The organism is uncultured Lacinutrix sp., assembly GCF_947500605.1.
Taxonomy (GTDB): Bacteria; Bacteroidota; Bacteroidia; order Flavobacteriales; family Flavobacteriaceae; genus Lacinutrix.
Window position 1 is genome coordinate 1 of the sequence record NZ_CANMSJ010000011.1, and the last position, 115,343, is coordinate 115,343.

Annotated in this window: 101 protein-coding genes, 3 tRNA genes and 1 riboswitch (1 of these 105 running past the window's edge); of the genes, 77 read left to right on the forward strand and 27 right to left on the reverse strand. The window is 32.0% G+C overall.

Annotated features, from left to right (window positions below; genetic code table 11):
* Positions 1-3,589, reverse strand: a 3,589-nt coding sequence (locus Q0935_RS13800) for a hypothetical protein (RefSeq protein WP_299387325.1), incomplete at its 3' end; no start/stop codon positions are given.
* A 170-nt stretch (positions 3,590-3,759) separates the two neighbouring features.
* Here Q0935_RS13800 and Q0935_RS13805 point away from each other — a divergent pair.
* Positions 3,760-3,832 (forward strand) — tRNA-Gly (locus tag Q0935_RS13805).
* Positions 3,833-3,989: 157 nt separating this feature from the next.
* On the opposite strand, the gene pepE is transcribed toward Q0935_RS13805, so the two are convergent.
* Positions 3,990-4,697, reverse strand: a complete 708-nt coding sequence (gene pepE / locus Q0935_RS13810) for a dipeptidase PepE (protein ID WP_299251159.1) — start codon at positions 4,695-4,697, stop codon at positions 3,990-3,992.
* Between the two features lie 141 nt (positions 4,698-4,838).
* On the opposite strand from pepE, the gene Q0935_RS13815 reads away from it, so the two are divergent.
* From Q0935_RS13815 to Q0935_RS13840, 6 genes are all read left to right on the forward strand, one after another.
* Entirely contained in the window at positions 4,839-5,648 is an 810-nt protein-coding gene (locus Q0935_RS13815; RefSeq protein WP_299387329.1) for a hypothetical protein, read from the forward strand.
* On the forward strand, positions 5,632-6,423 hold the full coding sequence (locus Q0935_RS13820; RefSeq protein ID WP_299251163.1) for a hypothetical protein: 792 nt from the start codon (positions 5,632-5,634) through the stop codon (positions 6,421-6,423). The genes Q0935_RS13815 and Q0935_RS13820 overlap by 17 nt, the downstream gene beginning before the upstream one ends.
* A 60-nt stretch (positions 6,424-6,483) precedes the next feature.
* The gene (locus tag Q0935_RS13825; protein ID WP_299251164.1) at positions 6,484-6,984 is read left to right on the forward strand and encodes a DUF6702 family protein; all 501 of its coding nucleotides are present in this window, start codon (positions 6,484-6,486) and stop codon (positions 6,982-6,984) included.
* Positions 6,985-7,049: 65 nt separating this feature from the next.
* Positions 7,050-9,350: a M1 family metallopeptidase gene (locus Q0935_RS13830; RefSeq protein ID WP_299387334.1), complete on the forward strand. Its 2,301-nt coding sequence runs from the start codon at positions 7,050-7,052 to the stop codon at positions 9,348-9,350.
* Between the two features lie 255 nt (positions 9,351-9,605).
* Positions 9,606-12,023 (forward strand): sodium-translocating pyrophosphatase, encoded by a 2,418-nt coding sequence (locus tag Q0935_RS13835; RefSeq protein WP_299387339.1) that lies wholly within the window; start codon positions 9,606-9,608, stop codon positions 12,021-12,023.
* A 69-nt stretch (positions 12,024-12,092) separates the two neighbouring features.
* Positions 12,093-13,100, forward strand: a complete 1,008-nt coding sequence (locus Q0935_RS13840; RefSeq protein ID WP_299251170.1) for an App1 family protein — start codon at positions 12,093-12,095, stop codon at positions 13,098-13,100.
* A gap of 323 nt (positions 13,101-13,423) precedes the next feature.
* On the opposite strand, the gene Q0935_RS13845 is transcribed toward Q0935_RS13840, so the two are convergent.
* Positions 13,424-14,038: a deoxynucleoside kinase gene (locus tag Q0935_RS13845; protein ID WP_055435090.1), complete on the reverse strand. Its 615-nt coding sequence runs from the start codon at positions 14,036-14,038 to the stop codon at positions 13,424-13,426.
* Between the two features lies 1 nt (position 14,039).
* Positions 14,040-14,819, reverse strand: coding sequence for a hypothetical protein (locus Q0935_RS13850; protein ID WP_299387344.1), 780 nt, complete (start codon positions 14,817-14,819; stop codon positions 14,040-14,042).
* Between the two features lie 183 nt (positions 14,820-15,002).
* Here Q0935_RS13850 and Q0935_RS13855 point away from each other — a divergent pair, with 183 nt between their 5' ends.
* From Q0935_RS13855 to Q0935_RS13865, 3 genes are all read left to right on the forward strand, one after another.
* On the forward strand, positions 15,003-15,971 hold the full coding sequence (locus Q0935_RS13855; protein WP_299387348.1) for a GLPGLI family protein: 969 nt from the start codon (positions 15,003-15,005) through the stop codon (positions 15,969-15,971).
* 116 nt (positions 15,972-16,087) lie between these two features.
* Entirely contained in the window at positions 16,088-18,799 is a 2,712-nt protein-coding gene (locus Q0935_RS13860; RefSeq protein ID WP_299387353.1) for a carboxypeptidase regulatory-like domain-containing protein, read from the forward strand.
* A 103-nt stretch (positions 18,800-18,902) separates the two neighbouring features.
* Positions 18,903-18,984 (forward strand) — tRNA-Tyr (locus tag Q0935_RS13865).
* A gap of 163 nt (positions 18,985-19,147) precedes the next feature.
* On the opposite strand, the gene metK is transcribed toward Q0935_RS13865, so the two are convergent.
* Entirely contained in the window at positions 19,148-20,404 is a 1,257-nt protein-coding gene (gene metK, locus Q0935_RS13870; protein ID WP_299387358.1) for a methionine adenosyltransferase, read from the reverse strand.
* Positions 20,405-20,838: 434 nt separating this feature from the next.
* A riboswitch (SAM riboswitch) is annotated at positions 20,839-20,960 on the forward strand.
* Between the two features lie 119 nt (positions 20,961-21,079).
* On the opposite strand from metK, the gene Q0935_RS13875 reads away from it, so the two are divergent.
* The 23 genes from Q0935_RS13875 (at position 21,080) to Q0935_RS13985 (ending at position 45,288) form a co-directional block, all read left to right on the forward strand.
* Positions 21,080-22,372, forward strand: a complete 1,293-nt coding sequence (locus Q0935_RS13875; RefSeq protein ID WP_299387362.1) for an O-acetylhomoserine aminocarboxypropyltransferase/cysteine synthase family protein — start codon at positions 21,080-21,082, stop codon at positions 22,370-22,372.
* Between the two features lie 30 nt (positions 22,373-22,402).
* Positions 22,403-22,855, forward strand: a complete 453-nt coding sequence (locus Q0935_RS13880; protein WP_299387367.1) for an OsmC family protein — start codon at positions 22,403-22,405, stop codon at positions 22,853-22,855.
* Positions 22,855-26,250 carry a bifunctional aspartate kinase/homoserine dehydrogenase I gene (gene thrA / locus Q0935_RS13885; protein ID WP_299387370.1) on the forward strand — a complete coding sequence of 1,132 codons (3,396 nt, stop codon included), beginning with the start codon at positions 22,855-22,857 and terminating at the stop codon, positions 26,248-26,250. Before Q0935_RS13880 ends, thrA begins: the two co-directional genes overlap by 1 nt.
* A gap of 59 nt (positions 26,251-26,309) precedes the next feature.
* A complete protein-coding gene (locus Q0935_RS13890) occupies positions 26,310-27,479 on the forward strand; it encodes an aminotransferase class I/II-fold pyridoxal phosphate-dependent enzyme (RefSeq protein WP_299387374.1) in 1,170 nt (389 codons plus the stop codon).
* Positions 27,480-27,496: 17 nt separating this feature from the next.
* On the forward strand, positions 27,497-27,787 hold the full coding sequence (locus Q0935_RS13895; protein ID WP_218701453.1) for a rhodanese-like domain-containing protein: 291 nt from the start codon (positions 27,497-27,499) through the stop codon (positions 27,785-27,787).
* A 190-nt stretch (positions 27,788-27,977) separates the two neighbouring features.
* Positions 27,978-28,970: a homocysteine S-methyltransferase family protein gene (locus Q0935_RS13900; protein WP_299387381.1), complete on the forward strand. Its 993-nt coding sequence runs from the start codon at positions 27,978-27,980 to the stop codon at positions 28,968-28,970.
* 2 nt (positions 28,971-28,972) lie between these two features.
* Positions 28,973-29,254 carry an antibiotic biosynthesis monooxygenase gene (locus Q0935_RS13905; RefSeq protein WP_299387385.1) on the forward strand — a complete coding sequence of 94 codons (282 nt, stop codon included), beginning with the start codon at positions 28,973-28,975 and terminating at the stop codon, positions 29,252-29,254.
* Positions 29,254-31,926 carry a methionine synthase gene (metH, locus tag Q0935_RS13910; RefSeq protein ID WP_299387390.1) on the forward strand — a complete coding sequence of 891 codons (2,673 nt, stop codon included), beginning with the start codon at positions 29,254-29,256 and terminating at the stop codon, positions 31,924-31,926. Before Q0935_RS13905 ends, metH begins: the two co-directional genes overlap by 1 nt.
* A gap of 251 nt (positions 31,927-32,177) precedes the next feature.
* Positions 32,178-33,134: a methylenetetrahydrofolate reductase [NAD(P)H] gene (gene metF / locus Q0935_RS13915; protein WP_299387394.1), complete on the forward strand. Its 957-nt coding sequence runs from the start codon at positions 32,178-32,180 to the stop codon at positions 33,132-33,134.
* A gap of 26 nt (positions 33,135-33,160) precedes the next feature.
* Positions 33,161-33,571: an Rrf2 family transcriptional regulator gene (locus tag Q0935_RS13920; protein WP_299387398.1), complete on the forward strand. Its 411-nt coding sequence runs from the start codon at positions 33,161-33,163 to the stop codon at positions 33,569-33,571.
* 124 nt (positions 33,572-33,695) lie between these two features.
* Positions 33,696-33,947, forward strand: a complete 252-nt coding sequence (locus Q0935_RS13925) for a DUF2061 domain-containing protein (RefSeq protein ID WP_299387403.1) — start codon at positions 33,696-33,698, stop codon at positions 33,945-33,947.
* Entirely contained in the window at positions 33,947-34,561 is a 615-nt protein-coding gene (locus Q0935_RS13930) for a phosphoadenosine phosphosulfate reductase family protein (protein WP_299387408.1), read from the forward strand. Before Q0935_RS13925 ends, Q0935_RS13930 begins: the two co-directional genes overlap by 1 nt.
* A 10-nt stretch (positions 34,562-34,571) precedes the next feature.
* Positions 34,572-35,474, forward strand: coding sequence for a sulfate adenylyltransferase subunit CysD (gene cysD, locus Q0935_RS13935; protein ID WP_055435157.1), 903 nt, complete (start codon positions 34,572-34,574; stop codon positions 35,472-35,474).
* A 98-nt stretch (positions 35,475-35,572) separates the two neighbouring features.
* Entirely contained in the window at positions 35,573-36,820 is a 1,248-nt protein-coding gene (locus Q0935_RS13940; protein WP_100998399.1) for a GTP-binding protein, read from the forward strand.
* Between the two features lie 83 nt (positions 36,821-36,903).
* Entirely contained in the window at positions 36,904-38,994 is a 2,091-nt protein-coding gene (locus tag Q0935_RS13945) for a HEPN domain-containing protein (protein ID WP_299387417.1), read from the forward strand.
* A gap of 20 nt (positions 38,995-39,014) precedes the next feature.
* Complete coding sequence (gene cobA / locus Q0935_RS13950; protein WP_299387421.1) at positions 39,015-39,797, forward strand: uroporphyrinogen-III C-methyltransferase; 783 nt, start codon at positions 39,015-39,017, stop codon at positions 39,795-39,797.
* Between the two features lie 5 nt (positions 39,798-39,802).
* On the forward strand, positions 39,803-40,384 hold the full coding sequence (locus Q0935_RS13955; protein ID WP_299387425.1) for a bifunctional precorrin-2 dehydrogenase/sirohydrochlorin ferrochelatase: 582 nt from the start codon (positions 39,803-39,805) through the stop codon (positions 40,382-40,384).
* Between the two features lies 1 nt (position 40,385).
* Positions 40,386-41,435 carry an NAD(P)/FAD-dependent oxidoreductase gene (locus Q0935_RS13960; RefSeq protein WP_299387429.1) on the forward strand — a complete coding sequence of 350 codons (1,050 nt, stop codon included), beginning with the start codon at positions 40,386-40,388 and terminating at the stop codon, positions 41,433-41,435.
* Positions 41,435-41,764 (forward strand): 2Fe-2S iron-sulfur cluster-binding protein, encoded by a 330-nt coding sequence (locus Q0935_RS13965; RefSeq protein WP_299253533.1) that lies wholly within the window; start codon positions 41,435-41,437, stop codon positions 41,762-41,764. Before Q0935_RS13960 ends, Q0935_RS13965 begins: the two co-directional genes overlap by 1 nt.
* An 11-nt stretch (positions 41,765-41,775) precedes the next feature.
* Positions 41,776-42,513, forward strand: a complete 738-nt coding sequence (gene epsC / locus Q0935_RS13970) for a serine O-acetyltransferase EpsC (protein ID WP_299387432.1) — start codon at positions 41,776-41,778, stop codon at positions 42,511-42,513.
* 3 nt (positions 42,514-42,516) lie between these two features.
* Complete coding sequence (gene cysM / locus Q0935_RS13975; protein ID WP_299387437.1) at positions 42,517-43,395, forward strand: cysteine synthase CysM; 879 nt, start codon at positions 42,517-42,519, stop codon at positions 43,393-43,395.
* Between the two features lie 53 nt (positions 43,396-43,448).
* The gene (locus Q0935_RS13980; protein WP_299387441.1) at positions 43,449-44,543 is read left to right on the forward strand and encodes an acyloxyacyl hydrolase; all 1,095 of its coding nucleotides are present in this window, start codon (positions 43,449-43,451) and stop codon (positions 44,541-44,543) included.
* Between the two features lies 1 nt (position 44,544).
* The gene (locus Q0935_RS13985) at positions 44,545-45,288 is read left to right on the forward strand and encodes a head GIN domain-containing protein (RefSeq protein ID WP_299387446.1); all 744 of its coding nucleotides are present in this window, start codon (positions 44,545-44,547) and stop codon (positions 45,286-45,288) included.
* 7 nt (positions 45,289-45,295) lie between these two features.
* Here the strand turns inward: Q0935_RS13985 and gldA are convergent, their stop codons facing one another.
* Positions 45,296-46,189, reverse strand: a complete 894-nt coding sequence (gldA, locus tag Q0935_RS13990) for a gliding motility-associated ABC transporter ATP-binding subunit GldA (protein ID WP_299387450.1) — start codon at positions 46,187-46,189, stop codon at positions 45,296-45,298.
* Between the two features lie 327 nt (positions 46,190-46,516).
* Between gldA and Q0935_RS13995 the strand changes: the two genes are divergently transcribed.
* The 15 genes from Q0935_RS13995 to Q0935_RS14065 all read left to right on the forward strand — a co-directional run bounded on the left by Q0935_RS13995 (position 46,517) and on the right by Q0935_RS14065 (position 62,513).
* On the forward strand, positions 46,517-47,344 hold the full coding sequence (locus Q0935_RS13995) for a prephenate dehydratase (RefSeq protein ID WP_299387455.1): 828 nt from the start codon (positions 46,517-46,519) through the stop codon (positions 47,342-47,344).
* On the forward strand, positions 47,344-48,483 hold the full coding sequence (locus Q0935_RS14000; protein ID WP_299387459.1) for an aminotransferase class I/II-fold pyridoxal phosphate-dependent enzyme: 1,140 nt from the start codon (positions 47,344-47,346) through the stop codon (positions 48,481-48,483). The genes Q0935_RS13995 and Q0935_RS14000 overlap by 1 nt, the downstream gene beginning before the upstream one ends.
* Entirely contained in the window at positions 48,480-49,334 is an 855-nt protein-coding gene (locus tag Q0935_RS14005) for a prephenate dehydrogenase (RefSeq protein WP_299387464.1), read from the forward strand. Before Q0935_RS14000 ends, Q0935_RS14005 begins: the two co-directional genes overlap by 4 nt.
* A 76-nt stretch (positions 49,335-49,410) precedes the next feature.
* Entirely contained in the window at positions 49,411-50,493 is a 1,083-nt protein-coding gene (locus tag Q0935_RS14010) for a bifunctional 3-deoxy-7-phosphoheptulonate synthase/chorismate mutase type II (RefSeq protein WP_299387468.1), read from the forward strand.
* Between the two features lie 83 nt (positions 50,494-50,576).
* Positions 50,577-51,527: a ribosome small subunit-dependent GTPase A gene (rsgA, locus tag Q0935_RS14015; protein ID WP_299253495.1), complete on the forward strand. Its 951-nt coding sequence runs from the start codon at positions 50,577-50,579 to the stop codon at positions 51,525-51,527.
* Positions 51,528-51,566: 39 nt separating this feature from the next.
* On the forward strand, positions 51,567-52,019 hold the full coding sequence (dtd, locus tag Q0935_RS14020; RefSeq protein ID WP_299253492.1) for a D-aminoacyl-tRNA deacylase: 453 nt from the start codon (positions 51,567-51,569) through the stop codon (positions 52,017-52,019).
* Positions 52,019-52,537 carry a metal-dependent hydrolase gene (locus Q0935_RS14025; RefSeq protein WP_299387473.1) on the forward strand — a complete coding sequence of 173 codons (519 nt, stop codon included), beginning with the start codon at positions 52,019-52,021 and terminating at the stop codon, positions 52,535-52,537. Before dtd ends, Q0935_RS14025 begins: the two co-directional genes overlap by 1 nt.
* A gap of 49 nt (positions 52,538-52,586) precedes the next feature.
* Positions 52,587-54,485, forward strand: coding sequence for a DUF3857 domain-containing protein (locus tag Q0935_RS14030; RefSeq protein WP_299387476.1), 1,899 nt, complete (start codon positions 52,587-52,589; stop codon positions 54,483-54,485).
* The gene (locus Q0935_RS14035) at positions 54,486-56,486 is read left to right on the forward strand and encodes a transglutaminase domain-containing protein (protein WP_299387480.1); all 2,001 of its coding nucleotides are present in this window, start codon (positions 54,486-54,488) and stop codon (positions 56,484-56,486) included.
* A gap of 2 nt (positions 56,487-56,488) precedes the next feature.
* Positions 56,489-56,815, forward strand: a complete 327-nt coding sequence (locus Q0935_RS14040; protein WP_299253480.1) for a nucleotide pyrophosphohydrolase — start codon at positions 56,489-56,491, stop codon at positions 56,813-56,815.
* Between the two features lie 42 nt (positions 56,816-56,857).
* A complete protein-coding gene (locus tag Q0935_RS14045) occupies positions 56,858-58,093 on the forward strand; it encodes a 3-phosphoshikimate 1-carboxyvinyltransferase (protein WP_299253477.1) in 1,236 nt (411 codons plus the stop codon).
* 89 nt (positions 58,094-58,182) lie between these two features.
* Positions 58,183-59,232, forward strand: a complete 1,050-nt coding sequence (gene queA / locus Q0935_RS14050) for a tRNA preQ1(34) S-adenosylmethionine ribosyltransferase-isomerase QueA (RefSeq protein ID WP_299253473.1) — start codon at positions 58,183-58,185, stop codon at positions 59,230-59,232.
* Positions 59,233-59,458: 226 nt separating this feature from the next.
* Positions 59,459-59,800, forward strand: coding sequence for a ribose-5-phosphate isomerase (locus Q0935_RS14055; protein ID WP_299387486.1), 342 nt, complete (start codon positions 59,459-59,461; stop codon positions 59,798-59,800).
* Between the two features lie 177 nt (positions 59,801-59,977).
* The gene (locus Q0935_RS14060; RefSeq protein WP_299387489.1) at positions 59,978-60,778 is read left to right on the forward strand and encodes an AraC family transcriptional regulator; all 801 of its coding nucleotides are present in this window, start codon (positions 59,978-59,980) and stop codon (positions 60,776-60,778) included.
* A 70-nt stretch (positions 60,779-60,848) separates the two neighbouring features.
* Positions 60,849-62,513: a serine hydrolase gene (locus tag Q0935_RS14065; protein WP_299387494.1), complete on the forward strand. Its 1,665-nt coding sequence runs from the start codon at positions 60,849-60,851 to the stop codon at positions 62,511-62,513.
* A gap of 245 nt (positions 62,514-62,758) precedes the next feature.
* Here Q0935_RS14065 and groL read toward each other — a convergent pair whose 3' ends face one another.
* The 7 genes from groL to miaB form a co-directional block, all read right to left on the reverse strand.
* Complete coding sequence (gene groL, locus Q0935_RS14070; RefSeq protein ID WP_299387498.1) at positions 62,759-64,390, reverse strand: chaperonin GroEL; 1,632 nt, start codon at positions 64,388-64,390, stop codon at positions 62,759-62,761.
* A gap of 141 nt (positions 64,391-64,531) precedes the next feature.
* Positions 64,532-64,810, reverse strand: coding sequence for a co-chaperone GroES (locus tag Q0935_RS14075; RefSeq protein ID WP_100998466.1), 279 nt, complete (start codon positions 64,808-64,810; stop codon positions 64,532-64,534).
* A 183-nt stretch (positions 64,811-64,993) separates the two neighbouring features.
* Complete coding sequence (gene secG / locus Q0935_RS14080) at positions 64,994-65,344, reverse strand: preprotein translocase subunit SecG (RefSeq protein ID WP_299253458.1); 351 nt, start codon at positions 65,342-65,344, stop codon at positions 64,994-64,996.
* The gene (locus Q0935_RS14085) at positions 65,344-66,282 is read right to left on the reverse strand and encodes a hypothetical protein (RefSeq protein ID WP_299387503.1); all 939 of its coding nucleotides are present in this window, start codon (positions 66,280-66,282) and stop codon (positions 65,344-65,346) included. The genes secG and Q0935_RS14085 overlap by 1 nt, the downstream gene beginning before the upstream one ends.
* Positions 66,283-66,789: an LptE family protein gene (locus Q0935_RS14090; RefSeq protein WP_299253452.1), complete on the reverse strand. Its 507-nt coding sequence runs from the start codon at positions 66,787-66,789 to the stop codon at positions 66,283-66,285.
* A 70-nt stretch (positions 66,790-66,859) separates the two neighbouring features.
* Positions 66,860-68,113, reverse strand: coding sequence for a sigma 54-interacting transcriptional regulator (locus Q0935_RS14095; protein ID WP_299387507.1), 1,254 nt, complete (start codon positions 68,111-68,113; stop codon positions 66,860-66,862).
* A 30-nt stretch (positions 68,114-68,143) separates the two neighbouring features.
* Positions 68,144-69,586, reverse strand: coding sequence for a tRNA (N6-isopentenyl adenosine(37)-C2)-methylthiotransferase MiaB (gene miaB / locus Q0935_RS14100; RefSeq protein WP_299387509.1), 1,443 nt, complete (start codon positions 69,584-69,586; stop codon positions 68,144-68,146).
* Between the two features lie 133 nt (positions 69,587-69,719).
* On the opposite strand from miaB, the gene Q0935_RS14105 reads away from it, so the two are divergent.
* The 8 genes from Q0935_RS14105 to Q0935_RS14140 all read left to right on the forward strand — a co-directional run bounded on the left by Q0935_RS14105 (position 69,720) and on the right by Q0935_RS14140 (position 80,301).
* Positions 69,720-70,493 (forward strand): hypothetical protein, encoded by a 774-nt coding sequence (locus Q0935_RS14105; protein ID WP_299253444.1) that lies wholly within the window; start codon positions 69,720-69,722, stop codon positions 70,491-70,493.
* A gap of 117 nt (positions 70,494-70,610) precedes the next feature.
* The gene (gene topA, locus Q0935_RS14110; protein ID WP_299387513.1) at positions 70,611-73,154 is read left to right on the forward strand and encodes a type I DNA topoisomerase; all 2,544 of its coding nucleotides are present in this window, start codon (positions 70,611-70,613) and stop codon (positions 73,152-73,154) included.
* 3 nt (positions 73,155-73,157) lie between these two features.
* Positions 73,158-74,324 carry a formimidoylglutamase gene (locus Q0935_RS14115; protein WP_299387517.1) on the forward strand — a complete coding sequence of 389 codons (1,167 nt, stop codon included), beginning with the start codon at positions 73,158-73,160 and terminating at the stop codon, positions 74,322-74,324.
* A 168-nt stretch (positions 74,325-74,492) separates the two neighbouring features.
* On the forward strand, positions 74,493-75,854 hold the full coding sequence (gldK, locus tag Q0935_RS14120) for a gliding motility lipoprotein GldK (protein WP_299387521.1): 1,362 nt from the start codon (positions 74,493-74,495) through the stop codon (positions 75,852-75,854).
* Between the two features lie 56 nt (positions 75,855-75,910).
* The gene (gene gldL, locus Q0935_RS14125; RefSeq protein ID WP_299253432.1) at positions 75,911-76,549 is read left to right on the forward strand and encodes a gliding motility protein GldL; all 639 of its coding nucleotides are present in this window, start codon (positions 75,911-75,913) and stop codon (positions 76,547-76,549) included.
* 47 nt (positions 76,550-76,596) lie between these two features.
* Positions 76,597-78,159: a gliding motility protein GldM gene (gldM, locus tag Q0935_RS14130; protein ID WP_299253429.1), complete on the forward strand. Its 1,563-nt coding sequence runs from the start codon at positions 76,597-76,599 to the stop codon at positions 78,157-78,159.
* 41 nt (positions 78,160-78,200) lie between these two features.
* Positions 78,201-79,100: a gliding motility protein GldN gene (gldN, locus tag Q0935_RS14135; RefSeq protein ID WP_055435147.1), complete on the forward strand. Its 900-nt coding sequence runs from the start codon at positions 78,201-78,203 to the stop codon at positions 79,098-79,100.
* Positions 79,101-79,254: 154 nt separating this feature from the next.
* The gene (locus Q0935_RS14140) at positions 79,255-80,301 is read left to right on the forward strand and encodes an FAD-binding oxidoreductase (RefSeq protein WP_299387533.1); all 1,047 of its coding nucleotides are present in this window, start codon (positions 79,255-79,257) and stop codon (positions 80,299-80,301) included.
* Positions 80,302-80,304: 3 nt separating this feature from the next.
* Here Q0935_RS14140 and Q0935_RS14145 read toward each other — a convergent pair whose 3' ends face one another.
* A complete protein-coding gene (locus Q0935_RS14145) occupies positions 80,305-80,697 on the reverse strand; it encodes a DUF983 domain-containing protein (RefSeq protein ID WP_299387535.1) in 393 nt (130 codons plus the stop codon).
* 86 nt (positions 80,698-80,783) lie between these two features.
* On the opposite strand from Q0935_RS14145, the gene Q0935_RS14150 reads away from it, so the two are divergent.
* From Q0935_RS14150 to Q0935_RS14185, 8 genes are all read left to right on the forward strand, one after another.
* Positions 80,784-82,691, forward strand: coding sequence for an ABC-F family ATP-binding cassette domain-containing protein (locus tag Q0935_RS14150; RefSeq protein ID WP_299387539.1), 1,908 nt, complete (start codon positions 80,784-80,786; stop codon positions 82,689-82,691).
* Positions 82,692-82,770: 79 nt separating this feature from the next.
* Positions 82,771-83,904 carry an HlyD family efflux transporter periplasmic adaptor subunit gene (locus tag Q0935_RS14155; RefSeq protein WP_299387543.1) on the forward strand — a complete coding sequence of 378 codons (1,134 nt, stop codon included), beginning with the start codon at positions 82,771-82,773 and terminating at the stop codon, positions 83,902-83,904.
* A 2-nt stretch (positions 83,905-83,906) separates the two neighbouring features.
* Entirely contained in the window at positions 83,907-87,104 is a 3,198-nt protein-coding gene (locus tag Q0935_RS14160) for an efflux RND transporter permease subunit (RefSeq protein ID WP_299387545.1), read from the forward strand.
* Positions 87,094-88,410 carry a TolC family protein gene (locus tag Q0935_RS14165; protein ID WP_299387547.1) on the forward strand — a complete coding sequence of 439 codons (1,317 nt, stop codon included), beginning with the start codon at positions 87,094-87,096 and terminating at the stop codon, positions 88,408-88,410. Before Q0935_RS14160 ends, Q0935_RS14165 begins: the two co-directional genes overlap by 11 nt.
* 153 nt (positions 88,411-88,563) lie before the next feature.
* Positions 88,564-89,382 carry a Two component regulator three Y domain protein gene (locus Q0935_RS14170; protein ID WP_299387550.1) on the forward strand — a complete coding sequence of 273 codons (819 nt, stop codon included), beginning with the start codon at positions 88,564-88,566 and terminating at the stop codon, positions 89,380-89,382.
* 82 nt (positions 89,383-89,464) lie between these two features.
* A complete protein-coding gene (locus Q0935_RS14175) occupies positions 89,465-89,647 on the forward strand; it encodes a CPXCG motif-containing cysteine-rich protein (protein WP_299387553.1) in 183 nt (60 codons plus the stop codon).
* A 120-nt stretch (positions 89,648-89,767) separates the two neighbouring features.
* Positions 89,768-89,840, forward strand: a tRNA-Met gene (locus Q0935_RS14180).
* Positions 89,841-90,141: 301 nt separating this feature from the next.
* Positions 90,142-91,476: a sugar MFS transporter gene (locus tag Q0935_RS14185; protein ID WP_299387555.1), complete on the forward strand. Its 1,335-nt coding sequence runs from the start codon at positions 90,142-90,144 to the stop codon at positions 91,474-91,476.
* A gap of 83 nt (positions 91,477-91,559) precedes the next feature.
* Here Q0935_RS14185 and Q0935_RS14190 read toward each other — a convergent pair whose 3' ends face one another.
* Complete coding sequence (locus Q0935_RS14190) at positions 91,560-92,135, reverse strand: DUF2911 domain-containing protein (protein ID WP_299387558.1); 576 nt, start codon at positions 92,133-92,135, stop codon at positions 91,560-91,562.
* Position 92,136: 1 nt separating this feature from the next.
* Positions 92,137-92,940 (reverse strand): DUF6503 family protein, encoded by an 804-nt coding sequence (locus tag Q0935_RS14195; protein ID WP_299387561.1) that lies wholly within the window; start codon positions 92,938-92,940, stop codon positions 92,137-92,139.
* A 282-nt stretch (positions 92,941-93,222) separates the two neighbouring features.
* Between Q0935_RS14195 and Q0935_RS14200 the strand changes: the two genes are divergently transcribed.
* On the forward strand, positions 93,223-93,552 hold the full coding sequence (locus tag Q0935_RS14200) for a thermonuclease family protein (protein WP_299253222.1): 330 nt from the start codon (positions 93,223-93,225) through the stop codon (positions 93,550-93,552).
* Positions 93,553-93,598: 46 nt separating this feature from the next.
* On the opposite strand, the gene Q0935_RS14205 is transcribed toward Q0935_RS14200, so the two are convergent.
* Positions 93,599-94,144 carry a DUF4136 domain-containing protein gene (locus tag Q0935_RS14205; RefSeq protein ID WP_299387563.1) on the reverse strand — a complete coding sequence of 182 codons (546 nt, stop codon included), beginning with the start codon at positions 94,142-94,144 and terminating at the stop codon, positions 93,599-93,601.
* Between the two features lie 19 nt (positions 94,145-94,163).
* Positions 94,164-96,341 carry a urocanate hydratase gene (locus Q0935_RS14210; RefSeq protein ID WP_299387564.1) on the reverse strand — a complete coding sequence of 726 codons (2,178 nt, stop codon included), beginning with the start codon at positions 96,339-96,341 and terminating at the stop codon, positions 94,164-94,166.
* Between the two features lie 120 nt (positions 96,342-96,461).
* Between Q0935_RS14210 and Q0935_RS14215 the strand changes: the two genes are divergently transcribed.
* Genes Q0935_RS14215 through hemL form a run of 4 tightly spaced genes read left to right on the forward strand, consistent with a single transcriptional unit; the run spans position 96,462 to position 99,794 of the window.
* Positions 96,462-96,800, forward strand: coding sequence for a hypothetical protein (locus Q0935_RS14215; protein ID WP_299387566.1), 339 nt, complete (start codon positions 96,462-96,464; stop codon positions 96,798-96,800).
* On the forward strand, positions 96,790-97,701 hold the full coding sequence (locus tag Q0935_RS14220; RefSeq protein WP_299387568.1) for a 1-aminocyclopropane-1-carboxylate deaminase/D-cysteine desulfhydrase: 912 nt from the start codon (positions 96,790-96,792) through the stop codon (positions 97,699-97,701). Before Q0935_RS14215 ends, Q0935_RS14220 begins: the two co-directional genes overlap by 11 nt.
* 3 nt (positions 97,702-97,704) lie before the next feature.
* On the forward strand, positions 97,705-98,508 hold the full coding sequence (locus Q0935_RS14225) for a glucosaminidase domain-containing protein (protein ID WP_299387570.1): 804 nt from the start codon (positions 97,705-97,707) through the stop codon (positions 98,506-98,508).
* A gap of 5 nt (positions 98,509-98,513) precedes the next feature.
* The gene (hemL, locus tag Q0935_RS14230; RefSeq protein WP_299253199.1) at positions 98,514-99,794 is read left to right on the forward strand and encodes a glutamate-1-semialdehyde 2,1-aminomutase; all 1,281 of its coding nucleotides are present in this window, start codon (positions 98,514-98,516) and stop codon (positions 99,792-99,794) included.
* Between the two features lie 72 nt (positions 99,795-99,866).
* Here hemL and Q0935_RS14235 read toward each other — a convergent pair whose 3' ends face one another.
* From Q0935_RS14235 to Q0935_RS14245, 3 genes are all read right to left on the reverse strand, one after another.
* Positions 99,867-100,220 (reverse strand): hypothetical protein, encoded by a 354-nt coding sequence (locus Q0935_RS14235; RefSeq protein WP_299253196.1) that lies wholly within the window; start codon positions 100,218-100,220, stop codon positions 99,867-99,869.
* Between the two features lie 117 nt (positions 100,221-100,337).
* The gene (locus tag Q0935_RS14240; RefSeq protein WP_299253193.1) at positions 100,338-100,829 is read right to left on the reverse strand and encodes a conotoxin; all 492 of its coding nucleotides are present in this window, start codon (positions 100,827-100,829) and stop codon (positions 100,338-100,340) included.
* A gap of 79 nt (positions 100,830-100,908) precedes the next feature.
* Positions 100,909-102,420 carry a hypothetical protein gene (locus tag Q0935_RS14245; RefSeq protein ID WP_299387574.1) on the reverse strand — a complete coding sequence of 504 codons (1,512 nt, stop codon included), beginning with the start codon at positions 102,418-102,420 and terminating at the stop codon, positions 100,909-100,911.
* Between the two features lie 153 nt (positions 102,421-102,573).
* Between Q0935_RS14245 and yiaA the strand changes: the two genes are divergently transcribed.
* From yiaA to Q0935_RS14260, 3 genes are all read left to right on the forward strand, one after another.
* Positions 102,574-103,056 (forward strand): inner membrane protein YiaA, encoded by a 483-nt coding sequence (yiaA, locus tag Q0935_RS14250; protein WP_299387578.1) that lies wholly within the window; start codon positions 102,574-102,576, stop codon positions 103,054-103,056.
* 165 nt (positions 103,057-103,221) lie between these two features.
* Entirely contained in the window at positions 103,222-104,508 is a 1,287-nt protein-coding gene (locus Q0935_RS14255) for a DUF2157 domain-containing protein (RefSeq protein WP_299387581.1), read from the forward strand.
* A 12-nt stretch (positions 104,509-104,520) separates the two neighbouring features.
* Positions 104,521-105,081, forward strand: coding sequence for a GDYXXLXY domain-containing protein (locus Q0935_RS14260; protein WP_299387585.1), 561 nt, complete (start codon positions 104,521-104,523; stop codon positions 105,079-105,081).
* A gap of 83 nt (positions 105,082-105,164) precedes the next feature.
* Here the strand turns inward: Q0935_RS14260 and Q0935_RS14265 are convergent, their stop codons facing one another.
* From Q0935_RS14265 to Q0935_RS14285, 5 genes are all read right to left on the reverse strand, one after another.
* Positions 105,165-105,578, reverse strand: a complete 414-nt coding sequence (locus Q0935_RS14265) for an immunity 22 family protein (protein WP_299387589.1) — start codon at positions 105,576-105,578, stop codon at positions 105,165-105,167.
* Between the two features lie 142 nt (positions 105,579-105,720).
* Positions 105,721-105,954, reverse strand: a complete 234-nt coding sequence (locus Q0935_RS14270) for a hypothetical protein (protein WP_055434630.1) — start codon at positions 105,952-105,954, stop codon at positions 105,721-105,723.
* 73 nt (positions 105,955-106,027) lie between these two features.
* Positions 106,028-107,065, reverse strand: coding sequence for a dienelactone hydrolase family protein (locus Q0935_RS14275; RefSeq protein WP_299387599.1), 1,038 nt, complete (start codon positions 107,063-107,065; stop codon positions 106,028-106,030).
* Between the two features lie 149 nt (positions 107,066-107,214).
* On the reverse strand, positions 107,215-108,147 hold the full coding sequence (locus Q0935_RS14280) for an AIPR family protein (RefSeq protein WP_367275033.1): 933 nt from the start codon (positions 108,145-108,147) through the stop codon (positions 107,215-107,217).
* Entirely contained in the window at positions 108,104-108,910 is an 807-nt protein-coding gene (locus tag Q0935_RS14285; protein ID WP_299387601.1) for a hypothetical protein, read from the reverse strand. The genes Q0935_RS14280 and Q0935_RS14285 overlap by 44 nt, the downstream gene beginning before the upstream one ends.
* A gap of 343 nt (positions 108,911-109,253) precedes the next feature.
* Between Q0935_RS14285 and Q0935_RS14290 the strand changes: the two genes are divergently transcribed.
* Positions 109,254-110,900 (forward strand): Zn-dependent hydrolase, encoded by a 1,647-nt coding sequence (locus tag Q0935_RS14290; RefSeq protein ID WP_299253157.1) that lies wholly within the window; start codon positions 109,254-109,256, stop codon positions 110,898-110,900.
* Between the two features lie 191 nt (positions 110,901-111,091).
* Here the strand turns inward: Q0935_RS14290 and lysS are convergent, their stop codons facing one another.
* Complete coding sequence (lysS, locus tag Q0935_RS14295) at positions 111,092-112,786, reverse strand: lysine--tRNA ligase (RefSeq protein WP_299253154.1); 1,695 nt, start codon at positions 112,784-112,786, stop codon at positions 111,092-111,094.
* A gap of 120 nt (positions 112,787-112,906) precedes the next feature.
* Between lysS and Q0935_RS14300 the strand changes: the two genes are divergently transcribed.
* From Q0935_RS14300 to Q0935_RS14315, 4 genes are all read left to right on the forward strand, one after another.
* Complete coding sequence (locus Q0935_RS14300) at positions 112,907-113,065, forward strand: YqaE/Pmp3 family membrane protein (RefSeq protein ID WP_299253152.1); 159 nt, start codon at positions 112,907-112,909, stop codon at positions 113,063-113,065.
* Between the two features lie 179 nt (positions 113,066-113,244).
* A complete protein-coding gene (gene lipB, locus Q0935_RS14305) occupies positions 113,245-113,949 on the forward strand; it encodes a lipoyl(octanoyl) transferase LipB (protein ID WP_299387604.1) in 705 nt (234 codons plus the stop codon).
* A gap of 2 nt (positions 113,950-113,951) precedes the next feature.
* Positions 113,952-114,530: a hypothetical protein gene (locus Q0935_RS14310; RefSeq protein ID WP_299387607.1), complete on the forward strand. Its 579-nt coding sequence runs from the start codon at positions 113,952-113,954 to the stop codon at positions 114,528-114,530.
* Positions 114,531-114,701: 171 nt separating this feature from the next.
* A protein-coding gene (locus Q0935_RS14315) for a cell wall anchor protein (RefSeq protein WP_299387611.1) crosses the window boundary here: on the forward strand, positions 114,702-115,343 show its beginning. It continues 828 nt past the right edge of the window; only the first 642 of its 1,470 coding nucleotides appear in the window; its start codon is at positions 114,702-114,704; its stop codon lies beyond the right edge, outside the window.

A 115,343-nucleotide genomic window follows, 5' to 3' on the forward strand; every position in this document is an offset into this window, starting at 1 on the left:
TGTCATCGAAAGGTGTTACACTTAAATCGATATTGTTATCAGCATCTGTAGTTACAGTTACAGAACTATCTGAAGAAGCAACAGTTTGAATTTCGTTGGTTGCGTCTGTATCTCCATCTGCAGCAATGTGATTTGCTATAGCAGTTTCGTTGTTTGTGATAGCTGTATTTTGAGTTGCTTGTTCAGTTTCTAAAGTCGCAATATCTGTTGCGTTAGTTGCAATATTTGTAGTGTTTCCAGCAATTGCAGTATTTTGAGTTGATTGTTCAGTTTCTAAATCGTCGATATCATTAGCATTCTCAGTAATTTGAGTTTGAATAGCAGTGTCATCGAAAGGTGTTATGCTTAAATCGATATTGTTATCAGCATCGGTAGTTACAGTTACAGAGCTATCTGAAGAAGCTACAGTTTGAATTTCGTTAGTTGCATCGGTGTCTTCATCTGCAGTAATGTGATCTGCAATATTAAAAGCGTTTGTTGCAATATTTGTTGTGTTACCAGTAATTGCTGTATTTTGAGTTATTTGCTCTGCTTCTAAATCGTCGATATCATTAGCGTTTTCAGTAATTTGAGTTTGAATAGCAGTATCATCGAAAGGCGTTACACTTAAATCGATGTTATTATCAGCATCTGTAGTTACAGTTACAGAACTATCAGTAGAAGCTACAGTTTGAATTTCGTTGGTTGCGTCTGTATCTCCATCTGCAGCAATGTGATTTGCTATAGCAGTTTCGTTGTTTGTGATAGCTGTATTTTGAGTTGTTTGCTCTGCTTCTAAATCGTCAATATCATTAGCATTCTCGGTAATTTGAGTTTGAATAGCAGTATCATCAAAAGGTGTAACGCTTAAATCGATATTGTTATCAGCATCGGTAGTTACAGTTACAGAACTATCTGAAGAAGCTACAGTTTGAATTTCGTTAGTTGCGTCTGTATCTTCATCTGCAGTAATATGATCTGCAATATTAGAAGCGTTTGTAGCAATGTTTGTTGTGTTACTAGTAATTGCTGTATTTTGAGTTCCTTGTTCTGCTTCTAAATCGTCGATATCATTAGCGTTTTCAGTAATTTGAGATTGAATAGCAGTGTCATCGAAAGGTGTTACACTTAAATCGATATTGTTGTCAGCATCTGTAGTTACAGTTACAGAACTGTCAGCAGAAGCTACAGTTTGAATTTCGTTAGTTGCATCGTTATCATTATCAACTATTGAAAAAGTAGTTTGTACATTATCTTCATTAAAATAAGTAAAGGTTTGATTTCCATTATTGATTATAGATGTAGTAGTTTCTAAAGCAGCTATGTCAATAGTAACTGGATTTCCATCGTTGTTATTGAATGTGTAAGTTCCGTTATTATTGTCTATTAATGATGCTTTGGAGATGACATCAAAAGTTCCATCAGGTTTTAATAAGCTAACTGTTCCGTTATTGTTATCAATTAATTCTATACTGTCAACATAAGACTTTGGAGTTGCGTCACTATTATTAATTGGATTTCCAAGATCTGTAACGGTATTGCCATTCATATCTAAATTTCCAACCATAGTGTCTCCACTAACGTTTACATATCTGGGATCATAAAGTGCTGCATTAAAGGGGTCAATTGCTATCCAGTCCATAGAGTCAATATCGTAGATGTATGTGTTTCCAACTTGAGCAGGATCTGGTGCATCACTATTTACTACATATATGTCTCCTTCTTGAGGAGCTCCACCAACCTCGTCTGTCCCTATGTTATTTGTAGTGGTAGTCGGTCCAGTGTATACGTTACCAATTGGAATATTAACATTTCCACTTTCATCAGGTGTGCTTCCATTAACTGTAGCAACACGAGTTCCATAAACCCATTGCGAGCCATCCCAATATACTTCATCATTGCTATTTATTCCATTAGCAAACATGGGAAGTGTAATTTGAGCTGTTAGATCAACAAGATTCCCTGAAGTTGCAGAATTAGTTACTGTTAATTCTGTACCATTTAAAGATATATCTTGAAGCTCATTTGTGGGATCAATGTCTAGATCTACTGCAATATGATTTGTAATAGCATCTGTGTTATTTTGAATATTTGTATTCTGAATAGTTTGCTCAGTTTCTAAAGCAGCGATATTAGCTATATTTGTGGAGGTGTTCGCTGTGTTGTCAGTGATTACAGTATTCTGAGTTATTTGCTCTGCTTCTAAATCCTCGATATCATTGGCATTCTCAGTAATTTGGGTTTGAATAGCAGTATCATCAAAAGGAGTTACGCTTATATCGATGTTATTGTTAGCATCGGTAGTTACAGTTACAGAACTATCTGAAGAAGCTACAGTTTGAATTTCGTTAGTTGCATCTGTATCTTCATCTGCTGCAATGTGATTTGCAATTGTAGTTTCATTGTTTGTGATAGCTGTATTTTGTGTTGCTTGTTCAGTTTCTAAAGTCGCAAAAGCTGTTGCGTTAGTTGCAATATTTGTTGTGTTACCAGTAATTGCAGTATTTTGAGTTATTTGCTCTGCTTCTAAATCGCCGATATCATTAGCGTTCTCAGTAATTTGAGTTTGAATAGCAGTATCATCAAAAGGTGTTACGCTTAAATCGATGTTATTATTAACATCGGTAGTTACAGTTACAGAACTATCTGAAGAAGCTACAGTTTGAATTTCGTTAGTTGCATCTGTATCTTCATCTGCAGTAATATGATTTGCTATTGCAGTTTCATTGTTTGTGATAGCTGTATTTTGTGTTGCTTGCTCAGTTTCTAAAGTTGCAATATCTGTTGCGTTAGTTGTAATATTGTTTGTATTATCAGCAATTGTAGTATTCTGAGTTATTTGCTCTGCTTCTAAATTGTCAATATCATTTGCATTCTCAGTAATTTGAGTTTGAATAGCAGTATCATCAAAAGGTGTTACGCTTAAATCGATGTTATTGTTAGCGTCTGTAGTTACGTTAACAGAGTTGTCAACGGAAGCTACAGTTTGAATTTCATTAGTTGCATCTGTATCTTCATCAGCTGCAATGTGATCTGTTATTGTAGTTTCGTTGTTTGTGATAGCTGTGTTTTGAGTTGCTTGCTCAGTTTCTAAAGCTGTTATGTCTGTTGAATTAGTAGCAACTTCAGCAGATTCATCTAGTGTTGATAAATCGGTAGTTATAGTTCCTCCAGCATCAGTTGTTTCAAGGTTTGTTCCGTTAAGGATTACTGCAGTGTTAAGTTCGTTTGTGTTGTCTGAGTCCGAATCGTTTAATGAGATAATAGTGTTGCTACCAGCTTCGTCAACATACGTAAAAGTGCCATCATTGTTTAATGTTATTGATGTTACAGTTTCATTTGCCATTACATCTACACATAGGCTATTCCATGTATTGTTATTGTATTGGAAAAGGCAATCTTCATCTGTGTTATAAGCAATGGCTCCTTCTAGAGGAGTGATGGCGCTCATTTGGGCAGAAGTTATTCTTGTAACAACTAGGGTTTTTGTTGTGCTCTCTAATTCTAGAATAGAATTTTGATCTATAGTTTGTGGGTTTTCACCTATTTTAACTTGTGAGAATATACTTGTGCTAAGTAAGAGAGTAAATATCAGTAGGAACTTTTTCATTTATAAAGCTTTTTACTCAAATATAATTTTGATTAGCTTTATTCTTACTGTAAATGCTTGATAGTAGATGTGTTATCGGTTAAGTGTGAATATATTCGATGAAATGCGTAAAAAAAATCAAGAATTATAATTGTTATTCCTAAATAAATACTATTTTTGCCATCGGAAATGCGAGAGTAGCTCAGTTGGTAGAGCGTCAGCCTTCCAAGCTGAATGTCGCCAGTTCGAACCTGGTCTCTCGCTCAAAAGCTTCATCTAATCGATGAAGCTTTTTTTATGCTTTGTTTTTAATGAATAAATAATATTAGTCGTTCTTCTTTTTTGATTGAAAACGAGTGCCTTCTAGTGTGGCTTCGGTAAGATTTACTTGTAGGGAAGAAATTGTTTGGAGGTTCCTTGTTTATTTAAAATCATTTAAAGAAGTATTTGTTTCAATCTCGTAAGGTTCTTTTTCGTATTCGAAAATTCTCGCTTTCAAACTTCCTTTTAAAACAATATCCTTGCCTTTAATTTCAATATAGCTCCCTTCTCGTAATCCAATTACTGGTTGTGTGTTAAATTGGTGGAACTCTTTAATACGTGTTTCTCGAGTTTCTCCCATATGTTTGCTTCCAGTTATTGGATCTAAGTAGTGCGGATTGATGTTAAAAGGAACAAAGCTTAAGGTTTTAAAACTTGGTGGGTAAACAATTGGCATATCGTTAGTTGTATTCATAGTAAGTCCGCAAATATTACTTCCAGCGCTTGTTCCTAAGTAAGGTGTTCCATTATTAATAGTTTCTTTTATGGCGTTTAGGCATTTGTTGCGATAAAGTTCGCTAACTAAAACAAAAGTATTTCCACCACCAACATAAATACCTTTTGCTTGTTTTATTGCTTCAATTGGATCTTTAAATTCATGAATACCTTTTATTTTTTTACCTATACTTTCAAAAGGCTTTTTAATTTTTTCGGTATATTCATTATGAGAAATTCCACCAGGTCTAGCGTAAGGAATAAAAAGTATGTCATCCGAGTCTTTAAAATGAATTTTTAATTCATCTAAAAGGTAGTCTAATGGTTTTCCTCCAAAAACGGTTGATGTACTAGCGATAATTATACTTCTCATTATAGTTTATTTGTTGTAAATTTATATGACTCCAATTTAATGATAAAATATAAAGAGTTCTCTTTTTAACAAAAGTTTAAAACTCTTTTAAAATTTAATTAAGAAATGAAAACCGTTATTTACATAACTAAACCAATCCATATGAAACCATTATTATTTCTATTATTTTTTTCTTTAGCAACAGTATCTATGTTTGCTCAAGATGTCTCGCGAATTGAAGTTAAAGGTAAAATAATTGTAGATGTAGACGATGTGGAGAACATTACTGTCTATAATACAACTTCAAATAAAGGAACGGTTACAGATTCTATAGGAAATTTTGTAATTAAGGTTGCATTAAATGATGAGATTCGTGTTTCTTCTGTTCAATTAATTCCTTTTACAACAAAAATAACAGAACCAGTTATAGATACTAAAGTGTTAAAAATATATTTAAAAGAATATGTAAACACACTTGATGAGGTGGTTTTGTTACCATACGATTTAACTGGAGATCTTGCCACGGATGCTAAAGATGCTAAAGTATCTGATGCGATTGTTTTTGAATTTGGAAGTTTTGAGAACTTTGAAATGCCAGACGATTACCATTCTAAGGTAGATAATATAGCAATAGGTACTCAAAATGATCGTCAGCGATTTCAAGCAGATGGTATGGCAATTATTGGTTTATTAAGTAATTGGATTTTTAAAAATAAAAACAATAAAAATAAAGACAAGATAAATCCAAGATTAGAAACTCCAGTTTCTAGTGTTTCTTATGCCTTTAGTCCTTCGTATTTTACAGAAAATTACAATATTCCAGAAGATAGAGTGCAAGAGTTTATTGGTTATATTGAAGAATCTCATTTCGATGATACGCTTTTAGAGCCTAAAAATGAATTAAAATTAATTGAATATTTATTGGAAAAAAGTAAAGTATTCTTAGCTACTAAGAATGGCGGAAAAGAATAATATTTTTTGTCTGTTATTTTTAATTTCTTGTTTTAGTTTTTCTCAAAACACAATTTTATTAGGTGCTGTTGCTGGAGAGGAAAGTGTTGATGGCATTCATGTTATTAATCGTTCTCAAAAAAAATATGCAACTACAAGCGATAAAGGTGAGTTTAAAATGGAAGCAATTGTAAATGATACGATTGTTTTTACATCGGTACAGTATAAATCCTCAACACACATTGTGACTGTAGATAATATTTTAAACAAAACGCTTAATGTTAATCTTGAGACTCAGGTAAATCAATTGCCAGAAGCATTAATAGGTTTTACTCTAACAGGAGATTTAAGTAAGGATGTTTTAAATTCTGATGCGAAAAGATCAATAAATTTCTACGATGTAGGAATTCCTGGTTATAAAGGCAAAAGAAAAACTCAAAGCCAGCGATTATTAGCAGAAGCAGGAGAGTTTAAGCCAATAATGTTATTGGGGATTCTTGGAGGCTCAATTCCTTTAAATCCAATTTTAAATGGAATTTCAGGAAGAACTAAAGAACTTAAAAAGCGTGTTGATATTGAAAATAACACAAAATTAATGAATGCTTTAAAAAACAGACTGTCTGAATCGTTTTTTAAAGAAAATGAATTAAAAGAAGAACTTAGAGCAGAGTTTTTTTATTTCTGTGCAGAAGATGATGCTTTCGAAACTAGATGTGCTTTTTCTGATTTAGAAGCTTTAATTTTTATGAAAGAAAAGTATGTTATTTATAAAGAAAACCTTGCTTTAAAAGAATAACTAAAAACTTGGAATACTTTTTGTCTACTTTAAGTAATTTAGCAATCGAAATATATACACATGAAAATTTTTAAATCAGTTTTAGTTTTAGCTTTAATTATGTCATTAGCCTCTGCTAGTGCACATAAATATTATGTAAGTATTACTAAAATTGAATATGTAAAAGAGCAGCAATCGGTACAAATTATTACAAGAATTTTTATAGACGATTTCGAAAGATTACTTAAAGAGCGATTCGACGATAAAATAGTTTTAGATGTAAATGCAGATGAAACACAAATAGACAGCTATATTAAAAAGTATTTGCTTTCTAGGCTAAAAATAGATATTAACGGAAAACAATCTATTATAAATTTTATAGGTAAAGAATACGATGGAGATGTGGTGCAATGTTATTTAGAAATAGAAAAAGTAGAAAGCATTAAATCTTTTAGTATTGAAAATAGTGTGCTATATGATTTGTTTAGCGATCAAAAAAATATCGTGAGAACACATATAAATGGTAAGGATAAATCTTTTATTCTAATCCCTGAAAACGATAAAGGAATGTTAAACTTCTAAAAAAAGGAATGTTTAAATCTTAAAATTTGTTAAATTCAGCCTCTATTCTGAAAATAACAAAAAAAATGAACAATTTAAAGTACTTGGTGCTATCTGCGCTTTTTGTTACTGTTGGTGTGTTTGCTCAACAAGATCAAGAAAAAAAAGAGCCTCAACAAGGGCACGTTAATCAAAACAAATTCAAGCAACTTTACGAGGAGTTTTCTACTCCTAACATGTATCGTGCTGCATCTGGAGCTCCTGGAGTTGCGTATTATCAGCAACAGGCAGATTATAAGATGGATTTAGAATTAGACGATGTTAACGCTAAATTATCTGGTTTCGAAACTATTACTTATACTAATAATTCGCCAGATGTACTTAAATATCTTTGGGTGCAATTAGATCAAAACATGAGAGCAAAAGATTCTAAAACGCCTTTAATTGAAGGTAGTGGAGTTAGACCAGCAGCTCAAATTTCTTCTTACGCTAACGATTACATGAGTGATGGTTTCGATGGTGGTTTTAATATAGAGGAAGTAAAAGGAACAAATGGTAAGCCTTTACAGCACATGATTAATCGTACAATGATGCGTGTAGATATGCCTAAACCATTAGCTTCTGGAGAGCAATTCTCATTTTCAATAAAGTGGTGGTATAACATTAATGATCACGTTAATGGAAGAGGTCGTTCTGGGTACGAGTACTTTAAGGAAGATGATAACAGAGCTTATGTAATGGCACAGTTTTATCCTAGAATGGCTGTTTATAATGATGTAGAAGGATGGCAAAACTCTCAGTTTTGGGGACGTGATGAATTCGCGTTACCATTCGGAAACTTCGAGGTTAATATTACGGTACCTGCAGATCATATTTTAGATGGTACAGGAAAGTTAACAAATAGAAAAGATGTATTTTCTAAAGATATGATGAAGCGCTACGAAAAAGCACAGAAATCATATGATGAACCAGTTGTAATTGTTACTCAAGATGAAGTAGTTGAAAAACTTAAAACTAAATCTTCAAAAACAAAAACTTGGAAATTATATGCAGAGAACGTTAGAGATTTCGGTTTTGCAACTTCAAGACGTTACATTTGGGACATGATGTCTGTAAAAATTGGAAACAAAGATGTTATGGCTGTTTCTATGTATGGAAAAGAAGGAAACCCATTATGGGAAGATTGGTCTACTAAGGCAGTTGCAAGTACATTAAAATCATACTCTCGTATGACTTTCGATTATCCTTATCATAAAGCTATTTCAGTACATGCTAAGCAGCAAGGTATGGAGTATCCAATGATTTGTTGGAACTATGGTCGTCCAGATAAAGATGGAAATTATAGCGATCGTGTTAAATTTGGAATGATGTCAGTAATTATTCATGAGGTTGGACATAACTTCTTCCCAATGATTGTAAACAGTGATGAGCGTCAATGGACATGGATGGACGAAGGTTTAAATACTTTTGTGCAGTACGTTGCAGAACAAGATTTCGGAAAATGGTATCCAGGTGCTTTATCAGAAGGACAATCTGCATATCCTTCACGTCGTGGACCAGCAGCAAATATTACAAGATATATGGGAGGAGATCAAGATTTTATTGCCCCTATCATGACTAAAGGTTTAAACACTTACCAGTTTGGAAACAATGCTTACGGTAAGCCAGGAACTGCATTAAATATTCTTAGAGAAACAGTAATGGGACCAGAATTGTTTGATTATGCATTTAGAGAATATGCGCAACGTTGGATGTTTAAGCACCCAACGCCAGAAGATTTTTTCCGTACTATGGAAGATGCTTCAGCATTCGATTTAGATTGGTACTGGAGAGGATGGTTTTATACAACAGATTACGTTGATATAGGAGTTAAAGATGTGAAAAAATATTATGTAACTACTAAGCCAAATACTGAAGGAGGAAACCTAGCTAAACGTTTCGGAATAGATGAAAAAGATTTAGTGTACTTCGTAGAAGACGGAAGTGAAGAACATACTGAGGGAATGAAAAGCGAAAGTATTTCTGATAATTCTACACCATTAAAAGAATATTTAATGGATAATTTCACTGCTGAAGAGCGTGCAAAAATGGAAGAGCCTAAGTTTTTCTACAATGTTACTTTTAATAAGCCAGGTGGATTGGTAATGCCAATTATAGTTGAGTATGCTTATGCAGATGGAACTAGTAAAACTGAAACATATCCAGCGCAAATTTGGAGACTTAATGATAAAGAAGTTAGTAAAGCTATTTCTTCAAGTAAAGAGATTGTTAGTATAACTGTAGATCCTAAATTAGAAACTGCAGATGTAGATACTTCTAATAATTCTTGGCCAAGAGAGGTTAAACAAGGAGAGTTTGATAAGTTTAAAAATAAGACGAAAAACTAATTAATAGTTTTAATTTTTAAAAAAAAAGCCTATTCGAAAGAATAGGCTTTTTTTTATGTTTGAAGATTGGTTTTCAGTCTATTAAGTGTTGTTTTTGCATGTGATTAACGTAACTACCTAGTAATCAGCTACATGTAAATATTATTTATTAATTTTGTGTATTTTTAGTTAAAAAAATATGATATTATAAAAATTAACCACTTTAATTTCAATTTATTACATTAGCATTAGTATAAACCAATCAAACTAAAAATTATGGATAAAATGATGATTTATTTGCCGATAGTGTTGGCAATATTAGGCTTAATCTATATGGCAATTAAGCAAAAGTGGGTAATGAAACAAGATGCGGGAGATGGAAAGATGAAAGAGATTTCAGATCACATCTACGAAGGAGCGTTAGCTTTTTTAAATGCAGAATATAGATTGCTTACGGTTTTTGTAATTATAGTAAGTGTATTGTTAGCTATAGTGTCATTTGTTGTACCTACAACACATTGGTTAATAGTTGTTGCATTTATATGTGGTGCAGTATTTTCTGCTTTTGCAGGAAATTTAGGGATGAAAATAGCAACAAAAACCAACGTAAGAACAACGCAGGCAGCAAGAACAAGTTTACCAAAAGCGTTAAATATTTCTTTTGGAGGTGGAACTGTAATGGGACTTGGAGTTGCTGGACTTGCGGTTTTAGGTTTAACGTTATTTTTTATAGCATTCTTTCAATTTTTTATGGGTGGTGTTTGGACAAATACAATGGATATGACTATTGTTCTAGAAACTCTAGCAGGTTTCTCTTTAGGAGCAGAGTCTATTGCTTTATTTGCGCGTGTTGGTGGTGGAATATACACAAAGGCAGCAGATGTTGGAGCCGATTTGGTTGGAAAAGTAGAAGCTGGTATTCCAGAAGACGATCCTAGAAATCCAGCAACAATTGCAGATAACGTTGGAGATAATGTAGGAGATGTTGCAGGAATGGGAGCCGATTTGTTTGGGTCTTACGTAGCAACGGTATTAGCAGCAATGGTTCTGGGTAATTATGTTATTAAAGATATGGGTGGAAATATTGGTGAAGCCTTTGGAGGAATTGGTCCTATTTTATTACCAATGTCTATTGCTGGTGTGGGAATAATTATTTCCATTATTGGTACTATGTTGGTTAAGATAAATAGTAATGATGCTAAAGAATCTCAAGTAATGGGAGCGCTTAATAAAGGAAACTGGACGTCTATTGTTCTAGTAGCTGTCGCCTGTTTTGGCTTATGCAAATGGATGTTACCAGAGACTATGCAAATGAGTTTCTTTGGAGAGGGATTAATTGAGATTTCTTCAATGCGAGTATTTTATGCGACACTTGTAGGTTTAGTTGTTGGAGCAGTTATTTCGGGTGTTACAGAATATTATACGGGATTAGGGAAAAAGCCAATATTAAAAATAGTACAACAATCGTCTACAGGAGCAGGAACAAATATTATTGCAGGTTTAGCAACAGGAATGATTTCTACATTCCCATCAGTATTATTGTTTGCAGGTGCAATATGGGCGTCTTATGCCTTTGCAGGATTTTATGGAGTTGCATTAGCAGCTTCTGCAATGATGGCAACAACAGCTATGCAATTAGCTATTGATGCTTTTGGACCGATAGCAGATAATGCAGGTGGTATTGCCGAAATGAGCGAACAAGATCCAATAGTAAGAGAACGTACTGATATTTTAGATGCGGTTGGTAATACAACTGCGGCAACAGGAAAAGGTTTTGCAATTGCTTCAGCAGCATTAACATCTTTAGCCTTATTTGCTGCTTATGTAACCTTTACAGGAATCGATGGCATTAATATTTTTAAAGCACCAGTTTTAGCAATGTTATTTGTTGGTGGTATGGTGCCAGTTGTGTTTTCTGCATTGGCTATGAATGCAGTTGGAAAAGCAGCCATGGAAATGGTAGAAGAAGTAAGAAGACAATTTAGGGAAATTCCAGGAATCATGGAAGGTACAGGGAAGCCAGAATACGATAAGTGTGTTGCAATTTCTACAAAAGCATCTTTAAAAGAAATGATGTTACCAGGTTTATTAACTATTGGTTTTCCATTAGTAATCGCTTTTGTTCCTATGATCTTTGGAATGAATAATATGGCTATAGCCGAAATGCTTGGTGGTTATATGGCTGGAGTTACAGTGTCTGGAGTATTGTGGGCAATCTTTCAAAATAATGCTGGTGGTGCTTGGGATAATGCTAAGAAATCTTTTGAAGCAGGTGTAGAGATTAATGGAGTGATGACTTTTAAAGGATCGGAAGCTCATAAAGCAGCTGTAACCGGTGATACTGTTGGAGATCCGTTTAAGGATACATCTGGGCCATCAATGAATATTTTAATTAAATTAACCTGTTTAATTGGTTTGGTAATTGCTCCAATTTTAGGAGGACATACTGAAGAAGGTATGGTGATAAATGAAGAAATGTCTATTGAGAAAGAGATGGTTGTTAAAGAGGATATTACTGAAGCTTCTATTACTTATGTTGTAATAGTAGATGGAGAAGAGGTTAGTAAAGAAGAATCTTTTATAGGAACTGAGGAAGAAGTTGAAGCGCAACTAAAAGCGTTCGAGGCAGTAAATAAGTTAGCTAGTGATGAAGATGTTAAATTGATTAAGAAAATGAAGATCAATAAAGGTTAATCTTCATTAAAATATATTATTTAAACCTGCTAATTTGATTAGCAGGTTTTTTTGTGCTTAATTTGAAGTATGAGTTGGTTAAAAAAAGATCCATTACAAATTATTGCTTTCCAAAGTTATGGAACCGATACACATTTCTATTTACGAGGAAGAACTTTACAGGACGAATCTATATCTTTAGGTCAGAAAGGTTTTTTTAGGTTGTTGATTAATAGTTGGAAACGTCTCGAAAGTGATGAGGTAAAACACGTTGGGATTAATATTAAATTGCCAAACGGAAAGATATTAAAAGCTAAAAGCGATGATCACGGTTATTTTAAAGTTGAAGCAACTTTAAATGGATTAAAAGACTTGGCTAATAGCGAAGGTTGGTTGGTGTGTGAAGTTTCTTATAATGATGTAAACATTAAAAGGAATATACAGAATAACAATAGTTTTCCTGCCGAGATTTTAATACCTTCTATTAAAACAGAGTTTGGTGTTGCAAGTGATATTGATGATACTATTTTACATACAGGAGTTGTATCTACACTAAAATGGAGAGTATTGTATAATACTATATTCAAATCTGCAAAAATGCGTTTGCCTTTAGAAGGTGCGGCAGAATTTTGTCATTTATTGCATCTAGGGCAATCAGGTGAGAGCGCTAATCCTATATTTTATGTAAGCCATAGTCCTTGGAATTTGTATCGCTATTTGGAGTTTTTTTTAAGGCAAAACAATTTTCCTAAAGGGCCAATTTTGCTTAGAAATTTTAGCGATATACTAAAGAAGAAGACTCCAAATGAAAAGCCACAGAAGCAAAAGGAAATTTTAAATTTACTTAAAACATATCCAGATTTGCCTTTTATTTTAATTGGTGATAGTGGTGAGAACGATGTAGATATTTATATTGAAATAGCAGCTCAATTTCCAGATCGTATTAAAGCTATTTATTTGCGTAGCGTAAAGCATAAAAAGAAAATATTACGTGTAAAAAGTTTGCTTGAGAGTTATAAAACAACACCAGCGTTATTGGTGGAGAGTAGTGCGCAGGCTATTGCTCATGCACGTGAAAATGGATTTATAGAGCGCTAACTCATGGAAAGTACTACTATACTTTTAATTTACTGTGTTATCCAATTATTATATTCGTTTTATGGAATAAGGAGGGCTTACAACTCGTATAAGTACTCTCCAGATTATACTTCAATAAGTGTTTTTTTACAGTAAAATAGCAGGTATTATTCTTTTAGTTGTCCTTTTGGTTTTATACTTTACAGGAGTAATTTAAGTTGTTTTTTTTCCGAGTATGGCGTTAACGATAGTAGCGGCATACTTTTTTGTGTGAGCTTATGCACAAAAAAGATATAGAGGATAGCGCGACCCTTTTGGTAACGCAAAAATAACTAATTATTGACTTAAAATAAACCGTTAATTTCTGCGTCTATTTTATTTAGTATAAATCCTAGGTCTTCTGGGTTGTCAACAAAATCAAGGTTGTCTACGTCTATAATTAGTAAGTTTCCTTTATCGTAACCTGTTATCCAAGCTTCATAACGTTCGTTAAGTCTGCTTAAATAATCAATACTAATAGAGTTTTCGTAATCGCGTCCTCTCTTATGGATTTGAGAAACCAAATTAGAGATTGAGCTACGTAAATAAATTAGTAAATCTGGACCTTGCACAAAGCTTTCCATAAGTTCGAAAAGTGAAGAGTAGTTCTCGAAATCACGATTAGTCATTAATCCCATAGCATGAAGGTTTGGTGCAAAAATATGCGCATCTTCATAAATAGTACGGTCTTGAATAATGTCTTTACCGCTTTCGCGAATTTGCCCTACTTGACGAAAACGACTGTTTAAAAAGTAAACTTGTAAATTAAAACTCCAGCGTTCCATCTGGTTATAGAAATCATCTAAATAAGGATTATCTACAACGTCTTCTAATTGTGCTTCCCAATTATAGTGTTTGGCAAGTAATTTTGTGAGCGTAGTTTTTCCAGCTCCAATGTTTCCGGCAATGGCAACGTGCATATTATTTTAATTTAAGTTGGTAGCGATAAAGCTCTTTATCGGTGTAAATATACACGATTTGATTGGTTACAAAAAACTGACTTATTAACAAATTTGTAATGTTAAGAGGTTTAGTTGTTTCTGTGTTTTTATCAATATAGAATAGTGTATTGTCTTTTTTTAATATTATATTTTCGTTACTTTCTTTAATGTTGGTGTAACCTGTATTTGGTGCTTTAGAAATTAAGCTTCCAAAATAATTGTACTCGTAAATATAGTTTTTTGTCAAGAGCCAACATGAATTATAATTACTAGTTATATCTAGTATGTTGCTTTCTGTTGGTAGTGTTTTTGCACGAATGGTTTTTGTTTTGTAATCGTACAATTCCAACTGCATTAAATCTTGATTAAAAACCCAAATAGTGTTGTCGCTTCCTGTAGAAATATGCGATACATTTTTGTATGGTTTAGTCTGGTTGAAGTCTATTTTATAAATTTCGGCTAAACGATTGTCTAATATTGTAACAGTATTAAATGCTTTGTAAAAAACATTTATTTTAAGAGGATTAAAGTTGCTTGCAGATGTAATTGTGCCTAACTGTACGTTACTATACTTAAGTAATTTGTCTTCTTGCTTCTTTATTAAGGTGTTATTTAAGGTGTAGAAGGTAGTCCCAAAATTATCTATACCAATAACAGAGTCTGCATTAAAGTTGGTTTTACTTGTAAGTACTGCCTTAATTTTATCTTGAGCAAAAGCAGAATAGGCAAGTATTAAAAATATATAAAGTAGCTTTTTCATTGAGAATTGAAAAGTACAAAAATTGAACCACTTTTTATAAGAAACCACAGTTTAGAAATATTAGTGTTGTGGTCGTTAATTTTTTTAAGAAAGTTTTAACATATCCAGGTTAAACATTTTTTGTTTTTGATCGTCTAACAGTAGTTAACTGTAATTTTACAAAACCAATTAAGAAACAATATTATGAAATTAAAAGCATTACTAATCTGCATTACGTTATTCTCAGCTTCATTTTTGTCTGCGCAAGATGATTTCCAAGGAGTAGCAACATATATGTCTAAAACAACCATGGATATGGATGGTTTTGGTGGGAAAGATATGACTCCAGAAAGAAAAAAAGCAATAGCAGAAAGAATGAAAGGTATGTTAGAAAAAACATATGTTTTAACATTCAACAAAACAGAGTCTAGTTATAAAGAAGACGAGAAGTTAGATGCTCCTGGTTCTGGTGGAGGTTTTAGAGGTATGATGAGTAGTTTTACTGCTGGTCCACAATACAAAAATATTAAAGATGGACAGTTAATTCAAGATCAAGAGTTTTTTGGAAAGCAGTTTCTTATTAAGGATGATTTAGAGAAGTTAGAGTGGAAAATGACAGGTGAAACCAAGCAAATTGGTAAGTACATGGCAATGAAAGCTGTTGCAACTAAAAAAGTTGATGAAATGGATTTTTCTAAAATGAGAAGAAGAGGTCCTCGTGACGATGATAAAAAGAAAGATGAAAAAGCTGCAAAAGGAGATAGAACTGTTAGTGCTTTTGGAAAAGGAGAAGCTAAAGAAGAAGAGAAGGCAAATGATTCTTCTGTAGTAGCATCGACAGAAGGAAAGTCAACAGATATTATGGATGAAATCGATATTCCAAAAGAAGAAGAAGTTGTTGCTTGGTATACAATGCAAATTCCTGTAAATAATGGTCCTGGAGATTTTTGGGGTTTACCAGGTTTAATTCTTGAAATCAATTCTGGGAGAACAACTATTTTATGTTCTAAAATAGTAATGAATCCTTCAGAAAAGCAAGAGATTAAAAAGCCTTCAAAAGGAAAAGAGGTTACTAAAGCCGAATATAACGACATCGTTAAAAAGAAAATGGAAGAAATGAGAGAAATGTACGGAGGAAGAAATCGCGGTGGTCGTGGTGGAGGAAGACGTTAATCTCTAATAAAAGGATAATCCAACCTAATATATAAAAGCAAACATAAAATTGTTATTATTAAAATTATAGTAATAACAGTAGAGATTTAGCGATTAAAAAAACCATATAAAAATAGATGAAACACTTTTTTACACTGTTACTTTTAATAGTAACAAGCACAACTATTGCCCAAGTTAAATTTGAAGGTATAGTAAAAGATACCGAAGGAGAGCTTTTGGAATTTGCAAATGTTATAGCTATAAATAAAGAGTCTAAAGTATTAGAGTCTTACGCTGTAACTAACGATGCTGGGAAGTATAAGCTTAATTTAGGTAAAAACACCACTTACAAAATACAGGTAAGTTATATTGGTTTTACTACCAAAGAAATGGAAATTACCACTACTGAGGAAGCTATAACTAAAGATTTTAGTTTAGTAGTAGATAATACGCTTGAAGAAGTAGAGCTGGTTTACGAAATGCCAGTTACTATTAAAGGAGATACTATTGTTTATAATGCCGATTCTTTTAAAAACGGAACAGAGCGAAAGCTAGAAGATGTATTGAAAAAGCTTCCAGGAGTAGAGATTAATGCAGATGGGCAAATTGAAGTAGAGGGTAAGGTTGTAAATAAATTAATGGTTGAAGGTAAAGATTTCTTTGATGGAGATTCTAAACTAGCAACTAAAAATATTCCTGCCGATGCTATCGATAAAGTACAGGTTTTAAAGAATTTTTCTAACGTTGGACAGTTAAGTGGTGTACAAAATAACCAAGATAACGTAGCGATTAACATTAAGCTTAAGGATGGTAAGCAAAACTTCTGGTTTGGTACGGTAACAGCTGGTAGTGGAAATTCTGATGATGAAGGATTATACTTAGCGCAACCTAAATTATTTTATTATAGTCCTAATAAAAGTATCAACTTTATTGGAGATTTAAATAATATTGGAGAATTAGCATTCTCACGTAGAGATTTTAGAAATTTTAGTGGAGGTTTTAGTGCTCCAAGTCAGCAAAGTGGGACAAGTATAAATATTGGAGATGGTGGATTAAACTTCTCTAATCTTCAAAATGATAAGGCTAAAGATATAAATACAAAATTTGGAGCAGTAAACTTTAATGTATCTCCAAACGAAGCTTTAGATATTGGTGGTTTTGCTATTTTTACGAGTAGTAGAATTGAGTTACAAGAAAACCAAAGTGTAGAGTATACAGATGAAGCTTTAGGTATTCCAGATGAAACTACAGCAAGTAACACAAGACAAAGTAGTGATGCTGGTTTATTAAAATTTAAAGCTAAATATAAGCCTAATGGTAATAATCAATTAGATTATGATGTGCTAGCTAAAGTAACAAAAGAAGAACAAAACCAGAGTTTCTTTTCATCGGTTATTGGTGATATTGGACAGGTTGAAAACTCTAAGCCTTTTAGTTTAAATCAAAGTCTAAAGTACTATTACACTTTAGATGAGAAGAATATTTTTGCTTTTGAAGCTTTACATGAAATTTCAGACGAAGATCCTTTCTACAATGCAATATTAGAAGATAAAACAAATTATGGTAATACAGCAGCTGCTCTTGGTTTAGACGAAGATCAATTCAACTATAATATTGGTCAAGATAAAAGAGTAAAATCTAATCAATTGGATGCAAAGCTGGACTACTGGAATGTGTTAACGCCTAAAAGTAATATCAACTTTACGTTAGGAACCATTTTAAGTAAGCAAAACTTTAATACCGATATTTTTCAGTTTTTAAATGATGGTTCTCAGTTTAATACAACAGCAACTATTAATAATGGATTAGATACTAACGATACAGAGTATAACTTTAGTGATGTTTATTTAGGAGCTCATTATCGTTTTAAAACTGGGATTTTTACTTTTACACCAGGTGTTTCTGCACATGCTTATGGATCTAATAATGATCAATATGGTACAGAGGTAAAAGATAACTTTTTTAGATTATTGCCAGATTTTAATATGATAATTCAACTTAAAAAGAGTGAAAACATCCAGTTAAACTACCGTATGCAAACCACATTTACAGATGTTACTAATTTAGCACGTGGTTTGGTATTAAACAATTATAACTCATTATATTCTGGAAATCCAGAGTTGGAAAGTGCAACTGCGCATAACTTGAGCTTAAATTACTTTAGCTTTAATATGTTTAATTATACTAATGTTTTTGGAAGAATATCTTATACTAAAAACATAGATGGTATTAGAGGAGCTTCTTCTTTTCAGCCAGGAAGTGTTGTAAACGTAGGGTCATCTATAAATTCAGACTTTGCAGACGAAAGTGTTTCTGCATTTGGTAGGTTTCAGCGTTCTTTTGGGAAGTTAAAAGCTTCTATAAATGGTAATTTTAACTATTCTAAGTTTAACCAGTTAATTAATGATAATGTGTCTACTAACGAGAGTTATACTCAAACCTATAGAGCTGGTTTAAGTTCTAATTTTAGAGATGCTCCTAATTTCGATTTTAGTTATGGCTACACAATCAACGATAATGATCAAGGATCAACAAGATCAAAATTCTATACACATTCTCCTTCTGTAAGTTTCGATGCTTTGCTGCTTAAGAGTTTTACTTTTAAAACAGATTATACGTACAACGATTTTAGAAATGAAGATGTATCTCTTAATACTTACGATTTTTGGAATGCTTCTTTATCTTATAGAAAAGATGAAGACAGTAAGTTTGAATACGAGGTTAAAGCAACAAACTTGCTGGATACTAAATCTCAAAATAATACTAGCACAGGTTCTTTTTCTGTAAGTGCAACAGAATACTTTATACAACCTAGGTTTTTAACTTTTAGAATTATTTATAGTTTATAAATAGTTAACGTGTTAAGATAAAGCGAGTTAATTTTTAACTCGCTTTTTTTTGTAAAAAAAGTTTGTTAAGTAGTAAAACTATAATATATTTGCTATCGGTTTTGGGGAGATACTCAAGCGGCCAACGAGGGCAGACTGTAAATCTGCTGACTACGTCTTCGCAGGTTCGAATCCTGCTCTCCCCACACAAAATAAAAAAAGTCTGTACTTAAGTACAGACTTTTTTGTTTTATATAATTAACATTATTCTTACAGGTAAAGCATTAGTAAGGCACAATGGGCTTTAATTAAGGTAAATAAAAAAGCCTTCTCGTTCGAGAAGGCTTTTTATATTTATGCAGCTGAGGTTTAAATATCAAATTCAGCTTTTACTTTGTCAACGTAATCTAGCTTTTCCCAAGTAAACAATTCAACATCTAAAGTTATGTCATCACCGTTTGGTCTAGAGAATGTTTTAGTAACCGTTTCGTTTACTCTTCCCATATGTCCATAAGCAGCAGTTTCACTGTATATTGGATTACGCAGTTTTAAACGCGATTCTATAGCAGCTGGTCTCATATCGAATACTTTTGAAATTTTCTCAGCAATCTCACCATCTGTCATGTTAAATGGGCAAGTACCATAAGTGTCTACAAATATCCCCATAGGTTCAACAACTCCAATAGCGTAAGAAACTTGTACTAAAATTTCTTCAGCAACACCTGCAGCAACTAAGTTTTTTGCAATATGTCTTGTTGCATAAGCAGCACTTCTATCAACTTTACTTGGATCTTTTCCAGAAAAAGCACCTCCACCGTGAGCACCTTTTCCACCATAAGTATCTACAATAATTTTACGTCCAGTTAATCCTGTGTCTCCATGTGGTCCGCCAATTACAAACTTTCCTGTTGGGTTAATGTGATATTTAATATCATCATTAAATAACGCTTGGATAGCTTCTGGTAATTTTGCTATAACTCTTGGTATTAATATATCAACAATATCTTTTCTAATTTTTGCTAGCATAACATCGTCATTGCTATCAAAATCATCATGTTGTGTAGAAACTACTATAGCTTCTATACGTTGCGGTGTGTTATCATCGCTGTATTCTATAGTTACTTGACTTTTAGAATCTGGTCTTATGTAAGTAATGTCTTTATTCTCACGACGTAACTCAGCCAATTCAATTAATATTTTGTGAGATAAATCTAAAGCCAAAGGCATGTAGTTTTCTGTCTCGCTAGTTGCATAACCAAACATCATTCCTTGGTCTCCTGCACCTTGCTCTTCTTTTGTTGCACGATCAACGCCACGATTAATATCGTCACTCTGTTCGTGAATAGCACTAAAAACGCCACAAGAATTACCATCGAACATATATTCGCTCTTAGTATAACCAATCTTGTTTATGGTGTCTCTTGCAATTTTTTGCACATCTAAATAAGTATTAGATTTTACTTCTCCTGCAAGTACTACTTGTCCTGTAGTAACAAGCGTTTCGCAAGCGACCTTAGATTCGCTATCGAATGCTAAAAAATTGTCTATTAATGCATCACTAATTTGATCTGCAACTTTATCTGGATGTCCTTCAGATACACTTTCTGATGTAAATAAATACGCCATAACTTTTTTTAAATTTTATATATACAGGATTTGACGAAAGCGTCGAAGGAAGTTTACACTGCCTTTAGCATTTTTTATAGAGGTTGCAATCAGTCAAATCCGTCCTCGTAATTAATTTCGACAAAAGTATAAAAAAATATATGGATAGAAATTCCTTTTTACAATTTTATGAAAACTTTATCTTTAAGGATTAAATCTTTAGCTTAGAAAACGGAATAATTATAAGACAATATTTATTTTAAAATAATATTAGTTTTATAAAATAGTAATAGCTTGTTTTTGGTGAAATATTTTTTGTTTAAAATTAATTTTAAAGAATTATTTTCCGTTTTATTGTTTTAAAATCAATTATTAAGAAAAATATTCTTTTTAACTTGTTTAATTAGATTTTTTTTCACAATATTTGTGCTCACAAAGTTCAAACACTTACTGAAATGTTATCAAGAAAGGTGGAGAGATAGACTCGCTGAAGCCTTAGCAACCCTTAGATTTACTAAGAAGGTGCTAAATTCTACTTAATTTTCGATTCATTTATCGAATATTGGATAGATAACTAAAATCTAATTACCCATCTGTAATTAGTATTTCTTTTTAACATTTTTCTAATATGTATGTCTCATAATGAGGCTTATTTGACTTTTGAATTAATTTATTTAACTCGAAAAACTTAGAAAAATGAGTACACAAAAATTTGCAACACAAGCGTTGCACGCAGGACACGACACAAGTAAAACAGGAGGAACTAGAGCGGTTCCTATTTATCAAACATCATCTTATGTTTTTGATGATTCAGATGACGCAGCAGGACGATTTAATCTCTCTGTTCCAGGCTTTATTTACACGCGTTTAAACAATCCAACAAACGATATTTTAGAACAGCGTATCGCAGCACTAGAAGGCGGTATTGCGGCAGTTGCTACAGCATCTGGTACAGCTGCAATTTCTACAACATTATTAACCTTGTTAAAAGCAGGCGATCATATTGTGGCATCCAGTAGTTTGTATGGCGGAACGTATAATTTATTAAGCGTAACACTACCAAGACATGGTATTACTACAACATTTGTAGACCCTTCAGATCCAGAAAATTTTGGCAAAGCAGCACAAGAAAATACAAGAGCAATTTTTGTAGAGTCTTTAGGGAATCCAAAATTGGACGTGTTAGATTTAGAGGCTATTTCTAAAGAAGCAAAAGCTGTAAAAGTGCCATTAATTGTAGATAATACAGTGGCAACGCCTTATTTGTTAAATCCAATTGAGCATGGAGCAAACATTGTAATTCATTCTTTAACCAAATATATTAATGGTAATGGAACATCGCTTGGTGGTATCATTATAGATGCAGGAACATTTGATTGGACTAATGGGAAATTCCCTGAGTTTACAGAACCATCTGCTGGTTACCATGGTTTAGTTTATAGCGAAGCTATTGGTGCGGCTGCATTTATTGCTAAAGTTAGAATAGAAGGTTTAAGAGATTATGGTGGCGCATTAAGTCCGTTTAACGCTTTTCAAATCATTCAAGGATTGGAAACATTGGAATTAAGAATTTTAAAGCACTCTCAAAATGCGTTAGAACTAGCAAAATGGTTACAAGAACAACCAGAAGTAACTTGGGTAAATTATCCAGGATTACAGACTAGTAAATATAATAGTTTAGCTAAAAAGTACTTATCAAAAGGGCAAAGTGGTGTGGTTACTTTTGGTGTTGATGGCGGTTTTGAATCGGCTAAAAAAATAGCAGATACCACAAAGCTATTCTCGCTATTAGCCAATATTGGTGATACAAAATCTTTGATTATTCATCCGGCAAGTACAACGCATCAACAATTAAGTGATGAAGCGCAACAATTAACGGGAGTGACTAAAGACTTAATTAGACTGTCTGTAGGAATTGAAAATATAGAAGATTTAAAAGCCGATTTAAAAGAAGCTTTTGTAGTCGTTAAAAAAACAGTTTTAGCTTAAGACGTTATCTTAATTCAAATTCAAAAAAAGATGAGTGATTTAAAATTTTCAGTTGCAGGAGTAAGTACATCTGCGACACAATTTGTTGGAAAATCAAGGCAGTTTAAATTAGTAATAGATGAACCCGAAGCTTTAAATGGTACAGACGAAGGTGCTAACCCAGTAGAATATATTCTTGCAGGCTTTGCTGGCTGTGTTAACGTTGTTGGTCATTTAGTGGCAAAAGAGCTTGGTTTTAAAATAGATAAATTAAATATAGAAGTCTCAGGAGACATTAATCCAGATAAGTTTCTAGGGATATCAAATAATGAACGAGCAGGTTTTAAAAATATCGAATTAAAACTAGTGCCAGAAACGACTGCAAGTATTGAAACATTAGTTAAGTGGTTAGAAATTGTTGAAGCACGATGTCCCGTTAGAGATAATTTATCTAATAATACACCAGTAAAAATCTCAGTACAAAAAGAATATAATCTTAAGTAATGAAAGATTTACAATACATAGATAGTATCGATTATGTTACCCAAAGCGATAAGGCAACGACAATAAAGTTGTCTTATCAGCTTTTTGGTAAAGCATTACATACCGCTCCAATTGTATTGATAAATCATGCATTAACAGGTAATAGCAATGTTACAGGTACAGATGGTTGGTGGTCAGATTTGGTTGGAGATGGAAAAGTAATAGACACTAAAGCGTATACTGTTTTAGCATTTAATATTCCTGGAAATGGATACGATGGTTTTTTAATTGAAAACTACAAAGATTTTATAGCAAGAGATATCGCAAAGCTGTTTCTTATTGGGTTAGAAAAACTAAGTATCGATTCTGTGTATGCCGTAATTGGAGGATCTCTTGGTGGTGGTATTGCATGGGAAATGGCGGTTTTAAAACCCAATTTGGCAACACATTTTATTCCTGTGGCTACCGATTGGAAAGCTACCGACTGGTTAATGGCAAATTGTCAAATTCAAGAACAGTTTTTAGTTAATTCTAAAAATCCAGTGCATGACGCTCGCATGCATGCTATGTTGTGCTATCGTACTCCAGAGTCTTTTAAATCAAGGTTTCAACGTTCTAAAAACGAAACATTAGATTTATTTAATGTCGAAAGTTGGTTGCTTCATCATGGTAATAAATTACAGGAACGTTTTCAGTTATCGGCTTATAAATTAATGAATCAATTACTACGTAGCATTGATGTGACTAAAGGAAGAGAATCAAATAACAAGGTGTTAGATGGTATTCAATCTAAAATTACAATTGTTGCGGTAGATTCTGATTTGTTTTTTACTGCTGAAGAAAACCGAGAAACGCAAAAACAATTAGCGTTAACACATCCAAATGTGACTTATAATGAGATTAATTCAATTCATGGTCACGATGCATTTTTAATAGAGTTCGAGCAACTCGAAAATATAATTAAAGGCATTTTTAAGCCCAAGTTAAAAGAAAAGAAAATGAAGATATTAAAATTTGGAGGCAAATCTCTAGCCAATGGCGAAGGTTTAAATCGTGTTATTTCTATCATAGAAAATAAAGTTAAAGCCGAAGAAAATATAGCTGTTGTTGTTTCTGCAAGAGGAAAAGCAACAGACCAATTGGAGGCTATTCTTGAGAAAGCAGTAAAAGACCAATCTTATGCTGTAGAATTGGAGGCCTTTAAAAAGGATCAAAAAGGAACGGTTTCAGTAGATTTTGAAACCGAATTTTCAAGACTAGATAGTCTGTTTGCAGGTGTACAATTATTAGGTGATTATAGTCAGAAAATTAAAGATGAAGTTTTAGCACAAGGCGAATTAATTTCAGCTAAATTAATTACGGCATTATTACTAGAAAAAAATATTAATGCAAAAGTAGCAGACGCTAGAACGTTAATAAAAACAGATGACACCTTTGGTAATGCAAAACCAGTTGATGCGTTGTCTAAGAAGAATGTAGTTGCTTATTTTAAACAAAATAATGGCACTACAGTTAATATTGTTACTGGTTTTATTGCGTCTAATAGAGACGGTAAAACCACAACGTTAGGTCGTAATGGAAGTAATTATACGGCAGCATTGTTAGCTAATTATTTAGATGCTGAAGAGTTACAGAATTACACACATGTTAATGGTATTTATACGGCGAATCCGGATTTAGTAGAAGATGCTAGAAAAATAGAGCGATTATCTTTTACGGAAGCTAATGAGTTGGCTAATTTCGGAACGACTATTTTACACGCAAAAACTATTATTCCTTTAATAGAGAAAAATATTCCGCTTCGTATTTTAAACACATTCAATCCGGAAGATAAAGGCACAATAATAACGGCTCAAAATAAAGATAAAGGTATCCGTTCGTTATCTGTTTTAGATAATGTGGCTTTAGTAAATATCGAAGGTCGTGGTTTATTAGGTAAAGTAGGTGTAGATGCTAGGATTTTTACTGCTTTAAGTAAAGAGAATATAAGTGTTAGTATTATTTCTCAAGGCTCTTCAGAGCGTGGTATTGGTTTGGTTATTGAAGCTGAACATGCAAATAGAGCCGTTATTGTTTTAGAACAAGAGTTTGAAAACGATTTTTACTCGCAAGACATTAATAAAATTAGTGTTATAGACGATGTGTCTGTCATTTCAATTATTGGTCAAGAGTTAAGCACGTTTCATAAACCGTTTAATGCTTTAATAAAAAATCAAATTATCCCTATCCTTTTTAATAATACCATTACTGGCGAAAATGTGAGTATTGTAGTTAGAAAAAAGGAACTTCATAAAGCCTTGAATGTTATTCATGGAGAGATCTTCGGAATTTCTAAAAAGATAAATCTAGCCATTTTTGGTCATGGTTTAGTCGGTAGCGCATTGATTAATCAAATTATTGCTTCAGCTGAAGATATTGAAAAAAGAAAAGGCATTAAGCTTAATATTTTTGCGATTGCCAATTCTAGAAAAGCGCTTTTCAGTAAAAACGGCATCGATAAAAATTGGAAAAACACACTAGAAGCAAATGGTGAAAGCTATAAGATTGAAGATGTTTTTCAATTTGCAAAAAAGAATCATTTAGAGAATTTAATAGCTATAGATAACACGTCAAGTTTAGACTTTGTATCCAATTATATTAAGTTGGTGGAGCAAGGTTTCGATTTAGTATCGTCTAATAAAATAGCAAATACTATCGATTTAGAGTTTTATAACCAATTGCGTAATACTTTAGAAAAACACCAAAAAAGTTATTTATACGAAACTAATGTAGGTGCGGGTTTACCATTAATTGATACAATTAAATTATTACATCTTTCTGGCGAAAATATTGTGCGTATTCGTGGCGTGTTTTCTGGATCGCTAAGTTATTTGTTTAATACGTTTTCTTCGGAAGACACCTCGTTTGCAACAGTATTACAACAAGCTTTAGATAAAGGTTTTACAGAACCAAATCCAAGAGAGGATTTAAGTGGGAACGATGTTGCAAGAAAACTATTAATCTTGGCGAGAGAACTAGATTTACATAATGAGCTTAGCGATGTTACTATCGAAAACCTAATTCCAAAACCACTTAGAGAAATTGAAACGGCTAATTTTTTAGAATCTTTAGATGAGATGAATGCTGTTTTTCAGACGAAAAAAGAAGCACAAAAAGAAGGTCATGTATTAAGATATATTGGTGATTTACACGGTGATTTATCACAAGAAAACGGTGCTCAATTAGATGTGAAACTAGAGTCTGTACCTAGTCAATCACCTTTAGGAGCGTTACAAGGTGCCGATTCTATTTTTGAAATTTATACAGAAAGTTACGGCGAAAAACCCATTGTTATTCAAGGCGCAGGAGCAGGAGCATCAGTAACAGCAAGAGGTGTTTTTGGAGATATATTAAGACTAACAGAAAAGAATAATTAAATAAATGTCACGCTGAGCGTAGTCGAAGTGCTTTAATAACTGATTTTAAAAACAAATTAATGGATTCTAATAATTTCGAAACCCAAGCCATAAGAACACAAATAGAACGTTCACAATATTTAGAACATTCTAGTCCGTTGTATTTAACATCAAGTTATGTTTTTGAAGATGCCGAAGATATGCGAGCCTCTTTTGCAGACGAGAAAGACCGTAATATTTATAGTCGTTATTCAAACCCGAATACATCAGAGTTTATAGATAAAATCTGTAAAATGGAAGGTGCTGAAAGTGGTTATTCTTTTGCTTCGGGTATGTCTGCTATATTTTCAACATTAGCGGCTTTATTAAATGCTGGAGATCATATTATTTCATGTAATAGTGTGTTTGGTTCTACGCAAACCATGTTTAAAAATATTTTACCAAAGTGGAATATTTCTACAAGTTATTTTAAAATCGATGCTATTGATAAAATAGAAAGTCTAATTCTGCCAAGCACAAAAGTAATTTATGCAGAAAGTCCAACAAATCCTGCGGTAGATATTTTGGATTTAGAAGCTTTGGGACGCTTTGCGAAAAAACATAATCTTATTTTAATTATAGATAATTGTTTTGCGACTCCTTATTTGCAGCAACCGATACAATTTGGCGCGGATTTGGTAATCCATTCGGCAACAAAATTAATAGATGGGCAAGGTCGTGTGCTTGGAGGTGTTACTGTTGGTCGTGCTGATTTAATTAAAAAAGTCTACTTGTTTTCAAGAAATACAGGTCCAGCATTATCACCTTTTAATGCTTGGGTATTGTCTAAAAGTTTAGAGACTCTAGCGGTAAGATTGGATAGACATTGTGAAAACGCTCTAAAAGTAGCGACCTTTTTAGAAGGTCATGATAAAGTAAATGTCGTGAAATATCCTTTTTTAAAATCACATCCACAGCATGAGTTGGCTAAAAAACAAATGAAAGCAGGTGGTAATATTGTTGCTTTTGAAGTTAAAGGAGGTATTGAAGCAGGACGACAATTTTTAAATAACATAAAATTATTGTCCTTGTCTGCAAATCTTGGTGATACTAAAAGTATTGTCACGCATCCAGCATCAACAACGCATGCAAAGTTAACTGAAGAGGAAAGACTACTAACAGGAATTACTGGTGGTTTAGTACGTGTTTCGGTAGGATTGGAGCATTCAGAAGATATTATAAAAGATTTAAATCAAGCGTTAGCGCTATAAAATATAAAACACAGATTATGAGTAATCATCCAGAATTTAAAAACATTCAAGAGTATCTAGATAAAGGTGCTGTAATATTAGATGTAAGAACAGAAGGCGAGTATAATGAAGGGCATGTAGAGAATTCACTACATATTGTTTTAGATGAGTTGGAATATGAAATAGACCAATTAAAAGCACTTGAAAAACCAATAATAACATGTTGTAGAAGTGGTGCTAGAAGCGAAAGAGCAAAAGAACTTTTAGAAGCAAGCGGCATAGATGTTATTAACGGAGGGCCTTGGGAGAATGTAGAGTCTTACCTCTAAAATAATAAAAGGTTTACATCGATTTGTCATTCCTGCGCAGGCAGGAATCCATTATAAAATTGAAGTAAAAGACAAGAGTAAATAATTAACGTCAGTTCGTGTGATTTTATGACGAAGGAGTAAAATAGTATTGAGAACAAATAATAATACTTAAGGTTTTCTTAGGTGTAGTTGAAATGTAGTATTAAGGATGGCAAATATTAAAGAAGAATTACAAAAACGAATTTTAGTATTAGATGGTGCAATGGGTACCATGTTACAAGCTTATAAATTTTCGGAAGAGGATTTTAGAGGAGAACGTTTTAAAGATTATGCGTCTCCATTACAAGGAAATAACGATTTGTTATCTATTACACAGCCAGAAGCTATAAAAATCATTCATGGTAAATATTTTGAAGCTGGTGCAGATATTATAGAAACCAATACATTTTCGGGGACTACTATTGCTATGGCAGATTACCAAATGGAAGATTTGGTGTACGAGCTAAATTACCAATCTGCTAAAATAGCTAAAGAAGTGGCGGATGAGTTTACGGCAAAAGAACCGCATAAACCACGCTTTGTGGCAGGTTCAATTGGACCTACAAATCGTACGGCTAGCATGTCTCCAGATGTAAACGATCCTGGTTATAGAGCGGTTACTTTTAACGATTTACGTGTTGCTTACAAACAACAAGTAGAAGCATTAATAGATGGTGGAGCAGATTTACTTTTAGTAGAAACAGTTTTCGATACTTTAAATGCTAAAGCAGCTTTGTTTGCTATTGAAGAAGTTAAAGACGAAAGAAATATTGATATTCCTATTATGTTAAGTGGTACGATTACAGATGCTTCAGGGCGTACGTTATCAGGTCAAACAGCAGAGGCTTTTTTAATTTCGGTATCACATATTCCATTGTTGTCTGTTGGTTTTAATTGTGCTTTAGGTGCTAATTTATTACAACCGCATTTAGAAGCGATTGCTAGTAAAACCGATTTTGCTATTTCTGCACATCCAAATGCAGGCTTGCCAAATGCTTTTGGTGAGTATGATGAAACTCCCGAAGAAATGGGAGAACAAATAGAAGAATATTTAAAAAAGGATTTAATAAATATTATTGGAGGTTGTTGTGGTACAAGTCCTGATCACATTAAAGTGATTGCAGCTATAGCTGAAAAATATCAACCAAGACAACATTCTTAATCATGATTTTAGAAGTCGCTATTTTAAATATTAAAGAAGGATTATCTCAAGAGTTTGAACAAGCATTTGAGGGCGCTCAAGATATTATTTCTTCAATGAAAGGTTATATCTCGCATCAATTAAAAAAGTGTGTTGAAGAAGACGATAAGTACATATTATTAGTGAACTGGAAAACGATTGAAGATCATGAAATCGGATTTAGGCAGTCGGAAGAATACAAACAATGGAAAGCATTATTACATCACTTTTATGAGCCTTTTCCAACAGTAGAACATTATAAATAATGAAAGTTAAACAAACGAAATACATGAAATTGTCTGGTTTAGAGCCTTTGGTTTTAAACGAAAACAGCAATTTTATTAATATTGGAGAGCGCACAAATGTAGCAGGTTCTCGTAAGTTTTTACGTTTAATTAAAAACGAAGAATTTGACGAGGCTTTAGATGTTGCAAGACATCAGGTAGATGGAGGCGCGCAAATTATCGACATTAATATGGACGATGGTTTAATTGATGGTGTAAAATCCATGGTTCGTTTTTTAAATTTAATTGCTGCTGAGCCAGATATTTGTCGTGTGCCAATTATGATAGATAGTTCTAAATGGGAAATCATTGAGGCTGGATTACAAGTGGTGCAAGGTAAATGTGTTGTTAATTCGATTTCGTTAAAAGAAGGAGAAGAAAAATTTATTTGGGAAGCCAAACAAATTAAGCGTTATGGCGCAGCTGTTATTGTCATGGCTTTTGATGAAGTTGGTCAAGCAGATAATTACGACAGAAGAATAGAAATAGCACAACGGTCTTACGATGTGTTAGTTAACAAAGTGGGTTTCCCATCGGAAGACATTATTTTCGATTTAAATATATTTCCTGTAGCTACAGGAATGGATGAACACCGCAGAAATGCAATCGATTTTATCGAAGCAACACGTTGGGTAAGACAAAACTTAACCAATGCAAGTGTTAGTGGTGGTGTAAGTAATGTCTCTTTTTCTTTTAGAGGAAATGATGGTGTGCGAGAAGCTATGCACTCTGTTTTTTTATACTACGCTATTCAAGCAGGTATGAACATGGGGATTGTAAATCCAGCCTTGTTAGAGATTTACGATGATATTCCAAAAGATTTATTAGAGCGTGTAGAAGATGTTATTTTAGATAGACGTGAAGATGCTACGGAACGTTTACTTGATTTTGCAGATTCAGTGAAAGGATCTAAAAAAGAGAAAGTGGCCGATTTATCTTGGAGAGAAAACCCTTTACAAGATAGAATTACGCATGCATTGGTTAAAGGTATTGATGCTTTTATTATTGAAGATGTAGAAATAGCAAGACAACAAGCCGATAAACCTATTGAAGTTATTGAAGGTAACTTAATGGTTGGAATGAATGTGGTTGGAGATTTATTTGGAGCAGGAAAAATGTTCTTGCCACAAGTAGTTAAATCTGCTCGTGTCATGAAAAAAGCAGTATCCTATTTAAATCCATTTATTGAAGCCGAAAAAGGCGAAAAACAAAAAGCTTTAGGTAAAGTGTTAATGGCAACCGTAAAAGGAGATGTGCACGATATTGGTAAAAATATAGTGAGTGTTGTTTTGGGTTGTAATAATTATGAGATTGTAGACTTAGGTGTCATGGTATCTCCCGAAAAAATTATAGCAGCTGCTATAGAAGAAAATGTAGATGTTATTGGATTAAGCGGTTTAATAACGCCATCCTTAGACGAAATGGTGTATTTAGCTAAAGAAATGGAACGTCAAAATTTTGTTGTTCCGTTATTAATTGGTGGTGCAACAACGTCTAAAGCACATACTGCAGTAAAGATTGATACACAATATAAAAATGCAGTTGTACACGTTAATGATGCCTCCAGAGCTGTAACTGTGGTTAGTGATTTATTAAATCCGAAAACGAGTAATCTGTACGTTGCTAAACTTAAAAAGGATTATGACGAGTTTAGAACCAAGTTTTTAAAACGAGGTAAAGAGAAGTCATACATCAGTATTGAAAAAGCAAGGGAAGAGAGGTTTAAAATTGATTGGGAAGCTAGCAATATTATAAAACCCAAAGAATTAGGTGTGCAAACCTTAACACAGGTTAGTTTAAAAGAAATTTTACCATTTATAGATTGGAGTCCGTTTTTTAGAAGCTGGGATTTACACGGCAAGTATCCAAATATTTTAACCGATGAAGTAGTTGGTGAACAGGCCACTATTTTATTTGAAGATGCGCAGATTATTTTAAAAGAAATTATAAACAAGCAATTATTAAAACCGAAAGCCATTTTTGGTTTGTTTGAAGCGAATACTATAAATGACGATGATATCTCTATTCAGAAAAAAGGAGAAGAAATAGCTGTTTTTAGAACGTTGCGTCAGCAATTAAAAAAACGAGCAGGAAAACCAAGTTTTGCATTGTCAGATTTTATTGCGCCTAAAGCCACAGGAAGGACCGATTATATGGGGGCTTTTTGTACGGCTATTTTTGGTGCTGATGAGTTGGCTAAAAAATATAAGGATAAGGAAGATGACTATAATGCTATTATGGTACAAGCTATTGCTGATAGGTTTGCTGAAGGCTTAGCCGAATATTTACACAAACAAGTAAGAATAAAACATTGGGCTTATGGCGCAAATGAAGACTTAACAAACGAAGATTTAATTAAAGAAAGTTATAAAGGTATTCGTCCAGCACCTGGATATCCAGCATGTCCAGACCATTTAGAAAAAGAAACCATTTGGGACTTATTAAAAGTTGAAGAACAAATAGGTGTAACACTTACCGAAAGTTTAGCCATGTGGCCTGGAGCTGCGGTTTCTGGATATTATTTTGCAAATGAAGAAGCAAAATATTTTGGTTTAGGTAAGATTACAGACGATCAGGTTAAAGATTTTGCATTAAGAAAAAACATCACATTAGAGAAAGCAAGAAAATGGTTGCATCCTAATTTAACAGATTAAATTCCTAGCGAAGACAGGAATCTCTTTAGATGAGTATTTCCGTTTTATAAAGCTGAAAAATGGCTGATTAGTGCGTTAGGGATTACTCGTTCATTCTTATTGTATAAATAAGAACTCGTGATTGCTTCGCAGTTGTAGGCATTTGTTGAAGCTCCTCGCAGAGAGCGACTGCCGAAAGCCCGACCTTTAGGTAACGACAAAATAGAAATAAATAATAATTTAATGAGATATCTGCTTTTGCAGAACGTATTATGAAAGTAACAGATCACATAAAAAATGCAAACGGAAATACACAGTTTTCTTTTGAAATTTTACCGCCTTTAAAAGGACAAAACATACAGTCAATTTTCGATAATATAGATCCGTTAATGGAATTTAAACCGCCTTTTATAGATGTAACTTATCATCGAGAGGAATATGTTTACAAAGATTTAGGCGACGGATTGTTGAAAAAGCAAGTAGTTAAAAAACGTCCAGGTACGGTTGGTATTTGTGCTGCGCTTCAAAATAAATATAGTGTAGATGCTATACCTCATATTTTGTGCGGTGGTTTTAGTAAGGAGGATACCGAGAATTTTTTAATCGATTTAGATTTTTTGGGTATCGATAATGTTGTGGCTTTAAGAGGAGATGCTGTAAAAACTGAAACTTATTTTACACCAGAAAAAGAAGGGCATCATTATGCGAGTGAATTGGTATCTCAAATTTCGGAACTTAATAATGCGGTGTATTTAGATGATGAGCTGCAAAACTGTTCGGCAACTAATTTTTGCATTGGTGTTGGTGCTTATCCCGAAAAACATATGGAAGCGCCAAGTCTAGATAGCGATATTCATTTTCTAAAAAAGAAAATTAATAATGGAGCAGAGTATATTGTAACGCAAATGTTTTTTGATAATAATAAGTATTTTCAGTTTGTAGATAAATGCAGAAAAGAAGGAATTACAGTGCCAATAATCCCAGGTTTAAAACCGATATCGACTAGAAAACAACTTAATATAATTCCGCATCGTTTTCATGTAGATTTGCCCGAAGCGTTAATTAAGGAGGTTATAAAATGTAAAGATAATAAGCAAGTTCGCCAAGTTGGTATCGAGTGGTGTGTGCAACAATCTAAAGAATTAGAGAAAGCAGGAATTCCATTTTTGCATTATTATTCTATGGGAAAAAGCGATAATATAAAAGCTATAGCTCAAGCTGTTTTTTAATAATAAAAAAGAATTACATTTGTTTCGTGTTATCTAAAAAAACAAAATACGGAATTAAGGCATTAGTGCATTTAGCAAAACAGGAAGAACGTAGTCCTGTGCAAATTGGTACAATATCTTTAGCTGAAAATATCTCTCAAAAATTTTTAGAATCCATTTTACTTTCATTAAAAAAGACTGGAATTTTAGGTTCTAAAAAAGGAAAAGGTGGAGGATATTATTTGCTTAAAGACCCTAAAGATATTCCTATGACAACTGTTATGAGAGTACTCGAAGGACCAATAGCTATGGTGCCTTGCGTAAGTTTAAACTTTTACGAAAAGTGCGACGACTGCCCAGACGAAAACACATGTGCTGTAAATAAAATTATGCTAGAAGTACGTGACAGTACTTTAGAGATTTTTAAAAATACTACGCTTTTCGATTTGTGTCTTTAACAGATTCGCAAAAATAACCACTCATTTTTATAATATTATTCTTGATTTTTATTCAATAATACTATAGGTTTGCATTTTACTCTACTAAATCTATAGGGTATTGGTTTTTAATAATAAGATGAATATGGGAAATGTAATAAATTCGGAGGTAGGCTTAGAGACAGAAGAGCAAGCATCCTCAGAGAATATTAAAAGAAGTTTAGTAAAAACGATTAGTTGGAGAGCAGTAGGTACAATAACAACGGTTGCAATATCTTACATAATAACAGGAACAATGGCTTTGGCCTTTTCAATAGGAGGAATAGAGTTGGTATCTAAAATGGTACTGTATTTCTTTCATGAACGTGCTTGGGAAAAAATTAAATGGGGAAAATAATGAGCTTAGATTTAGATAAAATAAACAAAGAATTAGAAGGTAAAACACCTCAAGAAGTTGTGGAATGGGCTATTAGTATCGCTAAATCTCCTGTGGTAACTACTAATTTCAGACCATACGAAGCTGCAATTTTAAAAATAACAAGTGCTGTTAAAAAGGATTTAAAAGTTATTTGGTGCGATACAGGTTATAATACGCCTAATACGTATAAGCATGCAAATGATGTAATAAAAACATTAGATCTTAATGTAAAATTATATGTGCCAAAACAAACAACAGCGCATCGCGATGTGGTTTTAGGTATACCAAGTATTGAAGATCCAAAACATGCCGAATTTACAGAGCAAGTAAAATTGGAACCTTTTAAACGCGCCATGACAGAGCATAAACCAGACGTTTGGTTTACTAATTTACGTAAAGGTCAGACAGCTTTTAGAGACAGTATAAGTATAGTTTCTCAAGATAAAAACGGCGTAATAAAAGTGAGTCCGTTTTATAATTGGACAGACGAAGAACTAGACGCTTTTTTAGTAGAAAACAACTTGCCTAATGAGTTTAAGTACTTCGATCCAACTAAACAATTAGAAAATAGAGAGTGTGGATTACATGCTTAAAACGATAGAAATGAAAGATACATCAAACATAAATCCGTTAGAAAACGAAGCCATATATATAATGCGAGAAGTCGCTGCTCAATTCGAAAAGCCAGTGCTTTTGTTTTCGGGCGGAAAAGACTCCATTACTTTAGTACGCTTGGCACAAAAAGCATTCTATCCTGCTAAGATTCCGTTTCCATTAATGCATATCGATACTGGCCATAATTTTCCTGAAACCATAGAGTTTAGAGACCGTTTAGTAAAAGAATTAGGATTAGAACTTATTGTTAGAAACGTTCAAGATTCTATAGACGATGGTAAGGTTAAAGAAGAATCTGGAAGATATGCGAGTAGGAATCAACTACAAACAACAACGCTTTTAGATGCTATTGAAGAGTTTAAATTCGATGCATGTATTGGTGGCGCAAGACGTGACGAAGAAAAAGCAAGAGCTAAAGAACGTATCTTTTCTGTAAGAGATGATTTCGGACAATGGGACGAAAGAAACCAACGACCAGAATTATTCGATATGTTAAATGGTAATATAGAATTAGGACAAAATGTACGTGTGTTTCCAATTTCTAATTGGACAGAACTAGACGTTTGGTCTTATATTCAAAAAGAAGAAATAGAGATTCCATCTATTTATTTTGCACATACAAGAGCTACTTTTTTAAGAGATGGTTTAATTTGGTCTGCAGACGATGCCGTGGTTTATAGAGATGAAGAGGAAGAAGTTGTAGAAAGAATTGTACGTTTTAGAACTGTTGGAGACATGAGTTGTACAGCAGCAGTATTGTCTGAAGCTTCAGATATTGTTAGTGTTGTTCAGGAGATTAGAGATTCTTCAATATCAGAAAGAGGCGCTAGAATTGACGATAAACGTTCGGAAGCAGCAATGGAGAAACGTAAGCAGCAAGGATATTTTTAATCCGTTTTTTATTTCCGCGTAGACGGAAATGTAATGAAGCAATTTTAAATTAAGAATTAAAAAAGGAACTCCTTTCTTTTAGGAAGGTTAAGATAAAAATGGAAGTTTTAAAAATAGCAACAGCAGGAAGTGTAGATGACGGAAAGAGTACTTTAATTGGAAGATTACTTTACGATACAAAGTCATTAACATCAGATAAATTAGAAGCCATAGAAAACAAGAGTAAGCAATTAGGTTACGATTATCTTGATTTTTCTTTAGCAACAGATGGCTTAGTTGCAGAACGTGAGCAAGGAATTACAATAGATGTAGCACATATTTACTTTTCTACAGCAAATAAAAGTTACATTATTGCAGATACTCCTGGGCATGTAGAATATACTCGAAACATGGTTACTGGAGCATCAACATCTCAAGTAGCAATTGTATTAATCGATGCGAGAAAAGGTGTGATAGAGCAAACTAATCGTCACTTTTTTATCAATAATTTACTGCGTATTAAAACAGTAATTGTTGCAATTAATAAGATGGATTTGGTTGATTTTTCTGAAGAAAGATATAACGAAATTAAAGCCGATTTTGAAGCTTTAATGAGTAAGCGAGATTACCAAGATCAGAAAATAACATTTATTCCAGTAAGTGCTTTAAAAGGTGATAATGTTGTTAATAAATCTGAAAAAACACCATGGTATAATGGTGAAACATTATTAGAAAATTTAGAAGGTCTCGATAACCAAGATATCTTTAATGCAGGAACACCAAGGTTTCCAGTGCAATATGTTATTCGTCCAAAAACAGACGAGTTTCACGATTTTAGAGGTTACGCAGGTAAAGTTTATGGCGGTGAATTAAGTGTTGGAGACGACGTTGTAATTTTGCCTTCGCAAACAAAGTCTAAAATAAAAGAGATTCATTTTTACGATAAAAAAGTACAAACAGCTTCGCGTCGTTCGTCAGTATTAATCACTTTAGAAGACGATGTAAACATAAGCCGTGGAGACATGATTGTTAGAGCAAACGACTTGCCAACAATGGACAAGCAGTTTACAGCTACAATTTCTTGGATGGATTCTCAAAACCTAAAAGCAGGTAATAAATATGTTGTACAACATGGCGTTAATAAAGTTATGGCTAAAGTAGAGCGTATTCACCATAAAATTAATCCTGATTATTCTGGTGTAGACGATACTGTAGAAACTTTAGCAATAAACGATATCGCAACTGTATCTTTTAAATTAAACAAGCCTATTTTTTACGATGCTTTTAAAGCGCATAGAACTAATGGATCGTTTATAATAATAGATTCAAAATCTAATAATACAGTAGGCGCAGGCTTTATCCAGTAAGTATTAGCAAACCAATCATTTATCAATTTGAGAAAAGTATTTTAATTTATCCTATTAAATCTATAGGAATTATATAATAAGTAATGCAGAGCTTTAGAACAGAAATAGAAAACCCTATAGTAGAAAAGGATATTGTAGAATTAGCCAATAAGATTGCGCTTTTTAACAACGGAAAAATAGATGAAGAAAAGTTTAGAAGCTTACGTTTAGCACGAGGTGTTTACGGTCAGCGTCAAGAAGGCGTACAAATGATTCGTATAAAATTACCTTATGGTAAAGTATTGGGTAATCAACTGCGTCGTATTGCTGAGGTTTCAGATGAGTACTCAAGAAGCAGATTACACATTACTACACGTCAAGATATTCAAATTCATTATGTCGATTTAAACCGCACACCAGAATTATGGGCAGAGTTAGAGCGCGATGATGTTACTATTAGAGAAGCCTGTGGAAATGCTGTAAGAAACGTAACAGCAAGTGAAACAGCAGGAATAGATGTTAACGAACCTTTTGATGTTTCTCCATACGCAGATTCTGTTTTTAAATTCTTTTTACGTAACCCAATTTGTCAAGAAATGGGTAGGAAATTTAAAGTGTCTTTTTCTGGAACAGATGAAGATACAGGTTTATCATACATGCACGATTTAGGTTTTATAGCTAAAATTGAAAATGGTGTAAAGGGTTTTAAAATCATGCTTGGTGGCGGATTAGGTTCGCAACCAAGGCATGCAGATGAATTTTATTCGTTTTTAGCTTCAGATAAAATTATTCCTTTAATGGAAGGTGTTTTAAGAGTTTTCGATCGTTATGGCGAACGTAAAAGTCGTGCTAAAGCGAGATTGAAATTTTTATTAAAAGATATTGGTTTAGAAGCTTTTAAGGCATTAGTTGAAGAAGAGCAAAACGCAATCGAATTTAAAACAGTTACTATAGACGAAGCAAATTATACGGCTTCAATTCCAGCTTCTATAGAAGCTCCAAAGGTTGAAATAAAAGACGAAGTCGCTTTTAATTTATGGAAAGCAACTAATGTTATTCCACAAAAACAAGACGGTTATTTTGCTATTGGAATAAAAGTATTACTTGGAGATTTCTATACGGATAAAGCACGCTTGTTAGCAGATTTGGTAGAGAAATATGCAGCAGGAGAAATCCGTTTGTCTCTAAGGCAAAACATTTTAATACCATTTGTAAAAGAAGATTTGTTAACTTTTTTCTATACAGAATTAGAAAAATTAGGCTTTGCAGAAGCAGGTTATAATAAAGCAGTAGATATTACAGCATGTCCAGGAACAGATACTTGTAATTTAGGTATTGCAAGTAGTACCGGAATTGCTGAAGAATTAGAACGTGTTATAAAAGCAGAATACCCACAGTATTTATCTAACGAAGATTTAGTAATTAAAATTAGTGGTTGTATGAATGCTTGCGGGCAACACAATATGGCAAATATTGGTTTTCAAGGCATGTCTATTCGTACAAAAGATAAATTGGTTGCACCTGCATTACAAGTGCTTTTAGGAGGAGGTAATTTAGGAAACGGTAAAGCTTATTTTGCAGATAAAGTTGTAAAAGTACCAAGTAGAAGAGGCCCGGAAGCATTACGTCGTATTCTTAACGACTACGAGGCAAATGGAGGTGATTTAGTGTTTTCAGAATACTATAAAGAAAAAGGTGAGAAATACTTTTACAGCCTACTAACAGATTTATCTAATGTCGATAACCTAACGCAAGAAGATTTTATTGATTGGGGAACAGAAGAAGCCTATGTTAAAGCCATTGGTGTTGGAGAATGTGCAGGTGTTGTTATCGATTTAATTGCAACGCTTTTTTTTGAAAGTGATGAGAAAATTGAAGAAGCAAAAGAATCTTTTGGCAACAAAGTATATTCTGGTGCAATCTACGAGGCGTATCGCTCGATGGTTAATTCCGCGAAAGCGATATTGATTTCCGAAGACATAAAAGCAAACACACAAGCAGGTATTATTAGTCAGTTTGATGAGTTGTTTATCGACACTAAAAAAATAGACTTAGGCGTTTCGTTTTCAGACTTAGTGTACCAAATAAAAGTATTTCCTCCAACTGAAGAATTTGCATCTCGTTACATTGAAAATGCAGAACAGTTTCTAGAAAAAGTAAGAGGTTTTAGAGAAAAAGCAATAGTTACCGATTAATAATATTAAATAATGCACGTATGATAAATCCAAAATTAACAGTAGTTGGCGCAGGACCAGGAGATCCAGATTTAATTACATTAAAGGCTATAAAAGCAATACAATCTGCCGATGTTATTTTGTACGATGCCTTAGTAAACGACGCTTTACTAGGCTACGCGTCTAAAACAGCAGAGCTTATTTTTGTTGGTAAACGTAAAGGTTGTTATGCTTATCAGCAAAGTCAAGTAAACCAATTAATTATTGAGCGTGCTTTACGATGTGGTCATGTTGTTAGATTAAAAGGAGGAGATCCATTTATTTTTGGTCGTGGCGCAGAAGAGTTGGAGTATGCTAAGGAATATGCTATCGAGGTTGCGGTTGTTCCAGGTATTTCATCGTCTGCAGCAGTGCCAGCTTATCAAGGTATTCCTTTAACAAAGCGTAATGCAGCCGAAAGTTTTTGGGTAATTACAGGCACAACGAAATCGCATGAAATTTCTAGTGATATTGCATTAGCAGCAAAATCTACAGCTACGGTTGTTGTTTTAATGGGCATGGGAAAACTGGCTGAAATTGTAAAGATTTTTTCTTCGGAAGGAAAACAAAATACAGCAGTTGCAGTAATTCAAAATGGGACACGAGAAAACGAGAAAGTTGGGATTGGTACTATTAGTTCTATTGAAGCTATTGTAAAAGAAAAACAATTATCTACTCCAGCAATTATCATTATTGGAGAAGTAGTGAATCAGCGTGTAGATTTAGCGTCAATGTACGAGAAATCGAATTTAGCACCTCAATTTTCGCAACCAGTTTCAGCTTAAAACTTATGGAAAGGAATAATTTATATCCCATTTTTTTAAAGACGAAAAACCTGCAAGTACTTATTGTAGGTGGAGGTAATGTAGCCGAAGAAAAATTAACATTTTTATTAAAATCGAGTCCTGATGCACATGTAACCATGGTTTCTCCAATGTTTAGAGAGGCAACTATTGCTATGGCAAATACAGGATGCGTAACAAGAATTAAGGATACTTATAAGTACAGTTATCTTGAAGGAAAACATATGGTTGTTGCAACCACAGATATTCCAGAAGTAAATGTGCAAGTTTATAACGATTGTAGAGCACAAAGTAAATTGGTTAATGTTGCCGATAATCCGCCATATTGCGATTTTTATATGGGAGGAATTGTAACTAAAGGCAATGTAAAAGTAGCTATTTCTACAAATGGAAAATCACCAACTACAGCAAAACGTTTACGTCAGTTTTTTGAAGACGTAATACCAGAAAATATAGACGATTTGGTAAAGAATCTTAATGTTTATAGAAAAACTATAAAAGGAGATTTTGAACAAAAAGTTGAAACATTAAATGAATTTACTAAAGGCTTAGTAGAAAAAATAAAATAGTATGATTAAAACAGATATATTAATAATAGGAGCAGGACCAACAGGTTTATTTACTGTGTTTGAAGCAGGATTGCTAAAATTAAAGTGCCATTTAATTGATGCATTACCACAACCTGGTGGTCAATGTTCTGAGTTATATCCAAAAAAGCCTATTTACGATATTCCTGGATTTCCAGAAATATTAGCTGGAGATTTAACTGGTAACCTATTAGAACAAGGTAAACAGTTTCAACCAGGATTTACATTAGGAGAACGTGCAGAAACTATAGAAAAACAAGAGGATGGTAGCTTTATAGTAACCACTAATAAAGGAACAAAACACCATGCGCCAATTGTTGCTATTGCTGGAGGTTTAGGTAGTTTTGAACCTAGAAAACCTAAGTTAGAAGGTATTGAAAAGTACGAAGACAAAGGTGTTAATTACTTTATTAAAGACCCAGAAGTTTATAGAGATAAAAAAGTAGTGATTGCTGGAGGTGGAGATTCTGCTTTAGATTGGTCTATATTTCTTGCAGATGTCGCTTCAGAAGTTACTTTAGTACATAGAAGAAATGAATTTAGAGGTGCTTTAGATTCCGTAGAGAAAGTACAAGAATTAAAACTTTTTAATAAAATAAATTTAATTACACCTGCAGAGGTAATAAGTTTAAAAGGAGAAAACCATATCGAAGGTGTTACATTATCTAAAGGAGATGAGGTAATAGAATTAGAAGCCGATTATTTTATTCCGTTATTTGGATTGTCGCCAAAACTAGGTCCAATAGGAGATTGGGGATTAGAGATCGAAAAAAATGCAATAAAAGTGAATACCGTAGATTACCAAACTAATATAGATGGTATCTTTGCTATTGGTGATGTTAATACATATGAAGGGAAACTAAAATTAATTCTTTGTGGATTTCATGAAGCAACATTAATGTGTCAATCTGCATATAAAATATTAAATCCAGGCAAGAAATTTGTTTTAAAATATACAACAGTAAGTGGTATAGATGGGTTTGATGGTACAAGAAAAGAGTCACCAAAAGCAGTTGTAAAGGCTATAGTATAATGGAAGATGTTACTTTACATATTACAGATCGCGAAGGTAAAAAACATAGTGTTTTAGCACCTACAGATATGGCAATGAATATTATGGAAGTTATTCGTTCTTACGAGTTAGCTCCAGAAGGAACCATTGGTATTTGTGGTGGTATGGCAATGTGTGCTTCGTGCCAATGTTATGTGAATTCGGATAACGAAATTAATGCAATGGAAGATGAAGAAGATGCTATGTTATCTGAAGCTTTTAATGTTAAAGATAACAGTAGACTAAGTTGTCAAATTCCTATTACAGATGCTTTACATAATTTAGAGATTGAATTGGCACCAGAAGTTTAAATAATTATTAGATGCAGGAGAAATTGCAAATACCATTTAGGTTTAAAGAAAAAGTTGAAGAACTCGCAAAAGAATTATTCTATTGCGCATTAGAATCTTCAGAGAAACAAGAAGTGCTCCTTAAAAATATTAAGGAGTCCTTTTTTTATATATCTAAAGCCTTAGATTGTGGTGTTTGTAATATAAAATGGGAACAATTTGTTGTCGGAATTAAAGCATTAAAACCAAAGTTGCAATTAGATGCGGAAGCAGCATATAATAACGATCCGGCTGCTAAAAGTGTTAGAGAAGTGTATTTAGCATATCCTGGTTTTTATGCTATTGCTATGTATCGCATAAGTCATATTTTATGGCAACTAGATATTCCTGTTTTGCCTAGAATGATTTCAGAATACGCACATGGAGTAACAGGTACAGATATTCATCCAGGAGCAACCATTGGACATTCTTTTTTTATAGATCATGCCACAGGAGTTGTTATTGGAGAAACCGCTGTAATACATAATTATGTTGTTATTTATCAAGGCGTAACTTTAGGAGGTATTACAGTAGAAAAAGCATTAGCAAATACAAAAAGACATCCTACAATTAAGGATCATGTTACCATTTATGCGAATGCTACTGTTTTAGGAGGAACTGTAGAAATTGGCGCAAATAGTATTATTGGCGCAAACGTTTGGATTACAAAATCCATTCCCGAAAATTCAATTGTAACTTACAAGTCTGATATAAAAATAACAAATAGATAAAGTATGAGTATTTTAAAACAAATAGGAAATACGCCTTTAGTAGAAGCTTCAAATTTAGTTTCCAAACCAAACGTAAAACTTTATCTAAAATTAGAAGGTAATAATCCTGGCGGAAGCGTAAAGGATAGACCAGCTTATAATATGATTGCCGAAGCGGTAAAACGAGGTGACATAGAAAAAGGAGGCCATATAGTTGAAGCCACAAGTGGTAATACAGGAATTGCTTTAGCTTATGTAGCAAGCTTATTTGGTATAAATATATCTTTAGTTATGCCAGAAAATTCTACCGTAGAACGCGTAAAAACAATGCGTGCTTATGGAGCAGAAGTAATATTAACAAGTGCAGAAAGAGGTATTGAAGGTTCAAGAGATGTCGCTTTTAAAATGAGAGACGAAAAAGGATACCTTTTATTAAATCAGTTTGAGAACGACGATAATTGGAGAGCACATTATAAAACTACAGGTCCAGAAATTTGGAGAGATACAAATGGTGAAGTCACTCATTTTGTTTCAGCAATGGGCACAACAGGAACTATAATGGGAACCTCTACTTTTTTAAAAGAACAAAATAAAAACATTCAAATTATTGGAGCACAACCAATGGACGGATCAAGAATTCCTGGTATTAGAAAATGGTCGCCAGACTATGTTCCAAGTATTTTTAATCCTTCAAAAGTAGATCAAGTAATAGAAGTAAGCCAAGAACAAGCTACTGCTATGACTAAGCGTTTGGCAAGAGAAGAAGGTGTTTTTGCAGGGATGAGTAGTGGAGGATCTGTATCTACCGCACTAAAATTAATAGAGACGATAGACGCAGGTGTTGTGGTTGCTATTATCTGCGACAGAGGAGATCGTTACTTATCTTCTGCTTTATTCGATTAAGCACTTCAATAAATAATATTTAGTTTACTTTTGCCGTCTAACAAATTTACTTGATGAGGTATATATTATACGCTTATATATTATTTTTTTCTATTAGTGTTTCTGCTCAAGCAGACAAAAATCCATTTACAATAGATGCCAATTATTTCTATGGAAATATTGCAGAACATAATACTGATATTTCACATTTAATAACCGGACATCCCTCTGGCGTTATATTAAGTTATAACCAGAAAACATTTGGAAAAAAGGCTTGGGAAAGTAGATTTAACTATCCAGATTATGGAGCATCATTTATCTATCAAAAATTTAATAATGAGTATATAAATGAAAATATAGGAGTCTATGCACACTATAATTTTTACTTTTTTAATAGAAATGTAATGTTTCGTATTGGGCAAGGTTTAGCCTATAATGATACGCCTTATGATAAGGTTGAGAATTTTAGAAACAATGCTTTTGGTACACATTTATTAAGTTCTACTTACTTAATGTTAAACTATAAAAAAGAAAATATATTAAAAGGCATAGGTGTTCAAGCAGGTTTTTCTTTAATCCATTATTCTAATGCTAATGTAAAAGCACCAAACAGTTCTATTAATAGTATTGCTTTTAATATTGGTGCTAATTATATTTTTGATAAGGAAAAACCAACAGAATACATTCCTTCTACAGAAGAGAAATATTTTAAAGAAAAAGTAAAATATAATTTTGCTCTTAGAACTGGAGTAAACGAAAGCGATGTTATAGATACAGGACAATATGCTTTCTTCGTTGTATCTGCTTATGCCGATAAACGTTTAAACAGAAAAAGTGCCATTCAAGTAGGTACAGATGTATTCTTTTCTAACTTTTTAAAGAAGCATATTCAGTATAAAGCTGTTGCTTTTCCAGAAGATAATGTAAGTGGAGACGAAGATTATAAACGTGTTGGAGTCTTTGTTGGGCACGAACTGTTTATTAGTAAAACGTCACTTATAACACAACTGGGTTATTATGTTTATTATCCGTTTGATTTTGAAGGTCGCGTGTATAATAGAGTAGGATTGAAGCGTTATTTTGGAGATAAAATTTATGGTGCTTTAACTTTAAAGTCGCACGGAGCAAAAGCTGAAGCTGTAGAAATAGGAATTGGAATAAGATTATAGAATGAAAAAGATAGCATACATATTTATAGTATTACTTTTTGCAAGTTGCGATAACGATAATGCACCAGACTGCTTTAAAAACGCAGGAGATATAATAGAAAAGGAAATTACTGTAGCACCATTTACAAAAATTACTGCTTTTAAAAATATTGAACTCATTGTAACAGATGCTTTGACTCAAAGTGTTAAAATAGAAACAGGAGAAAATCTAATGGACGAAATAGCAGTAACTGTAGAAAACGGTAGATTGCTAATAAACGATAATAATGGTTGTAATCTTACTAGAGATTACGGTTTAACTAAAGTTTATGTTAGTACTCCAAACCTAACAGAGATTAGAAACAGTAGCCAATTTACGGTACGTAGTAATGGTGTTTTAAATTATCCAGATTTAAATTTATTGAGTGAAGACGATTCTGGAGATTTTTATAACAATGGTATTTTTAATTTAGAAGTAAATGCAAATCGTATTTTTATAGTAATTAATAATACAACTACAGCTTATATTTCTGGATCGACTACTAACTTAAGAGTTTACCATGCTTCTGGAGATGGGCGTTTTGAAGGTCGAAACTTAATTGCCGACAATGTAAATGTTTACCATCGAGGTACAAATGATATTATTGTTAATCCTCAATTAAAGCTTACGGCTAATTTATTAAGTACAGGTGATGTTATCTCTGTAACTACACCTCCAGTTTTAGATATTCAAGAACAGTTTGATGGTCGCGTAATTTTTGAGTAAACATCTACTAAGCAGTCAACTCCCTAAACATACTTTCTAAGCTAGCATTTTTTTGATTTAGCTGAAGAATCTTCAACTCATTATCATGGGCAAAATCAAAAACATGAGAACGCATATCTTCTTTTGTAGAAAAGGTGATTTCGTAAATAAAATCATGTGTATTTTTAACGCTTTTGGTATTCGGTAGTTTTAATAAAAAAGCATCTTCAACTCTGTAATCAAACTCCACAATAACTACCTGTTCTTGTCCTTCGCGTAATTCAGTTAGTTTTTTATTCGCAACAATTTCTCCTTTATTAATTATTATAACACGATCGCACATAGCTTCTACCTCTTGCATAATGTGTGTTGATAGAAAAACTGTTTTCTCCTTGCCAATAGATTTTATAAGGTTTCTTATATCTACTAATTGATTAGGGTCTAAACCAGTTGTAGGTTCGTCTAAAATTAAAACATCTGGATTATGTAATAACGCATTTGCTAGGCCAACACGCTGTCTGTAACCTTTAGATAGCGCACTCATTTTTTTATGAGCCTCCGGGCCTAAACCTGTAAGTTCGATAACTTCTTCAATTCTAGATTTACTTACCTTATAAACATCGGCATTAAAAGCTAAATATTCACGAACGTATTGTTCTAAGTATAAAGGATTGTGTTCTGGTAAATAGCCAACACTTTGCTGTACTTGTTTTGCTTCAGATAAAATAGAATGCCCATTTACTGTTGCTTTACCTTCTGTAGGACTTATAAAGGTGGTCAATATTTTCATCATTGTAGATTTTCCTGCTCCATTTGGACCAAGAAACCCAACTATTTCTGGCTTTTTAATTTCAAAAGACACATTGTTTAGTGCTTTCTGTTCACCATAAATCTTCGTTACATTTTCAACCTTTATTGACATCTTATAATCTTTCTTCAAAAATAAACATTCTGTAATTTAAACAAGACTTTGTGCAGAAATCTTTAAATCTTTATCTAAAACCTTAAAATTCATGCTTTAGTATTTTGATTTGTTAAATATTTATCTACTTTAGCAATATAATTATTATGAAAACATTTCAAACAACATATTACAGCTGGTTTTATTTCTTTTTTAGCGAAAAGAACGAGACTGCGTATGTGTAATTTTAATAAACATATATTTAAAACCTAAGTCTCGATAAATTTATCGAGACTTTTTTTATACAATAATTTCAACTTAGGTTGAGATTTTAAAAACAAATAGAATTTGATTAAAACAGTAGCTATACAAGGAATAAAAGGATCGTTTCATCACATTGTGTCGCAAGATTACTTTGGTGAAGATACAGCTGTAAACGAGTGTTTGTCTTTCGACGAAACTGTAGATGCTTTACTATCAGGTAAAACAGAAGTAGCCATTATGGCTCTAGAAAATTCTATTGCAGGTTCAATTATACCAAATTATGCTTTAATAGATAATAACAACCTTCATATTGTTGGTGAGTATTATTTAGATATACAGCACAATTTAATGGCATTGCCAAATCAAAGTATTGAGGATATTAAAGAGGTGCATTCGCATCCAATGGCATTATTACAATGTAAAGCATTCTTTAAAAATTATCCGCATATAAAATTAGTTGAAGATAAAGATACAGCAGATGTTGCCAAGCGAATACAGGATAAAAACCTTAAAGGTATTGCAGCCATAGCAAGTAGTTTAGCAGCTTCAATATTCGAATTAAATATTATTGCAGAAAGCATTCAAACTATTAAACATAACGAAACACGTTTTGTAATTGTTAAGCAAAATAATTCTGAAATTAATACAAATGAAATTAATAAAGCATCAATTAAATTCGAACTCGATCACAAACGAGGAAGCTTAGCCGCAATTCTTAATGTTTTAAGCGATTGTAAACTAAACTTAACAAAAATACAATCTCTACCTAAAATCGAAACACCTTGGCTTTATGCCTTTTTTGTAGATGTTACTTTCGATGATTATAAAGATTTTGATAAGGCAAAAGCAGTAATAGAGATAATGGCAACACATTTAAAAGTGTTAGGCGAATATAAAAACGCAAAGAAATAATGGAAGTAGCAAATAGATTACATAGTGTTGAGGAGTACTACTTTTCTAAGAAATTAAAGGAAGTTAATTCCTTGATATCTCAAGGTAAACCAATTATTAATTTAGGTATTGGTAGTCCAGATTTACAACCACCTGGAAAAGTGATTTCGGCAATTACAGAAAGTTTTAAAGATGCAAGAGCTCATAAATATCAAAGTTATCAAGGTATACCAGAATTAAGGGAAGCGATAGCTGGTTTTTATAAAACGCATTTTCAAGTAGATGTAAATGCTGCTACAGAAGTTTTACCGTTAATGGGAAGTAAAGAAGGTATTATGCATATTTCTATGGCCTTTTTAAATGAAGGTGATGCGGTTTTAATACCAAACCCAGGATACCCAACATATACATCTGTTACTAAATTATTGCAGGCAGAACCTATTTTTTACAATTTAGATGCAGAAAATAATTGGTGTCCAAATATAGAAGAACTTGAAAAGCAAGATCTAAGTAAGGTTAAAATAATGTGGTTAAATTATCCGCACATGCCAACTGGAGCTAAAGCAACTAAAGCGGTTTTTAAAAGCATGATAGCATTTGCTAAAAAGCATGATATTTTATTGGTAAATGATAACCCTTATAGTTTTATTTTAAACAAGGAGCCATTAAGTATCTTAAGTATAGAAGGTGCCAAAGAAGTATGTTTAGAATTAAACTCTTTAAGTAAAACCTTTAATATGGCTGGATGGAGAGTTGGTATGTTACTTGGTAATAACGAGTTGCTAAATGCGGTTTTAAAAGTGAAAAGTAATATGGATTCTGGCATGTTTTACGGCATACAACAAGGCGCTATCGAGGCTTTAAACTCATCAAAAATGTGGTTTGTAAGTTTAAATAATATTTATGAAAAACGCCGTAAACTAGTATGGGAATTAGCGACTAAGTTAAATTGTTCTTTCGATGAGAACGCAACAGGATTGTTTGTTTGGGCAAAATTACCAGCTGCTCTTAATTCAGAAGCATTTATAGACAAGCTATTAAAAGAACATAATCTTTTTATAACACCTGGAACTATTTTTGGAAGTCAAGGAGAAGGTTATGTGCGTTTTTCATTATGTGCAACAGTCAAAGAATTAGAAGAAGCTATAACAAGAGTATGATTAATAATATATACATAATAGGCGTTGGTTTAATAGGCGGAAGTTTAGCCTTAGATATAAAAAACAAACGACCAGATATTACTGTTTACGGTATAGATAAGAGCGAACAACATTTAATAGAAGCTTTAGAACTAAATGTTATAGATGCTAAAGCAACGTTAGACGATTTAGATAAGGCAGACTTAGTAATATTATCAGTGCCTGTAGATGCAGCTGTAGAATTGTTGCCTAAAGTTTTAGATAAAGTGTCAGACTTCGGCCTTGTTGTAGACGTAGGCTCTACCAAATTAGATATTTGTAAAGTAGTAGAAAACCATTTTAAAAGAAGAAATTTTTTAGCAATGCATCCTATTGCAGGAACAGAGTTTTCTGGACCAAAAGCAGCCATTTTAGATTTATTTCAGCATAAAACAAATATTATATGTGAAGTAGAAAAAACAGCTTTTAAGCTTCAAGAAAAAGCATTAAATCTGTTTTCAGAAATAGGAATGAGAATGCGTTATATGAACCCAGAAGCACACGATAAACACATTGCATACATGTCGCATTTATCACACATTAGTGCATTTATGTTGGGTAAAACAGTAATAGAGAAAGAAAAGAACGAACGCGATATTTTCGATATGGCAGGTTCTGGTTTCGAAAGTACTGTAAGGTTAGCAAAAAGTTCTCCAGCAATGTGGACACCAATTTTTAAACAGAATAAAGAGAATGTTATAGAAACCTTAGAAGGTTATATCGCAAACTTAACACAGTTTAAAAACATGATGAAGAACGACGATTTTGAAGGTGTTTATAATGAAATGAAAGACACAAATTATATTAAACAAATATTAAACGGATTAAAATAATATCAATTTCTTGTAAGGTTACTATGCTAAACTCGTTTTAGTAATTAACCTTATAAGTACAATAAATAGTAGGATTATGGAAAATAAAAAAGAAATGAGAAACTGGTTGACAGACATGGCGTTGGATCATCCATTAGTAATCGCTGGACCTTGTAGTGCAGAGACAGAAGAGCAAGTTTTAAAAATAGCTCATGAGCTTAAAGATACAGATGTTAGTTATTTTAGAGCAGGTATTTGGAAACCACGTACACGTCCAGGAATGTTTGAAGGTGTTGGTGCTTTAGGTTTAAATTGGCTTAAAAAAGTAAAAGAAGAAACAGGAATGAAAACCTGTACAGAAGTTGCAAATGCTGCACACGTAAAGTTAGCGATTGAGAATGATGTAGATTTACTTTGGATTGGTGCACGATCTACTGTAAGCCCATTCATTATGCAAGAATTAGCAGATGCTTTAGCTGGAACAGATAAAATTGTTTTAGTTAAAAACCCAGTAAATCCAGATTTAGCGTTATGGTTAGGTGGAATTGAAAGATTATATACTGCAGGTATTAAAAATTTAGGAGCAATACACAGAGGTTTTTCTACATACGAAAAAACGAAATATAGAAACATTCCAGAATGGCAAATAGCTATCGAGTTTCAAAACAGATTTCCAGATTTACCATTAATTAACGATCCATCACATATTACAGGAAAGCGCGATATGGTTTTCGATGTGTCTCAAACGGCTTTAGATCTTAATTTCGATGGATTAATGATAGAAACACATTTCGATCCAGATAACGCATGGAGTGATGCTGCACAGCAAGTAACACCAACGGCATTAGTGCAAATGATGGAGGATTTAAAAATTAGAAAACAAACAGATCCAGAAGCAGAATACAATAAAGAGTTAACTAATTTAAGAGCTCAAATAGATGTTGTAGATAACCAACTTATAGATTTAATGGGCAAGCGTATGCAAGTAGCAGACGGTATTGGTCAATTAAAGAAACAAAAAAATGTTGCTGTTTTACAAAGTAAACGTTGGAATGAGATTTTAGGTAAAATGGTACTTCAAGGAGATGAAAAAGGTTTAAGTGAAGAATTTATTTTAAAACTGTTTAAAGCAGTACACCAAGAGTCTATAAATCATCAAGAAAAAGTGATTAAAGGATAATTTCTTATTTTAAAGACTATTATAAATGCCATTATTAGTTAATCATTTTTTAATATTAATTAATAATGGCATCTTTGTAAGTAATGACAGGACTAGTATATAAATCGACAGGAAGTTGGTACACAGTTAAGACTGAGTTAGGTGCCACTTACGAATGCAGGATAAAAGGTAAATTTCGTTTACAAGGCATAAAGAGTACCAACCCAATTGCGGTTGGTGACTATGTGGATTTTGAGCTAGATACCAAAAGTGATCAAGAAACAGGTGTAATTAACAAGATCCATGATCGCGAGAATTACGTTGTTAGAAAATCGGTAAATCTATCTAAGCAAACACATATTATTGCTTCAAATATCGATCAGGTTTTTCTTTTAATAACTATAGATAATCCACCAACATTTACAAGCTTTATAGATCGTTTTTTAGTAACGGCAGAGGCTTATTCTATTAAAACTGTTTTGGTTTTTAATAAAATAGATACTTATACCGAAGAAACTATTCTAGAAGTTAAATGGTTGGAGCATATTTATACAAATATAGGCTACGACTGTATTAGCGTTTCGGCTAAAACAGGAGAGAATATAGATAAAATTAAAGCACTAATGGAAGGTAAAGTTAGTGTGTTTACAGGCCATTCTGGAGTAGGTAAGTCTACTTTAGTAAACACAATAGAACCAAGTTTAGACTTAAAAACAAAGTCTATTTCCACACAGCATTCCCAAGGACAGCACACAACAACATTTGCAGAAATGTTCGATTTAAGTTTCGATGCTAAAATTATAGACACGCCAGGAATTAAAGGTTTTGGAGTAGTAGATATGGAAAAGGAAGAAATAAGCGATTATTTTCCTGAGTTTTTTAAACTGAGTCAAGATTGTAAATTCAATAACTGTATGCACATAGAAGAACCTAAATGCGCTGTTAAAGATGCTTTAGAAAGAGATGAGGTTGCAGCTTCGCGTTACAAAAGTTATGTTCAAATAATTGAAGGAGACGATCAGCATTACAGAACAGATATTTGGGATAGAGAGTAATAAAAAAAATATTAAAATTTCGCTTTCGCGGAAAGGAGCATGAAAATAGTAATTCAAAGAGTTAGTAAAGCGAGTGTAACTATAGAATATGAAAAAGTAGCTTCAATAGATCATGGACTTTTAATTTTACTAGGGATTGTTACAGAAGATACCCAAGAAGACATTACATGGTTAACAAACAAGATTGCAAATATTCGCATTTTTGAAGACGAACAAGCTGTAATGAACAAATCTCTTTTAGATACTAATGGAGACGTTATTGTTGTAAGTCAGTTTACATTGCAAGCAAGTACAAAAAAAGGAAACAGACCAAGTTATATAAAAGCAGCACGACCAGAAGTTGCTATTCCATTATACCAAGCTTTTAATAAAACCTTAGAAACGGTTTTAAGTAAACCAATTCAAACAGGAGTGTTTGGTGCAGATATGCAAGTGGAACTTTTAAACGATGGACCAGTAACTATAATTATAGATTCTAAAAATAAAGAGTAATGGCATCATTATTTGGACATGGTTTAGTTGGCTTTACACTAACTAAAATAGGAAGTGCTAAAGCAAGTAAAGCACTACTGTTTTTGGCTATTGTTTCGGCAATACTTCCAGATTTAGATGTTGTCACTTTTGGTGAAATACCATACACACATCCATTTGGACATCGCGGTTTTACACATTCCATAGTTTTTGCCCTAATTTGGGCTGTTATTTTAGCCTTCATTTTTACAAAAACTAAAAAAATATTATTTTTTGTAGTTATTTTTCTATCAACCATATCGCATGGTGTTTTAGACGCTTTAACAACAGGAGGAAAAGGAGTTGGTTTTTTTATACCGTTTAATAATGCTCGGTTTTTCTTTCCGTGGCAAGTAATAAAAGTATCGCCAATAGGTGTAAGCAAATTCTTTACAAATAGAGGAGTGCAAGTAATATTAAGCGAGTTAAAGTATATTGGTATTCCATGTGTTTTAATAATACTGTTTCTGCGTCTAAAAAATAAAAAAGTAGGAAAATAACTCTTTAGACTTAGTCATATTTTTTATATTTAAGACCTAATAGAATAACATGCGCTTAAAACCAATAATTAGTATATTCTTTATACTAATATCCTCTATAACATTTTCACAAGAAAAATTTATTGCATTAACAATAAGTCCAGAACTAAAAAAGAACAGTAACGCTGTTATTAGAAGTAGTATTACAGAAGTTGATATTGAGTCAATAGATAAAATTATTGTTAAACAACATCGTATTGTAACGGTTTTTAATGAATCTGGACAATCAAAAGTTAATGGTGAAGTGTATTATGATAATGCTGTAAATATTAAAAAACTTGAGGCTAAAATTTATAATGCAATTGGTGAAGAAGTTAAAAGAATTAAGAAAAAGGATTTTAAAGATGTAAGTATTGCAGATGGTTTTTCAATATTTAATGATAATAGAGCAAAATATTTTAATTATACACCAGTTTCTTATCCATATACAGTTGAATTTATTTCTGAAACAGTAAGGACAAATACGGCCTTTATTCCAAGATGGTTTCCTTTAGAAGATTACTATGTTAGTACAGAGTTCTCTAGTTTTAAAGTAAATAATAATTCAGGAATTGAACTTTCTAAAAGACTTTTAAATTTTGAAGATTATATAAGTATCGAGGAAGTTTCAGAATTTAATTATATAGCAAAAAAAATACCTGCTTTGGTTTCTGAGGCTTATAGTCCATCATTTACAACATTTACTCCTAATTTAAAGGTCGCTTTAAAAGCCTTTAGTATGGAAGGTGTAGAAGGTACTAATACTAGCTGGGGAAATTTTGGACAATGGATGAACGACAAACTTATAAAAGGAACAGAAGTACTGCCCGAATCTACCAAACAAGAAATAAAAATACTAACTAAGGACGCTTCGTCTTCTATTGAAAAAGCAAGAATTGTGTATAAATATGTACAAGATAAAAGTCGCTATGTTAGTATTCAAGTAGGTATTGGTGGATGGAAACCAATGTTAGCAAGTGATGTAGATAGATTGGGCTATGGTGATTGTAAAGGATTAACAAACTACACGAAATCTTTATTAGAAACTGTTGGTGTAGAATCTTATTACACAGTCGTGTATGGAGATTCAAATATTAGGAGTATTGACAGGGATTTCTCTTCTCTAGAAGGCAATCATGTAATACTAACAATACCGATTCAGGAGGATTATGTTTGGTTAGAGTGTACAAGTCAAAACTCACCTTTTGGCTATAATGCTAATTTTACAGATGATAGAGATGTGCTTTTAGTAACTTCTGAAGGTGGTAGAATTGTTCATACAAAAGAATATAAAACTATAAGTAATACTCAAGAAACAAAAGCAGATATTATTATTAATGAAGATGGAAATATAAAAGCTAAATTAAATATAGTGTATAAAGGTTCCCAATATGATAATCATACTTATATAGAATCAAAAGATTTAGAAAAACAGAAGTTATTTTACAAAGATTATTATAATATTAATAATTTAAGCATAAGCGCATTAAAAATTAATAATGATAAAGAGGCTATCGTATTTACAGAAGACATAGAGTTAGAGGCTGTAAGCTATGCGTCTAAAGCTGGTGTAAATTTATTGTTTAGCCCTAATTTATTTAATAAAAGCACTGTAGTTCTTCCAAAATATAAAACAAGAGAATTACCTTTTGAGAAAGATAGAGGTTATAAAGATGTTGATGAGTATACTATTAAAATCCCAGTAAACTATAGTTTTGAAAGTTTTAAAGAGTCTATTAATATTTCTAATAAGTTTGGAAGTTATAAAGTTACTATGCAGAAAAAAAATAGTAACACAATGCATTATAAAAGAGAACTAATAATTAATAAAGGAAAATATTTAAAAGAAGATTATAAAGCGTTTAGAGCATTTTATATAGAAATAGTTAATCATGATAAATCGCGAATAGCAATTGCAAATAAAAAATAAATGAAAGTAAAACTAATAATATTAGCTCTATTTAGTATTAATATATGCATTGCGCAAAATTATAATTTTGGCAAAGTCTCAAAGGAAGAATTACAAGAACAATTTAATCCTCAAGATTCAACTGCAAATGCAACTTATTTATATAAATATAGAAAGACTTATTTTCTACACCATAATAATGAATTTAAGTTGATGACAGATGTTCACGAGAGAATTAAAATTTATAATAAAGAGGATTCAGATTTTGCTACAAAAGAAATTAATTTATATGAAGGTAATGGTAGAAAAGAGAGTATAACTGGCCTAAAAGCGTATTCTTATAATTTTGTTGATGGTAAAATTACAGAGACAAAACTAAAAAAAGATGGAATTTTTGAAACAGAATTATCAAAACATTATAACCAGAAAAAATTTACTATGCCTAATATTAAAAAAGGCACTGTAATAGAGTATAAATATAAAATTGAATCTCCTTTTTATCAAAACGTTGATGAGTTTATATTTCAGCATAGTATACCTATTAAAAAATTAGAGATAAAGTTTGAATATCCAGAATATTTTGGTTTTAAAGCAAATGCCATAGGATTTTTAACAATAGAAAAAAGACAAGATACTAGACAAGATAAGCTTACTATAGAATCAAAATCTTATGATCAAAGATTTGGTGTAAAAACAGGAACAAATAAAGATGAATTAGAATATACTTCAAATATTGATATTTATGAGTCAAATAATATTCCAGCATTAAAAAACGAACCATTTGTAAACAATATAAATAATTATCGTTCTCTAGCTAAATATGAATTGGCATATATTAAATATCCAAACAGTCAAATAAAAGAATTCTCTACTAGTTGGGAAGATGTTGTAAAAACCATCTTTGATAATTCTGATTTTGGAGATGAGCTTAAAAAGTCTAATTATTTTAAAGAGGATGTCAATGCTTTATTAGAAGGAGTAAATGATCCAATGGAAAAAGCTGGGTTGATATTTAATTATGTAAAGACAAAAATGAAATGGAATAATTATTATGGAAAATATATTAATGTAGGTGTAAAAAAAGCATATAAAGAGAAGGTAGGTAATGTAGCAGAAATAAACTTAATGCTAACTTCAATGTTGCGTTATGCAGGAATTAATGCTAATCCAGTATTAGTAAGTACTAGAAATAATGGAATTCCTTTGTTTCCAACAATAGAAGGGTATAATTATATAGTATGTGCTATAGAGTTGCTTGATAATGTTATTTTGTTAGATGCTACAAGTAAATACAGTACACTTAATGTATTGCCTGTAAGAGCATTAAATTGGAAAGGAAGAATTATTAGAAGTCATGGTTCTTCTGCTTTGATTGATCTGTATCCAAAAGAGATGTCTTCTCATACCTCATTTATGTCAATTAATTTAAATGATAATACAGGAATAGAAGGTGGCATAAGAAATATTTATACAGCTCAGAAGGCAATGAGTTATCGATCGAGATATGTTGATGCAAATAAAGAAGAATTTATAGAAAGATTAGAGAATAAATATGACGGTATTGAAATCTCAGATTATACAGTAAAAAACGAATTAGAATTTTCTAAACCAGTAATAGAATCTTATAAGGTTTTAGTAGAAAATCAAACAGAAATTATTGGAGATAAAATGTATATTTCTCCTTTGTTTTTTCTAACAAAAGAAGATAATCCGTTTAAATTAGAAACAAGAGAATTTCCAATAGATTTTGGTTACCCAACAAAAAGGGTGTTTAGAATAAGTATAAATTTACCTAAAAACTATAATGTAGAAACCATTCCGGAAGCTAAGGTTATTACTTTGCCAGATAATTTAGGGTCTTTTAAATATAATATTTCGGCAAATGAAACATCTTTGCAAATAATAATAAGTTCAGAGATTAATACGTCAATAATCCCTTCTCAATATTACAAAGTAATAAAAGAGTTTTATAAGCAAATGAGGGAAAAAGAAAATGAAAAAATAATACTGATAAAAGCTTAACAATGAACATAAAAAACGCACAACAAGAAGTAGATAACTGGATTAAAAACCATGGCGTTCGTTATTTTAATGAACTTACCAATATGGCACAACTTACAGAAGAAGTAGGAGAAGTAGCCAGAATTATTGCCAGACGCTATGGAGAACAAAGCGAAAAAGAAAGCGATAAAAATAAAGATTTAGGCGAGGAACTAGCCGACGTTATGTTTGTGGTTTTATGTTTAGCAAACCAAACAGGAATAGATTTACAAGAAGCTTTCGATAAGAAATTAAATATAAAAACAAAACGCGATCACGATCGTCATCATAATAACGAAAAGCTTAAATAGTTTTTCTTTTTTTTATTTCCGCGAAGACGGAAACCGTTTACTATGAATATAAAAGTCCAAAAATCTTCAATAAATAAGAAGTCAGCAATACAAATTACAGGATCAAAAAGTGAATCTAATAGATTGTTATTGTTGCAAGCATTATATCCAGAAATTAAAATAGAGAATGTGTCTAACAGTGACGATTCTCAATTAATGACTAAGGCTTTAGCGTCTTTAGAACAAGTAATAGATATCCATCATGCAGGAACTGCAATGCGTTTTCTTACCGCTTATTTTGCGACTCAAAACAATAGAGAAACAATAATAACAGGTTCTAAACGTATGAAAGAGCGACCAATAAAAATATTGGTAGATGCTTTAAATCAATTAGGAGCAGATATTTCATATAAAGAAAACGAAGGCTATCCACCACTTTTAATTAAAGGAAAACAATTAACTAAAAACAAAGTATCGTTAGATGCTAATGTAAGTAGTCAATACATTTCGGCATTATTACTTATTGCTTCAAAATTAGAAAACGGATTAGAATTAACCTTAAACGGAAAAATAACATCTGTGCCTTATATTAACATGACCTTGAGTTTGTTAAGAGAGTTAAATATTGAAACAGAATTTAAAGACAATGTAATTACTGTAAAACCTTTACAGGAAAAGGTAGAGAATAAAACTCTAACGGTAGAGTCAGACTGGTCTTCGGCGTCTTATTTTTATAGTATTGTGGCTTTAGCACCTGTAGGAACGTCAATTAAAATTTCATCGTATAAAAAAGACAGTTTACAAGGCGATTCTGCATTAGCCGAAATTTATAAAAGCTTTGGAGTTGCTACAGTTTTTGAAGATAAAGGAGTCCTTCTTACAAAGGAAAACGAAGTAAATAAAGAAACGACAATAGATTTTAACTTGGCAAATTCGCCAGATATTGCACAAACAATTGCAGTTACGGCCTTTGCTTTAGGCTTAGAATCTAATTTAACAGGATTGCATACGCTTAAAATTAAAGAAACCGATAGATTAGAGGCTTTAAAAACGGAAATTGAAAAACTAGGAGGAGCAGTTGCTATTACTAACGAAACTCTTCATCTTAAAAAGTCTGATAATATTAAAGAAAATGTAGCAATAGCAACGTACAACGACCATAGGATGGCAATGGCTTTTGCACCGTTAGCTTTAAAAACAACTCTCGAAATTGAAGATTATATGGTAGTTTCTAAATCTTATCCAACCTTTTGGGAAGATTTAAAACAACTAGGATTTGATATTAAAGCAATTAAATAAATAATAAACAGTCATTTACTTGACAACGCCTATCTTGAGATTGTATCTTTGCTACTTTCTAATACTAAAAACATACGATAAACATGAAAATGAAATTATCACACTTTAACTTCGAATTACCAGACGAGTTATTGGCAGAATATCCAGCAGAAAACAGAGACGAGTCTCGTTTAATGGTTCTTAACAGAAAAGAACAAACTATAGAACACAAACAATTTAAAGATATTATTGATTATTTTGATGAAGACGATGTCATGATTCTTAATAATACTAAGGTTTTTCCAGCACGTTTATTTGGTAACAAAGAAAAAACTGGAGCTAGAATTGAAGTGTTTTTATTACGTGAGTTAAACGAAGAGCAACGCCTTTGGGATGTTTTAGTAGATCCAGCACGTAAAATTAGAATTGGAAATAAATTATACTTTGGTGATGATGAGACTTTAGTTGCCGAAGTAATAGATAATACAACATCAAGAGGTAGAACATTACGTTTTCTTTACGATGGTTCTTACGCAGAATTCCGTAAGAAATTAACAGATTTAGGAGAAACACCATTACCTAAATATATTAAAAGAGATGTAGAACCTGAAGACGAAGAGCGTTACCAAACAATTTTCGCTAAAAATGAAGGTGCTGTAGCAGCTCCAACAGCAGGAATGCATTTTTCTAAGCATTTATTAAAGCGTTTAGAAATTAAAGGTGTCGATTTTGCTGAGGTAACTTTACACGTAGGTTTAGGGACTTTTAACTCTGTTGAGGTAGAAGATTTATCTAAGCATAAAATGGATAGTGAAGAAGTAACTATTGGACCAGAAACAGTAGATAAAATTAATACTGCATTAAAAAATAGAAGACGTATTTGTGCCGTTGGTACAACTGCAATGCGTGCTGTTGAAAGTGCTGTATCTTCAAACCATACTTTAAACGAGATTGATGGTTGGACAAATAAATTTATTTTCCCTCCTTACGATTTTAGTATAGCAAATGCTATGATTACTAACTTTCACACACCAAAATCTACATTAATGATGATGACTTCTGCATTTGCAGGACACGATTTTGTTATGCGTGCTTACGACGAAGCTGTTAAAGAAAAGTACAAGTTCTACAGTTATGGAGATGCAATGTTAATTATCTAATCTTAAATTAATAGAGATTATTAAAAACACAAATAGTAAAAAGCCTTATCAATATTTTGATAAGGCTTTTTTATTGCTTGTAACTCACAATGTGTTTTGTCATTCAGAGCGAAGCGAAGAATCTCATTCTATTAAAAATGAAGTATCTAAAATAAAATTATGCTCTTAAACTTCTTTAGTATTTATTATATTGGTTTAGAATTGTAACTGTACTTTAAAAAGTAGTATGCCATATAGAATTTACGTTATCGAATTATCCAAACGAGTATTCACAGAAAACGCAAAATTTAGAGCAGCCAATCCGCAATTTAATGGTGTTTTAGAGTGTTTGTATGTTGGGATGACTAGTAAGACGCCTAAAGAGCGTTTTACGCAGCATAAAACAGGTTATAGAAATAAGAAAGGACATAAGTTGTCTTCTAATATTGTAGAGAAATATGGCTCTTATTTAAGGCCTAGTTTATACAACCATATCGATCCAATTAAAACTAGGGCAGAAGCGTTAAAAATGGAAGAAGCTTTAGCTTTAGAGTTACGCCGAAAACGGTATGCGGTTTGGTTTAATTAATAGAGTTGATTTCTTCTGTTTAAAACTTTAATATTTGTAGTAATACACTTGTTTAAATTGGGTTTTAGAGTCACTTGACTTTATCATAAAAATAGTCGAACTTCGTTTAACGTATGATATAAAACATTGAAACGATTTTATATCATCGAAACATTGGCAACACGCTGAAAAAATAGAATGAATAAACTAAAAACAGGAGAGTTTTACGGAACACATTACCAAAAAACAGCTTTTGAAAATCTAATAATTACCGATACAGAATATACACACACTAAAGTTGATTGGCATTATCACGAAAATCCATATTTTACTTATTTACTTCAAGGGAAGTTATTTGAATCTAACAAAAAAGAATCCTACTATTTAGAGCCAGGAAACCTACTATTTCATAATTGGCAAGACTCACATTATAATATAAAACCACCTGATTTTACAAGAGGTTTTCATATTGAATTGAACAAGAATTGGTTTTCAAACTTTGATATTCAGATAACAAATTTTGAAGGAAGCATCAATTTAAAGAATCCTATAATAAAGAACTTGATGAACCATATATTTGTTGAAACTAAAATTAACGACCAATATTCAAATTTAAGTATTGAAAGTAATTTGATTGAAATTTTCAACACAATTAAGGAAAGTAAAGAAAGAAATTTAAGAAAACCAGTTTGGGCAAATAAACTAAAAGAATTGTTGAATGAGGAAAAAATAGACTATTCTCTAAACAGTTTAAGTTCAAAGTTAGAAATACACCCTGTTCATTTGTCCAGAGAATTTAATCGCTATTTTGGAACAAGTCTTGGTAATTATATTCGATTGATTAAATTAAATAAAGCGTTTCATTTACTTCTCTCTAAAAAGTTTTCTATGACTGAAATTTGTTATCTATGTGATTTTTATGACCAAAGTCATTTCATCTCAAATTTTAAGAAAATCTATAATACAACACCAACAAAAATTTTAAAGAATATTTCCTGATGTTAATTATATACAATTTTGGGAAATGGAATAATTTTACCTTTGTAATTCATCAAAAATCAATCAAAAAATGAAAACACAAAGTATTTCACTTCTCTTATTTACATTTCTTACAATTAGTCTTTCCGGTCAAGATATGGCAGAATACACGAGTGGGTGGGAAGGAAAAATAGACGGCTCGAAAGTATTCAACGTAAAGGTAGAAATAGAAAGTTTTGGACTTGAAAAAGCTAGATTAAAAATTTCTAATAGTAAAAGCATTATTGACTATCCGTTTGATTCAAGAAGTACTTCAATATTAAAAGTGCCTTTTGCAGAAAATTATTCTTTTGAAGGCGTACTTTCTGAAAATGGTAAAGAAATTAATGGGTTTATCAAATCTGGAATGCTTCTTTATCACATAAAACTTACGCAATCAAAGAATAGTACTTTTATAGGAGTTTGGAACATACTTATGATAGATGAGCTGAAATCACTTAACTTCTATTTGAGTATCGAAAATGGAGAAGGCAATGATTATCAAGCTTACCCAATTCTTGGAGACAATAGATTTACAGGAACTTGGTGCGACAATTTTCAAAAAGAAAAAGATTTGATTTCGTTTATTGATTTTAAAACAGGATTGCAGTTTAAAGGAAAGCTAGAAAAGAATAAGATTCAATTAAGTATCCTCTTAGGAAACCATTTGCTAACAGATATAGAATTAAAAAAATCTATAACCGATTGGAAAATTGGTGGTTTTAAAAATGACAAAAACAACACTTCCATTTTAAAACTTACTGAAATGGAATACCTTATTTCAAAGGATTCATTTCCTAATACACATGCTGTTGTAATTTCAAAAAAAGGGAAAATTGAATATGAAAATTATTTTGATGGTTACAACTCAAATATTCCACACGACATGAAATCTGCTTCAAAAAGTATTTCATCCGCAATAGTTGGAATAGCAAAAGACAAATTGTTATTTAATAGTGTTAAGCAATCTATTTTTGATTTTCTGCCTGAAAAATATCAAACTCGTAAAGACAGTCTAAAAACGAAAATCGATATTCAGAGTCTTTTAACAATGAGTTCTGGTATAGATGCTATAGATTATGGTATCAATGCAAATCCAAAATCTTCTGCAACAGAAAATAATTACCAAAGAACACCTGATTGGATCGAAGCAATTCTAAAAGCTCCAATGATTCATAAGCCAAACACTAATGCTAATTATGGCTCAGCAAACCCAGCTTTGCTAGGTGTTGCTATGGATTCTGTCATTTCAGAACCTTTGGAATTATTTATTGATAAGTTTTTATTTCAGAAATTGAAAATTTCAAATTACATTATTCAAACGGACTTAAGAGATAAGCCATATTTTGGAGGTGGAATGTACCTTACTCCAAAAGATATGTTGAAATTTGGAGAACTCTATCTGAATAAAGGAAAATGGCAATCAAAACGTATTATATCTAAAAAATGGGTTAAAAAATCATTTAAAAACTATCGTAATTTAGAAAATGTAACAGATAAAAATGGTTATGGATATTTATGGTGGCATAACACTTATCAAATTAATGGAAAAAATATAAAATCTATTGAGGCAAGAGGGAATGGAGGACAATATATTTTTGTAATTCCTTGTTTACAAACAGTTGTTGTTATTACATCTGGGAATTATAGAAATGGTAAAACACAGCAACCTGAAATAATTTTTGAAGAATATATTTTACCTTACCTTGAAAATTGAAAAAAAACAGTTGCCAATACCGTATAAAAATAATTTCGATTTAGTGCTTAATCAAAGGCAATTGCGTGTTTGCCTGCATCTGAATTTCCTTCGGAAAATCCTCGCATACAAACCCGAAACTATACATAAACGTTAAACGAAACCAATAAAAAAACGCTCTCAGAATCAAATCTAAGAACGTTTTTTAATTTATTTCACACAATTTTCAGTGTATGAGTAATTTATTTGTGTATCGATACTCTCGATTACATCATGCCTGGCATACCGCCACCCATTGGCATTCCACCAGCAGGAGCATCTTCTTTAATATCAATTAAAGCACACTCAGTAGTTAATATCATTCCGGCAACAGAAGCAGCATTTTCTAATGCAATTCTAGTTACTTTTTTAGGATCGATAATACCGGCTTTAAGCATATCTACATATTGTTCAGATTTAGCATCGTAACCAAAGTCTTTTTCACCTTCAGATACTTTGTTTACTACAACACTACCTTCGCCACCTGCATTCTCTACAATTGTTCTTAAAGGCGCTTCAATAGCACGTGCAACAATTTGTATACCTGTAGTTTCGTCTAAGTTTTCTGTAGTAATTTTATCTAAAACGGCTTTTGCTCTTACTAAAGCAACACCACCACCTGCAACAATACCTTCTTCTACAGCTGCTCTTGTAGCATTTAAAGCATCATCAACACGATCTTTCTTTTCTTTCATTTCTACTTCACTAGCTGCACCAACATAAAGTACTGCAACACCACCTGCTAATTTAGCAAGACGTTCTTGTAGTTTTTCTTTATCGTAATCGCTAGTTGTAGATTCTATTTGAGACTTGATTTGGTTAACACGATTTTTAATTAAATCTTTATCTCCAGATCCATTAACAACTGTAGTATTGTCTTTATCTATAGTAATACGTTCTGCAGTACCAAGCATTTCAATTGAAGCATTTTCAAGAGTAAAACCTCTTTCTTCAGAAATTACAGTTCCTCCAGTTAAAATAGCAATATCCTCTAACATTGCTTTACGTCTGTCTCCAAAACCTGGCGCTTTTACAGCAGCAATTTTTAAAGAACCACGTAATTTATTAACAACTAAAGTAGCTAATGCTTCACCATCAACATCTTCAGCAATAATTAATAAAGGTTTTCCTGTTTGTGCAACTGGCTCTAAAATTGGTAATAAATCCTTCATTGTAGAAACCTTTTTGTCATATAATAATATGTAAGGATTCTCTAAATCAGCAATCATTTTTTCGCTATCTGTTACAAAGTAAGGAGATAAGTAACCTCTGTCAAATTGCATACCTTCAACTACATCTACGTAAGTATCTGTACCTTTAGATTCTTCAACAGTAATTACACCTTCTTTACCAACTTTACCAAAAGCTTTAGCAATTAAATCTCCAATAAGCTCATCGTTATTTGCAGAGATAGAAGCTACTTGCTTAATCATTTCAGAAGAGTTTTTAACCTCTTTAGCTTGCTTTCCTAAATCTTCAACGATAGCTTTTACTGCTTTGTCGATACCACGTTTTAAATCCATTGGATTTGCACCTGCAGCAACATTTTTTAAACCTTCTTTTACAATTGCTTGTGCTAATACAGTTGCAGTTGTAGTACCATCACCAGCTAAATCGTTAGTTTTAGAAGCTACTTCTTTTACCATTTGAGCGCCCATATTTTCTAATGGGTTCTCTAATTCAATTTCTTTTGCAACACTAACACCATCTTTAGTAACAACAGGTGCTCCAAAAGAACGGCTAATAATTACGTTTCTTCCTTTTGGTCCTAAAGTTACTTTTACTGCATTTGCTAATGCATCTACACCACGTTTTAATCCGTCGCGAGCTTCTATATCAAATTTTATATTTTTTGCCATGTTATTCTATTTTGTTATTCCTGAAAAAACAGGAATCTATGTTAATTGAAATTGTTTTTTGTTGAATGGATTCCTGTTTTTTCAGGAATGACAACAATTATATGAAGATGCTAAAGGCAAATAGCCAAAAGCTAAGTGCTATTAAATAATAGCCATTATATCTTCCTCACGCATCATTAAATAGTTTGTACCTTCTAACTTAATTTCAGAACCAGAATACTTTCCGTAAAGTACAGTGTCTCCAACTTTAACAGTAAGTGGCTCATCTTTTTTTCCGTTTCCAATAGCTACAACAGTACCTTTATGTTGTTTCTCTTGTGCGCTATCTGGAATATATAGTCCAGAAGCAGTTTGTGTTTCAGCAGGAAGTGCTTCAACTAGTACACGATCTGCTAGTGGTTTAATGTTTATTTTGCTCATGTTATTTTTATTTAGTCTGTTTAGAATACAGACGGTTCGTTAATTTTTATACTATATATACTAAGCTAAAAATGTGCCATTGCAAGGTAACTGACAAACTTACAGATTCTATACTGTAGCTATTAAAAACAAAAAATGCCAACTGTTAAGTTGGCATTTTTTTATAATATTATATTGGTGATATTAGTTGTCACCTTCAGTTTCTTGAGTTGTATTGTCTACAGCTGGTGCAGGTGCAGGTGTAACAGGTGCTGTTATAGCATTTTCATCTAAAGCTTTAGAATCTCCCAATACTCCAGCTCTTGGAATAGATAAACTAGACACTAAAATTAATGCCACTAAAATAGTAGCTAATGTCCAAGTACTTTTATCTAAAAAGTCTGTTGTTTTCTTTACACCACCTAATTGCTGTGTTCCACCGCCACCAAAAGAAGAAGATAATCCTCCACCTTTAGGATTTTGTACCATTATTACTACTATTAGTAAAAAGGCAACTATAACAATTAGTATTAAAAATATTGTAAACTGTCCCATTATTCCTTATTGTTTTGTTCTTGTAATTCGTTAATTGCTTTAATTTGGTCTGCAAAGAAACCACTTTTTTCTGGATATTTCAAACTTAATATTTTATAAGATTGAATTGCCTTTTTATAGTTCTTTTGCTCAAGATAAATTCTTGCTAAAGTCTCTGTCATTAAGGCTTCAGGCTGAATCATTTGCGCTTTAGCAATATTGTGTTTTGATGCAACTGTTTTTTTTGCGACTAATTTTGGACTCTTTTCTATGAATTTTTCGATGAGATCAAACTTTTTTGCCTTAGCTAATGCGCTAACAGATTTTTTAGGTTTTTTCTCTTCAGAAGTACTTTTCACAGATTCTTCTTTTCTATCAATAGGAGTAAAGCGTGTTAAAGTTAACCACTCATTAAAAGAGTGTGTTTCTACTTTTTCAAAATCAAGCGGTTTCCCAATATTTAAAATGTCTTCTGGTTTTTTTGAAACTTCAATTGTTTTTTCTTCAGCTTCAATTTCAGTTTTAAAACTTGCAACTTTTTCTTTTTCTATTTTAGGCTGAAATAAATCTGGATCTAAAATTTTTATAGTGTCTTCAATTTGCTGTTTTAAAGCTTGGTCTATTGCGACACTTTTTTCAACCGAAATGTCTTCTGCTTGAACCTCTATGTCAAGCAAGTTTGCTGCATTTTGCCTAATAAATCGCGACACTTCGTTTTGAGTAAATGTTTCCGAAGTAATAAAATCGAATAAAATACTTCTATCTGTTGTATAAGCAGCGGTAGTTTTTAATGCATTGTTATATTTAAAACTATCTGCATTTTTTAGACCTTTAATATAAAGTGCTCTTGCAGATTGAAAATATGGAAAAGCATCAACAACATTTTTTAAATCCTCGGTTTGAGATTTATTAATGTGCTGTGGTGCTTTAAGAATATTTAAAAAGTTGGTTTGATTCATTTACCACTTAGCTAAAGATGCGTTAAAAATATCTTGTGTAATACGTTCGAAAATTTCTTCGAAAGCGGTTTCTTTTACGCTTCCGCTAAGTAAAGATGTTCCTGAATAATCGTAGAAAAATGAAAATGTTTTTTCAAAATCATCGTCCTCCGCTTTTTTATTGTAAAAACGAACACGAACACCAATTGTTAATCTGTTTTGTGCGGCTGTATTATCTGCTGTAGCAGTAGTTGGAGAAATACGGTATTCTGTAATTTCACCTTCGTAAACTAAATCTGCATTAGAGTTTACAAGCTCTAAATTAGTTTGATTTACAATTAAATCTTGTAATGCAATAGTAAAATCTCTATCTATTCCTGGCTCTACTTGTGCAGCATTATTTTGAAAATAATTAACCTGAAAAGATTTTACATTGTCTTGAATGTTTGTTCCCGATAAAGAATAAAAGCCACAGCTAAAAACTGAAACTGTTACCAATAGTATTAGAATGTGTTTTATGTATTTCATCTTGTGCTCACGAAAGTGAGTGTCTTTTAGTTGTTATTTTAATACGTTTAAGCTTATTATTAACGAAAAATTAAAGATCAAATTGTTTAATTTTTCTATACAATGTACGCTCGCTAATACCCAATTCTTCGGCAGCTAATTTACGTTTTCCGCTATGTCGCTCTAAAGATTTTTTTATTAATTCTAATTCTTTATCGTGAAGCGATAGCGTTTCTTCTTCCTCGATTTCTTCAGCAAAATGATATTTATCGTCAGTTTCTGGAGCGTAGTTTTTTGTTTCCGATTTCTGCGGAATAGCCAATACTTGTAAATCTTCTAAAGTTTCATCATCATCATTATCGCCGTAGATTTTTTCAATTAAACCTTGATTGTCTTCTTGAACATCTTTAGCATTTCCTTTTTTCATTAGTTCCATTGTAAGCTTCTTTAAATCGTTTAAATCGGCTTTCATATCAAATAAAACTTTGTAGAGAATTTCGCGTTCGCTACTAAAATCGCTTTCAGATTTTGTGGTTTTTATAACTGCAGGTAAATTACTTGCTCCTGTAGGTAGGTAGCCTCTTAAAGTATTTGAAGAAATCGCTCTATTTTGTTCTAGTACAGAAACTTGTTCGGCTACATTACGTAACTGTCTAATGTTTCCATTCCATCTAAATTTTAATAAATCTTGTACGGCGTCGTCAGATAGTTTTATGGTTGGCATTTTATACTTCAATGCAAAATCACTAGCAAACTTTCTAAATAATAAATGAATATCTTCTTGGCGCTCGCGTAGCGGCGGAAGGTTAATTTCTACAGTGCTTAATCTGTAGTATAAGTCTTCACGAAATTTTTCTTTTTTAATAGCATCAAACATATTAACGTTTGTTGCTGCAACAATACGCACATTTGTTTTTTGTACTTTACTAGAACCTACTTTTATAAATTCTCCATTTTCTAGTACACGTAATAAGCGCACTTGCGTTGTTAATGGTAATTCTCCTACTTCATCTAAAAAAATAGTACCGCCATCTGCAACTTCAAAGTAGCCATTTCTAGTTGCTGTTGCTCCTGTAAATGCACCTTTTTCGTGACCAAAAAGTTCACTGTCTATGGTGCCTTCTGGTATTGCGCCACAGTTTACTGCTATGTATTTGTTGTGTTTTCTGTGAGATAGTTGATGTATTATTTTTGGAATACTCTCCTTACCAACACCACTTTCTCCTGTTACCAGAACAGAAATATCTGTTGGCGATACTTGGATTGCTTTTTCTATGGCGCGATTTAAGGTTGCACTATTTCCAATAATCCCGAAACGTTGTTTTGTAGCTTGTATTGATTCCATATTATTTCTACTTAGTCCGAAACTTTTTAATTATTGTCTAGAAAGTTCTACAGCTTCACCTATTAGTGTTGCTTTTGTACAATCTGTTATTTTTACGTTTACAAAATCTCCAATGTTATATTTGTCTTTTGGAAAAACAGCAACAATACTATGTTGACTTCTTCCAGACCATTGGTCTTTAGATTTTTTAGATTCTTTTTCTACTAGTATTTCTACAGTTTGCCCTAAAAATTCTCTTGTTCTTAATTCACTATGCTCTAATTGAAGCGCAATAATCTCGCTTAATCTGCGGCTTTTTGTAGCTTCAGGAACATCATCTTCAAATTTACGTTCTGCAAGTGTTCCAGGTCGTTCAGAATAAGTATACATATAGCCAAAGTTATATTTTACATATTCTAATAAACTTAAAGTGTCTTGGTGATCGTCTTCTGTTTCTGTTGGGAAACCAGCAATCATATCTTGACTTATGGCACAATCAGGAATAATACTACGAATATTATCTATTAACGTAAAATACTCTTCTCTTGTATGTAAACGATTCATGGCCTTTAAAATACGGTTGCTTCCGCTTTGTACCGGTAAATGAATGTGATTACAAATGTTATCATATTTTGCCATCATCTTTATAACATCTAAACTCATGTCTTGAGGATTAGAAGTCGAAAAACGAATACGCATATTAGGTTGTGTTTCTGCACATATTTGTAATAATTTCGAGAAATCTACAGCAGTTGCTTTTTGCATTTCTGTAGCTTTAATAAAATTCTTTTTTAATCCGCCTCCGTACCAAAGGTAGCTATCTACGTTTTGACCAAGCAAAGTAATTTCCTTGTAGCCTTTGCTCCATAAGTCGTTTACTTCTTCAATAATACTTTGTGGATCGCGACTACGTTCTCTACCACGAGTAAATGGTACCACACAAAAAGTACACATGTTATCGCAACCACGAGTTATAGATACTAAAGCAGTAACGCCATTAGTATTCAAACGTACAGGAGAAATATCTCCATATGTTTCATCTTTAGATAAAATAACGTTTATAGCATCATGGCCATCTTCAACTTCTGCTAAAAGATTAGGTAAATCTTTATAGGCATCAGGCCCAACAACAAGATCTACAATTTTTTCTTCTTCTAGAAATTTAGTTTTCAAACGTTCTGCCATACAACCTAAAACACCAACTTTCATTTTTGGGTTTATACGTTTTACAGCATTATATTTTTGCAGTCTTTTTCTAACAGTTTGCTCTGCTTTATCTCTAATAGAACAAGTGTTTACTAAAACTAAATCTGCATCTTCCAGATTGTTAGTAGTATTATAGCCTTGGTTGTCTAGTATAGAAGCCACAATCTCACTGTCGCTAAAATTCATAGCACAACCGTAGCTTTCTATAAAAAGTTTTTTTGTGTTGGCTTTATTTTGATTTAAAATAAGTGCCTCGCCTTGTTTAGCTTCGTCTATAGTCTTCTCCATAATTATTGATAAAATCAAAATCAATTAGTATGCAAAGATAAGATTATTTAAATGAAAGTGACAAAGTGGCAGTTATAAATTATAGTTAAAAAACTTACATTTGAAGCATTAACATTTAAATAAAAGAAAGTAGATGAATTTCTCTGAAATAGAAAAGAAAATAGAAGCGAATAAAGCTTTAGATTTTGGTACAATTTTTAACAAGTCGATAGAGTTGTTTAAGAAAAGTTGGATGCACGGACTATCTGTGCAATTAATAGCATTTGTAATTATAATTCCTTTTATCTTAATATTTTATATTCCATTTGTAGTTGCCTTGGTTGGAAGCTCGGAAAACGGACAAATGAATCCAGAGGATTTGTCTATGCTTATGGGAGGTTTTTCTATTGTCTATATGGGATTATTTATTATAGGTATTTTATTACTTAGTGTTGTAACAGTTGCAATGCGTGCAGCATTTTTTAAAGATTTAGGAGCAATAGATAGAGGAGAGGCAGTAAGTTTTAAGTCGTTATTCTATTTTTTTAAAGCACCTTATTTAACTAATATCTTTCTGTTAATGTTAGCGAGTATGGCAATTTCAATTGTAGCAATGTTATTATGTTATTTGCCTTTGTTTTATGTTATGGTACCAATGTCGTTTTTTACTGTAATTTTTGCATTTAATCCAGAATTAACGGTTTCAGAAATTATTAAGTTAAGTTTTAAAATAGGACACAAGAAATGGCTAATTACTTTTGGATTAGTAATTATTTCTTCATTATTAGCATCTATGGTAGGGATGTTAATGTGTGGAATAGGAATTGTTGTTACAGCAGCTTTCGCAGACCATCCGTTATACTTTATATATAAAGAAGTTATAGGGGAAGATACTGTTGATTCTGTCGAGAAAATAGGTCTTGAATAAATTGTAAAAAGCCTTGTTTTTCAAGGCTTTTTATTTGGTATATATATAGGTGTATAGTATTTTAATTAGGTTCATATATTTTTTTTGCTATACCTTTGCACTCATAAAAAATGAAAAATGGCTAAGAATTTAGTAATAGTTGAGTCACCTGCGAAAGCGAAAACAATAGAGAAATTCCTTGGAAAAGACTTTAAAGTAGAATCGAGTTATGGACACATTTCCGATTTGCCTTCTAAAGAATTAGGTGTAGATGTAGATGGTGATTTTGACCCAAAATATGAAGTATCTTCAGATAAAAAAGCAGTTGTAAAAAAACTGAAAGATTTAGCGAAAAAAGCAGAAATGGTTTGGTTGGCTAGTGATGAGGATAGAGAAGGTGAGGCTATTGCTTGGCACTTGGCTGAGTCTTTAGGTTTGGTTAAAGAGAAAACAAAACGTATTGTTTTTCATGAGATTACTAAAGCAGCAATACAAAAAGCAGTAGAGAACCCTAGACAGATAGATTACGATTTAGTAGATGCACAGCAAGCACGTCGTGTATTAGATAGAATTGTAGGTTACGAGTTGTCTCCAGTATTATGGAGAAAGGTAAAAGGTGGTTTATCTGCAGGACGAGTACAATCGGTTTCAGTAAGATTGATTGTAGAGCGTGAAAAAGAAATTAATGAGTTTAAAGCAGAAGCATCTTATAGAATTGATGCCGAGTTTTCAAATGAAGAAGGACAATCGTTTAAAGCAAAATTGCCAAAATCGATTAAAACAAAAGCAGAAGCGTTAAAGTTTTTAGAGCAAAACGCAAATACAACGTTTAAGGTTTCAGATCTTGAGAAGAAACCAGCAAAAAAATCACCTTCTGCACCATTTACAACTTCAACATTACAACAGGAAGCATCGCGTAAATTATATTTTTCAGTAAGTAAAACCATGACTATGGCACAGCGTCTATACGAAGCCGGTTTAATTACTTATATGAGAACAGATAGTGTAAACTTATCTAACGAAGCTAAACAAGGAGCAGCAAAAGAAATTATTGATGCTTACGGAAAAGAATACGCAAAAGAACGTAATTATAAAGGAAAGTCTAAAGGAGCGCAAGAAGCTCACGAAGCAATTAGACCTACAAATTTTGCAGTACACACTGCTGGGCTAGATTACGACCAAACAAGATTATACGAGTTAATTTGGAAACGTGCTATTGCATCACAAATGAGCGAAGCAAAATTAGAACGTACCAATGTAAAAATAAATGCAGCCTCACATAAGCAAACGTTTACTGCAAATGGAGAGGTGATTACTTTTGATGGATTTTTAAAAGTCTATTTAGAAGGTACAGATGATGAAGATTTAGAGCAGCAAGAAGGAATGTTACCAGCAATGAAAATTGGTGAAACATTATTGAATAATAATATTACAGCTACCGAGCGTTACACAAGAGCACCTTATAGATTTACAGAAGCATCACTTGTAAAGAAATTAGAAGAACTTGGTATTGGTAGACCGTCTACTTATGCACCAACAATTTCTACTATTCAAAATAGAAACTACGTTGAAAAAGGAACTGTTGAAGGTGTAGAACGTAATTATACACAATTGGTTCTTGAAAGCGGAAGTGTAAAAGATAATTTACTTACAGAAAAAGTAGGTTCAGATAAAGGGAAATTAGTGCCAACGGATATTGGTATTATTGTAACTAATTTCTTAGTCAACCATTTCCAAAGTATATTAGATTATAGTTTTACCGCGAATGTGGAAGATCAGTTTGATGATATTGCAGATGGTAAAGCAGATTGGAAAGATGTGATGAAAGCTTTTTATAAAGATTTTCATCCAAGAGTTATTGATGTACAAGAAAATGCAGAAAGAGAATCTGGAGAACGTATTTTAGGTGAGGATCCTAAAACTGGAAAGCGTGTAAGTGTGCGTTTAGGGAAATTTGGACCAATGGTGCAAATGGGAATGAGCGACGATGAAGAAGGGCCAACTTATGCAAGTTTAAGTCCAGATCAACAATTAGGAAGTATCACTTTTGAAGAAGCTATGGATTTATTTCAGCTTCCTAAAAATTTAGGAACTTTCGAAGATCTTGAAGTTGCTGTAAATAATGGTCGTTTTGGACCGTATGTGAAATTTGGAGAAACCTATGTTTCATTACCAAAAGGTACAGATCCATTAACAGTAGAATTGGATGATGCAATTGTATTAATAAAAGAGAAGCAAAAAGCAGATGCTCCTATATATACCTATAAGGACTTGCCTGTGCAAAAAGGAAAAGGACGTTTTGGACCATTTATAAAGTGGAACAATATGTTTATTAATGTGAATAAAAAATACGATTGGGATAATTTATCAGATGATGATATTGTTGAATTAATTGAAGTTAAGATTCAAAAAGAGATCGACAAGGTTATTCATAATTGGGAAGATGAAGGTATTCGTGTAGAAAAAGCACGTTGGGGAAGATTTAATATTTTACAAGGAAAGGTTAAAATTGAACTTCCTAAAACAACAGATGCACCAGCCTTGACTTTAGAAGAGGTGAAAGCTATTCTGGAAAAGAACGCACCAAAGAAAAAAGCTACTAAAAAGAAACCTGCTGCAAAGAAAAAAACAGCAGCAAAGAAGAAAACTACAGCTAAGAAAACAACTGCAAAAAAGAAATAATATATGAACTTTAATTTTTTGTCGCCAGTTTCAGATGCCGTTTTAGCACATAACGAGTTGTTATCAATGCAGGCGTTAGGACGAAAATTGAAAATTCATTCTGAGCAGCAAGGAATTCCCGATTTAAAAGGTGTTTCAATTGCTATTGTAGGTGTTTTAGAAAATAGAAACGATACTAATTATATAGGTGAAGAATTTCAGCTAAATGAAATAAGGAAGTCTTTTTACGCTTTATTTCCTGGAATTTGGGATACTGCTATTGCCGATTTAGGTGATATTAATAGAGGGGAATCTGTAGAAGACACCTATTTCGCTCTAAAAACAACTGTCTCTATTTTAATTCAGAAAAAAATCATTCCTGTTATATTGGGAGGGAGTCAAGATTTAACTTATCCTATTTATCGAGCTTACGATAATTTAATGCCAATGGTAAATATCGTGAATGTAGATTCACGTTTCGACCTTGGCGATTCTGCTAAACCTATTAAAAATGATAGTTTTATTGGTAAAATAATACTAGATGAGCCTTATAATTTATTTAATTATGCTGCTTTAGGCTATCAAACCTATTTTAATTCTCAAGAAGAAATAGATTTAATGGAACGCTTGTATTTTGAAGCGTATCGTCTTGGAGAGGTCTCTAACGACATTACACTTGCAGAACCGGTTATGAGAGATGCAAATGTAGTAAGTATAGACTTGGGCGCTGTAAAGGCTTCTGAGGTGAGTTTAAAACAAAGGTTGTCTCCAAATGGTTTAGATGGAAAAGAAATTTGCGCCATTGCTCGCTATGCAGGAATAAGTAATAAAGTATCTGCGTTTGGTATATTTGAGTATAAACCTTCTTATGATGATGAAGTTACAGCAATGTTAATTTCTCAAATGATATGGTATTTTATCGAAGGTGTAAATTGTCGAGTAAAAGATGACGACTTTTTAGATGATAATAATCATCAAAAATTCACTACTTTAGCTGACGCTGAAGAATTGGTGTTTTATAAAAGCACTAAAACTGGAAGATGGTGGGTAGAAATACCTTTTTTAGCAAATGTTAATAATAAATTAAAAAAGCATACGTTATTACCTTGCACGCACAAAGATTATTTAGATGCATGCAATGGTAAGCTGCCTGATAGGTGGTATAAGGCGTATCAAAAGAATAACGTATAATTATTGGAAATCATTCAATTTAAATTGTTCACAAATCGTTTAAAAGTAATTTTAACACGATAAGGTGTCTTTTTTTTTCCTTTAAAAGTTGTTTTTTAAAAAATATATAAATATGTTTACGCTCTTAAAAATTAGGAGTATATAATTAACCTCGAGTTTATAATGAATATGAAGAAGTTTTTATTAATAACAGTAGTCTTAACGCTTTTAGCCAGTTGTGGTTCTAGTGATAAAGGTCAATTAGTTGGTGTTAAAGGGAAAAAGTGGCATCCAGAGAAGCCTTATGGTATGACTTTGGTTCCTGGTGGAGCCTTTATAATGGGTAAAGCTGGAGATGATTTAGCTGGTATTCAAGATGCACCTTCAAAAACCGTAACGGTTAGAGCATTTTACATGGACGAAACAGAAATCACAAATAGTGAGTACCGTGAGTTTGTAGAATGGGTAAGAGATTCTACTATAAGAACTAAGTTAGCTATTTTAGCTGACGAAATAGGAGAAGTTCCTGGTAATGGAGGTGTTGGTGAATTTGCTTTTAAAGATGCAGATCCAGAAAACATGACTCCTTACGAGCAATATATGTTAGATAACTATAGTGGTCTTGGAGAAACAGGATTCGAGGGAAGAAAATTAAATCGCGATGTAGAGTTATTTTTCGATACTGCAGAATATCCAGATGAATACTACGTAGAGGTTATGGATACTATGTACTTGCCAATCGAAGAGTCTTATAACGGTCAACGTACTTGGGATGTAACTAAATTCAAGTTCCAGTATTCTTACATGGATATTGAAAAAGCAGCAAAAAACAAAAACTTACGTCGTAAAGATGTTATTATAAAAGAAGAAGTAGAAATCTATCCAGATACTACTGCTTGGATTAGAGATTTTGCTTACTCTTATAATGAGCCAATGCATAACGATTATTTCTGGCATGATGCTTATGGAGATTACCCAGTAGTTGGTGTGTCTTGGAAGCAAGCTAAAGCTTTTTGCCAATGGAGAACATTAAAGCATAATTCTTACAGAAAAGAAAAGAAAAGACATTACGTAAATTCTTACCGTTTACCTTCAGAAGCAGAATGGGAATATGCGGCAAGAGGTGGATTGCAAGCAGCAGATTACCCTTGGGGAGGACCATACACTAAAAACGACAGAGGTTGTTTTATGGCTAACTTTAAACCATTACGTGGAGATTATGCAGCAGATCAAGCATTATATACTGTAGAAGCTGATGCTTTCGAGCCTAACGATTTCAACTTATATAATATGGCTGGTAACGTATCAGAATGGGTAAACGCATCTTACGATCCAGGTTCTTACGAGCATATGTCAACAATTAATCCAAGTGTAAACGAAGCTAGTAACCAACGTAAAGTTGTTAGAGGTGGATCATGGAAAGATGTTGCATACTTCTTACAAGTAAGTTCAAGAGATTATGAATATGCAGATTCTGCAAGAAGTTATATTGGCTTTAGAACAGTTCAAGATTATATGGGAACTGAAGTTACAGCTAATTCAAGAAGATAATTAACTCTACTAAAAATAATTATAAATTAACAACTAAAAACTAAAACTTAGAAATTATGGCACAAAAAGGTAAAATCACAGTAACTAATATGGTCTACGGACTTGGAGCAGCATTAGTAATCGTTGGAGCTTTATTCAAAATTCAACACTGGCCTTGGGCTTCAGAAATATTAACAATTGGTATGATTGTAGAAGCTTTAGTATTTACATATTCTGCATTCGAAAGACAATCTTCAGATTTAGATTGGTCTCTAGTATACCCAGAATTAGCAGGAGGAGTTACTACAACTAAAAAAGCGCTTAAAAAAGAAGAGCCTAAAGATGCTGAAGGTTTATTATCTAAAAAATTAGACAACTTATTAAAAGATGCTAAAATTGATGGTGAATTAATGGCAAGCTTAGGTAACAGTATTAAAAACTTTGAAGGAGCTGCTAAAGGAATCTCTCCTACAGTAGATGCAATGGCTGCACAAAAGAAGTATGGAGAAGAAATGACTCTTGCTGCTGCACAAATGGAATCTTTAAATAGTTTATATAAAGTACAAATGGAATCTGCTAGTCGTCAAGCAACGATTAATGAAGAGTCTGTAGAAAATGCAAACAAATTAAAAGAGCAAATGCAATCTTTAGCATCTAACTTATCTTCTTTAAACGGAGTATATGGTGGAATGTTAACTGCAATGAATAAAAACTAATTAGTAATTAGTATAACTAATATTAATAAATTAAAAACTAATTAGACATGGCAGGAGGAAAAGCATCATCAAGGCAAAAAATGATTAACTTGATGTATTTAGTATTTATCGCAATGATGGCGATGAATATGTCAAAAGAAGTATTATCAGCATTTGGATTAATGGAAGCTAAGTTTTCTACTTCAAATACAGATACTTCAGAAAGAAATGCTGCTTTATTAGCAGATTTAGAGAAAAAGGGAGAAGAGAAACCAGAAGAATTTCAAGTTCCTGCAACTAAAGCTAAGCAAATTAGTATTGCTTCTCAAAAGTTCTACGATTACTTAGAGTCTTTAAAGAACGAATTAATTAAAAAAGGTGAGTATAAAATCGATCCTGAGACTGGTAAATTACCTTTCGAAGCGATGGATAAAACTGATATCTTAGATGAAATGTGGTTTACAGGAGACCGTTTATCTAAGCCAGGTGAAGCTGTAATGGCTAAAATTGAAGCTTATAAAGCAGAAGTTAGTGACATCTTAGGAAAAGATGTTAAAGCTAGTAAAGCTTTAAAAAGTTTTCAAGATTTATTTGATACTTCAAAGCAAAAAAACAAGGACGGTAAACAAATCGATTGGTTAGATTATCACTTTAAAGGTTTCCCAGCAATTGCATCTTTTACAAAATTAACAGCAATACAAAATGATGTTAAAGTAACTGAAGCTAACTTAATGAATTACTATTTAGGTAATGTATTAACAGATGCAGTTTCTCTTAACAAGTATCAAGCAATTATTTTAGCTGATAAGTCTGCATTTTTCGCAGGTGAAAAGTTTCAAGGTAAAGTAGTAATTGGAAAATACGCAAAAGTTGCTCCAACAAAATTAAACGTTCAAGGAAAAGAGATTGATTTATCTAAAGCAATCGATTCTACTGGAGCTGCAACATTAGATTTTAATGTTGGTAATGTAGGTGAGCATGATATTAAAGGTAAATTTACTTTCTTAGAAGACGGTAAGCCTTTAGAAATTGATATTAAAGGAAACTACGTTGTAGTACCTAGACCGAATTCTGCTACTATTTCTGCAGATAAAATGAATGTAGTTTATCGTGGTGTATCTAACCCAATGACTATTTCTTTTGCTGGTGTTCCAGATAATAAAGTATCTGCTTCAGGTTCTGGATTATCTAAAGCTGGTAAAGCAGGTAAATATAACATGGTGCCATCTTCTGGTAAAGAAGTAACTATTAATGTAAGTGCAACTTTAGATGATGGATCAAAAGCATCTGATAAAGCAGTATTTAGAATTAAAGATATTCCTAAGCCAACAGGTCAAATGGCAGGTAAAGAGTCAGGAAGACTTCCAAGAGCTAATGTTGCTGCAGGTACAGTTAAAGCAGTATTATTAGATTTCGATTTCGATTTACCATTAACGGTTACTGGATTTAAAGTAAAAGTACCAGGACAACCAAGTATTACTGTAAGCGGTAACAAAATGAATGGTCAAGCTAAAGCAGCGATCAATAAAGCACGAAGAGGTGATGCAATTCAGATTTTTGAAATTAAATCAAGATCTACAGGTCCAAAAATGAAGCCAGCATCTCCAATAGTTATAGAGTTATCTAACTAAAAATAACTTTATAAGTAAATTAATAAAAAAAGAAGAAACAAATGAATTATAAATCTTTATTAGCAGTCGTATGTGGAGTACTTATCTCTTCTAGCGCATTTGCTCAAGCTAACATTTTAAACGCTAAATCTCCTGAAGAGATAGGTGTGAGAACTGAAGAACAAAAAGCTTTAGACAACGATAAACCATTAGAGTATGGTTATGTTGATGATAGAGATATTATGTTCGCTAAAATGACTTGGGAAAAAGTAGTATTAGATGAGCGTGTTAACTTTCCATTGTACTATCCTGTGGATACTAACAATATCGGAAGCAACAGACGTTCTCTTTACGATGTTTTAACAAAGGCTATAGCTGAAGGTAAAATAGAAAACGTTTATAACGATTCTTATTTTAGCGCTAAGCGTACAGCAAAAGAAATGATAGACATAACTACTAAGATAGATACTCTAGATTACGGTTATGATCAATTTAATGCTGAAGGTCGTGTTGATCCAGAATACATTACCAAAACAGAGATTTCTTCTTATCATGTAAGTGCATACCTTATTAAAGGATTATGGTATTTCGATAAGCGTCAAGGTGAATTAAAATACCGTTTATTAGGACTTGCACCTGCAGCTCCAGATGTAAACTTTTTAGATTCTGACGATGCTGCTAATAGCGAGCCTAATCCATTATTTTGGGTATTCTTTCCAGATGCTAGAGAAGTATTGCATGAAGCAAAATCTTTCAACGCTAAAAACAGTGCTATACCATTTTCTTTCGATCACATATTAAACGCACGTCGTTTTAATGGTGTAATTACAAGAGAAGAAAATGTATTTGGAGATCGTAAAGTTGAAGATTATGTTGCTGAAAATGCATTAATGCAACTTTTAGAATCTGAAAGGATTAAAGAAAAAATAAGAAACTTCGAATTAGATATGTGGTCATACTAATTAGAAACACTTAATATATTTTAAAACGCTCACTTTTACTAGTGAGCGTTTTTTTTGTTTAATACAGTAGACATAATTTTCTTATTTACAGAAAATGAAATAAACTTAACTTATTATTCAAAAATAAAAGACAGATTAATTTTACCTTTACAGAATGAAAGTAGATTACATAATAGTAGGTTGTGGATTAGCAGGGATTGCCTTTTCCGAGCAGTTATTGGAGAATAATAAAACGTTTGTAGTATTAGATGATAATTCCCAACAATCGTCTACAGTTGCTGGCGGACTTTATAATCCAGTTACTTTAAAACGTTTTACACCTGTTTGGCAAAGCAAAGAACAATTAGCTTTAGCTCTACCAATGTATACTAAAATTGAAAAAAGACTAAATGTTAAATTAGACTACAAGGTTCCTGTTAGAAAACGTTTTACTTCTTTAGAAGAGCAAAACAATTGGTTTGCAAGATCGGATCGTGAAGGACTTTCAGATTATATGTCTTTAAATATTTATAAAAACGATAATCAATATATTAATTCAGAATTTGGTTTTGGTGAAGTTTTAGAAACAGGTAGAATTGATACTAAATTATTAATTTCAGAATATAAAAAAGATTTAAAATCTAAACTGTTACTAATTGAAGAAGCTATTGACTATAATTTAATTCAATTCGAAGAAGAGTCATTAGTTTATAAAAATATTTCAGCAAGAGAAATTGTTTTTGCCGAAGGTTATGGAATTAAACAGAATCCATTTTTTAATACATTACCATTAGAAGGTAGTAAAGGAGAATTAGTAACTATAAAAGCACCTGATTTAAATTTAGATTACGTTTTAAAATCTAGTGTGTTTATTATTCCATTAGGTAATGATATTTACCGTATTGGTTCTACTTACGAACGAACAGATAAAACTAATATCATTACAGAAGAAGCTAAAGAAGAACTGTTAAATAAGCTAAAAACGCTAATTACTTGTGATTTTGAAGTAGTAGATCAAGTTGCAGGTATAAGGCCAACAGTTAAAGATAGAAGACCTTTAGTTGGTAAGCATCCAAGACATAAGAACATAGCTGTATTAAATGGTTTAGGAACAAGAGGAGTAATGATTGGACCTTATGTTGCAAAACAACTTTTTAACCACATTGAAAGTAATTCTAGTTTAGATAATGAAATAGATATTACTCGATTTGTTAACCAATAGTCATTATTTTTTTTCCTTTTTAGCTAAAGATTTATCATAATTCATAAATATATTAATCCATATATTTCTTGATAACCTAATAATAACCGGATAGAATACTACTAACGAAGCTACAATTGCTATCATAGCAGTATTAAGAGAACTGTTTAAAAACAAATAGCTAATTACAAAAGCAGCTACAGCAAAAGCAATACCAACACCATAACTTACATACATAGAGCCATAAAAGAATGAAGGTTCCATTTTGTATTTAGTACCACAATTACTACAATTTTCATGCATGCTAAAAATTTCTGTAAGCGCATAAGGATTTTTATTTTTGTACATAGATTCCTCATGGCACTTTGGGCAAACACCTGTAAATATTCCGTAGAGTTTAGATCCTTTATTAAACATATAATTTGTGTACTTTTGCAGTCGTTAAACAATAAAACAAAGTTAAACAATACCGTTTAATTTTGTGTAACATAAGTCACAAATCAATGCTAAACATTCATAATCTATCTATTTCATTTCAAGGAGAATACCTTTTTGAAGACATTACTTTTAAATTAGGGAATGGAGACCGAGTAGGACTTATAGGAAAAAACGGAGCAGGTAAATCTACAATGCTTAAAATCTTATCTAAAGAATTAGAGCCAGATTCTGGTCAGATTGCAGGAGATAAGGATATGAAAATAGGGTTTTTAAAACAAGACATCGATTTTGTTTTGGGAAGAACTGTTTTAGAGGAATCTTACCAAGCGTTTGTAGAGATTAAAGCATTAGAATCTCAAATGGAGATTATAAACACGCAGCTTGCTACAAGAACAGATTACGAAAGCGAAGGTTATAATCAAATAATGATTGATTTAAACGAAGCGCAACACCAATACGAAATCTTAGGAGGTTACAATTATCAAGGTGAAACCGAAAAAATTCTTCAAGGTTTAGGTTTTAAACGCGAAGATTTCGATAAGTTAACAGATACCTTCTCTGGTGGATGGAGAATGCGTATTGAATTGGCTAAATTATTACTTCAAAATAACGATGTATTACTTCTCGATGAGCCAACAAACCACTTAGATATAGAATCTATTATTTGGTTAGAAGGCTTTTTAAGAAATTATGCTGGAGCAGTAGCGATTGTATCTCACGATAAAATGTTTTTAGATAATGTAACCAATAGAACTATAGAAATCTCTTTAGGTCGTATTTACGATTATCCAAAACCATACACTAAGTATTTAGTTTTACGTGAAGAATTAAGAACACAGCAATTAGCTTCACAAAAGAATCAGCAAAAACAGATCGAGCAGACCGAAAAGCTTATAGAAAAGTTTAGAGCAAAAGCATCTAAAGCAACTATGGCGCAATCGCTTATTAAAAAACTTGATAAAATAGATAGAATAGAGGTAGACGAAGATGATAATAGTGTAATGACACTTAATTTTCCGGTTTCTATTACGCCAGGTAAAATAGTGGTTGAGACTAATGCTATTTCAAAAAATTATGGTGAAAAACAAGTCTTAACTAACATCGATTTATTAATTGAACGTAATGCAAAAACAGCTTTTGTTGGGCAAAACGGTCAAGGTAAATCTACATTAGCTAAAATTTTAGTTGGTGATATTCAACATGATGGTTCTCTTAAATTGGGTCATAATGTACAAATAGGATACTTTGCACAAAATCAAGCAGAATATTTAGACGGAAGTAAAACTGTTTTAGATACCATGATTGATGCTGCAAACGAAACGAATAGAAGTAAGGTTCGAGATATTTTAGGATCGTTTTTATTCCGTGGATCGGAAGCCGAAAAGTATGTAAGAGTACTTTCTGGTGGTGAGCGTAACCGTTTAGCTTTAGCTAAATTAATGTTGCAGCCATTTAATGTACTTATAATGGATGAGCCTACTAACCACTTAGATATTAAGTCTAAAAATGTTTTAAAAGAAGCGCTTCAACGTTTTGAAGGAACACTTATTTTAGTATCTCACGATAGAGATTTTCTTCAAGGTTTAACTTCTACGGTTTACGAATTTAAAGATGAAAAGCTAACGAAGTATTTAGGAGATATAGATTATTACCTAGATAAACGTCAAGTTGATAATTTACGAGAAGTAGAAAAACGTACCGTTAAAAAAGAAGCACCCAAAGAAAAAAACAAACAATCTTACGAAGACCAAAAGAAAGAAAAATCGCTTAATAATAAATTAAGTAATACTGAATCTAAAATAAATCAGTTAGAAAAAGAAATCAAAGAGATAGATGTGGAATTAGCTACTAATTATGATGAGACTGTAGCTAAACCTAATTTCTTTGAAAACTACCAAGCTAAAAAAGATAAGCTTGAGAAATTGATGGGAAATTGGGAGGAAATCACTTTACAATTAGAGGATTACAGTTAATAGCTTTTTAAGTTTTTTTTAACGTTTAGCGGTTAAACTATAGACTAATTTTGCGGTCTTACTATTTAAAACCGGACCAATGCGCAAAATTATACTATCTATTGTTGGCATATTGCTAATAATAGGCTCTTTTTTATTTGCTAAAAAGTTAATAGCAGATAAAAATAAACCAAAGCCTGTACAGGCAAAAGTTGTAAAAACAGTATTTATAGATACTGTACAAAATAGTACAATTCCAATAGTAATTGCTGCAAATGGTAAGCTTGAAGCTAAGCGTCGTCTAGAGCTTTATGCAGAGGTTCAAGGCATTTTTAAAACTGGAAATAAATTATTTAAGCCAGGTCAAGAATATAGAGCCGGACAAACGTTAATTAAAATTGACGCAGCAGAATATTACGCAAGCGTGCAATCTTCAAAAAGTAACTTGTATAATTCTATAGCTGCAATTATGCCAGATTTGCGTTTAGATTTTCCAGATATCTTTGATAAATGGCAAAACTATCTTAATAGTTTCGATTTAAATAAAACAACACCAAAATTACCAGAAATGACTTCCGATAAGGAAAACTACTTCATTACTGGTAGAAGTATCGTGTCTAATTACTACAATGTTAAAACTCAAGAACAGCGTTTAGCTAAGTATTATATCTCAGCTCCATTTTCTGGAATATTAACAGAGGCTTTGGTAACCGAAGGTACTTTAATTAGAAGCGGACAAAAACTTGGAGAGTATATAGATCCTTCAGTTTACGAAATGGAAGTTGCAATTAGTAAAACCTTTGCCAACCTACTTAAGGTAGGAGAAGAAGTTGCTTTAAATAATTTGGATAAAACCGAAAGCTATAAAGGAAAAGTATCTCGTATAAACGGAAGTATAGATCCTACTACACAAACAATTACAGCATACATTGAAGTTAAAAACGCAAGCCTAAAAGAAGGCATGTATTTAGAAGCTAATTTAAATGCAAAAGAAGAAGTTGATGCTATAGAAATAGATAGAAATCTATTACTAGAAAGCCAACAAGTATATGTGGTTAAAGATAGTTTACTAGATGTACTTGATGTAAAGCCTGTTTATTTTTCTGATACAAAAGTGGTATTAAAAAATGTCCCTAACGGAACAGTTATACTTAAAAAGCCAGTTCCAGGCGCTTATGCAGGAATGCTAGTTAAACCTTTTGAAGACAAACCAGAAGCTAAAGACCAACAGTAAACATGAGAAAACTTATAGCTTATTTTATTAAGTACCATGTAGCGGTTAATATCTTTATTATTGCTTTCTGTATTTTTGGTTACCTTGGTGTAACATCACTAAAATCATCATTTTTTCCATTAGTAGATTCTAAAATAATTAACGTAAACGTTACTTATCCAGGAGCATCACCTCAAGAAATAGAGGAAGGTATTGTGCTTCAAATAGAAGATAATTTAAAAGGATTAAAAGGAATAGACCGTGTAACGTCTGTGTCTAGAGAAAACAGTGGAACTATTACTGTAGAAATAGAAAAAGACGAGAATATTGACTTCATGTTGCTTGAAGTTAAAAACGCTGTAGATCGTGTACCTTCTTTTCCATCAGGAATGGAGCCTTTGGTAGTTGCAAAACAAGAAGCGGTTAGAGAGACGATTTCGTTTGCTTTAAGTGGAGAAAACATTCCACTTGCTACTTTAAAACAAATTGGTAGAGATGTAGAAAACGATTTAAGAGCCATAGATGGTATTTCGCAAATAGATATCTCAGGTTATCCTGCAGAAGAAATTGAAATTGCGGTAAACGAAACGAGTTTACTTGCTTTTAATCTTACATTTAATGAGGTTTCTCAAGCAGTTAGCAGAACTAATATTTTAACAACTGGAGGAACTATAAAAACAGATGCTGAGGAGTATCTTATTAGAGCAAATAACCGTTCGTATTATGGAGATGAACTTTCTAATATAGTCGTTCGTGCTTCAGCCGATGGTAAAGTGGTGCGCTTAAAAGATGTTGCTATTATTCGTGATCGCTTTTCAGAAACACCAAATGCGACATACTTCAATCAAAAGTTATCAATAAACGTTTCTGTAACAAGTACTAATACCGAAGATTTAATTACTTCGGCAGATAAAGTAAAAGAGTATATAGAAGGTTACAACCAAAAGCATAATAATGTACAATTAGATGTGGTTCGTGATTTATCTAAAACACTAAACCAACGTACAGATCTTTTAACCGAGAATGCGATAGTAGGAATGTTATTGGTATTAATATTTTTATCCTTATTCTTAAATATGCGTTTAGCGTTTTGGGTGGCCTTTGGTTTACCTATTTCGTTTTTAGGAATGTTTATTTTTGCAGGACAGTTTGATGTTACAATTAACGTTTTATCACTTTTCGGAATGATTATCGTTATCGGAATATTAGTAGATGACGGTATTGTTATTGCCGAAAACATCTACCAGCATTACGAAAAAGGAAAATCTCCTGTAGATGCAGCGATTGATGGCACAATGGAAGTAATTCCTCCAGTAGTTTCTGCAATTATAACTACGCTTTTAGCATTTTCATTATTCTTATTTTTAGATAGTAGAATTGGAGAGTTTTTTGGTGAAGTATCCGTAATTGTTATACTTACATTAGTTGTTTCTTTAGTTGAAGCTTTAATTATACTTCCTGCACATTTAGCACATTCTAAAGCATTAAGAAAGCCTGTTGTAGAAGAGAATCCTTCAAAAATTAAGCAATTCTTTTCTAAAATGAGAGTCATTAATAAGGCTGGAGATAACTTCATGAACTTTTTACGAGATAAAATATATACACCTGCAATTACCTTCGTTTTAAATTTTAAATTACTCTCTTTGGGTGTTTTTGTAGCTTTATTAATTTTAACTTTTGGAGCCATTGGAGGTGGTGTTATAGGTGTTACAATGTTTCCATCTGTAGCTAGTGATAGAGTCTCTATAGAGTTGGATATGCCTAATGGTACCAACGAGAAAATTACAGATTCTATTATTTCTATGATTGAAGAAAAATCATTTATAGTTAATAAAGAGTTTACAGAGAAATATTTAAAAGGAACAGGTAAGCAATTATTCGAAAACACTATTTTAACTATAAACAGTAGTTCTAGTGCACGATTACAAATTAATATGTTACCTGGTGAAGAACGTCCAAATACTATTAAATCGTCATTAGTAACTAATAGATTAAGAGAATTAGTTGGTCCAGTTGTTGGTACGGAGCGTTTAATTTATGGTTCTGGTGGAAACTTTGGTGGAAGTCCAGTTTCGGTATCACTTTTAGGTAATAATATAGAAGAATTAAAAGCCGCTAAAATAGAGTTAAAGCAAGTTTTAGAATCTAATGTTTTACTTAAAGATGTTGAGGATAATGATCCAGCAGGAATTAAAGAAATACGAATAGAACTTAAAGAAAGTGCTTATTTACTAGGTTTAAATTTGAGTACTGTAATGGCACAGGTACGTTCTGGTTTCTTTGGTACACAGGCACAACGTTTTCAAAGAGGACAAGACGAAATTAGAGTTTGGGTACGTTACGATAGAAGCAATAGAGGGTCTATTAATGATTTAGACGAAATGCGAATAGTAACTCCAACTGGAGAACGTGTTACTTTAAAGGATATCGCCTTTTACACTATTGAAAGAGGAGATGTTGCTATAAACCACTTGGAAGGACAGCGTGAAATTAAAGTTTCGGCAGATTTAAAAGATCCAAATACTAGTACAGCAGATATTTTAGACGACTTAAAAAACATAACAATGGTTGAGTTGAAATCTAAATATCCAACCATTTCTGCATCTTTTGAAGGTCAAAATAGAGAAAAAGATAAGTTAATGAGTTCTTTGGGTAAAGCCGGAATTCCTATTCTATTTCTTATTTATATAGTAATTGCTTTTACTTTTAGAAGTTACAGTCAACCAATATTATTAATTTTATTAGTGCCATTTAGTTTAACAGCAGTTGCTTGGGGACACTGGATGCTTGGTTTCTCAGTTAATATATTATCACTATTAGGAATCATTGCCTTAATTGGTATTATGGTTAATGATGGCTTGGTACTTATTGGTAAATTTAATTCTAATTTAAAGGAAGGCTTAAAGTTTGATGAAGCCCTTTTAAATGCAGGGAAATCTCGATTTAGAGCCATATTTTTAACGTCTTTAACCACTATAGCTGGTTTAGCACCTTTACTTTTAGAAAAAAGTAGACAAGCACAGTTTTTAAAACCAATGGCAATTTCTATTTCCTTTGGTATCGCTTATGCAACAGTATTAACATTATTAGTTTTACCATTATTCTTGTCTTTTAGTAATAGTATTAAACAGAGAGGAAAATGGTTGTATACTGGAAAAGATGTGACAAAAGAAGAAGTAGAACGTGCTATTAAAGAACAAAATGAAGAGAATGAACATTAAATACAGTGTAGTTTTAGCAATCTTATTTTTCACTTCTTTAGTAAAAGCACAAAGTGTACTTACTCAAGAAGAAGCTATAAAGTTGACTTTAGAAAACAACTACGATATTAAAATAGCAAATAATGCTGTTGAAGTAGCAGAGAATAATACTAGTATTCTAAATTCAGGTTATTTGCCAACGCTTACAGGTAACGCTGGTGCAACATATAATTTAGATAATAACGAATCTGAGTTTTCTAATGGAACTAATACCGTTTTAAACGGAGCTGAAAGCGATAGGTATAATGCTTCACTAAGTTTAAACTACACCATTTTCGATGGTCTTGGGAGACAGTATAATTATAAAAGTTTAAAAGAGCAATATCAATTGTCCGAATTACAAGCTCGCGAAACCATAGAGAATACGGTAATCCAATTGTTTTCTGTGTATTATAATGTTTCTCAATCACTAGAAAACGTTTCGGCTTTAGAAGAAACGTTAAAGATTTCTAAGGATAGGTTAGTGAGAGCTGAGTATCAATTCGAATACGGACAAAACACAAAATTAGGTGTTTTAAATGCTGAAGTAGATATTGTAAACGATAGTATAAATCTAATAAACTCTAAACAACAATTGAAAAGCTCTAAACGCGATTTAAATGTTGTTTTAGGAAATGTTTTAGAAGATGATTTTACTGTAGAAACTGAAGTTGATTTTGCATTACAATTTATAAAAGATAGTTTATTTGATAAAGCTAAAACAAGAAATATAGCTTTATTACAAACCGAAAAAAATATAACTATTAGTCAATTAGCAATTAAGTCTAATAAATCTGCTTACCTACCAACAGTAGGTTTAGTTGGTACTTATGGTTGGAATAAAAACAATAACAATGCAGCAAGTTTTGTTGCAGTTTCTACAAATACAGGACTATCTGCAGGTTTAAATTTATCTTGGAATATTTTTGATGGAGGTAGTACAATTACTCGTGTTAGAAATGCTAAAATTAATTTAGAAACACAACAGCTACAAAAAGATAATATTTTAATAAGTATTACAAGAGAGTTTAATAATGTTTGGGACGATTTTACAAATAAGCTTGAAATTTATAATCTTCAAGAAAATAATATTGTAACGGCTCAAAATAATTTTAGCCGAACGCAAGAAAAATTTAAAATCGGTCAAGTAAATTCTATAGAGTTTAGACAAGCACAACTTAATTTACTTAATGCAGAGTTGAGTAAAAATCAAGCAAAGTTCGCTGCGAAATTAGCAGAATTAAGCCTATTACAATTAAGTGGAGAGTTGCTAAATGTTCAGTTTTAAAGATTTTTATAAACTGCATTTTATCGATGAAATGAGTAAGTATAGGTGCTCTCAATTGTCTCATTATCAGTAATTGTGTAGTTCGTCGAAAAAATTTGTTTTTAATCTTCTTTTAGGTTATTTTTGATTGTTATTTAGTTTAAAAACGATATCATGAAAAACATTAATCTAACTTTAATTTGTCTTTTTGCATCACTATTAAGTTTTGCTGGAATTTCAAATACAGAAAAAGAAGCTTTAATCGCTTTGCATACTTCTACAAATGGAGAGCAATGGACTAAAGCATGGGATCTAAATGCAGATGTTACTACTTGGTATGGTGTAACAATAGAAAATAATAAGGTTGTAGAACTTAATCTACAATTAAATAATCTAAACGGAACACTTCCTAATGAATTAGGAAACTTAACAGCATTAAGAAAAATTAACTTCGGTTTTAACAAATTATCAGGAAGCTTACCTTCTTCAATATCTAACTTAAAAGCTTTAACCTCTTTAGAATTATTTTTAAATAAGTTTAACGGTTCTATTCCTTCATTTTTAGGAGATTTAAAGAACTTAGAAGTTTTAGCATTATACAGTAATAGCTTTTCAGGAACTATCCCAACAGCGCTAACAACCTTAAATAATTTAAAAGAATTACAATTAGGTAGTAATTTTCTAACTGGAAAGATACCAACAGAAATGGGTCTATTATCTAATCTTGAAAAGTTAAGTCTAATAGATAACAAGTTAGAAGGACACATACCTTTAGAGTTAACAGACTTAAAAAACTTAAAAGAATTAGTTCTTTCAGAAAATAAATTAACAGGAAGCTTACCATTACAATTTAGTCAATTAAGTAAACTAAGTACTTTAATGGTTAGTGATAACAACATGGATATAGAGTATGCTACAGTAATAGAAGATAGAGCAAGTGTAAAAAACGCTATCGTGACGTTTAATAACACTTATGTAGTAGAGAGAGACTAAGAGAAAAAATCTAAAATATTATTTAAAAGGGCCAACTTAATAGTTGGCTCTTTTTTATTTTTACATAAAACCATAAAATATTATGTTCGAGCATTTTTTTCAATGTCCTTATTGCTGGGAAACAATATCAATGTTGTTAGATAGTAGTGTTACAAAACAGACTTATGTAGAGGATTGTGAGGTCTGTTGCAACCCAATTCAACTTTCTCCAATTTTTTTTGACTCGGAACTCACTGGTTTTGAAGCTTTAAATATAGAACAGTAATTTTTTTTAAATAAATGCTTGTTTTATCTAAAAAGGATTGTATATTTGCAGTCCGAAACAGCTAGGTCGCCATTATGAAGCGAAAGTTTAAAGCTAAGTTAGTCGTTTCAAATTTAAAATCGCGGGATAGAGCAGTAGGTAGCTCGTCGGGCTCATAACCCGAAGGTCACTGGTTCGAGTCCAGTTCCCGCTACTAAGCAAAGCTTCACAGAAATGTGAAGCTTTTTTGTTTTCCATAGATAAGCTTCAGAATAAAATTAGTTTCCAATATTTAATTTTTCTTTTAAACAAATCTGTTATTCTGATAATAATTTTCTTTTTTTTCGTTTCATTATAATTACTTCAATAACACCTTTCTCTATAATGTTTTTAAACCAATAATGAATGTTCTTTACTTTTGTTTCATAATTTGATTGTTTAGTTATTATATTTATAATCAAAATCTTTTAAAGATTTGAAGAAAGAATAGCTAATACTAAAGAACCTAACTAATCATGTCTAACACAATAGAAGAAAATACACAACAAGCAAAAAACAGCACATTAATTCCTATTCTTATTATTGCTGGCTTGTTTTTTATATTTGGTTTTGTAACCTGGATTAATGGAGCATTAATTCCTTTTATGAAAACCATTAACGAACTTACAGATGCACAATCTTATTTAGTAGCATCGGCATCTTATATTTCGTTTGTTGTTATGGCTTTGCCAGCATCTTATATTATTAATAAAATAGGATTTAGAAAAGGAATGTCTTTAGGTTTAATAGTTATGGCAATTGGAGCTTTAATATTTATACCTGCTGCAGGAGCAAGAACATATTGGGTCTTTTTATTAGGTATTTTTATTCAAGGTGCAGGAATGACATTGTTGCAAACAGCTTCTAATCCATATATCACAATTTTAGGACCTATAGAGAGTGCCGCAAAACGTATTGCTATAATGGGGATTGCTAATAAAGTAGCAGGAGCTCTTGGATCGGTTATTTTTGGAGCAATTCTATTATCTGGTATAGATGGAATGAAAGATAAATTAAGCACCGTTAATATAGCTGAAAAAGAAAGTATATTAAACACTATGGCAGATAGTGTTGTAATGCCATACGTTATTATGGCTATTGTTTTATTTATATTGGGTATTTTAATAAGAAAAGCACCATTACCACATGTAGAAGCAGAGCCCATTGAAGAGTTGGTTCCTGGAGAGAAATCTAAAACTAGTATTTTTCAGTTCCCTCATTTATGGTTGGGCGTTCTAGCTTTGTTCTTATATGTTGGTGTAGAGGTGATAGCAGGAGATACAATTATATCTTACGGTATAGCTTTAGATATTCCTGTTGAAAAGGCAAAATTTTTCACACTATTTACTTTAATGGCAATGGTAGCAACTTATGCTTTAGGTGTGTTTTTAATTCCTAAATATATAACTCAAGCATTAGCTTTAAAAGGGAGTGCTGTTTTGGGTATTGTGTTTTCGTTCTGTATTATATTTACTAGCGGATTTACATCAGTTCTTTTTGTAGCAGCATTAGGTATAGCAAACGCTTTAGTTTGGCCAGCAATTTGGCCTTTGGCATTAACAGGATTAGGTAAGTTTACAAAAACGGCATCTGCATTATTAATTATGGCAATTTCTGGAGGAGCAATTCTTCCACCGCTTTATGGAGCTTTAGTAGATAGTAAAAAGGAAACACTTCTTGCAGATGGCGTTGAAGCATTACTAGCAATGGCAGAAGCCGCATCTTTTGGGTATTGGATTTTATTACCTTGTTATGTGATAATTCTATACTATGCTTTTTATGGACATAAAGTAGGTTTAAAAAAGGACTAGTTTAACACTTGTTTTAAAACTATATATTTATAAAAAAAAGCCTTACAATTAGTAAGGCTTTTTTGTGTGAATAATTGTTGAAATTATTTTAAAGTAATAGGGAACTCAGCAACTGTAGTGTCCCAACCTATTTTTAAATGTACTGTTTTTGCAGAAGCTTCGTATAAAGCAATAGAAAGGTTTTCAATCTCCTTGTTGCTTTTTGTTACTGGTACGCTTACACTTGCAATGTCTTTACTAGCATCGTAACCGTAGTTTCCCCAACCATCTAGTACTGTATTTAATTTTAATGTCCATTCTGTAGCAGTAGGAATAATTATAATAGAGTAACGACCAGCTTTAATGTCTTTACCTCCAAATACTACATCATTAACAAATAAAATTTCTGTAGATTCATTTGCTCCAACTCTCCATGCTTCACCAAATTTTAATAAACTACCAAAAACCTCTCTACCTTTTTTAGCAGGACGAGAGTAAGTAACTCTTATTTGAGGCGTAAGTGCTTTTTGTTTAGCTTCATCTTTTTCAAAAGTTCTATGTGGAGCACCATCTGGGTAATAAGCACGATCCATTGTGCTTTTGTCCATTTTAGTAAATTTTTGAGCATTTACAGTAGTTCCTACTAATACTACAGCGATAATAAATAATAATTTCTTCATTTTAGTTTTTGTTTAAATTAATTATATTTTCAGTTTTTATTTTTGAAAGTTCTTTTAGTTTTTCAGTTTCATACAGCATTGGTAAATCTTTTAAAGGCGTACCAACATCAGCTTTATAATTTATGTAATCTTGAAAAGTTACACCATCTATTACTCTAACATTGTAAGCGCTTCTAAAGCGAACACCTCCTTTGTTTACTTGGTAATTGTAAGCTAAATAGTCAATTTTATTAGTATCTTTATTTATCCAGTAGTAATACTCGTCGTCATGGTCTTCACCACCTCCATCTTTATTAAAGGTAACTTCAATAACATGATAATCTTTGTTTTTAATAACGGTACTTTCAATGTGTTTAAAATTAACAGCCTTATCGTTTAGTTTATAAGGCAAGGTTGCAAAATAAATAACAGAGTTTATAGCGCCAGTTCCACTTACAATTTCTTTTTCAGAAAGTTTAACAGCTTCTCCATTTACAGTTCGTGAGAAATTGCCGTTTTTTAAAACATCAAGTGTAATAGTATTGTCTTTATTTGAGCTTTTTGTATACTCGTAATTATTACCATCATTTTTAAATTGATAAATATTACCTCTAAAACCGAAAGAATACTGAGCATTATTATAGAAATCGCCACCATGAGCTGCAATGGCATAATTTATTATTTTTTGAGACTTAGATAATTCAATTTTTTCAGAAGGTTTAATAGTCTCTTCTACTATAGTTTTTTCGGGAGTTTTATTGTTAGAATTACACGATAAAAGTGAAATAGTACAAAAAGAGATTAGAAGCGATTTTAGTATGGTCATTGTATGTTTTTAGTATGAAACTTTATAAGTAGTCGTATTCAAAATTAAGAACTTTCATTTTATAAGTTATTAATGAAAAGTTAATTAAGTAGATAGTAAAGGTTAATATTAGATACAATATATTTAATTGATTTTGATACTGTTATTAAGAATGTAAAGCATACTTGATATTCTATTTCTATTAAGAGTGTTTTATGATTAAGTGTTTGAATTATAGTTTGTTGTATTTCTGATGAAATTAAAAAAGCTTATTTTTATAATTATTAATTCATTACAATAAAGATGTATACATATAAAGCAAAAATAATAGCAGTTTACGATGGTGATACTGTAACGGCAGTTGTAGATTTAGGGTTTCTTCATTCTCAAGAAATGAAATTAAGACTCTATGGTATAGATACACCAGAAATGAGAGGTCCAGAAAAAATAGAAGGTAAAAAAGTAAGAGATATAGTAAGAACTATGATTCTTGATAAAGAAGTAACTATACGTTCTTATAAAGATAAACAAGGTAAGTATGGACGCTATTTAGCGAGTATAATTTTAGAAGATGGTTTAGATGTTAACCAATGGTTGGTGGATAATGGTCATGCAAAACCTTACTTATTGTAAAAAAAAAAGCGACTCTTAATTAAGAGTCGCTTTTTCGTGTGTTTTATTATTCTTGTCCTGGAGGATATTTTGTCATAATCTCTGCGACAAACTCTTTAATTCTAGCTTCTCTTTTGTCAACATTAGATGTTGTACTTAAATAGCCAGAACCTTTACCTTGCCAAACAAGTTCTTTCTTTTTAGCATCTATTAAGTCTATATATAGACTTCCTTGTGTAGATGTACTAACGTTGTTATTAAAGTTGTTGTAAAATGGGCTCCATCCCCAACCATAACCGTAAGCTCCGTAACCATTATTGTATACGTTTACTTCTTGTCTTTCTTTTGTGAAAATACTCACTAATAAATCTGGATTTTCAGACTTGGTAAAACCTTTAGCAATAAGTTCTGATTCTATAGCACGAAGAATTCTACGTTTATCTAAATCGCTAACCTCCGCCTTATCTATTCCTGTTTTAAAAAATGCAAAGGTTTTATAAGAATTAAAGTCGGCATTTTTATCGTAATCGGAAGCTACCCGAACCGAAGTACAAGAACTAGCAATAATAAGTAACGCTAGAAATGGTAATGTTTTTTTTATTAATTTTTTCATAGTAAAAAGATGTTAAAGGTTATAACGAGTCAATTATAGCATCGTCCACAACATTAGGCAATGTTACTTTTAGGTTAGGTTCAATTTCCATTGCGCGTTTTATTGCAAAAACGGCACCTTCGTTTCTTGCCCAACTTCTTCTAGAGATACCATTATTAACATCCCAGAATAGCATTGATTTTAAGCGTTTTGAGGCTTCTTTACTACCATCAAGAACCATACCAAATCCACCGTTTATAACTTCTCCCCAACCAACGCCACCACCATTGTGTATACTTACCCAAGTGGCACCACGAAAGCTATCTCCAATAACGTTATGTATCGCCATATCAGCTGTAAAGCGTGAGCCATCGTATATATTACTAGTTTCTCTGTAAGGAGAGTCTGTTCCAGAAACATCATGATGATCACGACCTAAAATAACAGTGTCAATCTCACCTTTTGCAATAGCTTGGTTAAAGGCTTCTGCTATTTTTGCTCTACCTTCTGCATCTGCATAAAGTATTCTTGCTTGAGAGCCAACCACTAATTTGTTTTCTTGCGCACCTTTTATCCATTGAATATTATCAGCCATTTGTTGCTGAATTTCAATAGGTGAGTTCTTTTTCATTTCTTCTAAAACAGCACAAGCAATAGCATCCGTTTTTGCTAAGTCTTCTGGTTTCCCTGAAGCACAAACCCAACGGAATGGTCCGAAACCATAATCAAAACACATTGGGCCCATGATATCTTGAACATAACTTGGGTACTTAAATTCTTTACCTATTGTAGGTGTTTTAGACATAACATCTGCTCCTGCACGAGAGGCTTCTAATAAGAATGCATTCCCATAATCGAAGAAATAGGTGCCTTTTGCTGTATGCTTATTAATTGCATCTGCATGTTGGCAAAGCGTTTTTTTAACTTCTATTTTAAATTGCTCAGGATTATTAGCCATCATGTCGTTTGCTTCTTCAAAAGACATTCCTGTTGGGTAATAACCACCAGCCCAAGGATTATGTAATGAGGTCTGGTCACTTCCTAAATCGATATGTACGTTTGCTTCGTCAAATTTCTCCCAAACGTCTACTATATTACCTAAATACGCTATTGAAATGGTTTCTTTTTCAGCTTTAGCTTTATTTACACGAGCAACTAATGCATCTAAATCGGTGATTTTTTCATCTATCCAACCTTGATCTAATCGTACTTGTGTAATTTTCGGGTTTACTTCTGCACAGACAGTTATACAACCAGCAATATTACCAGCTTTAGGCTGTGCGCCAGACATTCCGCCTAAACCAGAAGTAACAAAAAGATTGCCTTTAGGTGTTTTGTTTATTTTTCTAAAACCATTTAATACAGTAATTGTTGTGCCATGAACAATACCTTGAGGGCCAATGTACATATAACTACCAGCTGTCATTTGTCCATATTGTGTAACACCTAAAGCATTAAATTTTTCCCAATCGTCTGGTTGAGAATAATTAGGAATCATCATACCATTGGTAACAACAACTCTTGGTGCTTCTTTGCTAGAAGGAAATAATCCCATTGGGTGACCAGAGTACATGGTGAGTGTTTGCTCATCATTCATTTCGGCTAAATACTTCATTGTTAATCTGTATTGTGCCCAATTAGAAAATACGCCTCCATTTCCGCCATAGGTAATAAGCTCGTGTGGGTGTTGCGCTACTGCATAATCCAAATTGTTTTGAATCATTAACATAATGGCAGCAGCCTGTTTAGATTTTGCAGGGTACTCGCTTATTGGTCTAGCATACATTTTGTAATCTGGACGTAAGCGGTACATATAAATTCTACCATAAGTATCTAACTCGTTTTTAAACTCTAAAAGGAGTTCTTTATGGTCTTTTTTATCAAAATACCTTAATGCATTTCGTAAGGCTAGTTTTTCTTCTTCTTTAGATAGAATTGCTTTACGTTTTGGTGCGTGGTTTATAGTTGTATCGTAAGGTTTTGGAGCCGGTAACTGCTCTGGAATACCTTCTAGAATTTGTGCTTTAAAAGTTGAACTCATTGCCGTTAATTCTTTTTTTTTTATTGAATTAGTATTTTTATCGAATCCGTAAGGGCAATGTCTGCAACCACTTTCGCAGCAATAACCTCTTTTATTGTGGTATTGCTCGGTGAAGCATCTGTAGCCTTCAGGCGTTAAATAATAGTCGCCTTCTTCTAATTGAATGTGTTTTTTCATAAGTATATTACAAATATAATGTAAATTAGAACAAAGTTTCCTTGGTATAAAATCAAGGTTGCTAATAAACTTTTATTCTTAAGAGATTGAGAATGGAGTGATTTTTGAAACCAATATTTTGTGATTTTAATTTCTAAATATATAGTGCCTAAAGGTTATACAGGAATAACTATTTTTCCTTTTGTTTTTTTGAAGCGTAAATCGTTAAAAGCAGATGCTGTTTTAATTAACCATGAGAAAATACATTTAAAACAACAGCTCGAATTATTAATCATTCCATTTTATCTTTTTTATGGTTTAGAATTTATGGTAAGATTAATACAATATAAAAACTGGCATACTGCTTATGTTAATATTTCTTTTGAAAGAGAAGCTTATTGTAATCAAACAAATTTCACCTATTTAAAAAAGCGTAAACTTTGGAGCTTTTTAAAGTATCTTAGCAGTCATGATTTTTAAGTTAGAAAACAGTGAGAACTTGCGAGTAAGTTTACCAAGTAAAGTAGATGTAGAGCTTTTTATAAAACGAGAAGATGCTATACATCCTATTATATCGGGCAATAAATACAGAAAATTAAAATATAATATTGAAGCTGCTAAAAAGGAAGACAAAAACACACTTTTAACCTTCGGCGGCGCTTTTTCAAACCACATAGCTGCAGTGGCAGAAGTTGGTAGTGTTTATAATTTAAAGACTATTGGTATAATTAGAGGTGAAGAATTAGTGTCTAAAATTAATGACAATCCTACATTAAAACACGCTCAAGACTGCGGCATGCAGTTTAAGTTTATTAACAGAACAGATTTTAGAAATAAAGAAGACCTTAATTTTATTGAAAACTTAAAAAATGAATTTGGGGAGTTTTACAATATTCCCGAAGGAGGTACAAATAGTTTAGCGGTTAAAGGATGCGAAGAGATTTTAACAGAAGAAGATGCTAGTTTCGATTATATTTGTGCACCAGTTGGTACCGGCGGTACATTAGCAGGATTGATAAATTCTGTAAAAATGAATCAGCAAGTTTTGGGTTTTTCGGCATTAAAAGGAGACTTTTTACAAGAAGATATTAGTAAATTTGCAAAACAAGACCGTTGGAAATTAATAACAGATTATCATTTTGGTGGTTATGCCAAAATAAATAATGAATTAATAACGTTTATTAACGCGTTTAAAGCGCTTAATAATATTAGGCTAGATCCAATTTATACAGGGAAAATGTTATTTGGAATTCAAGACATGATTAGTAAGAACTATTTCCCTAAAGGCTCTAAAATATTAGTAATACATACAGGAGGATTGCAAGGTATTGCTGGAATGAATAACAGATTAAAACAGAAAAATTTACCATTAATACAATAGTTAATGAAAAGAATATTTACAACTTTATGCTTAATTGCTTTAGTTTCTAGTTGCGGATCAAGTAAAAAGGTTACAACTAAAAAATCTAAAAATAAAACACACCGTGTTGTTAAAACAAGAACTAAAAAGAAACCAGAGGCGGTAATACAACCAGAGGTTACTATTGTTGAAACATCAGAGAGTTATGCAACACCTACAGACGAGTATATTGCAATTTATAGTGATATCGCTCAAGACGAAATGCGTAACTACGGAGTACCAGCAAGTATTACATTAGCTCAAGGTATTTTAGAGTCTGGATCTGGAAAAGGACGTTTGTCTACCGAGGCCAATAACCATTTTGGTATTAAATGCCACACAGGTTGGACTGGTGGTAAAATATATCATGATGATGATGAAAGTCAAGAATGTTTCAGAAAATATAAAAATTCTAAATATTCGTTTAGAGATCATTCTTTGTTTTTAAAAGAACGTAAACGTTATGCTGGATTATTTGAACTTGGAAAAGGTGATTACGAAGCTTGGGCAAAAGGATTAAGAGCTGCAGGTTATGCAACAGATAGAAAATACCCTCAAAAATTAATAAGCCTTATAGAGCGTTACCAACTATATCGTTTCGATAACGATGTTTTAGGTGTAGAGTCCAATGTAAACGATAAACATACTGTTGCTGCTGGAGATACTTTATTTGGTTTATCAAGAAAATATAATATTTCAGTAGCAGAATTAAAAGCATTAAATAGTTTAGAAACTAACGACTTGTTTGTAGGACAAGTGTTATTTATTAAGCCCATTCCTAAAGATTAATTACAATGATTTATAAACGTAGTAGCACTCTTTTTGCAGCAGCAGAAAAGGTAATTCCTGGAGGTGTAAATTCTCCAGTTCGAGCATTTAAAGCAGTAGGTGGAACGCCAATATTTGTTAAAGAAGCAAAAGGCGCTTATTTGTACGATGAAGATGGAAACACTTTAATTGATTACATTAATTCATGGGGACCAATGATTTTAGGTCACGCTTTCGAGCCAGTAGTTAATGCCGTAATTGAGAAAGCTAAAAAAGGAACATCGTTTGGTATGCCAACCGAAATTGAAACTGAAATTGCAGAATTAGCAGTGTCAATGGTACCTAATATTGATAAAATTAGATTTGTAAACTCTGGTACAGAGGCTTGTATGAGTGCTGTAAGATTAGCAAGAGGTTATACCGGAAAAGATAAAATTATAAAATTTGCAGGTTGTTATCATGGGCATAGTGACTCATTTTTAATTCAGGCAGGAAGTGGAGCAGTTACTTTTGGTAGCCCAAATAGTCCTGGAGTTACAGAGGGTACTGCTAAAGATACTTTGTTGGCTAATTATAATGACTTGGCAAATGTTGAAGCATTAATTAATGCGAATAAAAATGAAATTGCTTGTATAATTATAGAACCAGTTGCTGGTAATATGGGATGTATTCCACCATTAGATGGTTTTCTTCAAGGTTTAAGATCTTTATGCGATGCTAATGATATTTTATTAATCTTCGATGAGGTAATGACAGGTTTCCGTCTTGCTAAAGGAGGTGTGCAAGAATTATATGGAGTAGATGCAGATATCGTTTGCTTTGGTAAAGTTATCGGTGGAGGATTACCAGTTGGAGCTTTTGCTGCTAGAAATGAAATAATGAATTATTTAGCACCTTTAGGTCCTGTATATCAAGCAGGAACTTTAAGTGGAAATCCGTTAGCTATGGCTGCTGGTTTAGCAATGCTTACAACGTTAAACAACGATGCCGAAGTTTTTAATCGTTTAGCTGAAAAAACGGAATACCTACATAAAGGTTTAGCTAAGGTTTTAGATAGCAATAATATTACACATACTATTAATAGAGTAGGTTCTATGATTTCTGTTCATTTTGATGCAGAACCAGTTGTAGATTTTAAAACTGCTGCAAAAGGTAATAACGAGACGTTTAAAACCTTTTTTCATGGTATGCTTAACCAAGGTGTTTATATTGCACCTAGTGCATTTGAGACTTGGTTTATTACCGATGCTTTAACTTACGAAGATTTAGATAGAACAATAGAAGCTTGTAATACTGTTTTTAAATAGCATAAAGTTGTCTCAATAAAAAAGGCGATTACTAGAAATAGTAATCGCCTTTTTTATGTTTAGTAAATAGAGTTAATCAACAATTTCTTCTTGATCTGTTAATATTAAATATCTTTTAAATAAATCGTTACCTAAAGCAGTCTTAATGTTAGATTGTAACTTTTTGTTAACGTCAATTATTGCATTATTGTAATCTGCAGTTCCGGCTTGTAAATGCTTTTCTATAGATTGAAGTTTAGTGTCGTTTGCTTGGTATGCCATATAAACTTTCTCTAAAGCAACGTCATCAAATTTTATTTGAGAACGTAATTCTTTTGCCTTAGCATAAGCAGACTCATTAATCTTAGCAGTATCTTGAGCTAATGCAGACTGAGTACCAATTAACATAGCAAATGCAAAAAAGCAAAATGTAAATAATTTTTTCATTGTTATAGTTGTTATTCGTTTATATCTCAAAGTAAAGCTATTTCTCTAACTATTGCAAATAAAAAAGTGCCGAATAGATTATCGGCACTTTTTTGCTTTTAAAGGTTTTCTATTGAACTATTCTTTCTCTGTATTTTGTTCTCTTTTTTCATTTCTTTCACCCTCTTTTTTATGCTTCATTTTGCCATGTTTTCCTTTCATCATCCTTCTTTCAGCCATTTTGCTGTATTTTTCATATTGCTCCTCAGTTAAGATGTTCTTCATCTCTCTTTTTGTAGCAATTAAATGATCTAGCTTTTCATTTTCTTTTTTAAGTTTCTCTTCTGGAGTTGGCTTTTTATCTGCATCTTTTAATGCTTTTCGCTTTTCCATTGCAACTTTTCTAAGTTCGGCATTTTTAATATTTAGTTTTTCAACTTTATTTTGTTGGTCTTGAGAAAGGTCTAAAGCAAGCGTCATTTTTTTAGTCTTAATTTTCGCCATTTCTATTGGGTCCATATCTTTATGGTGCTCCATTCTCTCTTTTCGGTCCTTTCTGTCTTCTTTCTTGTCTTGAGCTGTTACTTGCAAAGCAAATAACGCTAATGCTACTATTAATATTTTTTTCATCTTTATATTGTTTAATTGTTATACACTCTTAAGACAGAAAAAAAATAAAATGGTTTAAAGCCTATTTAATATTTAGGTTTTAATTAACAGTTTGTGCTTTAGCAATCAGCTCTAATGTTACGCTATATAGAGGTTTGTTTTCCATTTTACTTTTAAGCCATGCAAAATAACTCATTACAAAAATATCTTCGCGTTTAGCTTCTACCCAAACAAAGGCGTGTTTTACTTTATTAATAAATTGTTCTGTTTTTATACTATTTGGATTTTTGTAATAGGTTTCAATAAACTGTAAATAGGTTATCACGCGTTCTTGATTAATGCTTTTTAAATAAGTGGAGTAATTGCGTTTAAAGCTTAATAATCTAGAGTCTACTATGTCTATATTTTCCAATTCTATATGTAAAATTATTTCTATTAAGTTCTTTTTAATTACCCATTCTTTTCCAACTTTTGTTTCGTAATAATTATCTGTGTGGTAGAAAGATTTAAAAAGAGTGTGTGCCTTTTTATAATTTTCGGCTTGTATGTAATACATCGCCAGACTTAAATTAATATCAAGCACAGTTTCTAAATCCTTCTGTTTTTTTAATATTAGAGTTTCTAGTAAAGCAATGGCTTCTGTTTGTTGGTTAGAGTAATTTAGATTTAAGGCTAATAGTAGGTTATACTTTAGCTTAAAAGTAGAATAGTGTTTTTTGTTCTGTTTTAACATGTGCTCTTGCATGAGTTCTAAATGCTGTAAAGAGGCGTTAAATTTTTTATTTCTGAATAATGTATTCGCAACTAAATACAATACTTGAATATGGTAATACAGTTGTTTGTCTTTGCTTTTATAGTGTTGTAATTTTTGATAGGTTTTTACTAGAAAAGGCTCAATTTTAAAATAGTCTTTTGTTACAAAAACCGAGAGACTAACTATTGTAATTAATTGATAAAGAGATTTAAAAGACATGGATTCGTTTAAGCTAATATTGTATTCTTTAAAGATGTCTTCAAGTAGCTTTTCGAAATCTATACCATTTAATTTATGTTGGTCTAGCAACGTAATTTGTCGAATTTTTGCATAAACAATATTAAGTTGGTCTTCCAGAAAGTAGTTTTTTTGATTTGCCTTAAATTTTTCAATTAATACATCTAGGTCTTCAGATGGATTTGCATAAGCATATTGAATTTTAGTGTGATATATTTCATTTAAAATAGGAAACAGCAAATGTTCGCTGGCTATAGCTTCAGCTTTATCTAAAATATTATAAGCCACTTTATATTGCTTACGTATTAAAAATGTTCGGGATGCTAAAATGTATTTTATAACCTGCATGTCTATAGAATTCTCTTCTTCTAAACTAGTATTTGCAATAAAATCTATAATAGATTGATACAGTCTTTTCCTTAAAGCATGGTAAGCATCCTTTTGTTTACCATTATATAACTTTATAAAAATGCTTTTAGAATCTAATTCGTTTTGAGCTAATAATTTAAAAAGAGCAATGTTTTTAGTATCGCTTCTTTTGTTTCTTTTTTCAAGGTAGTTAACAAAAAGGAGTTTCTCGTCTTTAGAAAAAGTGGTTACTATTTCATTTAAATTTATCATTTAATCGTCAGTTCTATATCTAATTATTCAATAAATATAGTGTTAAATGTGTTTTTAGTATAAAAGATATCGTCAGTTTATTTAAAATATTGTTTTCGTTAAGCTTTTATTCGGTTGCATATTTGCCTCATAATCATTAAAACAAAAACAATTATGGATTATCAAGCAACAGATTCTTTAAAAGAAACAGGAAAAAAGAAAAAGAATAAAAAAGAAGAACAAATTTTTGATCAAAAGCCTACAGCAGCATTTGTTGGAGCTTCGTGGACAGCATTAATAATTGGTATCGCTGCTTATTGTATTGGTCTATGGAATGCAGCTATGGCATTAAATGAAAAAGGCTATTATTTCACCATTATACTATTTGGTTTGTTCTCTGTTATATCAGTACAAAAAGCAGTAAGAGATAAAATGGAAAATATTCAAGTAACAGAAATGTATTATGGTATAAGTTGGTTTGCAAGTATAGCAGCAATAGTATTATTGGTTGTTGGTTTATGGAATGCAGATTTAGAGCTAAGCGAAAAAGGATTTTACGGTATGTCTTTTACTTTAAGTTTATTCGCCGGAATTGCAGTGCAAAAAAACACTAGGGACATTGCCTTTATAGATAATAATGAAACAGAAGATATTTAGAATTTTGTTTTGATGAAGGTTCGTTAACCTTAAATGGCGTAACTATATGTTGCGCCATTTTAAATTTAAAACAACATAGGGAAACAAATAAATTAGTAATGCCTCTTGTTTTATCCTTAAGCTTAAAAAAAAGATTAAATTGATAAAATATTAAAAGAAACACGAATGAATTCTAAACTCATAAAAGAATTGCCAGAGTTGGTAGAAAACGATGTAATATCTCAAGATGTTGCCTCTAAAATAGAGCGTTATTACCAATCTAAAGCAAGCGATACACCAAATAGATTATTTACCGTTTTTGGAGTATTAGGCTCCATTTTAGTAGGTCTTGGTCTTATTTTAATACTTGCACATAATTGGGATAATTTCTCTAAAACTATAAAAACACTCTTTGCTTTTACGCCATTAATAATAGGACAGGTATTGGTTGGTTTTTCAATTTTAAAGAGAAAAAGCCAAACATGGAAAGAAGCTTCTGGCGTATTTCTGTTTTTTGCAGTTGGTGCTTCTATAGCAATGGTAAGTCAGATTTATAATATTCCAGGAAATTTTACTAATTATATGTTAGTATGGATTTTACTTTGCACACCATTAATCTACCTTTTAAAATCTCATGCACTTGCATTATTACATCTTGTTTACGCAACTGTTTATGCGTGTAATTATGGTTATGCTAATGGAAGTAAAGCGCCTTGGTTATTTTTAGTATTGCTTTTATTACTACTTCCATATTATATAAATCTAATTAAAAGCAGACCTAAAGCAAATATTACATCAATTTTTAATTGGTTAGTGCCAATAAGCCTCGTTATTACTTTAGGTGCATTCATTACAAAATTTGATGAGCTTATTTTCTTGTCTTATATTATTTTATTTGGTTTGTTTTATAATTTAGGAAAGCTCCCAGTATTACATAATTTAAAATTAAGACAAAATGGTTATTTGGTTTTAGGATCTTTTGGAACTGTAGTTTTGTTGCTAATAACAAGTTTTAGATGGGTTTGGGAAGATGTATTGCGTATCTCTTCTTTTTCTGGGAAAGAAACAACCTTGGTTATCGTATTATTTGTAGTTGCTTTAGGTGTTTTAATTTATTTATTTCTGAAAAAACAAGTAAACAAATTCAACCTATTCCATTACATATTTATAATAATGACGATGTTGTTTTTTGTTGGTTTAAAAAACGATGTTTCACCAACTGTTATTACCAATATATTGTTATTAATTTTAGGAATAAATGCGATAAAAATAGGAGTAGATAAAATGCATTTTGGTGTTTTAAATTACGGACTTGTAATTATTACAGCTTTAATATTCTGTCGTTTTTTCGATACTAACATGAGTTTCGTTATTAGAGGTTTGCTATTTGTAATTGTAGGTATTGGATTTTTTACAACCAATTATATAATGCTAAAAAAGCAAAAGTCTAAAGAAACCAAAATATTAAAATAACACATTAAGAAGATGAAATTAAAATACATATTCGCGCTATTTATACTTGTTGTAATAGCACAGCTATTTGTTCCAATGCAAATGATTTTTGGACAAGAAGCTGTTTTAAATAACGGAAAAGCATATAAGTTTAGAACTCAACCTGTAGATCCTAGCGATCCATACAGAGGTAAATATATAACCTTGAGATACGATATAAACGCTGCTATTTCTATAGATTCTACTTGGGAAAGAAAACAAGACATTTATGTATACTTTGAAGAAGATAGTTTGGGTTTTGCTAAATTAACAACGGTAAGTAAATCACCTTTAGTAAGTACAAAAGATTATGTAAAAACTCAAGTAAACTGGTATAATAAATACGATAGAAATGTGACTTTTAATCTACCATTCGATCGTTTTTATATGGAAGAAAGCAAAGCTAAACCAGCCGAAGATGCTTTTAGAATTGCACAACGCGATACTTTACCAAATAACACTTATGCTTTAGTTTATTTAAAAGATGGTGAAGCCGTTTTAAAAGATGTTTTAATTAATGAAATTTCTATCGCAGACTATGTTGAGCAGAAGTAATACGATATAAATTGTAAAGTAGAAATGAAGATTAAATATGCTTGTTTAAGCAACTAATTATTGGTGCTGTAGGCAAATCGTTTTTATTTTAATTCGTATTCTTTTCGGAAAACAAATGCAATGGGTTTGTCTTTAGATTTCATTCCATTATAGTCAAATAGCATGTCATTGGTTGCATGTTCTCCGTCTTCTCCAAATAAAAACGTAATCGAATTTTTGTTTGTTAAATTCCAATGCTTTAATTCTGCAATAAGTTCTTCGAAGAAATATTCAGAATCGAGTATGTTGTCTTTATGTTCAATAAGATTATTTAAACTAATGTCCTCAAGCCACCAGCTTTCCATAAAATCCTCATCATAATATTCTAATTCAGCATCTTTTCCGAATTTAGATTTAGGATCATCTTCGTTTTCATAATCAAAATTTAGGTAGTTTTGATATAGTTCATTTTCAGATTTAAAAGTTCCAATCCAAACGCATATTACTTTTTTAGGCATCGTTTTTTTAATGTTAGCTAATGGTTTTACGTGTGATTTGGTTACGTTTTTTTGTGAGCGAAGGTTTTTGCGAAAAAAAAGAGAAGTGGGAAAACTACAAAAGCTCTTAATTAAGTAGTTGACTAAGTTCTAATTCTAATTTTTATTGTTTTTGTAGCCAAACCCTAATTTCTTTACGTAGAGAAACTTCAGGTTTTGGTAAAGGAATTGTTTGTCCAAATTGTTTACTTCTATTAAATTTTGAAAACGTAATTTTATGTTTTTTCCAAACTTCGGGATACACTTCCAAGAATTTATTAAAAAAACTTCGTTCATTAATTTTTCCTTCTATTTTAGAAAGTACTTCTTTAAATTTTTGTTCTTGGTCTATAATCATTGTGTTGTTATATAGTGATAAATAAAACTAATTTTAATCTTTGGTTTATTATGTAGTTAAGCAAATCATTTTTTTAATTCATTTCGCACCAATTTAAAAAATCTTGAACTACAACATCCCATTTCTCTATATATTCTTCATTTTCAGATTGCGGTATTATAGAAAACGAATGGTCTAATTTAGGATATACTTTAAAAGTCAAGTTACTTTTTTTATTCCTAATAAATTCAATTGGTATTAAATATGCTGACTCTATTGGAACAGCTTTGTCTTTTGCTCCGTGTGCAACATATATTGGGATATTAATTTTTAACAAATTATCTATAGATGGTTCTACTGATGAACTCCATTTTCTATAAGAATGACCTAACCATTTTTTAGTTAAACTATTCGGATGTTCATATATGTCTTTAACTTCGTTAATAATCTTTTCAATCAATAAAATTGATTCTTCTTCTGTTGTTTCTCCTCTTTGAACAGATTTTCTAATATCGAGTATAAAATCATAATATTGTGCATTTCCTCCACCTGAAAAATAACCAATATTCGAAATTTTATTATTAATTGTTCCAAGTTTCGCAACTACTTCGGTGCCTTCTGAATGACCGAAAAGGATAATTTTGTTTCGCTTTTTTAAAATATTCTCTGAAAGATAATTTACAACTTCATTAGCTTGCCATACTCTATAATTTAAGTTATCATTTTTATAAAATGATTTAGGGGTTTCAAAATCATTTCCAAAAATTTCAAAAGGTATATTTTTTTTAGAAATAGCAACTAACAAATAGTCTTTAGAAAATTCTGTTAAATTAAAAGGTAAGGTTTTATGAACCTCTAGATATTTTTTAATTTTTGGTTCTTCATTTTTTGAAGTTTTAATGGTATCAATATGTCTAATTAATTTATAAAAAGGGTCACTCCCAGAACCTTGAATATATAAAATAACACCTTTTTTTTGCGACACGTCTCCATTTGAGTATGTATGAAATTTTATTGTATCATTATCTTTTACTATTAAATAATGTTCAAATTTATTTTCAAAATATTTTTTTTGACCAAAACTTTTACAAGTAAAAACTAAAGATATTATTACTGAAACAATTAATTTCATAGATTTCTTATTTCCTGTAAAGACTGATTAAATTTTCGAATGTTGCATTAACAGTTTTGTATATGGAAAGTTGCGTGTTTGCGTGCGAGGATTTTCCGAAGTAAAATCAGACGTTACAAAAATGCAACGAACTTCATTTAAGCACTAATTTAGCATTTTTTATACATGTTGTTAGCCACAGTTATTTTTCCAACTATATCTTGACATTTGGTCTTATTTTTAAATAATGTTACTATGATAGCTTTATCGTAGTCAGTGTCAATTATCTTTTTAACTAAATTAAAAATGGTTTCAACTTTTGATTCCATAACACCGACTAATTCTGGATTATCGAAATCAAATTTTTCTGTAATGTACTTTTTTGTGTTTATTGTTTTATAAGCTAATAAAGAAATTATTCTATTTCCGTGAATAGCAATACTTTTATCTCTCCCTGAAGTTAAAGACTTTTCCTTGCTCTTAATTACTTGTTCTATAATTCTTTGAGTCCTTACACAATTGTATACATATCGACCTGAAACTCTTGGGTTAAATAATTTTTTGTAAGGTGCGTTTTCCAAATCATCCCATAATAGACCAATTTCTCTTTTTAATTGTACAACAATAGAAATATCGTTTGAAGAACAAGAAAGAGCCGTTGTACTTTCTACTAAGTCAAATGAGATTTGGTCATTTTTTTCATATTCACCTCTGCTAATTCTATAATCAATTCCATCAATTAATAACTCTTCCCTAATCCTAGTTTGTTCAAGGTCAAAAGTTACAAAGTCTCTGTTTTTAACTCTATTTTGCGTGTTGTTGGCTTTGGTGATTTTTTGACCAAAATTTTCTTCTGCATCTTTTAGTTGTATGATTCTAACAGGAACGAAAACTTTATCTAATTTAGATGTGTCTTCTTCTCCGAATTTTCCAATTGTACTTACGGTTTGAGCTCCATTTACAATACTTATATTTTCACAACTAAATTGTCCAAATTCTGTAGATGCTCCACCAACCATATTTTTCTCTACGGTATCTGCAACTAATGTTATTCCATTATTATAAAACCAAAAATGCTCGGGATTTTCTTCTAATATCTTTATTTACATCTGTATCTCCTAAAACACCTCTTATGTTTTTAGCAAAGAGTCTTTTGCGATATTTGTCCCACCAACCATAAATTTCAATACCATTTACTTGTCCATAATAGCCATTATACGGTTCTGTTACTTTACCAAAGTGTTTTAGCTGTATGGTTTGGTCAATTAGCTGAATATTTTCAGTTGTATGTATTAAAGATGAATGAATCCTTGTTTGATTAAAAACAGAGAGATAAACTAATTCACTTGCATCATTTAACTCTTCTAAAAAATCACTAAAATCACGTCTTGATGGATCCGCTAGATTATTAATTCCTGTGTATGTTAGAATTATTTGATATTTTGTTTTTGGGTCGCATACTGCATTTTGTATGATGACTTCTTTTTTTCTAACTTTATCATTAAATCTATCAAACCTAAAGTTTAATAAATCTTTAATACCACTTATGAATTTTTTTACTTCTCCGTTTTCAGGTTCACCTTTACCACTGTGAATCCATTTAGATTGGACAATATATAAACATTTAGTATGAACATCATAATATATAGCATCAATTCCATTATCATTTCCTCCATCAACTACTGATTCAGCAGCTATATTTGTTGGTATTTGTGTGTGGTGTTGAATAGAATATGCAGCTAAAGCTCTTGTTAGAAAAAAGTTTTCTAAATTAGTTCCTTTAGCTTTAAGGTCACTCAAATCAATTAAATTTGTGAAATTTTCTTCGATATGAGATTTTATATGTTTTACGTGAATTTCACTCATTTTCTTTAATTGTGGCTAACCCAACGAGGGTTATGAGTTGTTTTGATCTGTAAGATATTGGAAATATCTGTAAGGTTAAAATAACTTATAACCAAGAGTTCTTGTTTAGTGCGAAGCGTAGCTTTGCAATGAAGAAAAACTCGGGCGAAGCCCTCGACGGGTTCTGGTTAATGCGAGCGTAGCGTAGCATTAACCAGAACGTTTATATAAATCAAACTTAATCATTTGCGATGGGTTTTACAACCCAAATGAGGAGATTAACCCAACTTTTTGTAGTGTTAAGTAATAAGATATTTAAAATTTGCTAACTTTACATTAATCCAGAATTAATTTAATTAATCACATGAAAAAAGTAATATACTTATTAGTATTCGCTTCTATTTTTTCTTGCAAAGAAGAGCAGAAACAAATAGAAACTAAAACTGAAACCGAAACACCTAAAACCGAAATGCAAACCAATCTAGATAAATATGTAAGTGTAAAACTTACTTCAGATTTAAGTGTATTAACCGAAAAGGAAAAGCAAATGCTGCCTATTTTAATTAGTGCAGCAAATAAAATGAACGATTTGTTTTGGTTTGAATCTTATGGAGATTGCGATGCTTTATTAGATGGTATCACAGATAAGGCTACTAAGGACTATGTTAAAATAAATTATGGTCCTTGGGATAGATTAAATAATAACAAACCATTTGTAGAAGGTATTGCTGCTAAACCAAAAGGAGCAAATTTTTATCCTGCAGATATGACAAAAGAGGAGTTTGAAAAGGCTTCTATGGAAAACAAAACAAGCATTTATAATTTTGTAAGACGTGATGGAGAAGGTAATTTATACACAATACCTTACCATAAACAATTTGGAGCAGAGGTAAAGGAAGTGTCTCGTTTGTTATTAAAAGCTTCAGAATTAGCAGAAGATAAAGGTTTAAAAAACTATTTAGAGTTAAGAGCTGCAGCTGTATTAAATGACGATTATCAAAAAAGTGATTTCGCTTGGATGGATATGAAAAACAATACATTAGATATTGTAATAGGTCCTATTGAAACTTATGAAGATCAGCTTTTTGGAAATAAAGCTGCGCATGAAGGTTACGTGTTAATTAAAGATCAAGAGTGGAGTGCAAAACTAGCTAAGTTTAGTAGTTTTTTACCAGAGCTTCAAAAAGGATTGCCTGTAAATGAAAAGTATAAAAAAGAAAAACCAGGTACAGATAGCGATTTAAATGCATACGACGTTGTATTTTATGCAGGAGATTGCAATTCAGGAAGTAAAACTATTGCCATTAATTTACCAAACGACGAGGAAGTTCAGTTAAAAAAAGGAACAAGACGTTTGCAACTTAAAAATGCAATGCGTGCTAAATTCGATAAAATTTTAATGCCTATTTCTAGTATTTTAATAGAAGAAAGCCAACGCAAACATATTACTTTCGATGCTTTTTTTGCGAACACAATGTTTCATGAAGTGGCTCATGGTTTAGGAATTAAAAATACTATTAACGGAAACGGTACAGTTAGAACATCTCTTAAAGAACATGCAAGTGCACTTGAAGAAGGTAAAGCTGACATTTTAGGATTATATATGGTGCAACAATTGCACAAAAAAGGAGAGTTAAAAGAAGATTTAAAAGATAATATGGTCACTTTTATGGCTGGTATTTTTAGATCTGTACGTTTTGGTGCTTCTAGTGCTCATGGAAAAGCAAACATGATTCGTTTTAACTTCTTTCAACAAATGGGAGCTTTTACAAGAAATGAAGATGGAACTTATAAAGTTAATTTTCAGAAAATGGAAAGTGCTATGGAAATGTTATCTCAAGTAATATTAACATATCAAGGTGATGGTGATTATAAAGGTGTTGCTAAGTTTGTAGTTAACTACGGAAGCATTCCAGAACAGTTACAAAAAGATTTAAACCGTTTAAGTGCGGCAAGTATTCCTGTAGATGTTGTTTTTGAACAAGGAGTAGAGGCTTTAGGCTTAGAATAATATAAAAAAAAAGAGTATTTAATTAAAAGGCTTCAGATTTTTATCTGAAGCCTTTTTTTGTTTTAAGTTATATAGAATAAAGCAAAAAGTATTTAATACTATTTAAGGCAAACAAAAAAGGAACTACATTTCTGTAATTCCTTTTTAATTTATTGAGATGCTTTTGTTATCGCTCTAAATAACAAATGCTGTTAAACCATTTCAACAAATAAACCATCGTCGGTTTTGCTAACTTTAGCAACACCAAGTTTTGTTAATCCTTTTACGGTTTTATCCCATTTTTTATTGCTTAAACCAGATTGGCTTTTTAAGTCGTTTAAATCTATAGGCGAATTTTTCTTTAAGATTTCGAAAACTGCTTTTTCCTCTTCATTCATTGGAACCGCTTTTTTCTCAGGTCTCATTTGAGGGAAGAATAACACTTCTTGTATAGATTGGTTGTTTGTTAAAAACATAATTAACCTATCCATTCCAATTCCCATTCCAGATGTTGGAGGCATACCATATTCTAAAGCACGTAAAAAGTCTTCATCTATAAATTCAGTTGCTTCATCATCACCTTTTTGAGCCAGTTTTAATTGGTGCTCAAAACGTTCGCGTTGGTCTATTGGGTCGTTAAGTTCAGAATAAGCATTTGCTATTTCTTTACCACAAACCATAAGTTCAAAACGCTCTGTTAATTCTGGATTATCTCTATGTTCTTTACATAACGGACTCATCTCTTTTGGGTAGTCTGTAATAAATGTTGGTTGGATGTAATTACCTTCACATTTTTCACCAAAAATTTCATCTATTAATTTTCCTTTACCCATAGTAGCGTCAACATCTATTCCCATGCCTTTAGCAGCATCAAAAATTTCAGCTTCCGTTTTACCATTAATATCAAAACCGGTAAATTCTTTTATAGAATCTGCCATTGTAATACGTTTGTAAGGTGCCTTAAAGTTTACTTTGTGTTCTCCAAAAGTAGCTTCGCTAGTTCCATTTACTGCAATAGCACAATGTTCTAAAAGTTTCTCGCAGAAATCCATCATCCAGTTGTAATCTTTATAAGACACATAAATTTCCATTGCTGTAAATTCAGGATTGTGAGTTCTGTCCATTCCTTCGTTTCTAAAGTTTTTAGAAAACTCATAAACACCATCAAAACCACCAACAATTAAACGTTTTAGGTAAAGCTCGTTAGCAATTCTCATGTATAACGGAATGTCTAAACTGTTATGATGCGTCATAAAAGGACGTGCAGCAGCTCCTCCAGGAATAGGTTGTAATATTGGAGTTTCTACTTCAAAGTAACCAGCGTCGTTAAAGAAATTACGCATGGCGTTAAATAACTTTGTACGCTTTACAAATACTTCTTTTACATGTGGGTTTACAGCTAAATCTGCGTAACGTTGTCTGTATCTCATTTCTGGATCTACAAAGGCATCGTGTGCTTTTCCTTCTGCATCAATTTTTGGTAATGGTAAAGGTTTTAAAGATTTACTTAATAAAGTGAAGTTTTTAACTAATACCGTTTTTTCACCAACCTTAGTTGTAAATAATTCTCCTTCAATACCAATAAAATCGCCAATGTCTAATAATTTTTTATAGACATTGTTATATTTACCTTTATCTTCTCCTGTACAAATTTCGTCTCTATTAAAATAGACTTGTATTCTGCCTTCGCTATCTTGTAACTCTGCAAAACTTGCATTACCTTGAATACGACGAGACATTAAACGTCCAGCAATAACTACCTGTTTACCTTCCTTAAATTCCTGTTTTATCTTTTTTGATGTTTCAGAAACTGGAAATAAATCGGCTGGATATGGGTTAATACCCATTTCGCGAAGCTTTGCTAGCTTTTCTCTTCGTACGAGCTCTTGCTCTGATAATTGTGACATAATAAATTTTTGTTTAAGCTTGCAAAGATAATGCTTTGTAACAAATCGCAATAGTTTGCGTCCTATAATTAAATCATCAATCATCACTGAGCGTTGTTCAGTTTAAAATCAAATCAAATTATGAGTATCTGGAGAGTTATCCTATCAATTATTTGTCCACCTTTAGCAGTCTTAGATAAAGGTTGTGGCTCAATATTAATTACTTTTTTATTATGGCTTTGTGGCTGGGTTCCAGGCGTTATTGCGGCTTTAGTAATATTAAATAACCCTAAGAAGTAATATAAAGTGTGTCCTTAATATGTATACACAATCCTAATTGCTATTAGTTTTTTTAAATAGTGTTGTTTTAATTGCTGATAAAATTCATCTGTAAAAGGATTGTTTAGTAACAATAGGCAGTAGGTTACTCTTATCTAAAAAAGCTGTTTTATTCTTAATTTATTGTAATTTTGTAGACTATGAATAAAAAAATTGCACTTCAAGACTTAGGTTCTAAGGATTTTAAAGACACTTGGGATTACCAAGAAGAATTGTTTAAAGGTGTTTTAGAAACTAAAATTAAAAACAGAAGAGAAGACGCTGGTTTAGAAACCAATAATTACTTTTTGTTTGTCGAACATCCTCATGTTTATACTTTAGGTAAAAGTGGAGATATTTCTAATTTATTATTAGATGAAAAACAACTTACCGAAAAAGGAGCAACTTTCTATAAAATAAATAGAGGAGGAGATATTACATATCATGGTCCAGGACAAATTGTGGGTTATCCTATTTTAGATTTGGACAATTTTTTTACAGACATTCATAAATATCTTCGTTTTCTTGAAGAAATGATAATCCTTACGCTTGAAGAATACGGTTTAAAAGCGGAACGTTCTCCTGGAGAAACAGGTGTTTGGCTTGATGTTGGAAAACCATTTGCTAGAAAAATATGTGCATTAGGAGTTCGCGCCAGTCGTTGGGTAACAATGCATGGTTTTGCTTTAAATGTAAATGCAGATTTAGGATATTTTGATAATATCATACCTTGTGGTATTCGTGGAAAAGCTGTGACTTCTCTTAATGTAGAATTAGGGAAAAAAGAGATTGACGAAGCTGAAGTTAAAAGCAAACTATTAAAGCATTTTACTACGCTTTTTGAAGCTGAATTTATTAATAATTAAAGTTGAAAGACTTTAAGCTATACATACTTAATGTAGTTTTAATTTTTATAGTTGGCTATTATATACTTCCAGATTTTTCGTTAAAAACAAGCGATTTTTATAAAGTTTCAGGTGTGCTTTCTTCTGCTAAAATCGAAACTAAAAACGATGGTCGTTCCCGAGAGTATGGCCTTAGAAGTGTTATTGGTAAACGACTAATTTTAAACCTTAGCGATAGGGAGCTTCATGAATATTACATTTCAGATATTTACAAAAAGTATTGGGAGACTTTACTAAATCCTAATGCTATTGGGCAAGAACTTGTATTGTATTTAGGAGTAAGTAAGGAGCAAGAAGATCCTTTTAGAATTGAGCTTAACAATAAAATAGTCTACGATACCGATGTAAGTTTTTATAGAAACTTATTAATTATGCTTTTTACTCTAGCATTAACAATAAGAAATCTATACTTCTATTTTAAAAGCGAAGAAATTGTCGATTTTACAACAGATTTAAAAACCGAGAGTCATTCGTTTAGTACTTTTATAAAACGTAAAGCTATCGGTTTGCGCGATTTCTTTTTGGGCTCTGGCAAACTTTAATTAAAAGTTGTTTTTTTATTCTTTATTAATTTAGTTTCTTCATTTTAACAACAAATTGTAGTCTTATTCTTTCTTTTTTCAACTAAACAGTGTTTTTTATCGATGTTTTAGTTCTTTATATCGGTTTTTAGTCTTGATTACCTATTTTCGTAGTCCCTAAATTGATTAAACATGAATATTAGATTGACAGTACTGTCTTTCGTTGTAATATCCCTTATTACAACAAAGGCGATTTCGCAAGTAGGTATTGGTAATACAAATCCAGATGCATCTTCTGCATTGGATATTACATCTACAACACAAGGATTATTAACTCCCAGAATGACAACTACCGAAAGACTTGCTATAGCAAGTCCAGCAGATGGTTTGCTTGTTTACGACATAACAGAGAATTCCTTCTTTCATTGGGATGATACTTCTTGGGAAAAACTTTTAACAGGTTCCTCTGTACCAGAAAACACGAGAGATAATTATAAATTAGTAAAAGATATTTCTGACCTAGCAGATGAGTTAGCAGCTGGTTTAGGTGCTAAATATGTTTTGAATGAAGATTATCTATATGAAATAAATGGTATTGTTAATGTAGATTATAGTATAGATTTAAATGGTGCAAACCTTGTAGGTCGTGATACTGGAGAAGATGTTTTGGTAAATGCATCTGGTGCAACTTTATTTACTGGTGCCAATGGAGGACGCTTAAAAGATATTTTAATAAATGGAGGCGGACAACAGGTATTTGATATCACTAGTGATGGAGTACAAAGTATGTTAGGTTATAGTGTAATTATTACTAATGCCTCTTCATTAGGAACA

Coding starts and splice junctions, on each gene's coding strand:
- metF (WP_299387394.1), top strand. CDS start 32,178: ATGAAAGTAACAGATCACATAAAAAATGCAAACGGAAATACACAGTTT.
- cysM (WP_299387437.1), top strand. CDS start 42,517: ATGAGTATTTTAAAACAAATAGGAAATACGCCTTTAGTAGAAGCTTCA.
- queA (WP_299253473.1), top strand. CDS start 58,183: ATGAAATTATCACACTTTAACTTCGAATTACCAGACGAGTTATTGGCA.
- Q0935_RS13860 (WP_299387353.1), top strand. CDS start 16,088: ATGAAACACTTTTTTACACTGTTACTTTTAATAGTAACAAGCACAACT.
- cobA (WP_299387421.1), top strand. CDS start 39,015: ATGATAAATCCAAAATTAACAGTAGTTGGCGCAGGACCAGGAGATCCA.
- Q0935_RS14240 (WP_299253193.1), bottom strand. CDS start 100,829: ATGAAAAAAATATTAATAGTAGCATTAGCGTTATTTGCTTTGCAAGTA.
- Q0935_RS14190 (WP_299387558.1), bottom strand. CDS start 92,135: ATGAAGAAATTATTATTTATTATCGCTGTAGTATTAGTAGGAACTACT.
- Q0935_RS14030 (WP_299387476.1), top strand. CDS start 52,587: ATGCGCTTAAAACCAATAATTAGTATATTCTTTATACTAATATCCTCT.
- Q0935_RS13895 (WP_218701453.1), top strand. CDS start 27,497: ATGAGTAATCATCCAGAATTTAAAAACATTCAAGAGTATCTAGATAAA.
- Q0935_RS13880 (WP_299387367.1), top strand. CDS start 22,403: ATGAGTGATTTAAAATTTTCAGTTGCAGGAGTAAGTACATCTGCGACA.
- hemL (WP_299253199.1), top strand. CDS start 98,514: ATGATTTATAAACGTAGTAGCACTCTTTTTGCAGCAGCAGAAAAGGTA.
- yiaA (WP_299387578.1), top strand. CDS start 102,574: ATGGATTATCAAGCAACAGATTCTTTAAAAGAAACAGGAAAAAAGAAA.
- Q0935_RS14200 (WP_299253222.1), top strand. CDS start 93,223: ATGTATACATATAAAGCAAAAATAATAGCAGTTTACGATGGTGATACT.
- metK (WP_299387358.1), bottom strand. CDS start 20,404: ATGGCGTATTTATTTACATCAGAAAGTGTATCTGAAGGACATCCAGAT.
- lysS (WP_299253154.1), bottom strand. CDS start 112,786: ATGTCACAATTATCAGAGCAAGAGCTCGTACGAAGAGAAAAGCTAGCA.
- Q0935_RS14210 (WP_299387564.1), bottom strand. CDS start 96,341: ATGAAAAAACACATTCAATTAGAAGAAGGCGACTATTATTTAACGCCT.
- Q0935_RS13925 (WP_299387403.1), top strand. CDS start 33,696: ATGGGAAATGTAATAAATTCGGAGGTAGGCTTAGAGACAGAAGAGCAA.
- rsgA (WP_299253495.1), top strand. CDS start 50,577: ATGACAGGACTAGTATATAAATCGACAGGAAGTTGGTACACAGTTAAG.
- Q0935_RS14265 (WP_299387589.1), bottom strand. CDS start 105,578: ATGCCTAAAAAAGTAATATGCGTTTGGATTGGAACTTTTAAATCTGAA.
- metH (WP_299387390.1), top strand. CDS start 29,254: ATGAAAGTTAAACAAACGAAATACATGAAATTGTCTGGTTTAGAGCCT.
- Q0935_RS14000 (WP_299387459.1), top strand. CDS start 47,344: ATGGAAGTAGCAAATAGATTACATAGTGTTGAGGAGTACTACTTTTCT.
- Q0935_RS13890 (WP_299387374.1), top strand. CDS start 26,310: ATGGATTCTAATAATTTCGAAACCCAAGCCATAAGAACACAAATAGAA.
- Q0935_RS14060 (WP_299387489.1), top strand. CDS start 59,978: ATGAATAAACTAAAAACAGGAGAGTTTTACGGAACACATTACCAAAAA.
- Q0935_RS13825 (WP_299251164.1), top strand. CDS start 6,484: ATGAAAATTTTTAAATCAGTTTTAGTTTTAGCTTTAATTATGTCATTA.
- Q0935_RS14065 (WP_299387494.1), top strand. CDS start 60,849: ATGAAAACACAAAGTATTTCACTTCTCTTATTTACATTTCTTACAATT.
- Q0935_RS14245 (WP_299387574.1), bottom strand. CDS start 102,420: ATGATAAATTTAAATGAAATAGTAACCACTTTTTCTAAAGACGAGAAA.
- Q0935_RS13820 (WP_299251163.1), top strand. CDS start 5,632: ATGGCGGAAAAGAATAATATTTTTTGTCTGTTATTTTTAATTTCTTGT.
- Q0935_RS13850 (WP_299387344.1), bottom strand. CDS start 14,819: ATGAAAAAGCTACTTTATATATTTTTAATACTTGCCTATTCTGCTTTT.
- Q0935_RS14075 (WP_100998466.1), bottom strand. CDS start 64,810: ATGAGCAAAATAAACATTAAACCACTAGCAGATCGTGTACTAGTTGAA.
- Q0935_RS14185 (WP_299387555.1), top strand. CDS start 90,142: ATGTCTAACACAATAGAAGAAAATACACAACAAGCAAAAAACAGCACA.
- Q0935_RS13840 (WP_299251170.1), top strand. CDS start 12,093: ATGAGTTGGTTAAAAAAAGATCCATTACAAATTATTGCTTTCCAAAGT.
- Q0935_RS13940 (WP_100998399.1), top strand. CDS start 35,573: ATGGAAGTTTTAAAAATAGCAACAGCAGGAAGTGTAGATGACGGAAAG.
- Q0935_RS13835 (WP_299387339.1), top strand. CDS start 9,606: ATGGATAAAATGATGATTTATTTGCCGATAGTGTTGGCAATATTAGGC.
- Q0935_RS14145 (WP_299387535.1), bottom strand. CDS start 80,697: ATGTTTAATAAAGGATCTAAACTCTACGGAATATTTACAGGTGTTTGC.
- Q0935_RS14115 (WP_299387517.1), top strand. CDS start 73,158: ATGAACTTTAATTTTTTGTCGCCAGTTTCAGATGCCGTTTTAGCACAT.
- Q0935_RS14275 (WP_299387599.1), bottom strand. CDS start 107,065: ATGAAATTAATTGTTTCAGTAATAATATCTTTAGTTTTTACTTGTAAA.
- Q0935_RS14235 (WP_299253196.1), bottom strand. CDS start 100,220: ATGAAAAAATTATTTACATTTTGCTTTTTTGCATTTGCTATGTTAATT.
- Q0935_RS14005 (WP_299387464.1), top strand. CDS start 48,480: ATGATTAATAATATATACATAATAGGCGTTGGTTTAATAGGCGGAAGT.
- Q0935_RS13985 (WP_299387446.1), top strand. CDS start 44,545: ATGAAAAAGATAGCATACATATTTATAGTATTACTTTTTGCAAGTTGC.
- Q0935_RS14285 (WP_299387601.1), bottom strand. CDS start 108,910: ATGAGTGAAATTCACGTAAAACATATAAAATCTCATATCGAAGAAAAT.
- Q0935_RS13945 (WP_299387417.1), top strand. CDS start 36,904: ATGCAGAGCTTTAGAACAGAAATAGAAAACCCTATAGTAGAAAAGGAT.
- gldM (WP_299253429.1), top strand. CDS start 76,597: ATGGCAGGAGGAAAAGCATCATCAAGGCAAAAAATGATTAACTTGATG.
- dtd (WP_299253492.1), top strand. CDS start 51,567: ATGAAAATAGTAATTCAAAGAGTTAGTAAAGCGAGTGTAACTATAGAA.
- Q0935_RS14090 (WP_299253452.1), bottom strand. CDS start 66,789: ATGAAATACATAAAACACATTCTAATACTATTGGTAACAGTTTCAGTT.
- Q0935_RS14055 (WP_299387486.1), top strand. CDS start 59,459: ATGCCATATAGAATTTACGTTATCGAATTATCCAAACGAGTATTCACA.
- Q0935_RS13900 (WP_299387381.1), top strand. CDS start 27,978: ATGGCAAATATTAAAGAAGAATTACAAAAACGAATTTTAGTATTAGAT.
- thrA (WP_299387370.1), top strand. CDS start 22,855: ATGAAAGATTTACAATACATAGATAGTATCGATTATGTTACCCAAAGC.
- gldA (WP_299387450.1), bottom strand. CDS start 46,189: ATGTCAATAAAGGTTGAAAATGTAACGAAGATTTATGGTGAACAGAAA.
- Q0935_RS13955 (WP_299387425.1), top strand. CDS start 39,803: ATGGAAAGGAATAATTTATATCCCATTTTTTTAAAGACGAAAAACCTG.
- Q0935_RS14225 (WP_299387570.1), top strand. CDS start 97,705: ATGAAAAGAATATTTACAACTTTATGCTTAATTGCTTTAGTTTCTAGT.
- Q0935_RS13965 (WP_299253533.1), top strand. CDS start 41,435: ATGGAAGATGTTACTTTACATATTACAGATCGCGAAGGTAAAAAACAT.
- Q0935_RS14160 (WP_299387545.1), top strand. CDS start 83,907: ATGAGAAAACTTATAGCTTATTTTATTAAGTACCATGTAGCGGTTAAT.
- Q0935_RS14155 (WP_299387543.1), top strand. CDS start 82,771: ATGCGCAAAATTATACTATCTATTGTTGGCATATTGCTAATAATAGGC.
- cysD (WP_055435157.1), top strand. CDS start 34,572: ATGAAAGATACATCAAACATAAATCCGTTAGAAAACGAAGCCATATAT.
- Q0935_RS14025 (WP_299387473.1), top strand. CDS start 52,019: ATGGCATCATTATTTGGACATGGTTTAGTTGGCTTTACACTAACTAAA.
- gldN (WP_055435147.1), top strand. CDS start 78,201: ATGAATTATAAATCTTTATTAGCAGTCGTATGTGGAGTACTTATCTCT.
- Q0935_RS14195 (WP_299387561.1), bottom strand. CDS start 92,940: ATGACCATACTAAAATCGCTTCTAATCTCTTTTTGTACTATTTCACTT.
- topA (WP_299387513.1), top strand. CDS start 70,611: ATGGCTAAGAATTTAGTAATAGTTGAGTCACCTGCGAAAGCGAAAACA.
- Q0935_RS13815 (WP_299387329.1), top strand. CDS start 4,839: ATGAAACCATTATTATTTCTATTATTTTTTTCTTTAGCAACAGTATCT.
- Q0935_RS14150 (WP_299387539.1), top strand. CDS start 80,784: ATGCTAAACATTCATAATCTATCTATTTCATTTCAAGGAGAATACCTT.
- Q0935_RS13960 (WP_299387429.1), top strand. CDS start 40,386: ATGATTAAAACAGATATATTAATAATAGGAGCAGGACCAACAGGTTTA.
- Q0935_RS13830 (WP_299387334.1), top strand. CDS start 7,050: ATGAACAATTTAAAGTACTTGGTGCTATCTGCGCTTTTTGTTACTGTT.
- Q0935_RS14220 (WP_299387568.1), top strand. CDS start 96,790: ATGATTTTTAAGTTAGAAAACAGTGAGAACTTGCGAGTAAGTTTACCA.
- Q0935_RS14165 (WP_299387547.1), top strand. CDS start 87,094: ATGAACATTAAATACAGTGTAGTTTTAGCAATCTTATTTTTCACTTCT.
- Q0935_RS14290 (WP_299253157.1), top strand. CDS start 109,254: ATGAAAAAAGTAATATACTTATTAGTATTCGCTTCTATTTTTTCTTGC.
- Q0935_RS14040 (WP_299253480.1), top strand. CDS start 56,489: ATGAACATAAAAAACGCACAACAAGAAGTAGATAACTGGATTAAAAAC.
- Q0935_RS13855 (WP_299387348.1), top strand. CDS start 15,003: ATGAAATTAAAAGCATTACTAATCTGCATTACGTTATTCTCAGCTTCA.
- Q0935_RS14095 (WP_299387507.1), bottom strand. CDS start 68,113: ATGGAATCAATACAAGCTACAAAACAACGTTTCGGGATTATTGGAAAT.
- Q0935_RS13845 (WP_055435090.1), bottom strand. CDS start 14,038: ATGCACGTTGCCATTGCCGGAAACATTGGAGCTGGAAAAACTACGCTC.
- Q0935_RS14105 (WP_299253444.1), top strand. CDS start 69,720: ATGAATTTCTCTGAAATAGAAAAGAAAATAGAAGCGAATAAAGCTTTA.
- Q0935_RS14045 (WP_299253477.1), top strand. CDS start 56,858: ATGAATATAAAAGTCCAAAAATCTTCAATAAATAAGAAGTCAGCAATA.
- epsC (WP_299387432.1), top strand. CDS start 41,776: ATGCAGGAGAAATTGCAAATACCATTTAGGTTTAAAGAAAAAGTTGAA.
- Q0935_RS14085 (WP_299387503.1), bottom strand. CDS start 66,282: ATGAATCAAACCAACTTTTTAAATATTCTTAAAGCACCACAGCACATT.
- Q0935_RS13980 (WP_299387441.1), top strand. CDS start 43,449: ATGAGGTATATATTATACGCTTATATATTATTTTTTTCTATTAGTGTT.
- secG (WP_299253458.1), bottom strand. CDS start 65,344: ATGGGACAGTTTACAATATTTTTAATACTAATTGTTATAGTTGCCTTT.
- Q0935_RS14260 (WP_299387585.1), top strand. CDS start 104,521: ATGAAATTAAAATACATATTCGCGCTATTTATACTTGTTGTAATAGCA.
- Q0935_RS14035 (WP_299387480.1), top strand. CDS start 54,486: ATGAAAGTAAAACTAATAATATTAGCTCTATTTAGTATTAATATATGC.
- Q0935_RS14255 (WP_299387581.1), top strand. CDS start 103,222: ATGAATTCTAAACTCATAAAAGAATTGCCAGAGTTGGTAGAAAACGAT.
- Q0935_RS14010 (WP_299387468.1), top strand. CDS start 49,411: ATGGAAAATAAAAAAGAAATGAGAAACTGGTTGACAGACATGGCGTTG.
- Q0935_RS14175 (WP_299387553.1), top strand. CDS start 89,465: ATGTTCGAGCATTTTTTTCAATGTCCTTATTGCTGGGAAACAATATCA.
- Q0935_RS14300 (WP_299253152.1), top strand. CDS start 112,907: ATGAGTATCTGGAGAGTTATCCTATCAATTATTTGTCCACCTTTAGCA.
- Q0935_RS14270 (WP_055434630.1), bottom strand. CDS start 105,954: ATGATTATAGACCAAGAACAAAAATTTAAAGAAGTACTTTCTAAAATA.
- miaB (WP_299387509.1), bottom strand. CDS start 69,586: ATGGAGAAGACTATAGACGAAGCTAAACAAGGCGAGGCACTTATTTTA.
- lipB (WP_299387604.1), top strand. CDS start 113,245: ATGAATAAAAAAATTGCACTTCAAGACTTAGGTTCTAAGGATTTTAAA.
- groL (WP_299387498.1), bottom strand. CDS start 64,390: ATGGCAAAAAATATAAAATTTGATATAGAAGCTCGCGACGGATTAAAA.
- Q0935_RS14205 (WP_299387563.1), bottom strand. CDS start 94,144: ATGAAAAAATTAATAAAAAAAACATTACCATTTCTAGCGTTACTTATT.
- gldL (WP_299253432.1), top strand. CDS start 75,911: ATGGCACAAAAAGGTAAAATCACAGTAACTAATATGGTCTACGGACTT.
- Q0935_RS13875 (WP_299387362.1), top strand. CDS start 21,080: ATGAGTACACAAAAATTTGCAACACAAGCGTTGCACGCAGGACACGAC.
- pepE (WP_299251159.1), bottom strand. CDS start 4,697: ATGAGAAGTATAATTATCGCTAGTACATCAACCGTTTTTGGAGGAAAA.
- Q0935_RS14140 (WP_299387533.1), top strand. CDS start 79,255: ATGAAAGTAGATTACATAATAGTAGGTTGTGGATTAGCAGGGATTGCC.
- Q0935_RS13930 (WP_299387408.1), top strand. CDS start 33,947: ATGAGCTTAGATTTAGATAAAATAAACAAAGAATTAGAAGGTAAAACA.
- Q0935_RS14170 (WP_299387550.1), top strand. CDS start 88,564: ATGAAAAACATTAATCTAACTTTAATTTGTCTTTTTGCATCACTATTA.
- gldK (WP_299387521.1), top strand. CDS start 74,493: ATGAAGAAGTTTTTATTAATAACAGTAGTCTTAACGCTTTTAGCCAGT.
- Q0935_RS13905 (WP_299387385.1), top strand. CDS start 28,973: ATGATTTTAGAAGTCGCTATTTTAAATATTAAAGAAGGATTATCTCAA.